This window comes from Pseudomonas sp. DW-iso3 (assembly GCF_058725305.1).
In genome coordinates this window covers 514,050-629,392 of sequence record NZ_JBZXDZ010000003.1, presented here as the reverse complement: position 1 = coordinate 629,392, position 115,343 = coordinate 514,050, and the positions used below count along the sequence as shown (strand labels likewise).

Below are 115,343 nucleotides of genomic sequence, written 5' to 3'. Positions count from 1 at the left end.
CAATTCCTCGACGTCCCGGTGGCGGCCTTGCTCGGTGAGGGGCAGCAACGCGACGCGGTAAAAATGCTCGGCTACCTGTTCTATGTCGGCGACCGCAGCGCAACCCCTCTGGCCTACCGCAACGAAGCCGACAGCGACGATGAGTGGTTCCGCCTGCGTCACGAAACAGCCCTGACGGCCGACGCCGTGGTGCGCCTGGCTGAAGCCGCCAAGGCCAAGTATGGTTTCAACGACTTCAAGCTCAAAGGCGGCGTGCTGAGCGGCGACGAAGAAATCCAAGCCGTCACCGCCCTGGCCGAACGCTTTCCGGATGCCCGCATCACGCTCGACCCGAATGGCGCCTGGTCATTGAAAGAAGCCATCCGGCTGTGCCGCGACCAGCACCACGTACTCGCCTACGCAGAAGACCCTTGCGGCGCCGAGAACGGCTACTCGGGCCGCGAAGTCATGGCCGAATTCCGCCGCGCCACGGGCCTCAAGACCGCCACCAACATGATCGCCACCGACTGGCGTGAAATGGGCCATGCGATCCAACTGCAATCCGTCGACATCCCCCTCGCCGATCCGCATTTCTGGACCCTGCAAGGCTCGGTACGCGTGGCGCAGATGTGCCATGAATGGGGCCTGACCTGGGGCTCGCACTCCAACAACCACTTCGATATTTCCCTGGCGATGTTCACCCAGGTAGCCGCCGCGGCCCCTGGCGACATCACCGCCATCGACACCCACTGGATCTGGCAGGACGGTCAACACCTGACCAAGGCGCCACTGAAAATCGAAGGCGGCTACGTGAAAGTGCCAAACAAGCCAGGCCTGGGGGTGGAGATCGACATGGACGCGGTCGCCAAGGCCCATGAGGTGTACAAAGGCATGGGCCTCGGCGCGCGGGATGACAGCGTGGCGATGCAGTTTCTGATTCCGGGGTGGCGCTTCAACAACAAGCAGCCGTGCCTGGTGCGCTGATTCAGAGGTTTGTAGGGGCGGGCTTGCTCGCTCCTGCAATCGGCCGCACAGTCAGCTCAATCCCTGGCGCCAGCATCAGCTTCTGGATCATTTCATAGCGCGTCTTTGCCCCCTACCCTTTCTGGTCGGTTTTATCGCGCCCCCACAGACTCAGGTAAGCCGTGATACCCGTACGCACGAAATACATCCGGTAGCCGGGCCCGACAACCATTGGGTGGATACTATGAGGGCTTGTTTCCCCCGCGTTTAAAGCACCCGATCAAACAACGGCGCCACGTCATACCGCTGCTTCAACATCTGCGCATCCACCAAAAAATCCGCCGTGGCCTGGGCCTCGCTGATAATCGTCGGCGAGATCGGCAGCACCTTGATCGCGTCGCGCTTGAACCACACCTTGGCGATTTCCGGCGCCGACTGGTTGGCCTTGGACCAGGCTTCGGCGTACTCATCGACGTGGGTGTTGCTCCACTGACGGGCGCGGGTCAGGCGGGCGATGAAGTCCTTGATGATCGCGCTTTTCTGCGCCAGGGCCGGCTCGTAGGCGACGATGTAGGTCGGTGCGCTCATCAGGCCCTTGGCGTTGCGGATCAGGGTGCTGCCTTCTTTTTCCTGCAGCGACACGTAGGGTTCCCAGGTGCCGAAGGCGTCGATGTCGCCCTGGGTCAGCGCCAGGCTGGCCTCTGCCGGCAGCAGGTATTTGAAGTTGACGCTGCTGCGCGGCACACCGGCTTCATCCAGCGCCTTGTATGCCAGTTGCTGGCTCCACGAGCCGTTCCAGATGGCGACGGTCTTGCCTTTGAGGTCAGCCACCGAGTGAATGCCCTTGCGCGCCACGATACCCACACCGTCGAGGCTGGTCTGGGTGCTGGCGACCACTTTGACCGGCGCACCATTGGCGGCCAGGCTGATCACCGGGGTGTCGCCGACGATGCCCACATCCAGCGCGCCGCTGGCCACGGCCGAGGCCACCGGCGAGCCGGTGTTGAACCGTTTGAAATCGATTTTGTACGGCAGGTCTTTAAGCTCACCCGACAGCTCCAGCACGATACGGTTGGAGAAAAACTGATCACCCACGGTGAGGGTCAGCGGCTCGGCGGCTCCGGCCGACGTTCCAGACAGTGCAAGAGAGGCCAGGCCCAGCAAGGACAGCAGTGTTCGACGGTTGATCATGGAAAATCCCACAGGGTTGGAGGGTTGGTTCAACCATCTGTGGGTATGCAGTCTGGCCGTTTGACGTAGAAGCTAACGCAATAAAAGCGCGGGGTTTAATACTGTTAGGCACTATCGATAGAACCGTCGTACAGCTCGCTAGCTGCTTTTCGTATTAAAAACTTTGCCGCACCTGAGTTAGGGTGGCCGTACCAGACCACTGGACCCCAGCACCTGAACCATTTTCTGCAAGGTCCATTGCATGTCGATTCCCACTTTGAATATCTGGGGCACACCGCCCACCGCCCGCTACGAACAACTGGCCGCGCCGTTTCGTCCCCTCTTTGCGCAGATTCTCGCGCAGGCGGCGGTGGCGGATCAGACACGCGGCAGCCTCGCCACCGTGATCCAGCAACTGAACGCCTTGGGCTTGCCGCGCTGGCGTCTGCCGGCCAGTTACGGCGGCCAGGATGCGACGCTGGTCGAATTGCTGACGTTGCTCACGGAACTGTCCGCCGCCGACTCCAACATCACCCAAGCCCTGCGTGGGCACTTCGGTTTCTGCGAAGACGTGCTCAGTGCCAAGGACCGGGTTTGGCGCGCCAAATGGCTAGACCGGCTCGGCCAGGGCGCCCTGCTCTCCCCCGGCAGCACCGAAGTCGGCAACCAGACCCGCGGCGATTTCGAAACCCGCCTGCACCGTGACGAAGCTGGCGCCTTGCGCATCAGCGGCAGAAAGTTCTACACCACCGGCGCGCTCTACAGCGACCTGATCAACACCATCGCCACCGGCGAAGACGGCACGATCTACAGCGTGGTCGTCGACCTCAAGGCCCCCGGCGTGCAGATCGTCGATGACTGGAACGGTTTCGGCCAACGCCTCACCGCCAGCGGCACCTGCATCTTCGACAACGCGCCCGTGGTGGACGACGACGTACGCCTCACCCAACAGCGCTTTGGCCACGGTCAATCGTTCTTCCAGCTCTACCACCTCAGTACCCTCGCCGGCATCGCCCGCCGCGCCGCCCTCAGCGGCGCCGAAGAACTCCGCCAACGCGCGCGCACCTTCACCACCGGCAATGCCGACACCGCCGGCCAGGACGTGCAACTGCTGCAAGTGATCGGCGAAGTCGCCAGCCAGGCCTACGCTGCGCAAGCCATCGCCCAGCAAGCGGCGCAACGGCTGGAGCACACCGCGCAGTATGTAATCGCCCATGACCAACCGTTGCACGATGACGATCCGCAGGTTGCGCTGGCTGAATTGGAAGTGTGCCTGGCCGTGAACCCGGTGGTGGATGCGACACTGGCGGCCACCACGGCGCTGTTCGATGCACTGGGCGCCAGTGCCACCGCCAGCAACAAGGCGCTGGACCGGTTGTGGCGAAACGCGCGAACCCTGGCGAACCACAACCCGCGCGTGTACAAGTCGCGGATTGTGGGCAATTACCTGGTGAATGGGATCCTGCCGCCTGCGCAGTGGCGGGTGGGTGTGGCACAGGTATAACGGCCAGAGGTCACAGACACCCCGCTGTGCCCTGGTTCATCAGGACTTCCAGCGGGGTTTGCATGGTCGCTCTCCGGTTGTTTGCGGCGAGTGCATCGCACTGCAAAACAGTGTGCGACGGGGCAACACCGCTCGTAATCCTACTTGGGTATGGGCCGTGTATACCTTAGTTTGCAGGCTGGCTCACAAACTCCAGCACCCGCGCCAGCATCCGATCACAGGCCTGCAACTGCGCCACGCTGATAAACTCGTCCGGCTTGTGCCCCTGCTCCATGCTGCCCGGCCCGCACACCACCGTGGGAATGCCGGCCTGGTCAAACAATCCGCCTTCAGTGCCAAAGGCCACGGTGGCGAACTCCCGCGAGCCACAGAACTGCGCCACCCACTCGGCGGCCTGGCTTTCCAGCGACGTGGCCAACCCCGGATAGCTGGACAACTCGCTGAGGCTGATCGCCGATTGCTCGCTCACCGCCCGCATCGCCGGCAACAGGGTTTGCTCGGCGTATGCCTGCAATTGCCGGGCAACCTGCCAGGGATCCTGGGCGGGCAAGGAACGCACTTCGAAATCGAAACTGCAGTCCTGCGGAACGATGTTCAGTGCCTTGCCGCCGTTGATCAGGCCGGTCTGCACCGTGGAAAACGCCGGAGCAAAGCGCTGATCCAGATGCGGCGGCGCCTTGAGCGTTTCGCCGAGCCGCACCAGCTCGCTGATCAAACACGCGGCATATTCAATGGCATTCACGCCCGCCGGCGCATAGGCCGAATGGCACGCCGCTCCATGCACGTGGCAACGCATCGCCAGTTTGCCCTTGTGGCCGAGTACCGGCTTGAGTTCGGTGGGTTCGCCGATCACGCACAGCAGCGGTTTGACCGGTTGCTCATGGAATCGCTCGATCAGCGAACGCACACCCAGGCAACCGACTTCTTCGTCATACGACAGCGCAATGTGCACCGGCATGCGCAGCGAAGCCTTCACCAGGGCCGGCACGCACGCCAGCACACAGGCGATATAGCCCTTCATGTCCGCCGTACCGCGGCCGTACAACTTGCCGTCTTTCTCGGTGAGGTCAAACGGCGCCACGCTCCAGCGCTGCCCCTCCACCGGCACCACGTCGGTATGCCCGGACAACACGATGCCGGGCACTTCTGCCGGGCCGATAGTCGCGAGCAGGTTGGCCTTGCTCTTGTGTTCGTTGTACACCAGCTCGCAGGCCACGCCGTGGTCCTGCAAATACGTGCGCACAAAGTCGATCAGGGCCAGGTTGGATTCGCGGCTGGTGGTGTCAAAACGCACCAGTTGCGCCAGCAGTTCGCGGCTGTTCATCGATCGTCTCCGGGTACGGCGTAGCCGGGTGCGATCTGCGGGTTGATGGCACGGTCGATGTAGGCCTGCAACTGCCCGCGATAAGCCTGCCAGAGCTGGTCGAGGGCGCCGATGGGGTCTTCATCCGCCCAGTCCACCCGCAGGTTGACGATGGGCCACAAGAGGTCATCCACCACCACCAGTGCCGCCGAATGCACCGGCCCGGCTTCACCACCGCCTGCCACACCGGCTTGCATCGCCGCCAGCAAGCGGTCGGCCAGATGCCCGGAGGCTTTTTCGAAAGCAGCCACCATGGCATCGATCACAGCAGGATGGGCGAGCATATTCCCCGCCGCCACACACTGCTCGCCACTCACCGCATGGTGGATGCCCAGGGTCTGCGCGCCGCTGAAATGCGCCGTGCGGCCTGAGTTATCAATCACCGTCACCTGGCGATATTCACTGTGATCCTGCCCAGCCAAGGCGGCCAGCGCCTCACTCGGCGCCACCCCCTGCTCCAACAGGTCCAGCACCTGCGGCCCCAGGCTCGGCAAGGTGATGTTCTGCGACGCCACTGCCCCTACGCCGGGCCGCAGCCACGGGCAACGCGCGCCCACGGCAATGCTCGAAGAGCTGATGGCGATGCCCAACTGGCCCGTCTCGGCGCAGCGGGCGACAACGGAAAAAGTCATGTGGAGTCCTCAGTCGAGCACGGAAGGGTCTGCGTCGATCATCAACTGCTTCATTTCTTCAAAGTGCCGGCGCGAGAAATCGGCAATACCTTCCCAGCCGCGCGCGGTTTTTTCCGCCACTTCATCGGACAACACCCGCAACGGCTGCCCGGTGGACCAGGCGGTGACGAGGATCTGGCAGGCGCGCTCCAGGGTCCAGATATCGTCAAAGGCTTCACCGATGGAGCCGGCCGTGACCATCACGCCGTGATTGCCCATCAGCAGCCGACTCTTGCCATCCAGCAGCCCGGCCAGGCGTGCGCCTTCGGCCTCGGTGTCGGCCATGCCGCCGTACAGTTCGTCCACCGCCACGCGGTTGAAATAACGCGCGGTGTTCTGGTCGATCGGCGGGATATGCGGCTTGGCCAGGCACGCCACTGCCGTGGTGTAGACCGGGTGCAAGTGCAACACCGCGCGGGTCTGCGGCAACAGGCGATGGATCTGCCCGTGGATCGACCAGGCGGTGGGGTCCACGTTCGGGTGATCGGCACAGGCCGAATCATCGGCGTTCAACAACAGCAGATCGCTCGCGCGAATACGTGAAAAGTGCTTCCACTTCGGGTTGAGCAAAAACTGTTTGCCATCGGCCGACACCGCAGCACTGAAGTGGTTGGCCACGGCTTCGTGCATGCCCAGGTGCGCGATGATGCGAAAGGTCGCCGCCAGGTCGATGCGCGCCTGTTCTTCGTGGGATAACGCCATGAATCGGTCTCCGCAGGGCGCGGCCGCACGCGAATGCGGCACGCGCTGATAGGTTTACTTCGGCATCAGCGCTGCGATGTCGGCATCGGTCGGTGCCTGGAAGTTGTACTTCTTAAGCAAGGCGGCGTATTCCGGCGTGGCGCGGTATTTTTCCAGGCCGTCGAGCAAGGCCTTCTTCACCGTGTCATTGCCCTTCTTCACACCAAAGCCGTTCAGCACCGGGTAGATCAGCGTGTCGGAGGAAATCACCACGCGGCTGCCGAGCTTGTCGATCACGCCACGGGCCACGGCGGCGTCGGTGATTTGCGCTTCTACCGCGTGGGCCAGCAGGGCCTGGGTGGTCTGCGGGTCGGTGCTGTATTCGCTGATCTGGATCGGCTTCAGTCCCTTGGCCACGCAGTACTCGGTGGACAGCTTGTTCATCTGCGCCAACCACGAGGTGGCGCCCATGGAGCCGATCTTGTGGCCGCAGAACTCTTCCGGGGTCTTGGGCTGGAAGCTGCTGTCCTTGAGGGTGAGGATCGACTCACCGCTCTTGAGGTAAGGGATCATATCGATGACTTTGACCCGTTCCGCCGTGATGTACATCGACGAGTTGGTCACATCGAAACGCCCGGCCTGCAGGCCGGTGATCAGGTTGGGGAAACGCGTGTCGAGGGTTTCGACCTTGCGGCCCATGACCTTGCCCAAGCCGTCCATGAACTCGATGTCAAAACCTGCGGGCTTGTTGTTATCCATGTACTCATAAGGGAAGAACGTCACGTCGGAGCCGGCGATGATCTTGCCGTCCTGCTGGAACGCCGAAGCTGCCAACGAAGTCATCGCAACCGCGGCGCCCAGCAGGCACACGGCAAGGGGACGAATACTTTTACGAAACGCTGTCATGGTGATTACCTGCAAGGTTTTTGGGAGGTTAGGCAGTGGCGGAATCTTGGCCGGCCTGTTGCACGAAGAACGAGGCGCCACGGGGCTTCTGCGGCAAGCGCATGTGGTTGTCCGTGGAACGCACCAAGCCGCTTTCTTCACCGGCCACCAACAGGCCGGCGTGTGCACTGGGCAATGGGTTTTCGCCGAATGGCAACGCGTCTTCAGCGGCGTACACGCTGATGAAGAGGGTCCGCGGCAGTTCGGTCTCGTTAGGGCTGGAGGCATGCAGCAGACGGGTGTGCATGAAGCACACGGAGCCAGCGGGGCCGTAGCAGGCCACCGGGTGCTGGCAGTGCGCGTCAACGACGGCGTCGTCCACGGAACCGGTGAAACGCTGGTGCTGCCAGTGCGACCAGAGCGGGCCCTTGTGGCTGCCGGGGATCACGTTCAGCGGTCCGTTTTCAGGGGTCACTTCGCTGACCATCAGCAAGGCGGTGACGATGTCGTCGTTGCTGTGGGGCGTGAACAGGAAGTCCTGGTGCCACTTCACCTGAGTCGCAGTGTGGGGCAGTTTCGAGTTGATCTTGCTGTGGTGAAAGCGTGCGCCATTGGCGCCGATCAGCTGCGCGGAAATCGCCGCCATGCGCGAGTGCAACGCCACGCGCTCATAGGCCGCCGAGATCTCGGTGGGCGAACTGACCCGGCGCAGCGACGGGTGATCGGCGCGGTGGTCGCCCTCCAGGTCAAAGCGCTCGCGGCCATCCACGGTGGCGCCCCAGCCCTGCGAGTGGCCGCGGCTTTCTTCGACCCATTGGTCGAAGTCGTGTTGCAGCTCAGCCACTTCCGCCGATGACAGCACGCCTTCGACCACCAAGAAACCGTCACGCTGGAATTGTTCGATTTGCGCTTGCTCGATCATGTTGTGTGTCCTGAACGTTGAGGGGGTCACGCCAACGAGACGTCCTTGAGGAACGCCTCCACGCGTGGGTTGTGTCCGCTGCGCAGGGCGCCCGGCGTGTCGTCGCAGACCACGCGGCCCTTCTCCATGAATACGATGCGGTCGGATACCTTGAAGGCGAAGTTCATCTCGTGGGTGACGATCACCATGGTGATGCCCTCCTCGGCCAGGGCTTCGATGACTTGCAGCACTTCGTTGACCTTCTCCGGGTCGAGCGCCGAGGTGGGCTCGTCGAACAGCATGATCTGCGGGCGCATCATCAAGGCACGGGCAATGGCCACGCGTTGCTGCTGGCCGCCGGACAGCTGGTGCGGGTACTTCCAGGCGTGGTCGAGCATGCCGACCTTGTGCAGCAGTGCGTAGGCCTGCTGCTTGAGTTCGACGGTCGCGCCCAGGCGATGGTATTTCGGCGCCATCAGCAGGTTGTCGAGCACGGTCAGATGCGGGAACAGGTTGAAGCTCTGGAACACCATGCCGATGTTCAGGCGATGCTCGGCGTGCTCGATGTACTGGGGTTTCTGCGCGCCGACTTTATTCAAGTGAATGAACGGCTGGCCGTTGATCCTGATTTCGCCGTTGTCCAGTTGTTCAAGGCCATTGAGCAGGCGGATCAACGTAGTCTTGCCGGAGCCGGACGGGCCGATCACCGACACCACTTCACCGGGCTGTATTTGCAGGTTGACCGAGCCCAGCACCTCGATATCGTTGTAGGCCTTGTGCAACCGCGCAGCTTGCAACGCGGGCTCGCCGTGGGTGACCGGACGCGCCAAGGCTGTGCGCTGCTGGCTGGCCAGGGCCAGCACCGCCGCATCGGGAACACGGGAGACGTTGCGCTCGTTGACGTCGAGAAAGCGCTCCAGGCGTTTGAGCAGGAAGTCGAACACCGTGACGATAAACACGTAGAAGAACGCCACCGCCGCCATGGTCTCGATCACCAGGAAGTTCTGCGAATACAGGCGCTGGCCGACCATCAGGATTTCAGTCAGGGAAATCACCGACACCAGGGAGGTGAGCTTGACGATGGAAATGTATTCGTTGGCCAGCGATGGCAAGGCCACCCGCAGTGCCTGGGGAATCACCACGCGCCATTGGGTGCCGAAAAACTTCAGGCCCAGCGCCCGCGCTGCTTCGGCCTGCCCTTTGGGAATCGACAGCAGTCCACCGCGATGGATCTCAGCCACGTAGGCGGTTTCGCAGATCACCAGCGCCAGCAGGCCGGACCAGAAAGGGTCGGCCAGGATCGCCGAGGTGCCGGGCAACGCTTGCGGCAGGTTGTAGATAAAAATCAACAACACCAGCAGCGGCAGGCTGCGGAACAGCCAGATATAGCCACGGGCCGGCACACTGAGCAGGCCATGCCTGGACTGCTTGGCCAGCGCCAGCAGAAAGCCCAGGCCAATGCTCAAGACCCAGGTCAGGGTACTGAGCTTGATCACCGTCCACGTCGCACGCCAGAACTCGGCATCGCCCAGCAAACCAAACATGTAATTCCAGTCGAATGTCATCGTCGCTGTGCCCTGAGAAATTGATCTACATCGATGGGTTCAGAGTCGTGGGGGGAGGCACTTGGGGTCAATTCGTAAAAGCCGGGGCACTGGGTAGGCAGAACCTATGCAGCGACATTACAGTGATAAGCCGGCTTGCCCCGCGCCAGCGCGGGGCAAGCCCGCTCACCACCAGGTGATAGGTGCCCCTTTGTGGAGCATCCTCAATTCACACCGGTCAGCGTCCGCACCGCATGGGGGTCGAAAAAGCTCGGCGGCGCCATGCCGGGGATGTACTGGTCGGACACGAACATGCGGCAACGCTCGGCAAACGCCGACACCACGCGCGACAGCTGAGTGTTGCTGGCCGTGGCGTAGCCCAGGCGCATCGGCCGGTGTGCGCCGGCCAGTCGCAGGCGGATCACGCGCTTGCCGTCCTGGGACAGGTTCGATTTGGGTCGCGCATTCGCAAAGGAATAGCCGATGCCATTGCCCACCATGGCACGCACCGTTTCGAGGTTGGTGGAGCGCATGATGATGTTCGGCGTAGTGCCGGCCTGGATGAACAGGCTGAGGAAATAGTCGCGGCTCCACGGAGTGTCGAGCAGCACCACCGGGTAAGCCTCAAGGTCTTGCATGCTGACGGCCGGTGAATTCGCCAGCGGGTGATACTCGCCGACCATCACGTACGGCGGCAGCTGCGCCAGGGGTTGAAAGTCGATGTCCGCACTGGTCACCAAGTCGTAGGTCAGGGCGATATCCAGCTCACCGCTGCGCAGCTTTTCCAGCAGTTCTTCATGGTTACCCTCAGCTTGCGTCAGCCGCACGCCTGGAAACGCCCGGCCGAAACCAAACACCAGTTCCGGCGTGATCATCGGCGCCAGCGACTCCAGGCAGCCGACTCGCAACGGCCCACGCACGGTGTTCAAGGACTCTGAAGCGATGGTGTAAAGGTTGGTCATCTGCTCCAGGATCAGCTTGGCTTCCTGCATCACCAGGCGCCCCACCGCCGTGAGGGAAATGCCCTGGGCGTGGTGGCGGATAAACAGTTGAATGCCCAGCTCGGCCTCCATATGGGTGATCGCCGCCGAGATCGATGGCGACGACACGTGGATGCGTTCAGCGGCCGCACTGATGCTGCCCGCCTCTCCCGACGCGACGAAATACTCCAGTTGACGCTGAGTAATACGACTGAGCATCACGCCTGCCCTCTCAACAATGACTGTAGGGGAAGCGTTGCAGGGTTCGTGCCGGGTCACGCGCCAGGCGATGAGTTGCAGGGGCTTCGGTTTTTCCTAAGCACTACCCCGCGCAAATGCTGGTTTCGCCGGAGTCAGGGCGGTGTGAAGCTGGCGTCATCCCGTTTCCCACGAGTTGCCGTTATGCCGACCCACACTCGCATCCGCATGTTCAACACCCGACAGACCTACCCTAACCAGGCGCTGGACAACGACCTGTGCCAGGCCGTGCGTGCCGGCAACACCATCTATGTGCGCGGCCAGATCGGTACCGACTTCGACGGTAACCTCGTCGGCCTCGGCGATCCACGCGCCCAGGCCGAGCAAGCGATGAAGAACGTCAAGCAACTGCTGGAAGAGGCGGGTTCTGATCTGTCGCACATCGTGAAGACCACCACCTACCTGATCGACCCACGCTACCGCGAGCCGGTGTACCAGGAAGTCGGCAAGTGGCTCAAAGGCGTATTCCCGATCTCGACCGGGCTGGTGATCTCGGGCCTGGGCCAGCCGGAGTGGTTGATGGAAATCGACGTGATCGCGGTTGTGCCGGATGACTGGCAGCCCTGAATAACCTGGAGTACGCCATGACCCACCCTGTGTTTTTCCTCAACGGGCCCAACGCCAATCTCTATGGCCTGGACAAAGCCGGCACCTACGGCAGCGAAAGCTTTGCCAGCATCCAAGCCCGCTGCCAAGACCTCGCCGCGACCCTGGGCCTGACCCTGGATTTTCGTCAGAGCAACCATGAAGGCGTGCTGGTGGACTGGATTCAAGAGGCACGATTGAACGCCGACGCCATCGTGATCAACGCCGCTGGGCTCAGCTACAGCTCGGTGCCGATCCTTGATGCGCTGCTGGCCTTCGACGGTCCGATCATCGAAACGCACATGAGCAATATCTGGAAGCGCGAACGCTTTCGGCACCACTCCTACGTGTCCAAAGCCGCCACCGGTGTGATCGCCGGGCTGGGGGCGCTGGGTTACCAACTGGCACTCACGGCCGTGGCCGAATTGCTGGACCAAACCGCCTAATGACTGTGCAGGAACCGCCTATGTCCGTCGAAAAAATCAACACTCTGGTCGTCGGCGCAGGCCAGGCCGGCGTCGCCATGAGCGAACACCTATCGCTGATGGGCGTGCCGCATATCGTGCTGGAACGCCACCGCATCGCCGAACGCTGGCGTTCGGAGCGATGGGACTCCCTGGTCGCTAACGGGCCGGCCTGGCATGACCGGTTTCCCGGCCTCACATTCGAAGGCATTTCGCCGGAAGCCTTCCCCCCCAAAGAGCGTATGGCCGACTACTTCGAAGCCTACGTGGACAAATTGCAGGCCCCCGTGCGCACCGGCGTCGAGGTGCAGCAGGTAGAGCGTCATGTGGGACGACCCGGCTTCAAAGTGACCACATCGGCCGGCGTGATCGAAGCCGCCAATGTGGTCGCCGCCACCGGCCCGTTCCAGCGCCCGTCCATCCCGAACATCGTCCCGACCAACGCACCGCTGCATCAACTGCACTCTTGCACCTACAAGAACCCCGGCCAACTCCCCGAAGGCGCAGTACTGGTCGTCGGCGCCGGCGCCTCCGGCTCGCAAATCGCCGAAGAACTGCAAAAGGCCGGCAAGACCGTGTACCTCTCGGTGGGCGAACACTACCGCCCTCCCCGCGCCTATCGCGGTCGCGATTACTGCTGGTGGCTGGGTGCGTTGGGCCTGTGGGATGAAGTCAAAATCCAGCCGAAGAAGAAGCACGTCGCCTTTGCGGTCAGCGGTTACGAAGGCGGTAAGACGGTCGACTTCCGCCGCCTGGCGCACCAAGGGATTCATCTGGTGGGCGTCACCGAGGATTGGAAAGACGGCGTCATGACCTTCCAACCCGGCTTGGCCGAGAACGTGGCTCAAGGGGATCGCGCCTACTTTGATGTGCTGCGCGATGCAGATGCCTATATCGAGGCGAACGGGTTGCCGTTTCCCCCGGAACCGCAGGCCTGGGAGTTGTTGCCAGATCCTGAGTGTTTGGTGAATCCGATGTTGAGCCTGGACCTGGCAGAAGCGGGCGTGACCACGATCCTCTGGGCCACTGGCTTCACGTTCGATTTCAGCTGGTTGAAGGTCGATGCATTCGATGAGAAAGGCGAGCCGTTCCACAAGCGCGGGATCTCCGCGCAGAGCGGGATTTACTTCCTGGGCCTGCCGAATTTGGTGAACCGCGCATCGTCGTTTATCTATGGGGTTTGGCACGATGCGAAATACCTGGCGGACCATATCGTGTTGCAGAACGAGTACATGGCGTACGACAAGTCCTGACCCCTGACGACGGCTCGGTTTTTTTGCGATCTATCGGTGTTGTGTCAACACAAGCCCGTGTGCCCCTGCCCTTTCAGCCGCGCTTCGACAACGTCCAGTTCGGCCGGATAAAGTGGCAGGTATACCCGTTGGGAATCCGCTCCAGATAATCCTGGTGCTCCGGCTCTGCCTCCCAAAACGGCCCCGCCGGCGCAATCTCCGTTACCACCCGCCCCGGCCACAATGTCGAGGCATCCACATCCGCCACCGTATCCTCGGCCACATCCCGTTGCTGCTCGCTCAGGTAATAAATTGCCGAACGATAGCTCGGCCCAAGATCATTGCCCTGCCGGTTGGGTGTGCTCGGGTCATGGATCTGGAAAAAGAACTCCAGAATCTGCCGGTAGCTGATCACCGCCGGGTCAAACACGATCTCGATCGCTTCCGCATGGTTGCCATGGTTGCGATAGGTGGCATTCGGCACATCGCCGCCGGTGTAGCCGACGCGGGTGTGCAGCACGCCGGGGTAGCGGCGCAACAGGTCTTGCATCCCCCAGAAGCAGCCGCCGGCGAGGATCGCGGTTTCGGTTGAGTGGGTCATGGTGTGTTCTTCCGCGCAATGGATACACGCTAGTTATGGGGCTGTGTTGGCAAATACCAAGGGTAAGGGGGGTACCCAGACGATTGGTTTCGGGTAATGATGCGCCACCAGAATCAAGGACGATAACAACAATGAAAACCGCGTTGCGCACGCTGCTGCTGCTCTGCCTGGCCACTCCCGCCCTCGCGGCCGAGAGCACCGTCGGCTTCAGGACCGCCATCCTGCCCGACGCGCAGAGCAGCCGCCCGTTGGAGATGGTCGTCTGGTATCCCGCGGCAACCACCGCCAAACCCGTGCTGATCGCCGACAACGCCGTCTTCATCGGCGCCCTCGCTGTGCCCGATGCACCGCCGGCTGCCGGTGAACACCCGCTGATCGTGCTCTCCCACGGCTACGGCGGCAATTGGGGCAAACAGGTGTGGCTGGCCAGTGCCTTGGCGCACAACGGATACATGGTGGCGGCGGTGAATCACCCCGGCACCACCACCAAAGATCGCAACCCGCAGACCGCCGCTCAGTTATGGAAACGCCCGGCTGACCTGAGCCGCGCCATCGATGCGGTCCTGGCCCAGCCCAAGCCATTTGGCGCGGTGGCGGAACACCGGATTGCCGTAGTAGGCCACTCCCTCGGCGGCTGGACCGCGTTGGAGATTGCCGGCGCACGCTTCGATCCCGACCTGTTCACGAAGGAATGCAACGCACACCCGAAGCTCGGCGGCTGCATTGGCTACCACGAGATGAACCCCGCCGGCACAGCCGAAGGCAAAGCCCAGTTGGCCGCGGACTTGAGCGACAAACGCGTCACCGCCATTGTGTCTTTGGACCTGGGCCTCGCGCGCGGCTTCACCGACGCCAGCCTGGCCGCACTTCCCGTACTGGCGCTGGTGATTGCGGGCGGCGTGCCAACGGAGGATATGGACCCGAACCTGGAGTCCGCCGCCTTGGTCAAGCGCCTGCCAAAAGCCTCGACCCAATACGTGGAGATCGGCGATGCCACTCACTTCACGTTCATGTCGATCTGCAAGCCGGGCGGGATGGAGTTGATTGAAGAAAGTTCACCTGGGGACGGCATGATTTGCCGGGATGGTGAAGGGGCTCGGCCCAGGGCAGAAATCCAACAACAGGTGGTAGGCCTGATCACTGCGTTCCTGCAGCAATCGTTCAACCATTGATCAACTGAGTCACCCATGGAGAGCAACATGCAAGAAAGCGAAGCGTTGAGAGGGTTACGAGGCTGGCTCGTGCTCATTGTAATAGGCCTGGTCATCTCGATTTCCCGCACGGCCTATAGCCTTCTCGCGGTGCATTACCCTCTTTTTGCAGATGGCACTTTTACCGTGCTGTCTACGCCTGGGACGACGCTGTACAACCCGTTGTGGGCGCCGATTTTGGTGTCGGAAGCGCTGATTAATGGGTTGTTTGTCGCCACCTACGCCTACCTCATTTACCTTTTCATCTCCGAGCACTATCTATTCCCCAAGGTTTATATCGCGACGGTGATTGCGTCGGCGGTGTTCATTCCCCTCGATGCCTGGGTGTGCTCACTGGTGTTCGTAGATGAACCCATTTTCGACTCCAACACGACAAAAGAGCTGGCACGGACATTGATTACCTTGTTCATCTGGGTGCCTTACATGCTGGTATCCAAACGGGTAAAGGCAACGTTTGTCATGCATAAGCCGCAGAGAGCGGACGCGCACACGGCCGTTATCTCTTGAGCGTGCATGGCTAACCCCAAGGACACCGCCTTCGCCTATCAATCGGTGTATCGCTACCTCGTCGAGTTGATCGAGGCCAGCTCAGCGCAAGGCGAGCAAAAACTACCGTCCCTGCGCCAATTGGCGCAGCGCCTCGGCGTGTCGGTGTCGACCACCAAATACGCCTATTCGTTGCTGGAGGATGAGGGACGGGTCTACGCCCGGCCCAAGCTCGGTTATTTCACGCGGTTGATACCCGCGCCTTTATCGACTGAACGCTCATCCAACCTGCTCGACCAGGTCTTCGCCAACTCCCGCCAACCGGGCATGCTAGCCCTGAGCGCCGACGTCCCGGCCATCCTGCTATCGCTGGAAAACCCGCTGCTGATGATCGAGCGCGAACTGGCCCGCCACTACCCGCGTGCCCTTACACCGCAGTACCTGCCCTACGGCGAGCCCGAGCTGCGCGCAGCGTTGGCCGAGCGCTACACCTGTTCCACGGACCACTATTGGCAGGCCGGTCAGGTGTACATCGGCGCGGACCTGCACAGCGTGCTGGAGCTGTCGCTTAACGCCCTGGACCTGGCCGGCACCGTGGCGTTGGTGGAATCACCGTGTTCGTGGGCGATCCTGCGCCAGTTGCAGGCGGCGAACATCCGTGTGATCGAACTGCACCTGGACGCCGACGGCCGCTTCGACCTGCACGCCCTGAATGAACGGCTCGAACATGAGCCCATCCGCCTGGCGGTACTGTCATCCACCGTGAACATTCCCCACGGCAGCCGCATGCCGAGCGAAGATAAACAGCAGATCTGCCGGTGGCTGGCGGAACGGGACATCTGGTTGTTCGAAAACGACACCTACGGCGACTTGTATTTCGCGACCCAACCGGCGCGCTACCGCGACTTTGCCGACCCACAGAGGCTGCTGGTGTTCTCGACCTTCGATAAGGTGATCGGCTCGGAGGCACCCTACGGTTATGTGTTGTGCCGTGGGTGTGGGCCGCAGTTGCAGCGTATGTTCCTGGAGCGGGCGTTTCGCCTCTCACCGATCCGTCAGAAAGCGATCGCCAAGCTGTTCACTTCCAAGCGCATCGACGCGCACCTGCACAAGCTGCGGGCCTTGTTGCACGACTGCATGATCCGCATGAAAAACCTGCTGGACCAATACGCCAGGGGTGCCTTTGAGGTCATGACTCCACAAGGCGGGGCGTGCTTCTGGCTTGCGGCGATGTGCCCGGTCGACATGCGCCGGGTGTTCGAACACCTGCTGGTCGAGCGCATCGTCATCGCCCCCGGTGAACTGTTCAGCCAGCAAGGCAGCTGGAAACAGCACCTGCGCCTGAGCTTCACCCTCGATTGGAGCAAGGATATTGCCCAGGCCGTGGAGCAGTTGTCGCAGGCGATTCGTCAGAGTCCGTAGCAGTGCCGCGCCTCTGGGAACCGGCCGTGACGTACCTCTTCGGCAAACCGCTCGCAGGCGTCGCGGATCACCGCCCCCACATCCGCATACTGTTTGACGAAGCGCGGCAGGTGTTCACCGCCCAGGCCCAGCACATCTTCAGTGACCAGCACCTGGCCGTCGCAGGCCGGTGAAGCACCGATGCCGATGGTCGGCATTTTCGAGTCGAGGGTAATCTGACGCGCCACACCTTCAGCCACCCCTTCAAGCAACAGGCTGAAGGCACCCGCCTGCAGATTGGCGCGCGCGTCTTCGGCAATCCGCGCGCCGGCCTCAGCGGTGAGGCCCTGGGCCTTGAAGCCGCCCATCACATTGACGAATTGCGGCATCAGCCCCACATGAGCCATTACCGGAATACCCCGCGCCACCAAGAATTCGACGGTGCCGGCCAAGGCCTGGTTGGCCTCCAGCTTGACGGCATCGCAGCCGGTGCGCGCCAGTACCTGGGCGCAATTGCGAAAGGCCTGCTCATTGGATTCCTGATAACTGCCAAACGGCATGTCGGCAATGACACACGCCAGCCGGGTGCTATCGACCACAGCGCGGGTGTGGCCGATGATTTCTTCAAGCTGCATGCTCAAGGTCGAGGGCCGGCCATAGCCGACCATCGCCGTGGAATCACCGACCAGGATGAAATCGACCACGGGGTCGATCAACTTGGCGATGGCACTGGAGTAGGCCGTCAGGGAGACGATCTTCTGCTGGCCTTTCATGGCGACCAGTTGCGGGACTGTCAGACGTTTGGTGCGGGTGTGGATGCTCATCCGTGTCTTCCGTTATGCGCTGGAGCACCCGATTATTGGCGAAAGGCCAGGCGATTCAATGCACAGATCGGCGCTAAAAAGCGACCCAGTGAACGAAACTGGTATCATCCCGGCCCTGTACAACCCGGGTAGAACGACATGAACCGCCAGAAAAAACTCCAGCAGCTCTTCAAGGAAAAAGCCAAGAAGGCCAACGCCAAATTGGCGCCGAAGAAAAAGGACAAGTACATCAGCAAAGCGGACCGGGAAAAGCTGGCGGCTGAAGCGGCTCAGGCGCCAGACAACGCCCCGGAAAACTGATTCAGCAACCGCTCAACGCCACCTGCGGTCGCTCACCCGCAAAGAACAACGGCCGCAGCCGCACGCCCACGCTGTTGCCGATAAACGCCGCCACCAACCATACCCAGCCATGCAGGCTGCCCGAGGCGATGCCGCTGAAATACGCGCCGATGTTGCAGCCGTAGGCCAGGCGCGAGCCGTAACCGAGCAGCAGGCCGCCGATCACCGCCGCCACCAGAGAGCGCGTTGGAATCTTCAGGCTGGGGGCGAAACGCCCGGCCAGGCCGGCGGCCAACAGGGCACCGAGGACGATGCCGATGTCCATTACGCTAGTGATATCTTCCCACACCGGCGCAGCAAGCGCCTTGGCGTTGCCCGGCATCTGCCAGAACGCCCAACTGGCCACGTCCACCCCCAGGCCGCTGGCGACTTTGGCCCCCCACAAGGCAAACGCCGAGGTAATGCCCCAAGGCCGACCTGCCAGTGCCAGGGTGGCGTAGTTGAGCAAGGCCAGGCCGATTGCGCCCCACACCAACGGCCACGGGCCGCGCAGGAAGCGGTGCAGGCCTTGATGCTCACTTTTAACGCCCTCCTCCAATTGACCATGACGGCCCTTCTCCAGGCGCACGGTCACCAGCGCAATGATCGCGAACACCGCCAGGCTCAAGCCCATAGCCGGCACTACGCCGAAGCTCTTGACGATGGACACCGCCGGGAATGACGGCAGCGCAAACCACCAGTCCACGTGGTGCGTGGCGATCAGCGAACCACAGATAAAGAAGAACAACGTCACCAGCATGCGCGCATTGCCGCCGCCCACGGTGAACAGCGTGCCCGACGCACACCCGCCGCCCAACTGCATGCCGATGCCGAAGATGAACGCCCCGAATACCACCGAAAGCCCGGCCGGCGCCACCAGTCCGACCACCGGCTGCCCGAACAAACTGCCGGCCCCCAACGCCGGGAAGAACAACAGCACCGCGATCGCCAGCATCACCATCTGCGCACGCAAACCGGAGCCACGGCGATCATTGATGAACACGCGCCAGGCCGAGGTGAACCCGAAGGCGGCGTGGTAGAGCGTCAAGCCCAGTGCCGCGCCGACCACCAGCAACAGCACCTGGCGTGAGCCGACGCTGTTTTGCAGGAACAGGGCGCCCAGCACCAGGATGATAAAGGCCACCAACGGCGCGAGGGGCCTGCGCGCGGGGGTGAGAGGGAGAGAGGTGCTCATGGGGTATCCCGGTCGTGTCAATGGAGTTGAATGTCAGGGGGCGAGTATAAACCCTTATCAGCCCCGCCCCACCGACCCCGACACCGGAAGATCCCCCAACAACCTGAGCCCGGTGCTCTTCACAAACGTCTCATAGTCCATTGGCTTTTGAATGCGTGTTTCCGCATTGGGCAGCACATACGCCCAGGCGCGTTTGCTTGAGGCGTCGTACACCAGCTTGAACAGGCGCGTCGGCACCCAGACCTTGTTGGCGCCGATGGTGCCGTAGCCAGGGTCGAACAGCGGGCCGGTGAACACGTACACATCGCCGCCGGCGCGCACGGCAAACTTGCGTACGTCGGCCTCGACCTTGCTCCAGATTTTGCGGTTGTTGGTGGGGTCCTGGGGCACCATGTTCGACAGCGCAAATGACTGCGCCATGGCGTTGGCGTTCGGCGCATCGGCGGCTGGGGATTGGTGGCCACGGTCCACGGCCGGATGCTGAGCGCGGTAGTCACTCAACTCCGCACGACCGCTTTTGGGAATACGTGGGTCGGCGTAAAACTGGTTGGTGCGCTCCTCGCCCTTGGCGTCTTTGAGAAGTGCGGCATTCAGGCGCTCGACCACCACCAGAGGGGTCTTGCTGGTTTGCGAATAGAGCACTGCGAAATGGTCGGAGCACAGGGCCAGGGGTTTCATCGCGGCCGGGACGGTGGCGGTCTTGATCGGGGTGGCGGGGAACAGATCGGCGCAGCTGTCGAAGGTGAGCTGTTTTTCCTGTTTGGAATAGAGGTCCGGCAGGCTTCGGGCGTTGGCCCCGGAAGAAAGCAAAACAAGGGCGGTCAGCCCAACGGCAATTTTGCGTAGGTACATGCATTAAATCTTCGAAAGGGAGTGAAGCGACAGGCTCCGTCGAGCGGAGCCAAGTGGATGATATTGCGAGGGTTATTGACTGGCGAATGTCGGATTAGTGCCCGACCGCTGTGGGTTTTCCCGCATCCCGCGCGCCCGGCTTGAAACCATGGGCGCTGGCCCCCCAGGCAATCGCCAGCGATACGCCGATCAGCACCAGCATCGCCCACGGAAACGACGCCACGCCCCAGGTGTCCAGCAATACCCCGCCGACCACACCGCTGCCGGCGATCGCGCTGTTCCACGCCACCACATTCAGCGACAGCGCAACGTCAGCGCCATCTCCCGCCGCATCAGCCAGGGCGGTTTGCAGCAATGTCGCGGCGCCCCCGAAACTCAGGCCCCACACCGCTACGCCGAAGTAGATCACCACGGGTACATTCCCGAGCAAGCCGAACACCGCGCTCATCGCGGCAAAGGCCACCAGGCTGACCAGCACGGTCCGGCGCAGCAGCGGCTCGACCCATTTGGCCGTGAGCCAGATTCCCGCCAGCGCGGCCACCCCGAACACCAACAACACCAGGTCAACCCGATCCGCCAAGCCAGCCGGCGCCACGAACGGTGCGATGTAGGTGTACAGAATGTTGTGCGCCAGCATCCAGCTGATTACCACCGCCAACACCGGCCGTACGCCCGGAGTGGTCAACACCTTGCCCAGGGACAAACGTTGATGCGTAGGTTGAGGCGCATAGTCCGGGACTTTCACCAACACCCACACAATCAGCACCAGGCTCACCGCCGACATCAGGCCAAAGGTTGTGCGCCAGCCGACCAACCCACCCAGCCATGTGCCCAACGGCACACCCAACGACAGCGCGATCGGCGTACCAACCATCGCCAATGCCAGCGCCCTGCCCTGTTGATGCGGCGCCACCATGCGCCGGGCGTAACCGGCCAACAGGCTCCAGGCCAACCCCGCCGCCACACCGGCAAAGAAGCGCGCCACCAGCGTCACGCCGTAATGAGACGACCATGCGGTGATGGAGTTGAACAGCAAAAAACCGACGATGGTCAGCAACAACACATTGCGCCGCCGCCAGCCACGGGTGGCGATGGTCATGGGGATCACCGCCAGCACCGAGCCCAAGGCATAGGCGGTGACCATTTGCCCGGCCATGGAGGGCGAAATCGCCAGGCCTTCGCTGATCAACGGCAACAAGCCCGCCGGCAGGGTTTCGGTGACGATGCAAATGAAGCCGGTCATGGCCAGGGCAAGCAATGCGCCGATGGGTAGGCGGTCGGATGACGCCGATAACGTAAGTGAAGGTGTCACAGAACACTCCTTGAGCGAGACTTAGATACTGATCGATACAAATGTTGCAACTGAGCGCATCGCGTTGTCAACGACTTATGTATCGACTAGTATCTATATCGCTAGCCACCGGAGACTTGACATGGCACAGATGGGCCGCCCCCGTACCTTCGACCGCGAACGCGCTGTGGACCAGGCCTTGCACCTGTTCTGGCAACACGGCTACGACGCCACCTCGCTCGCCCAGCTCAAGGCCGGCTTGGGTGGCGGCATCTCCGCACCGAGTTTTTACGCGGCGTTCGGCTCCAAAGAGGCGCTGTTCGACGAATGCGTGCAGCGTTACCTGGCGACCTACGCCAAGGTCACCAAATGCTTGTGGGACGAAAGCCTGCCGCCGCGCCAGGCGGTTGAAACGGCGCTGCGCCAGTCGGCGCGCATGCAGTGTGAAGACGGGCATCCCAAGGGGTGCATGGTGGCGTTGGGGGTGATGAGCGCGCCGAGCCCGGATAACGCGCGGGTGGCAGATGGGTTGACGCAGTCGCGGCTGCGCACCCGCGCGGGGATTGTGGCGTGCGTAGAGCGGGCAATGCGCCTGGGGCAGTTGCCACAGACCGTCAACCCGGCCGTGATGGCAACGGTGTTTGACAGCTTCCTGCAGGGCATTTCGATTCTGGCGCGGGACACTGTGCCCCATGCCACTATCGACGCGGCCATCAGCCAACTGCTGCTGACCTGGGATATCGCCGCCTCTACTGCGCCGCCCATTCGTCCCGACACTGCATCAGGAAATCCACAAACGCCCGCACCCGATGCGGCACATATCGCCCATGGGGATACAACAAGGTAAACGGCCGCGAGCGCCCACCAAACGGCTGCAACACCTCCACCAGGCTACCGTTGGCCAGCGCCTGCTCGACGATGAACTTGTAGGTCTGAAACAGCCCCGCGCCATGCATGGCCAGGGTCACACCCCCCAGCACATCGTCGGAGCAGCTGTACCCCGCCTCCCCCGCATACTCCTGCGCCTTACCGTCTACCTGGAACAGCCATGAGATCCGACGACCATTGCTCGGCAGTTCGTACTGGATGCATTCATGGGCGGATAAATCCTCCAGCGTCTGTGGGATGCCAGCGCGCTTAAGGTAGGACGGAGATGCGACCACCACCAGCTCGCCGTCCTCCAGCAGGCGGGCAATCAGCGACGAGTCCGGCTGGGCGCGCACGCGGATGGCCAGGTCATAACCTTCGGCGACGAAGTCGATATTGCGGTTGCTGATGTGGATATCCACCGTGACTTGCGGGTACAGCGCACGAAACCTCGGCAATAGCGGCAGCAAGCGGTGATGGGCGTAGGTGGTGGGAATGCTGATGCGCAGCAGGCCAGACGGCACGGCCTGCGCGCCCATCACTTCCTGCTGAGCTTCCACCAACTGGGTCAGGGCCTGGCGGCATTGCTCGAAGAAGGTCCGACCGCTGTCGGTCAGTCGGATGCTGCGGGTGGTGCGCACAAACAACCGTGAACCCAAGCGTTCTTCCAGGCGCGAGACACTGCGGCTGACCGCTGCGGGGGTCACACCGGCAACCTGCGCGGCAGCGGTGAAGCTGCTGGCTTCGGCAGCGAGGCAAAAGAGTTCGATACTGCCGAGCTGCAAATCTTCGAAATGGCGTTTCATGATCGCTCCCTAGAACAACAGCCGCGAGAAATTGCAGCACGCTTGTGCCAGTTGCGCCACCTCTTGATTCAACCCGTATTGCCGGTCCATCCGGTGCAACGCCACATACTGGATATCCGGCAGCGCCGGCTCTGTGACCAACGCGCGCAAGGTGCCTTGCTCGATCAGATGGGACAGGCATGCCAAGGGCAGGTAGCTCACGCCGATCCCCGACAGCGCCAACCCGGCTTGCACCAGCAGGTTGTGGCTGGTGAGGGTACGGGGCAGTTGCACGTTGTTTGCCGCCAGCCAGCGCTCGTAGATCATCCCGGTTCCCGACTGTGCGCCCTGGGTAAGCACGGTGTAGCTGGCCAAGGTCTCGAGGCTGATGGGGTCGACGTCCGGGATCAGGCCAGGGGAGCACATCCAGGCGTTTTTCACGCATTGCAGGGGGGTGCTGTGGAAGCGCGGATCGCTGTAGACGTCGGGCACGATCACCAGGTCCAACTGGTCGCTTTCCAGTTTGCGAAACAGCTCGCTGCTGAGTTCCACCGACGGCTCGATCTGCACCTTGGGGTAGGTCTGGCGCAGCGCCTCCACCAACGCCGGCAGCCAGGTCAGTGCAGTGAGTTCAGTGACGCCCAGGCGAAACCGGCGCACCAGCACTTCACGGGCGCTGACCCGCTCCAGTAACTGGTCGCGACTGTTGAGCAGGTCGCGGGCGTAGTCCAGCAACTCGCCGCCCTTTTCCGTCAACCGTGCGTTGCGCTTGCTGCGGTCGAAAATCTCCACATCGAAGGTTTCTTCCAGCTCCTGGATGCGCTTGGAGATCGCTGACTGCGACATGTTCAGCTTGTTGGCCGCCGCTTCAAAACTGCCCAGTTCAGCGATCCAGTAAAGCGCGTCGATTTGCTTGAAGGTGATCATGGCGAGGCTATCATGAAAAAAATCGATGCTATCACATCATAAAATATCGCTAAAACTCTCCGATCATCACTCCTAAGATCCGGCCATAGCCCATCGCTATCCAAACGACTCTGGAGATTTGCCATGTCCTTGCCCGGTTCACGCATCCTTCCCAACGCCCCCATGGCCCCGGCCGAACTGGTCGAGGCATTCGCTCAGGTGGTGACCCCACACATCAGCGACAACCTTGGCCGGCATATCGGCGCGCGCGGCCTAACGCGCTACAACCGCAGCGGCAAACTGGTGGGCACGGCGATCACGGTGAAGACCCGACCTGGCGACAACCTGCTGATCTACAAAGCCATGAGCCTGCTGCAACCTGGTCACGTACTGGTGGTGGACGGCCAGGGCGATACCAATAACGCGGTGATCGGTGAGCTGGTCAAGCTCTACGCCCAGCAACGTGGTTGTGTGGGCTTTGTGATCGACGGTGCGATCCGCGATGTCGCCAGCTTTGACGACACGCCCTGCTACGCCCGCGCCGTGGTGCACACCGGCCCCTACAAGACTGGTCCCGGTGAAGTGAACGTGCCGGTGTCCATCGGTGGCATGCTGGTCAACCCCGGCGACCTGGTGGTGGGTGATGAAGACGGCCTGGTCGCGTTTTCCCAGGCCGACGCCGCCGAAGTACTGCGCCGCGCCGCGCAACATGCCGAACATGAAGAGGCCGTCAAAGCCGAGATCGCCAGCGGTGCCGTGCGCCAGAGCTGGATCGACAAGGTCCTGGACCACGCAGGGTTGGCGCCATGAAGCACTTTTTGTCTGACCGCGTCCTGGGCATCGCGCCCTCCCCCAGCATTGCCGCCAATGCGTTGGTGACCGAACTGCGCGCCCAAGGCCGCGATATCGTCAATTTCACCGTGGGCGAGCCGGACTTCGACACCCCGGCGCATATCCTTGCGGCGGCCAGCCAGGCGATGCACAACGGCGACACCCACTACACATCCACCACCGGCACCCTCGCCCTGCGCCAGGCCATCTGCCTCAAGCTGCAGCAGGACAACGACCTGGCCTACGGACTGGATGAAGTGGTGGCCGGTTGCGGCGGCAAACACGTCATCTACCATGCGCTGGCCGCCACGCTGAATCGGGGTGATGAAGTCATCGTGCACACGCCTTATTGGGTGTCGTACCCGGACATTGCACGGCTCAACGATGCAACACCGGTGATCATTCCCGGCGATGAAAGCCTGGGTTTCAAGCTGTCCCCCGACGCCCTTGAACAGGCGATCACGGCGCGCACCAAATGGGTGATCCTCAACAGCCCGAACAACCCCAGTGGTGCGGTGTACAACGAGACCGAACTGCTCGCGCTGGCGCAGGTGTTACGTCGTCATCCCCATGTGCTGATCATGGCTGACGAGATCTACGAACACTTCATCTACGGCAGGGCCCGGCATGTGCCATTGACGCGCCTGGCGCCCGACCTCAAGCCGCGCACGCTGATCGTCAACGGCGCGTCCAAAGGCTATGCGATGACCGGTTGGCGCCTGGGTTTCGGTGCAGGCCCGGCCTGGCTGATCGCGGCCATCGCCAAGCTGCTGTCGCAAACCACTACCTGCCCCAGCTCCCTCAGCCAGGCCGCCGCCGTGGCCGCATTTACAGGCGACCAGGCGCCCATCGCCGCCATGCGCGAGGAATACCAGCAACGCCGCGCACGCATGCTGGCTCTGCTGGCGGACATCCCCGGCTTGAGCTGTACCCCACCAGACGGCGCGTTCTATGTGTTCGCCAACGTGAGCGGGCTGATGGGCAAGCTCACCCCGCAAGGTGATCGCCTCGACAGTGACACCCAACTGGTGGACTACCTGTTGCGTGACTACGGCCTGGCCACAGTGAGCGGTGCGGCGTATGGCATGTCGCCCTATGTGCGCCTGTCCTTCGCAAGCTCGTCAGAAGTGATCGAAGAAGGTTGCCGTCGTCTCAAGGACGCGTGCCGCGACCTGCGCTGACGCCCTTTGCTGCACCCGGCGGCCACCGGACGGCCGCTGTTTTGACTGCCTAGAACAACAACTTAAAAATCATTGATCTCAAATGAGGCATTCCTATGCACACGCCCCGTATCGCGCTGGTCTGGCAAATCATGATCGGCTTGCTTGCCGGCATCGCCATTGGTGCCCTGTTGCACCAGTTCCCCGAATCCCGGCCGTGGCTGGTGGACAATCTCCTGCAACCGGCGGGCGATATCTTTATCAAGCTGATGAAGATGATCGTGGTGCCCATCGTGTTTGCCTGCATGGTGGTGGGCATTGCCGGGCACGGCGACGGTAAATCCCTGGGCCGTATCGGCGCGCGCTCCCTGGGGTATTTTTTCTGCATCACCACCTTGGCGATCATTGTCGGGCTGGTGCTGGGCAATCTGCTCAAGCCGGGGGCCGGCACTGAACTGTCGAGCCTGCATGCAGCGTCTATCACCCTGCCTACCAGCAGCGGCGCAGGTCACAGCCTGGGGCAGATTATCGTCGGGATCATCCCCGATAACGTGATCAGTGCCATGGCCCAGGGCAGCCTGTTGTCGGTACTGTTTTTTGCGGTGATGTTCGGCCTTGGCGTGGCACGCCTGCCCGCCGAGCGCAAAGACCCGGTGATCGCGCTGCTGCGAGGCGTGTCGGATGCCATGTTCAAGGTCACGTCGATGATCATGGCCTACTCGCCCATCGGCGTGTTCGGCATGATCGCTGTGACCGTGGCCAACTTCGGATTTGGTTCGTTGCTGCCGTTGGCCAAGCTGATCATGGTCAGTTACGTGTCTATCGCGTTCTTTGTACTGGTGGTGCTCAACCTGGTGGCGCGCCTGTGCGGGATCAATCTGTTTGCCTTGATGCGCCATATCAAGGATGAACTGATTTTGGCCTTTTCCACGGCGAGTTCAGCGTCGGTCATGCCGCAATTGATGAAGAAGCTCGAGACCTACGGCGTGTCGCCTTCGCTGGTGAGCTTTGTGGTGCCGGTGGGTTACTCGTTCAACCTCGACGGTGCCTCGCTGTTCCTTGGGATCGGCACGCTGTTCGTGGCGCAGCTATACGGAATCGACCTGAGCCTTGGGGATCAGGCGCTACTGGTGGTGACCATGGTGCTCACTTCAAAGGGGGCTGCGGGTGTGCCGGGGTTCATGTTCGTGATTCTCTCCGCAACGCTCGCCAGTGCCGGATTGCCATTGGAAGGGATCGCGTTTATTGCCGGGGTGTATCGCTTGATGGAGATGCCGACTACCGCACTGAACGTGCTGGGCAACGCGCTGGCGCCGTTGGTGATTGCCAAGTGGGAGGGCCGTGACGCTAAGGCGACGCACGAACCGAGCGCCAAGAATGTGCCTTCACGGTAGCAAGGGTCTTACGAATAAAGGCGCTCCAAAGAGCGCCTTTATTCATTTCAACTCACTGCTCGCCGATGGATTTTACCTCAGCCTTGGCAGCGCCACCGATGGCAATGCGTTTAGGCTTGGCTTCCTCCGGCACGACCCTGAGCAGGTCGATGCTCAGTAAGCCATTGGAAAGCTGTGCGCCTTGCACTTCGATGTGGTCAACCAGGCGGAACGACAGGCGGAACGCGCGCTGAGCGATGCCCTGGTGCAGGTAGGTGATACCTTCATTGTGTTCGCGTTTGCCGCCAGCGACGGTCAACACGCCCTTTTCCACCTGGATTTCCAGGTCATCTTCCACCAGGCCTGCGGCCGCAATGACGATTCGGTAGTGGTCCTCGCCATGCTTTTCGACGTTGTGCGGTGGGTAGGTGGTACCGGCCTCGCTGCGAAGCGCCGATTCGAAAAGGTCGTTGAAACGGTCAAAGCCGACGGAATGGCGGAACAGTGGGGCCAACGAAAGAGTAGTAGCCATTGCAAAATCTCCTGAGGTTTCTCCAAGTGATTTGGTACGCGACCCGTATTCGGCATCGCGTAAAGCCTAAGTAGGTTCAGGCTTAAAATTTTCAAGCGGCGCCCACAAAAAAAATTTACCCGATGCGATAAGCCCCCGACGAAAGGCTCACACACCTACGCGCGAGGACGGTCGTGGGATCAACCAAGGCGACCCGGTGGGCACCGATTTCAAACACGTCACAATGCGCCAGTACCAGAGGCAACTCGGTACACCCAAGGATCAGCACCTTCGCCCCCTGTTCACACAGATGCTCCGCCGCCAGCAGCAACTGCTCGCGGCACACGCCCTGGGTAAACCCCGCCTTGATCCCCCGCTCGCCGTAGATCGCCTCCATCACCAACGCCTGGTAATCAAAACCGGGGGTGATCAGTTCCAACCCCGAACGTCGCGCGGCCTGGTGATAGACCTGGCTTTGCAGCGTGCCTGAAGTCGCCAGCAAGCCAACCGCCTGGCCACGCCCATAGGTGTGCACAATCCACTCCACCGTCTCGCTGAGCATGTTGACGATGGGCACGCGCAAGTGCGCCTGGATGCGCTCGACAAACGCATGGGCAGTGTTGCACGGGATCGCGATGGCTTGGGCGCCGGCGCTTTCCAGGCGTTTGCAGGTGGCGAACAGGGCCAGGGTAGGGTCAGTTTCGTCGCGCAACAGGTTGGCGGTTCTATCAGGTATCTGCGGGTTCTGCTCCACCACCATCTTGATATGGTCCTGGTCCTTGCCTGCCGGCGTGTGGGCGACCACCTTGCCCATGAAGTCCACGGTCGCCGCGGGCCCGACGCCACCGACGATGCCCAGTTTGAACGGCGACTGGCGCGTCGGACCGTCGGCCTGGGTGGCGAACTCGGCGTAGATCTGGTTGATGTCGAGCACGCTGATACCACGCCGTTGCAGATCGCCGCACACCAGCGACAGCTCGGTCATGCCCGGCACGATCACCGTGGCGCCCTGCCCCTGCAATGACAAGCACGCCTGGTACACCGACTCCAGCGGCACGCCATCGAGGTGGCCGTCCTTTATGCCGTTGACGCCGTACATCGCCTCCATCAGCGCGACCTGGGCGTGGTCCTCCGGATACACCAGGTTAAAGTGCTGACCGAGGTGCTTTTCAAACAGACCACAGTGGCGCACGAAGTCCGACGCGATCACCCCCAAGGTGGTGCCCGGTGCAACACAACGCAGGATGTGCCGGACGAGCGCCTGCATCATGTCCAGCACGGGGATGCCCAGTTCCTGCTGGATTTCCTCGCGAAAGGTCTGGCTGGCGAAACAGGGTAGCAGCACGGCATCCACACCGCTGTCTTCAAAGGTCTTGCACACCTGGAACACATAGAATTTGCGCGCGGTCATGCTCGCATGGCGATCCAGGGGCAGCCGCACATCCTTGAACGGGTGCTGCTCGAATAGGAAATGATAACGGTCCTGGTCTTCCAGCACGGCCCTGGATTTGACCAGCTTGTAGAACAGATCGCCGCCCGCCAGCGAGCCGAGCCCGCCGACGATGCCCAATCGAGAAGTGGTGGTCATGCGCGCGCCCCCTGCGGCAGCTCAGCGGGTTCTTCTTCGGCCTCGGATTTCGCGACCACTGCCGTGGCGATGCTGTTGCCCACCACGTTGGTGGCGGTGCGCGCCATGTCGAGGAACTGGTCGATGCCGATGATCAGCAGCAGGCCGGCTTCGGGCAGGTTGAACATCGGCAAGGTCGCCGCGACCACCACCACCGAGGCCCGCGCCACGCCGGCCATGCCTTTGCTGGTGATCATCAGCGTCAGCAGGATCAGCAGTTGCTGGGTGAAACTCAGGTCGATGTTGTAGGCCTGGGCGATAAACATGATCGCGAATGCCTGGTACATCATCGAGCCGTCAAGGTTGAAGGAATAGCCCAGCGGTAACACGAAACTGGACACACGCTTGGGGGCGCCGAATTTCTCCAGGGCCTCCATGGTTTTCGGGTAGGCCGACTCGCTGCTGGCCGTGGAAAATGCCAGCAGGATCGGCTCGCGGATCAGCTTGCCGAGGGTGAACACCGAGCGCCCGAGAAACAGGTAGCCGGCGGCGAACAGCAAGACCCAGAGCAAGGCGATGCCCAAGTAGAATTCGGCGATCAGCTTGGCGTAATCCGCCAGCAGGCCCAGGCCGTTGGTGGTGATCGCCGAGGCGATGGCGGCAAATACGCCGATCGGCGCGAAGGCCATCACGTAGTCGGTGATCTTGAACATCACCTTGGCGAGTTCGTCCACGGTGTCGGTGATACGCGTATAACCCGCACGTTTGACGCCGGCCAGGGCGAAGCCGAAGAACAGCGAAAACACCACGATCTGCAAGATCTCATTGTTGGCCATCGCTTCGGCGATGCTGCGTGGGAACACATGACTGATGAAGGTCTTGAGGCTGAAGTCGCCAGTGTTGACCGGCACCGCCGCCGTGGCGTGCTGCACCACCTGCATATTTAACCCGGCGCCCGGCTGGAACAGGTTGACCAGCGCCATGCCAAGCATCAGCGAGACCAGCGACGCCGTGACAAACCAGAGCATCGCCCGCATCCCGATGCGACCCACCGAACGCGAGTTGCCCATGCTCGCAATGCCCCCCACCAGGGTGGCGAACACCAGCGGTGCAATGATCATCTTGATCATGCGCAGGAAGATATCGGTGACCATCGAAAAGTACCCGGCCAGCGCCTTGGCCGCTTGTTCGCTGCCGGCATAGTGGTGACACGCCCAACCCACCAGCACGCCCAGGGCGATGCCGACTGCAATACGACGCGGGAGTTTGTTCTTGTTCACAGGTGCGGCCCTCGGATGGCTTTTGTTGTATGCAGCGGATTCTAGGGACCGCCCCCGCTCCCCATGATGAGTAATCCGGCTAACCCCATGCGCTTTTGGAATAGTTTGTAAAAAGCCAGGCCTGGCCTGGGCGTGACCGCTTACACTCCTGGCTCATCGCCTGGAGAACCGGCATGCAGATCAAATGGTTGGATGACCTCTTGGCCATCGCCGAGTGGAAGAACTTTTCCCGCGCCGCCGAAGTGCGCTGCGTGACCCAGTCGGCCTTGTCGCGGCGCATTCGCTCATTGGAAGAATGGGTGGGTGTCGAGCTGGTCGACCGCGGCACCTACCCGGTGCAACTCACCGCCGCAGGGGTCGCCTTTTGCAGCGAAAGCCGCGATGCCCTCGCCGGCCTCATGCGCCTGCGCGCCAGCCTGCGCGAAGTGGAGCGCATGCCGGGACGCTCGATCCAGGTGACCGCCGGCCACAGCCTGTCGATGACCTTCCTGCCCAAGTGGCTGGCGCAGTTCCAGCGACACGCCGAGCAGTTCAATGCGCGGGTGGTGGCGGCGAATATTCATGATGCGGTGATTGCACTGGAGGAAGGCAGCTGTGACCTGATGATTGTCTACCACCACCCGCTGGCGCCTATCCTGCTGGACGCGGAACGCTTTGGCAGCCTGGCCCTGGGGCATGATGCATTTATCCCGCTGTGCGCACCGGACAAACGCGGCCGGCCGCTCTATCGCCTGCCGGGAAATGCAGGGAAACCCGTGCCGCATCTGGCGTACACCGCCACGACGTTCCTGGGTCGGGTTGCGGAAATCGTGATCAAGAATGGCCCTGCCCCCGCGGTGCTGGAACGCTGCTACGAAGCTGACATGGCCATGCTGCTGATGCGCATGGCGATCGAAGGTTACGGCGTGGCGTGGCTGCCGCAGAGCGCGGTGGTCGATGAGCTTGAACGTGGCGTGCTGGTGCGCGCCGCAGGTGAGGAATGGAGTACGCGTCTGGAAATTCGCTCGTACTGCGCGATTGAAAACCAAAACCCGACGATGCGGAAGTTGTGGCGCACACTGGAAGGCTGGCGGGCGGAAATTTGATACAGCGGTAAAAATCGCGACTTTATCTTGCGCATTGACATATCGGTAAATCTCGATATCCTCGCGACATGGACCTACTCGAAATATTCAAAGCCCTCTCAAACCGTACTCGACTCGAAATCCTGAAAGGTTTGAAGGATCCCGAAAAGTACTTCCCGCCACAGGATGAAGGGGACGTTCATACCGTGGGCGTCTGTGTCAGCAGTATTCAGGAGGGCGTCGGGCTGTCGCAGTCAACCGTGTCTGATTATCTGGCCACGCTGCATCGGGCAGGCCTGATCGAAACACGGCGCATTGGCCAGTGGACCTACTACAAGCGAAACGAAGCAACCATCAGTGCGCTTGCCGAGATCATTGGCAAGGACCTGTAATTTTTTGCTCCAGGATATCGAGATTTCCCGATATCCCTTTTTACCGAAACGAGGTGAGGCAATGAAAGCGCAGATACTTAAGTCGTTTGGCAGCCCGGATTCGTTCGAACTCTGCGAGGTGCCCAAGCCGGTACCGCACACCGGGCAAGTGCTGGTTCGGGTTCACGCAACGTCCATCAACCCTTTGGATTATCAGGTGCGACGTGGCGACTATGCCGACCTGGTGCCCCTCCCCGCCATCACCGGCCACGACGTCTCCGGTGTTGTCGAAGCCATCGGGCCGGGCGTGACCAACTTCGCACCAGGCGACGAAGTCTGGTACACCCCGCAGATCTTCGACGGCCCCGGCAGTTACGCCGAATACCATGTAGCGGCCGAGAACATTGTGGCAAAGAAGCCTCTCTCGTTAAGCCACCTTGAGGCGGCCAGCCTGAGTCTGGTTGGCGGTACCGCATGGGAAGCGCTGACCGTGCGCGCGGCACTGCGGGTGGGCGAAAGCATCCTGATACATGGCGGCGCTGGGGGTGTCGGCCATGTGGCAATCCAACTGGCAAAAGCTATCGGTGCAAAGGTGTTCACTACCGTGCGCGAGGCTAATGCTGAGTTCGTTAAACGCATGGGCGCCGATGTGATCATCGACTACGAAAAGGAAGACTATGTCGACGCCATCATGCGGGAAACGGCTGGCCGTGGAGTCGATGTGGTATTCGATACCCTCGGCGGCAACACACTGTCGCGCAGCCCTGATGCGCTCGCGCAAATGGGCCGTGTGGTCTCGATCGTGGACATCTCCCAGCCGCAAAACCTGGTCCAGGCCTGGGGCAAAAATGCGAGTTATCACTTTGTGTTCACGCGGCAAAATCGCGGCAAGCTGGATGAGTTAAGCAGCTTGGTCGTACAGGGTCAGTTGCGCCCGCATGTCGGCGCGGTCTATGCGCTTGCCGACATTGGACTCGCCCATGCGCGGCTGGAGAGCCGCAACAACGGCGTCCAAGGGAAGATTGCGATTGCCGTCGCGCCTATTGAAGGCGCCACGCCATGATTTACGAGATCGCCCTGCTGCCCGTTCACAAACAACACATCGATGCATTCCGACTGGCATTTGCGGAGGTCGCACCGTTGCTCAGCCGCGCGAAAGGCTACTTGGGCCATTTGCTCGCGCAAGGCATCGAAACGCCGGAGCGATTCAACCTGATCGTGCGCTGGGAATCGCTCGAAGACCACACACCGGGCTTCGAAGCGAGTGAAGACCATCGGGTGTTCATGTTGGGGCTGGAGAACTATTTTTCGGACGAGCCGCAGGTGTATCACATTGAGGGGCTGGAGTTTGCTGGATGCGCCGGCTTGTGCCTATCGACTCAACATTCAAGGCTTTAAGCAGGGTGCCGCTGGAATCTGCTTCCAGTGCGAGAAGTCTTCTTCCAGAAACTCACTCAACGCATCTATTTTGTCGGCGTAAAGCGCCCGCAATAGCTCAGCCAAACCAGGAGGCAGCGCATGGCGACTGCCTTCGAACACCGGCTGCGAAAGTTCACAGCGATGCGCATCGGTAAAAAAACCATCCAGCCCGATATGGTTCAACACCCGATTAGCCAAAACCACGGGATCTTTGACGATCTCCTCATAGCGCGCAATCAGGAGTTGCTCCCGTGGATAGACCCCCATCCAGTTCTTCAGGCAAGTCGCATAATCGCCCCGTAGCAGCGACCCTTGTGATTTAAAATGATCTATAAACCACTGATCAGAAGCCTCCGAATACTCCATCTCAGCCCTACGCAAAGCCATGCGTGCCGATGACCACGCACGGTCCATGGGGTTACGCATGAGAAAAACGATGCGTAATGCAGGAAAATGAGAGTAAACCTCTCTAATGGTTTCCGGCGACAGGATGGCGTAAGCAGGCGTGATGTCGCCGGCAGTTCGACCCTCGACATTAAACAAGCCGTGATACCAAGCCACGCCGTTGGCGATGTTTGAATCCCAGAAGTGAACTTCCTTACCACCGGGAAAGCAAATCGATGGGTGTTTATTCAATACTTCATACAACCAACTGGTACCGCTTTTTTGCGCGCCGATACCGACAAATTTCAACATTCCGTCACCTTGCCAACGACCATTCTGGAGCGCATGAAAAGTCCACGACGCCCACGCCGTACTGCGTATGCTCCGAATTCACTCTGAAACACAACGCGTCCACCACTCTGTGCAGGTGCCGAAAACCTTCCCCGCAATCACCGGAAACGCCAGCATTAAGAAAATACAGGCCTTCATTCAGACGGCATACAAAACTGTATTCGACCGTCAGTACCGAACCGGCAGCAACAAACTCAATACCTTCGGTGATGCGCTTGGCTGACGTCCCCCCTCCAAGTTCAACGCCAGTGGTGGTCTTGATCAACATGCCGAAGCGTACGTGACTCGCATCCTGTTCGAACGCAACTTGATACGTATACAAATAGGTCTCTCCTGCCTTCAGGCAGTTGACCTTTTGCCGGCGTGCATTGAGCAATCCAAGATTGGCAATCACCGCACCGCGTGCCTCATACGAAAGCACTGCTTTGGAGAGCAGATGGGGATCAAAATAATCGCTTGCCAAGCCGGAGTTCGCATCAAGCGCCGGGGCGTCAACCTCAGCCACCGATGTAAACTCGACCGAACCGGCCATCATCTGCTCGCGCATTTCTTTCGCTTTAGCGGGCGAAGCGTTCAGCATGCGCTGGTACTTACCGACAATAGCCTTGGGGGTTCCCTCCGCTACTTTCTGTCCGCCATCCAGCAAGATCGCACGGTCACAAAGCGCTACCACTGTGTCGCTGGCATGGGACACGAAAAGAATGGTCGCGCCCTGAGACTTGATACTTTCTATTCGGGCAAAGCATTTACGCTGGAAGAGCTCATCCCCTACCGCCAACGCCTCATCGACAATCAAAATCTGGGGGTCAACATTGATTGCAACGGCAAAGGCCAGGCGAACCATCATCCCACTGGAATAGCTCTTTACCGGCCGATCGATGAAATCCCCAATCTCTGCGAACGCCTCGATAGAGGCAAAGCGAGCAGAGGTTTCAGCGTGGGAGAGCCCGAGGACGGAGGCGTTCATGTAAACGTTTTCGCGGCCGCTGAATTCCGGGTTGAATCCAGACCCTAACTCCAGCAATGCCGCGATTCTGCCATGGGTCGACACCTCTCCCTCAGTCGGCGTCAGTGTCCCGCAGATCATTTGCAGCAGTGTGGATTTACCACTGCCATTGCGGCCGACGATACCCACGGTCTCCCCTTTGTTAACAACAAAGGAAACATCATCAAGGGCAACAAACTCCGTATAACAGCGCTTCTTGCGGAACACCTGCAACAGCCGCGCCCTTGGGCTGTCGTAAATCTGGAAACGCTTGCTGACATTCCGAACTTGAATGGCGATCTCAGAGGGCATCTGTAAACACTCCATGTGTCTTCTGGAAATATGCGAAGCCTGTCCGACACACCAAAAACATGCTGGAAGGTACTGAAGCAGCCCCGTAACGCCAAGCATCTTGCCTCAAATCAAGACAGTGCGGAATTACTCGACAAGGAATCCATGAGTACGACGACCGCAAGCCTCATCACAAGCCAGGCCCACTGAAGGCGTCAGATCACTCCTTTCAGCAATCACACCGTGCACTTGGGTTGCCAGGGCAAATCCAAGGCAAAAAAAGCCTGCATCTCTGCAGGCTTCTTTTTATGTCGCTATCTGGCTCCGCGACCTGGACTCGAACCAGGGACCCAATGATTAACAGTCATTTGCTGGCTGTTAGGCGCAACGGTGCCACGCAAGAACGTGGTGGAGATCTAGGGTTTCTGCATAGCGTGAGCCGCATAAGCGCAGCACGCCACGAAAATTAGTTGGGTTGGATTGGGTTGTCAAAGCGTGGCAAGGCAATGACCAGCAGGAAAAGGAGGCGCACTCTGTCAGCTACCGAGCAATCTTCATGCTTCACTTAACTTCCTGACCAACGTAGCCGCCATGAGCTTCAACGTTCTGCTCTCTGCCTCAAACCCCTAATCTAGAGCCCGCATGACCTGCGCCCTGTCAATGTAGCCAGCCAAAAAACAGACTCAATTGATTCAATTGCATGAATGACAACCGACTCCTCTCTAGCTTTTAAAAGCGTTAGTACAACACGCAACGCCCGCTCATCATTCGAGTCACCAAGAGACTCCGCGCACCGACCTCGCCAATCCGCTTTACCCCATGCCTTGCTAACAGGCACGCGACTCACTAGTGCCTAAAGATGATTGATTTTGCGAAGTCTGCATACTTATAAAACCAACTCAACGCAAACAAAATCGAGAATGGCATTCCCAACCATACAAATACCACATCAAATTCCACCTCAAACCCTGCAGAAATAAACAGGACTGGTAACAATGCCAGCAGGCATCCTATGGAAAGCATTACGACTAAAACACCCGCCGCCATTATTGCTGAGGACATCAACTTACTTACCGTCACCCTTAGCCTCCTCGTAAAAGCCGTAGCCCTTATAACCCACTCCGCCGACATACACACCTAGCGCAGTACCAAATGGCGTTTTCGTGCCTAACAACGGAATGAAAAAATTAATATCCATCTTCGGAACCAAAACCCCGAAGATCGAACCCTTCCTCAATCCATCCGAAGCTCCCATCACGAGAGGGACTTTCCCAAAGCCAGCACCGGCGGAAAGTAACGTATCCGCCCCCTGGTAGACCAATGGACCATCCATCCACCTTTCTCGATGGACTTCGCATCAGCACCTTTTTGCGAAGCTGCCGCCAGAACACCGACTATTTGAGAACTCATAGCTAGCAGATTCTTATCACCGCTAACCAACGAATCCAAGTGAACTACAGCCGCTTCGTTAATACCCGCCGCCAGCGCGCCGGTCTTGAAGTCCCCACCGGTCGCCTGGGCAAGTAACCCACCGACCATCGCATGCACCAATATCTTCGGCGGGTAACAGCATCAAGCGCGGCCAGGTAGCGGCTGATGCTCGATTAAATTTCTTCCATTCGCCGCCTTAGTTTGACGCTAGTGAAGTTGCGGTCACGACTGTTGACGGCCTTGAATTTACTTGCGTCGATGGAAACCAGGTTTTCTCCGAACAATGCGAGCGGCTGACAGAGCACAACGAACTGACGACAGACGCATCGGATGGCCTTGCTGTTGTCCTTTCGGAAGTTGGCGATGGTCTTGAAATCCGGCATTAAACGACCCGTCAACCACATCAACTCAACGTTGCGTTGAGCTTCTCGCTCCAGGCGTCGGCTCGATTAGATGCGGTTGAGATCGCCATAGATATAGACCTTCAACAGTACCTCAGGGTGGTATGCAGGTCGGCCCGTAAGAGCAGGAACAGCACCGTCGACACCCAAATTGACCAGGTCGAGTTCGTCGACGACGACGTCGACTATACGCACCGGGTTGGTATCGCTGACGTAGTCGTCGAGGCTTTCGGGAAGTAAGGTGCCTTGACCTCTGTGCTCCCCTTGAATAAAGCGCTTCACGAGACGATCCTCTTGTGGAACCCGAATGTTGGATGCTGCTGTGAAGATAGTGAAATCTACCCGTTTTGACGATGTCGACCACGATTTAGGGTATGAGTACCGTGGTCATAATTACAGCGTGCTGAGCGATGGGGGTATGTTCCTGATCAGAACTTACGACGACGAACCAGGATGTGCGACTGTCGTAAGTCCGACCACGGCGCATGCCAGCGGCAACCTTAGACAGCTCATCACTTTCTTGCAGACGGAGTTTGGGGGCTCTAGGATCTACCTCTACAAGGCCGATTTGGGGCGTTATGCTGAGATCGACCTTGAAACGTTGGAATTCCTTCCCATTTGAGTTCGGCGGCGATAGCACGGTTGGTGTTTTTACACACTCTGGGCCGTTAACTGCCCTGCGCGAATAACAGAGCTTGATAGGTATCAGCCCTCACCTGCAATCGACCGACCAGAGCTGATCAAGCCTAGTTGTATAGCTCTGACTCATCATCTCTCGACGCATGCCCCAATCCGGATCAACCGGCACACTGGCCGAGCGCAGTGTCCCCCTGCCCCAACGCTCGTTGATTTGATCCAGGACCGTCATCACCCGTGTTGCCTCTACAAACGGTGACGTGGCGAAAAGATCATTCGTGTAATCGCCAGGTTTGCAAAGGTTGAGCAGCATTACTGACACCTTCATGCGGGTCACACTGCGCGCCTTGATCACCCCGGAGAAATCCAAGGCAAAAAAAAGCCTGCATCTCTGCAGGCTTCTTTTTATGTCGCTATCTGGCTCCACGACCTGGACTCGAACCAGGGACCCAATGATTAACAGTCATTTGCTCTACCAACTGAGCTATCGCGGAATGCGCCGTATGTTACTGATTGAAAAGGAGAAGTCAAGCTTTCTCTGGCATTCGGCGCGATTAAATCGGATGACCGGTTGAAACCGCGTGCTCCCTGGCCAACTCCAGCCAGGCCAAGGCAGCCGGCGGCAGGTGGGCGCTGGTGCGCCAGGCCAGGGCGATGTGCCAGTCGGTGTGGGGTTCGTCCAAGGGGATCAGGGCGATGCCGGCGTGTTGATGCTTGTACGCCAGCATGCGTGGCACGAAGGCCACGCCCAAGCCGGCGGCGACCAGGTCGATGATGAAGTCGATCTGCCCGCTGCGGGCCGTCACCTTGGGGGTCACGCCTTTGCGCTCGCAGGCGGCGAGGATCTTGGCGTTGAGGGCGAAACCGGCTTCGAACAGGATGAACGGCGAATCGGCCAGGTGGGTGAAGTCGATCCGCTCAAGGTGGGCCAGCGGGTGGCTCATGGGCAGCACGGCCATCAGCGGCTCATTGCGCACGGGCTGGTAATCGAAATCTTCGTCCACCGGCAGCAGCAGCGCCGCCAGGTCGACCTCCCCCGCTTCCAGGCACTCGCGCAGCTTTTTGCTGCCGTACTCGGTGAGCTCGATGTCGATGTCCGGGTAGCGGCTGCGGTAGGTCGCAAACATCGTCGCGAACAGCACACCGCAGCCCACCGGCGGTAGGCCGATGCGCAGCACGCCACGCTTTAAACCGCGCAGGTCGTTGATCTCGGCCACCAGGTCGTTGCGCTCGGCGAGCAGGACCAACGCGCGACGGTAGGCGATTTCGCCGGCGGCGGTCAGTTCGTTGCGGTGGCCCAGGCGATTGAGCAACGGTGTGCCCAGTTCATCTTCCAGCGTCTTGACGGCCTTGCTGACGGAGGACTGGGTCAGGGACACCACCTCCGCCGCCTGGGAGAAACCACCCTGGCGCACCACTTCGACAAAGGCGCGTAATGTTCTCAGGTTCATCAGTATTCCTTTGGCGACTGACTACCATCGATAAAAGTTGTTTTTATCATGCCAGAGAAATGCCTATCCTGCCTGCACCTTGCCTTGTGGAGCCCCTAATAATGATTATCTCCTCCGCCTCCGACTACCGCGCCGCCGCCAAGCGCAAGCTGCCGCGTTTCCTGTTCGATTACATCGACGGCGGCGCCTACGCCGAACACACGCTGCGCGCGAACAGTTCGGACCTGGCCGAGATCAGCCTGCGCCAGCGGATCCTGCGCAACGTGGACAACCTGAGCCTGAAGACCACGCTGTTCGGCCAGGAACTGGACATGCCGGTGATCCTCAGCCCGGTGGGCCTGACTGGCATGTACGCACGACGTGGCGAAGTGCAAGCGGCCAAGGCGGCGGCAAACAAGGGCATTCCGTTCTGCCTGTCGACGGTGTCGGTGTGCCCGATTGAAGAGGTGGCGTCGCAAAGCGCGCAGGCGATCTGGTTCCAGCTGTATGTGCTCAAGGACCGTGGCTTCATGCGCAACGCGCTGGAGCGCGCGCAAGCCGCGGGCGTCACCACACTGGTATTTACCGTGGACATGCCAACGCCCGGCGCGCGTTATCGCGATGCGCACTCGGGCATGTCCGGGCCGTTCGCGGCACAACGGCGCATGCTGCAAGCCGTCACCAAGCCGCAATGGGCCTTTGATGTGGGGTTGATGGGGCGCCCCCATGATCTGGGCAATATCTCCAAATACCTGGGCAAACCCACTCACTTGGAAGATTACATCGGCTGGCTGGCGAACAATTTCGACGCCTCCATCAGTTGGAAAGACCTGGAGTGGATCCGCGAATTCTGGAAAGGCCCGATGATCATCAAAGGTATCCTCGACCCCCAGGACGCCAAGGACGCGGTGAGTTTCGGCGCCGATGGCATCGTGGTCTCCAACCATGGTGGTCGCCAGCTGGACGGCGTGCTGTCCACCGCCAAGGCCCTGCCTCCGATTGCCGATGCCGTGGGCGATGACCTCACGGTGCTGGTGGATTCCGGCATCCGTTCCGGGCTGGACGTGGTACGCATGCTGGCCCTGGGCGCCAAGGCCTGCCTGCTGGGTCGCGCGACAGCCTATGCGCTGGCCGCCGACGGCCAGCACGGCGTGGAAAACCTGCTGGACATCTTCGCCAAGGAAATGCGCGTGGCCATGACCCTCACCGGTGTGACCTCCATCGCGCAGATCGATCGCTCCACCTTGGTTTAACCCTGCTGCTCGACGATCCCCGCGGGCCTGGCGGCAAGACGGTGGTGCCGGCGGCCGTCTGGCGTCCCATGGCGCCATGGGCAGTGGTGTGCGGGTGATGGGCGGCGCTTATTTTATCTGTGGTGTCATTCCGGCGTTGTTTATTCGCGATAAACAGTGCGAACCACAGAAACTTCAAGACCACCGCCGAGTTGCCAATTAACTGGCGTCATCCTTCAGCGACTGTTTTTGGCGGTAAAAACAGTCGATTGATTTATAAGACTTTTTATTAAGTTGAACCTCTCTGGCATGAATCTCGCTCTAACTCTGTTCTAGCAGGTAAGGCGATGACAAGACGTGCGGCAGTGCCCAGGGGTTATAACCCATTGCAAAGCGGTCTAGACTGTTACCTATGTTTTACGGAACTGAAGGAACAGTAAGACGCTTGGCACTCGCCACTCTCATTGAGCCTGTAAGACAGCCAAGTGCTTAGAGGCCGATCGTTTATGAAAACACCCACCCAGACCAACGCAATTGACTTCGATACTGCCAAATTGCAACGCCTGGGGTTTGGTCAACCATCTCTCGTACCACGTCGCCCCACCACCCTTGCCCAACTTCGCCAGCAACTGGGCCTGCAATTGCAAACCAGCCTGGAGCCGGAGCGCATCCTCGGGGTGTTCTTCCGTGAGATCCAGCGCCTGGTGCCCTTGGACGCCTTGCAATACCGCCATCAAGCCAGCGATTTGCGCCTGGAGTTCGGCCATCGTGGCCACCATTCTGTGAGTTACAGCCTGAGCCATGAAGGCGAGCACCTGGGCGAGCTGATCTTTCGTCGCAACCAGCGCCTGGCGGAAGAAGAACTCGGCCAACTCGAATCCCTGCTGGCCACCCTGCTCTACCCGATGCGTAACGCCCTGCTCTACCGCGCCGCCACCCGCAGTGCCTTGCGCGACCCGCTGACCGAGACCGGCAACCGCATCGCCATGGACCAAACCCTGCAACGGGAAATCGACATGGCGCGCAGGCACCTCAACCCGCTGTCCTTGCTGATGCTGGACATCGACCACTTCAAGACCATCAACGACACCCACGGCCACGCCACTGGCGATAACGTGCTGCGCGCCGTCGCCGCGGCGATCAAAGGCCAGTTGCGCAATGTGGACATGGTGTTCCGGTTTGGCGGGGAAGAGTTTCTGATCCTACTGTCCAACACGGGTCGCGATGCGGCGGCGATGGTTGGCGAACGCCTGCGCCAGGCGGCACAGACCCAGGATTACTGGGCGGATGACACGCGGATTGAATTGACGGTGAGCCTGGGTTGCTCGACCTTGCTGGCCGCTGAGTCCGCCGAAAGCCTGCTGCGTCGGGCCGACAGCGCCTTGTACGTGGCCAAGCGCGAAGGGCGTAACCGCCTGGCGATGGCGGGGTAAGCCCCCGCCATCACCGTTACATCACGCTTCGCTGACGACCCGCGCCTGGCGCTCGCGCACCACGGCCGGAGCTTTTTCTTTCTCCAGACGCATGCAGCTTTCCAGGAACAGGTACATGTAGTCGTAGCTCTTGCACACGGCTTGGCGCAGCTCCGTCTGCAATTCCTTGGACGGGTTCATCCCGGCCAGGGTGCAGATGATTTCCAGCGCTTCCCATGGGTGCGCATCGTCATACTGGGCGTGCATCTTCAGCCACTTCATCGCACGCTTGCGCTCTTCCTCGGGGAAAGCCGCCGCATAGACGCCGGTCGAACACACCACGGCGGACCATTCCCCGGTAGCCCCTTCGATCGCATAGTTGGTCGCGGCAATGGCCACGATCAGCGAATCGGCGGAGCTGGTGTGCCAGCACCAATGGCTCAGCGCATGCAACTCCGGCGGCACGTTCTGGGCCTGCAGGTCCTCTAGGCTGACCCCGTGGGCACGGGACCAATGCACCCAATAGTCGGCGTGGTTGAGTTCCACACGAATATTGCGCATCAGCCAGCGGCGCGCCATATCCTCCCCAGGATGGCGGGCAAATTTGGTCTTGGTGAGGTTCTGTGCCATGTACAAGGCAAACTGTTCCACCACAGGCCAGCCACCAATCAGGTAATGGCGCATGGTCTTGGCACTGAGCGAGTTGTCGCGCATGCGCTGGTACAGTTCGTGTTCGACAACGCGGCGCTTGCTCTCGCTACAGTCCAGGATCAGTTTCTGAGCCCAGGCCGGATAACTGGAGGCTTCCATAAGCGGGCCGGTTCTGATGAAGGTGTCGATCACTGTTAAGGCTCCTTTTTAAGTGTGATTGTACAGACCAGCAAATGTTTCAGCGGAATGTGCCGGGCGCCTTGAATAACAGAGGCTGCGGCCGCACAGGTCGACACTGCAAGCTATCAAAGGTAAACAATTGCGGTCGTTCAATCAGGTAGCCCTGAGCGTAATCCACACCAATTTCGAGTAATGCCTGTTCGATTTGCGGTGTCTCGACAAATTCAGCAATTGTGCGCTTACCCATGACGTGGCCGATGTGGTTGATCACTTCGACCATCGCGCGGTTAATCGGGTCGTCCAGCATATCCTTTACGAAACTTCCATCGATCTTCAGGAAGTCTACAGGTAAATGTTTGAGATAGGCGAATGAGGACATTCCGGCACAAAAGTCATCCAGCGAGAAATGACAACCTAAGGCTTTGAGTTCATTAATAAAGCGGATCGCACTACCCAAGTTTGCAATAGCACTGGTTTCGGTTATTTCGAAACAGATCATGCCCGGCGGAATAGTGTATGTATGAAACTTCTCACGTAAAAAACCGAGGAAGTCATCATCCCCAATGGTGATGCCTGACAGGTTGATCGCACACATGGCCATGGGAAGCCCCGGCCGCTCCTGCATGCACCGGTTGATGATCTTGAACACATTTTCCACCACCCAGCGGTCCAGGGACGTCATCAGACCGTAACGCTCGGCGGCGGGGATAAAGCTGTCGGGCAGGATGATGCGTCCGGCCTCGTCGTGCAGCCGCAGTAGGATCTCAATATGCCCATCGCCACCATTGGTCTGCCCGAGGGGCGAGATTTCCTGGGCGTACAGGCAGAACCGGTTCTCTTCCAACGCCATGTGCAGGCGCTGCACCCAGGCCATTTCGCCAAAGCGCAGCGACAGTTCCGAGTCGTCGGCGTGGTACACCTGCACGCGGTTGCGGCCCTTTTCCTTGGCCATGTAGCACGCCATGTCAGCGGCGCGCAGTGAGGTTTCCAAGGTGGTCGGGGTGTGCCCCAGGTGCACCAGGCCAATGCTGACGGTGGTCATGAACGGCCGGCCCTTCCACACAAAGTGCAGGTTTTGCACGGTGTGGCGCAGGCTCTCGGCAATCTTTTCTGCCACCGCCGCCGGGCAGTTTTCCAGCAGGATGCCGAATTCATCTCCGCCCAACCGCGCCAGGGTGTCGCCTTCGCGCAGGTCCGACTGCAGCAGCGCACAGATATGCCGCAGCAACTCGTCCCCCGCCGCGTGGCCGCAGGTGTCGTTGACCAGCTTGAACTGGTCGAGGTCTAGGAACATCAATGCATGGCGCCCGCCATTCTGCTGGGCGGTGGGATGCAGTACCTGTTCCAGGCGGAATTCGAATTCGCGACGGTTGGCCAGGCCGGTCAGGGCGTCGTGGGTCGCCTGCCAGGACAGGTTGGCGATGTATTGCCGCTCCTGGGTCATGTCATGCAACACCAGCACCGCCCCCGTGACCTTGCCGGTGCTGCGGATCGGCGCGCCCACCAGCGTCACCGAGACCGTGCTGCCATCCAGGCGCTGGATGGTTTTGGAATGCTCGCTGCCGCCGCTGAGTTGGCCCTTGACGATATGTTCGATCAGGGTAAAGCCGTCTGGTTGCGCATTGTCATCCAGCAGGTTGAACAGCGCAGCCAGGGGCAGACCTTGAGCCTGGGCCGAATTCCAGTGGGTCAGCGCTTCGGCCGCCGGGTTCATGTAGGTGATGGCGCCGTCGACATCGGTGGTGATCACCCCGTCGCCAATCGACTCCAACGTGATCTGCGCACGCTCTTTCTCTTGTTGCAGGGCGTCGGCAAACGCGTGGCGCTGGGTCAGCAGCTTATGGGTGCGCAACAGTGCCAGCACGATCAGCCCCAGGGCCGTGGCCAGGTTGGTGATCAGCAGCAACCGCAGGATCATCCGCGAGCCTTCGCCCAACGCATCACTGAACGCCTTGGCAGCCGGCGTCACACCTTCGTTGATGCCAACGATATGTGCTTTCCACTGGCGTACGTCGTTGGCGCTGACCTGATCACGGGTGATCGCGCCGTGCATTTCACGGGCGAGGTCATCCAGTTGCATCAGGTAGCCATCGCCCACTGCCCACAACTCGATGGCTTTTTCCAGGTAGCTGAAATGACGAAAGTTGAGGTACAGCCAGATCAGGTTGGACACGTCATCCGGGTGGTTGCCGCCCTTGAGAATACCCAGGCGTGCGGCGCTCAGGTCAGGGGTAGGACGGTCCAGGGCAGTGCGCAGTTCGTGGCCGCCCTGAGGCACGGCAATGGCCTGCTGATATTTGAGGTAAGTGGTTTCGTCGCGGCTATCGGCGTACAGCGTCAAGTAATAGATGGCGTCCTTCTGGCCTTTGGACCACAGGCTTTCACCGGCCACATAGCCACGCACTGCCGAAAGCACGTAGAGACTGACGCAGCCCAACAATGCCTGGAACAGTACAACGGCGATAAAGGGCCAGACGATGCCCAACAGTTTTGGCGTTCCGAGAGTCCGCTTTTGCTTCATGAAGTCCCTTGCACATGCACTGCTGGATACGCACGCGAATATCCGCTTCCGATAGCTCAGCCCAGGCTAAATCAACGCACTTGTTGCAAGTGTCCATAGAGTTTGGCGTACAAGCCGCCATCGGCAATCAATTGCTGATGATCACCGTCCTCGGCAATATGACCGCCGTCGAACACCAATACTCGATCTGCCTGCTTAACCGCCGACAGGCGGTGGGCAATGATCAGTGTAGTACGCCCGCTCAGGAAGCGTGCGAGCGCCTGATGCAGGTTGTACTCGGTGGCGGCGTCCAAGGCGGAAGTCGCTTCGTCGAGGATCACGACCTTCGGCTCGGCCAACACCATCCGCGCAATCGCCAGGCGCTGACGCTGCCCGCCGGAAAACCGCACGCCGGAACGCCCCACCACACTGTCCAAGCCCAAGGGCAGTGACTTGACGGTAGCATCCAGTTGGGCGATTTCCAGTGCCTGCCAGCACGCCTGGTCACTGCGCTCACGGCCCATGGTCAGGTTGGCGCGCACGGTGTCATTGAACAATGCAGGGTGTTGCAGCACCACGGCGACATTTTCGCGAATCGTCTCCAGGCCGATTTCCTGCTGGGTGGCACCACCAAAACGGATGGTCCCGGCCTGGGGCGTGTAGAGGCCGAGCAAGAGTTGCACCAAGGTACTTTTGCCACCACCGCTGGCGCCGACGATTGCCACCTTCTCGCCGGGGGCGATGGCCAGGTTCAACTGGTCAAGCACCAGGTCTTCGCCATAACCGAAATTGAGTCCACGCACTTCGATGCCGACGGTCTCACGCCCAACGAATGGGTCTTCGCCCCCGGCGTATTGCGGCTCATCAGCACGCGCCAGCAACTCATTGATCCGCGTCAGCGCCCCGCCCGCCGCGTAGTACGCGTATTGCAGATTCAGCAACTGTTCCACCGGGCCAATCATGAACCACAGGTAACTGAACACCGCGAGCATCTGGCCGATGGACAGGTCGGAGAACAGCACGGTGAGCATGGCCGCTGCGCGAAAGATGTCGATACCGAACTGGAACAGCAAACCACTGGCGCGGCTGGAGGCGTCGGTTTTCCACTGGGAATGGATCGCGTAGTCGCGCACTTCCTGGGCACGCTGGCCCAGACGCCCCAGGAAGAACCCCTGGCGATTGCCAGCGCGGACTTCCTGGATCGCGTCCAGGGTTTCAGTCAGGGCCTGGGTAAAACGTGAAGTGCTGTCGTTTTCCAGCTTCTTCAGGTGTTTGACGCGCTTGCCCAACTGCACCGTGGCGTAGATCACCAGCGGATTGAACAGCAGGATCAGCAGCGCCAGTTGCCAATGCATCCACACCAGGATCGCCGAAGTGCCCACCAGCGTGAGCATGGCCACCAGGAAGCGGCTCAGTGTTTCGCCGACGAATTTGTCCAGCGTGTCGAGGTCGGTGACCAGGTGCGTGGTGACCGTGCCGCTGCCCAGGCTTTCATACTCGCCCAGGGAAATACGCTTGAGCCGCTCGATCAGGCGCACGCGGATGCGGTACACGATGTCCTTGGCCAGCCGCGCAAACAGCCGCGCCTGCACCACGTTGAACACCAATGCGCCGCAGCGCAGGAACAGGGTCACCAGCAGCATCAGCCCGATATAACCGGCCGCTTTCTGCCAGCCCAGCGGCAGCGCGTGGTTCATCACGTTGAGGGCTGCGTCGCCGTGGCCCAGCAGTACTTCATCCACCAGCAGGGGCAACAGCAAGGGGATCGGTACGCTGCACAGGGTCGCCAGCACGGCGACGCCGTTGGCGATCCACAGGGATTTCTTGTGACGCAGGGCCAGGCGGCGAATTTCCGCCCAGGTCAGGCGATCGGTGCGCTGGGCGGGTTCATGCACAGGTGGCTCGCTCCAGCCATCGGCCCAGCAAAGGCGACAGCTCGGACAGCGGCTGGTAACCGTTGGTCAGCAAGGCCAGTTGACCATTACGCTCGGCCAGCAGCGTCGGGAAACCGGCGATGCCCAGGTCCTGCACCCAGGTGAAATCGGCCGCCGTGGCCGCATGCTGCTCGGCGCGGTCGAATTCGCCGGCGAACTCGATACGCGGGATCCCCGCCTGCTCGGCGAGTTCCACCAACACGCTGGCGAGGGTCACGTCGCGGCCTTCGACATAGAACGCACGCTGGATCAGCCCCAGCAGCTTCCAGGCGCAATCCGGCGCCAGGCTCCGGGCGGTGACAATTGCCCGGCACGCCGGCTCCGTGTCATACACAAAACCGTCGGGCAACGCGCCTTCACGTTTGAACGGCTGGCCGGTAGCGTCAGTGACCGCCTGCCAATGCTCCAGAATGTAGCGCCGGGTGGTCGGCTCCAGTGCCGCGCCACTGCCGGTACGCAAGCCGCCCACCACCAGGTGCAGCTCCACACCGGCCGCCTGGGCCTGCTCCACCAACGCTTTGGCCACCGGGGCAAAGCCCCAGCACCAGGAACACATCGGGTCCATTACATAGAGCAGGCGCGCGGACATGGCTCAGGCCTCGGAAGGAGTTTGCTTGTAGTTGAAGCCAATCGGGTGCGGCAGGTTGCGGGCCTTGGCCAGCTCGATCTGCTTCTGCCGGTCGATCGCACTGCGACGGGTCTTCTCCGGCAGCTTATCCCAGCAATGCGGGCAACTGATGCCCGCCACATAATGCTCGGAGGCGCGGTCGTCGACACTGACGGGTGTGCGACAGGCATGACATTGATCGTAGTCGCCTTCGCTCAAGTCGTGGCGCACGGTCACGCGATTATCGAAAACAAAGCAGTCGCCCTGCCACTTGGTTTCTTCCTGCGGCACCTCTTCGAGGTACTTCAGGATGCCACCCTTGAGGTGATAAACCTCGTCGAAGCCTTCGCTGAGCATGTAGCTCGACGCTTTCTCGCAGCGAATGCCGCCGGTGCAGAACATGGCGACTTTCTTGTGCTTGGCCGGATCGAAGTTGGCTTTGATGTAGTCGGGAAATTCGCGAAAACTGGTGGTTTTCGGATCGATCGCGCCTTCAAAGGTGCCGATGGACACTTCGTAGTCGTTACGGGTGTCGATCAACAGCACCTCTGGGTCGCTGATCAGCGCGTTCCAGTCCTTCGGGTCGACATAGGTACCGACTTTCTTGTTCGGATCGACGCCTTCGACGCCCAGGGTCACGATCTCTTTCTTGAGCTTGACCTTGGTGCGGTAGAACGGCTGGTCGTCGCAGTAGGACTCTTTGTGGTCGATGTCGACCATGCGCGGGTCGTTCTTCAGCCAGGCCATCAGGCCGTCAATGCCTTCGCGGCTGCCGGAAACGGTGCCGTTGATGCCTTCTTCGGCGATCAGCAAGGTGCCTTTGATGCCGTTGTCGACCATCGCCTGCAGCAGTGGCTCGCGCAGGGCGACGTAATCTTCGAGGGTGACGAACTTATACAGTGCCGCCACGACAATCGGTTGAGTCATGGGTGTTCTCTCCAGGTGGCTACCCTCGTAAGGGGTGAACCGGATGCTAAAAACGCGAACCACGTCGCGCGGCGCGCATTCTAGCAAAACCGCGACGCCACCGCATCGACACTCCGTTAACGATATTTCCCTGACACGCTCACGCCTTTGGCTGACCTCGGCCCGAGCCACCTGCGTGATAGCGTCTTGCGTCGCCCAGTGGATCCACCTTTGGGCTCACAGGAAGATCGATGACATGGAAACCTTAAACCGTTCGTTATTGGCCAGGCTGGTGGAACAGCCCGTTACTCCAAGTGTTGGGAAGGTCGACTTCACTACTGCCATGGATCTGCTCCGCTTCACCAGCGTCTTCGACATCGTCGAGCTGCCCGAGGCCGAGTTCATCCGTCGACTGGCCCAGTACAATGATGACGACGGCGCCCAGGCTTATACAAACGCATGCTCCTACACCACTCAGTTGCAATGGCTGTACGACCAACAACCATTGAACACCCCTCATGCCCGTAGCAAACGCGACCTTGAGCCGAGCGCGCCCAGCCTGCTCAATGAGGACTGGGGCAATGCCTGCCACCCCGATGCCATCGCCGCTATCGATTCGCCTGTCGCCTACCTGCGAGCACTGTTTCTTTTTGCAACTCAGCTTGAAAAAAACGGCAAGGGAACGAAAACCAAAATCCTCTTGAGCCAACGGCGCCCAGAGCTGAAAAATTTACCGATTGACCACGACACGACCTTTGCCCAGCGCCCGCTGCTGACGCTGATCGATGACATGTTGCGCAAACAGATCAAACTCCATCACCCGCAGGAGAAGGTGCGCGCGCTGCTCAGCAAGCAACGCTACCCCTTGACACTGCCTTACCACCATCATCACCTTCAATGCCGCCTGGGACTGTCGGGAACCCAGCACGCCTTGGGTGAATTGAATTATCGAATCAGCAAGCGGCTGCCGTTTGACGATGCCGGCAGCACACGGTATGGCACGGTCAAAGCGCGCAACAATGACGTGCAATGCCTGCTAAGCGAACTGAATCCCCAACAGCAAGAACTGTTGACGCAGCCACACGTCACGGGAAGCACACTGTTTGAAACCTACTTTGGCAGACCCAGTGCTCCAGAAAACCTTGACGACTTTCTGAAATGTACGGCGCTGGACACTACCCAGTTACAAGCCCTCCTGGCGCAAAACAGTTTCGCCGCCCATGCCTCCCTCTCGGCGTCTAAACAGTTGCTGACCTATGGTGCCCGCTATGTCAATGGCACAGACCGCCTGCCCAAGCTAGAGGTTGGCCAATCCGCCGACGGGAAAACAGCGACACTACTCAATACCAGCCTCGATCGGTTCGACCGTCTGCATCGGATGATCCGCCTGCAAAAGTGGATCGATCTGCCATTCGCCGAACTCGATACGCTGATCGTCAGCACCATGATGCTTGAGGGCACAGCCAACGCCGATCTTCAGATAAGCCACACCACCCTGCGCGCACTGGGGGTCTACCGCTACCTTCGTGGGCGCTACAGGCTCAAGCCGCTGGAATTTTCGGCGTGGCTGGATCGCCTACCCGTGCAGGCCAGCGCCAACGAGCCTGCCTTATTCGATCAGGTGTTCAATCGCACACTGTTGTCCGAGCGACCGTTACCGCTGGACGACCAAACCTTCGATTCGCATACCCGCCAGCAGCTTTGCGCCGCGTTGGCGTTGAGTGATACACCGGACTCGCTGCAACTGCTGACAGACGCGTTCCCCAACCCTCTCCACAGGAACCTGGTCACGTACTCCGGGATCTATCGCTTGGCACGCATTGCCCAGGTTTTCGGCCTTTCTGTCTTGCACTGTAAACAACTGGCCGACCTGCTCGGCCCGTCCACCTGGAGCAAGCTGGCCAACCCCACATTAAGCACCGAGATGGATTTTCTCGATGTGCTCATGCGATTGGACTGGGCCGTCACCTGGCTCAGGGACAATGACACCAGCGTTACGCAGTTGCGCCAGCGATTACTGCTGGAACCCGTCGCTGATAACCCGGCGCTCAAGCGCTGGGTCGATTTACTCCCAAAGGGACTTGAGGCGTGCATCCAACAGTTTTTGGAAAACCCGGCGCCGGCCCTCTACAGCAATGAGCTTAAGCGCTACTACAGGCTACATTTCAAAAAAACGGACACTGAGCCCACCCACCTGATCCTGCTGGCGCCGGATATCACCACGCTGTTGCCGTTGCCGGTTAACAGCACGTCACTGCGTCAATTACTGATCAACCCCCATTGGCTGGACAGCGAAAAATCCCCCACAGAACTGGTCGAGCTGAGCCTGGGCACGCTCTATCTGTTGCAGCGTTTCAGAGACTGCTGCGAGAGGTATGGCCTGGCACAGGACAGCCTATTGGAGTATTTCGAGAGCGCCAACAGCAACGGGTCTCAAACCCTCGATACCCGGCTAAGTCAATGGTTGGGGTGGGACGAAAAAGAACTGAGGGCGCTCACTGAGACCTTGCCCACACACAGGGTCAAGTCCATGGACCAGCTGGATTGGATCATGCGCTGCCGGCAAGCCTGCACCATCACCCGCCTCGCCAGCCAAATGCTGCTCGACGCCAGCGAGCTGGATACCGCCAGCGACTTCAATAAATGGAAGCTCGTGGGCGAAGCCATCATCGCCGCACGTCAGTAAAGGCTTTCTCTCAACCAGCAGACTCAAGGAATGATCATGTCTGAGACCCTCGACCAGCACCTCAGTGAAGCCTGGCGTGATGCCATGCTCGCCTACTATCTGGCCCATTGCATCGACACCGAGCTTAAAGACTCGCTGCGCACCCCCAACGACCTGTACGACTACTGGCTATTGGACGTTCAGATCAGCCAGGCGGTACCGACCAGCCCGGTCGCCAGTGCGATCACCAGCCTGCAGCACTACATCAACCGGATTCACTCGGGCCTCGAACCGGGTTATGAGACCCAGGGCATGTCGCCCCACGAGAGCCTGGCCTGGCAGAAGTCCCTGCACACCTACCCCCTGTGGAGCGCCAGCCAGCAACTGCGCTATCACCCGCATAACTTTCTCGACCCCACACTGCGTGAGGACAAGAGCGAGAGCTTCCAGCAACTGGAAAACGACCTCAACCAACATCGAATTCAACCCAACACTGTGCAGAACGCCATACAAGGCTATTTGTCACGGTTCGAAGGGATCGCCAGTATTCATACGCTCAATGGCTACATTGACGGCAATGTCGCGCAGTTGGATACCAGCACCTATTACTTCGTCGGCAAGTCCGCCACCGACAACCTCTATTATTGGCGTTCACTGGACCTGTCCAAACGCTCCACCGGCAAGCCTGACGCGCCTGCGCCCCTGGCCTGGACAGACTGGGAACCCGTCAACCTGACGTTTTCCGCCGATACACCCGATCACAGTATTCGCCCGGTCCTGTTCAATCATCGGCTGTTTATTGTTTGGGCCGAGAGCATCAAGCCTGCGCCCTACCAATCCTTCAAGGCACAGGGAAACGGCAATGGCGACTACGAGGACAACGGCGACGACGAAAAACAACGCCAGACTGAGTGGCTGAACAGCCGGTTCGTGAAGTTTCGCCTGTGTTTTTCCTATAAAAAACTGGATGGCACCTGGAGCCTTCCGCACACAGGCCTGGAAGAGCACTGCGTTACGCGGGGCATCAACGCACTCACGTCGGCGCAACTTATCAGCATCACGCAGACCGTTGCCGTGGTTGATAGCCGCGCCCCTCACACCCTGTTCCTGGGAATAAGGGCCAACACCCTGAATCATGGCAGCGACCAAATGGGCGATTTTTTCCAGGCCATCAGCGTCGATCAGTCACTGGGTATAAAAATCGTCGCTTCTGCGGGCAGCCCTGGCCGATACAAGATCGTGCCGGGCTCAGACGTCGCTCAGGAAACCATCAGGTTGCTGGAAGCCTATGAGGCTACAAAGAACACGCCACTGCAGACCGCGTTGTTGGGTGGCGCCGACCCGGGCAACGTATTTTCCAGCGTGTTACTCCCTCCGTTTGCCCACCAATACTTCCGCCTGTTTTTCGATATAAACAAGGACAACTTACAGTTCAAGACACGCGTAGCGCTGGAGCAGGACAAAAGAACCGTAACCTTAGCGGCTCAAGCACTCGAGACCGAACACCAGAAGACGTGGGACTTTGAATTCAGAAGCAAGGATATAGAGGCTGCCGATACCGCCACCACAAGCTTTGATCCGGTCACCAAAGAGTTCGTCTTCACCTCGAAAACCATTCAGCCCTTTCTGCAGACTTACAGCATCACCCTTGCATCCCAGTACTCCGCGTTCAGCATTACCCTGGTCACCAAATCTGCGTTGCATGACCCGACCTCATTCGAAGTTGAACTCATGAGCGGCTCGAACATCAGGATCGACTGCGCGATACACCCCGTCGGAAGCGCCACCTACCACTCGATGTTCTTTAAAAACCCCAGGACCGGAAAAAGCTTTTCCAACGCCATCTATGACAAAAACTCCATATTGTTGAACCTTGTGGGGCAGATGAACACGATGCCGGACATGAGACCGGGACAACAAAATCAAGTTAAGCCCGTCACTGAATACTCCCTGGCCGGGAAGTTTCTCAACAAAAATGCATTCCTCCACTTATATACCCATCATCAGGATCCCTTCCTGGCGATACTCGACCGCTACAGCGGCTACGCCCTGCCAGGTGATGAGGCCGCCAACAAAAAACTGCACTTCATGAATGACCTGAGGCTTGAGTCCGTCAACACTTCCATGCCCAAGGTGCGTTTTTACAAGCACGTCATCATGCAGTCCAAACTGGAAGACGTACCCACCCCGCAAGCCATCAATAACAACACCGCCCGAATCCTTAACTTTACGGACGTCGAACACGAAAGCCTGGCGGGCGCGTTCCCAGAATTAGCAACCGGGCATCTGGCGAGTACACGGATAACGTTACCCGATGAGCAAACCGCATCAGCCATCACGGTGATCCATGGCGTCATCACACTGGAGAGTCAAGAGAATGAGGTGAAAGTCCTCGGCTATGCGCTCAAGGCTGTCAAATGCACCCTCGACACATCCCTTACCGTCGACGAGCCTGCCCATTCCCCCCGCATCATGCGCCAGCAGCAAACAACCGGAGAGACGGTCGAATCCATTGATTTTTCCACAAGCTTCGTCCGGAAGATCCCGGCAATCCGACTCAATACCAGCGTTGCGCGTCAATTGATCCAGACTGCCTTGCTCAGCTTCGACCCCTTATTTTTACGGTCCCCTGAGGATTGGACGGAACCGGCATTGACGGCTGACGCCTCACGCGTGCCCCTGGACTTCCAGGGTGCGCACGGCAAAAGTTTGCGGGAGCTGTTCATCTATTTGCCTTGGACCCTCGCACATTGCTTCAACCAGCAACAGCAATACGCTCAGGCTGAAACCTGGTTGCACTACTTGTTCGACCCTCGCCGAACAGACGCCGGGGCGCTGAGTGTGTTGCTCAGCAAAACCGTTGAGCTGAGCTACGCCTGCCAACACCCCCAGAGCCCGCATTACCTGGCTCTCAGTTTTCCGACCTACCTTCGCAAGGCGTTGTACCTCCTCAATGTGGATATTCTGATCAACCGGGGCGATGCGGCCTATCGCCAGGTAAGCCCCGACAGCCTGGCCGAAGCCAAACTCTGGTACATCCAGGCGCAGAACCTGCTCGGCCTGCGCCCGACAATCACACGTGCCGATGCCTGGACCTCGCGCACATTGCGCACACTGGCGCAAGCGGACTCTCCGGCAGTACGCCAGTTGGAACAACAGCCCGAATACACCGCGCTACTGTCCCGGCAATGTGAAACCACCGGGCAACGTACCTGGCTCACGGACAGCCCCTACTTTTACCGCCCGTTGAACACGCAACTGGTCACACGCTGGGACACATTGGAAAGTCGCCTGCATGGGCTGCGCCATCATCTGGACATTGCCGGCAAGCCGTTGCGCCAAACCCTCTTTGCGACCCCCTTGCCCCCCGCGGCCCTGCTGACGCGAAACGCACAGAGCGCCACGGGTGGCGCCAGTGCCCTGTCACCGGTCCGGCCTGAAGTGGGTCACTACCGGTTCCAGGTCATGCAGGGGCATGCCTTGAGCGCAGTCGACAGCCTGGCGCAGTTCGGCACCACGCTACTCACGCTGATCGAGCGCAAGGAACAGGCGCACTACCTTGAGGTGCAGCAACAGAACGCCTGGCAACTCGCCGAGCTGGTGTTGACCCAGCAAACCCAGGCCCTGGCCATCGACGAAAAAAACAAAGACGCACTACGTCGCAGCCGCGCAATCGTCCACGGGCGACTGGACTTCCTGGCGCATCAGCTCAGCGAAGGCGTCAGCACCGGTGAAATGTCGGCCGGCCAACACTATCTGGAGAGCGCCGCCTGGGAGAGAAAAGTCGCGATTGCCGGCATGGGCGCCGGTGCCGCCATGCTCGCGCCCAATATCTTCGGTACGTCGTTCGGGGGGATGCGTTTTGAGGGCGCGTTCCAAGCCTACCAGGCCTTCGCCCAGGGCGAGGCCAACACCGCCCGCGCCAACGGTAACGAGCTGGAACGCACCGAGCAATTCAATCGTCGCGCCCAGGAATGGGCCTACGCCGAACAACAGGCCCGCCTGGAACTGGCCCAGATCGACGCCCTGCTGCTGGTGCATGCCGAGCAGGAAAAAGCCACTCGCCTGCAACTGCGCAGCGCCCACAGCGCATTGGCCCAGGCCAAGTCAGCCTACCAACTCCTCGGCATGCGCTTTACAGGGGCACAGCTTTATCAATGGCTCACTGCGCAACTGAGCACGTTCTATTACGCACTGTATGACAGCGTCCACTCCCTGTGCCTGGCCGCTGAAGCCTGCTGGCAGTATGAGACCGCCGAGAGCCAGCAGTTCTTTCAAGGTGAAGCCTGGCACCACGCCTCCCGAGGACTGTTGAGTGCTGAAAACTTGAAACTGAACCTGGTAAAAATGAACACTGCATACCTGCAGCACACGCCACGCGAGCTGGAAATCAGCAAAACCGTGTCACTGCGCCATCGCTTGATCGAGTGCTCGGTCATAACCGAGGGACAGGCGTCTCAAGCCGCCAAAACCTGGGTCGCGCACAAGGCGGGGCTGGTAAGCAGCGGCACGATTGGTTTTTCCCTGACCCAAGCGTTACTGGATGAGGACTATCCTGGACACACCCTGCGACGGATCAAGCACGTCAGCGTCTCACTTCCCGCCACGCTGGGGCCTTATGAAGACATCAAGGCGACATTGACCCAAACCAGTAATAAAATTCAGATGCCTGATGGCATCACCAAAAACGACTTCAGGGCACACCAGCAAATCGCCTTGTCACGCGGGCTGGATGATAACGGCCTGTTTACCCTCAGCTTCGACAACGATCCACGTTACCTGCCATTTGAATACACCGGGGTCATCTCCAACTGGATCCTGGAGTTCCCCAATCCTGCCCGGCAAAAAGCCGTCCTTGAATCAATCAACGACATTGTCATTCACCTGCGCTACACCGCCAGGGTGCCGGCTGCCAACGGGAGCCGGGCATGAACGACGATACACTCAACCTGCAGGTCAATACCCCGGCCCTGCCCAAAGGCGGCGGTGCCATTCAAGGCACCGGCAAAGGCTGGGGCGATGTCGGCGCCAGCGGCATGGCCACCTTTGAGATTCCCTTGCCGGTTTCTCCCGCACGCAGCTATGCGCCAGCCCTGTCGCTGACCTACCACAGCGGCGCCGGTAACGGTCCCTTCGGATTGGGTTGGAGCGTGCCCCTGCCTGCCGTCAGCCGGCGTACTTCCCATGGCGTGCCGGCCTACACGGAGCACGACGTAATAGTGGGCCTCGACGCGCAAATATGGCTACCCGAACGCGACGCCGAAGGGGCAATCGTCAGCCGTCGCCAGACCGCGTTCAATGATTTGCCACTGACCATCGCCTACACGGTCACGCGGTACTTTCCCAGGCTCGAGAGCCGCTTCGACCGTATCGAGCACTGGCATAGTGCAACCGATCCAGCAGGCTTCTGGTTGATACAAAGTGCCGATGGCAGTCAGCACTTTTACGGGAAGACCCCATTGGCCCGGATTGCCGATCCGGACCGCCCGCACCACGTGGCGCAATGGTTGTTGCAGGAAAGCCTGAATGCCCACGGCGAGCACATTTATTATCACTACAAACAAGAAACCGACCCCTCGCGCTACCCGAGGGACTGTCGAGCCCAGCATTACCTGGAGCGCGTCTGCTACGGCAACTTCACCGCCAAGGAGCAGGAACAGCTCTACCTCTGGCAGACCGACGATAAGCCGGACATGGGTTGGCACTTTCAGTTGCTCTTTGACTATGGCGAACGTGACCTTGAACTGGATAAGCGGCCGACGTACCAGGCCACGCGGGAATGGCCGGCACGACCCGACCCCTGCTCGGATTTTTCGTTCGGCTTCGAGTTACGCACCCTGCGCTGTTGCAACCAGATGCTGATGTTTCACCACTTCCCCAAGGAAGCGCAAATGGGCGCCGACCCGGTGCTGGTCAACCGTCTGCTGCTGGAATACCGCGCACCCAGCCATGTCAGCCTGTTGATGGGAGTGCATGAGCAGGCGTTCGACAGCGCGGGCAATAGCGTGAGCCGCCCGCCGCTGGAGTGTTTTTACCAATCGAGCCAGCTCAAGGTGGACAAGAGCGGCTATCAGCCCTTCAGTTCGCTGCGCGGTCTGCATGACAGCGATCGTTATCAACTGGTCGATCTGTATGGCGAAGGCCTACCGGGTGTGTTGTATCGCGCTGACAAGAGTTGGTACTACCGTGAACCCCTCCGGCCGCAGCATACGAAAACCGGCGACGAGGTGATTTACGGCGAGGCCCGGGAATTGGCGCGGGTACCGGTCGCCGACAGCGCCCGGCCCATTCACCAGGCGCTGGCGGATGTGGACGGCGATGGCCGCCTGGACTGGCTGGTTGCCCACCCGGGAATGAGCGGCTTTTTCAGCCTGGACGAACAGCGCAACTGGTCAACCTTCACGCCGTTCGATGCGTTCCCGTCGGAGTTTTTCCATCCCCAGGGAGTACTCGCCGACTTGATGGGGACGGGACATCCCGACATTGCCATGATCGGCCCCCGTAGCGTGCGCCTGTATGCCAATCGCCAAAAAAAAGGCTTTGAACCCGCCATTGAGGTGTCTCATACGCTCGACGATACCCTGCCGATCATTTCTGCCTCGCCCAACGAACTGGTGGCCTTCAGCGATGTGCTTGCCACGGGCCAGCAGCATCTGGTGCGTATACGTCATAACGAAGTGAAATGTTGGCCAAACCTGGGTCGAGGACGTTTTGCCCAAGGGTTTGTGTTGGCCACGCTGCCGTTCCGTTATGAAATGTTCAAGGCAACCCATGTACTGCTGGTCGACCTGAATGGAGGTGGCGCTACGGACTTGCTGTATTTGAGCGCCGACCACCTGAGTATTTTCCTCAATAAAGGCGGCAACGGCTTCGAGGTACAGCCGATCAAAATCCCGTGGCCCGAGGGCGTGCGGTATGACGACCACTGTCAGGTCAACGTCGTCGACGTGACCGGCCTGGGCTGCGCTAGCCTGATCCTGACCGCCGCCCACCAGACCCCCATGCACTGGCGCTACGACTTTTTTACCCGAAAGCCCTGGCTGCTCCTGCACACCGACAACAACATGGGGGCTCAGGCCTCGATCAAGTATCGCAGCAGTGCCCAGGAATGGCTGGATGAAAAACGTGAGCGCCCCGCCGACGGCCAGCCTGCTCTCTGCCAATTACCCTTTGCGCTGCTGCTGGTCAGCCAACACACCCAGCGAGACGAAATTACCGGCAACCAACTGACCCAACGCTGGCGCTATCGCCAGGCGTATTACGACCGCACGGACCGCGAATTTCGTGGCTTCGGGCTTGTGCTGCAAACCGACACCGAAAGCAGCACAGACACACAACACCTCCAGGGTTTCAGCGCACCCGTGCGCACCAAAACCTGGTTTCATACCGGGCAATCCATCGACATGCCCACCCTCGGCCATAGCACTCACGACCCACAGGCCAAGGCCATGGGACGCACGCTGGTCAGCCGATACAAGGCGACGTCCGGGGCGCAGCCGCTGGATCATCACGACGACTTGATCAGCGATCCTGCGCCGTCGCTGGCACGCGAAGTGGCGCGCGCACTCAGCGGCAGCGTGCTACGGGTAGAGGTGACAGCGGCGGACCCGGCGCAAGACGCAGTGCCCTATACCGTCACGCAACAGCGTTATCTGATCCGTGAACTGGCGCCGAACAGTGCCCATACACCCTACTCCCGGCTACTGCCATTAGCCCTGGAGTCGATCAGCTATCAATATGAAGGGGTGGAAGATGATCCCGTGTGCCAGCACCAGATCAACCTGCGCTGGGATGCCTACGGTTACCTGGTGCACGGCGTCACCCTGCACTATGCCCGCCGTACAAACGCTGACAGCTCACCGCCCGCCGTGTTGATCGATGAGCATCACAAGCGCTGGTGGCACGATACCCATGACAGCGCGCAGCAGTTCTATTACCTGAGCGAAACGCTGGCACAGCACATTCATTTGGACGACGCACCGCACTGGCGCCTGGCCTTGCCCTACCGCCAACGACACAATGCCCTGGTGCTGGGCAAAGCCCCAGCGGCTGGCGGGTTAGACCTCAAGCGTATCGCCTATGAGGCGTTCATCGACAACCTCGACGGTCCATTGGCCGCAGGTGCCAAGCGTGAGCTGAGCAGCTTGTCGGTGCAACGCTATCGGCAAGCCGGTGGCCTCGGTAAAACCCTGGAGCCGGGCCTCGCCACTGTCCAGGCCTTGACCGATTACCTGGAAAGCGCAGAGCTGGATGACCAGGCCCTAAATGTCTACAAGGACATACCGGCGATGCCCAACCAACCTGCGGTGGACCTGGTGCAAAAGCTCAGCGACAGCGGCTATCACCCCATGGAGCTGTTTTTTCTCTTCCCCGGCGAGGTGCCGCCCAAGGAAAATCGCCTCTGGTCGATTCGCCGGCACTTTCCCCGCTATGGCAAGGCCACCCAGTTTTATCGGATAAGGGCGCTGCGGGCCACCGAGGCCCACGGTGAAACAACGCTCAAACATGACCCCTACATGTTGCAAACTGTGCGTGTAAAAATGCCCGACGGTTGTGTGACCAAAGCCGAATACGACTATCGATTGCTGCTGCCGACAAAAATTGTCGACCCCAATGGCAATATTCAAGAAGCGCTGTATGACGGTTTCGGGCAAATGCTCGTCAACACCTTTCGCGGTCGCGAGCAAAGCCTCAACGTGGGTTTCGACGCCTTGGAGCGCTACCGCCCGCTCAAGGATGTAACGCCCGGGTTTGCCATAGAACACGCGCAAAGCGTGTTGCAGAGCATGGCCCGCCTACACTGCTACGCCCCATTCAGTTGGATGGGCGCGGTCGACTTGGCCCTGGTCAAGCCAGAGTGGGTCGCCAAAGCCTACCTGCTCCCCAGCGGGCATATCCGCGCGGGCGCGAGGGCACGTCTGGGCGCACGAGCGCGCCAGGGTAGCGGTCGCCAGGGGCTCAGCGACAGCGACAAACAACTCAAGGCGTTGATCGACAACGCCCGTCGGACCCCGGTGCATGGGCTCATGTTGCAGGCCGACCGCTACCCGGACGATGCCGCCCAACAGATCCGCATGACCTTGACCTGTTGGGATGGTTTTGGTCGTACCTTGCAGACCAAGCAAAAGACTGAGTCAGGCCTGGCCAATGCGGTCGACGACAAGGGCAACCTGCTGGTCGATGAGGTGCCCGATAAGGCACCCGGCACCTTGAAAAAACAGCTGCGCCAAGTGCAAGCCGACCCCCGCTGGCGCGTCAGTGAGCGTGTCGAATACAACAACAAGGGCCTGGTCATTCGCGTCTACCGCCCCTACTTCGCCGACAAGCACGCCTACGTCAACGATCAATCCATGCGCGAACTGGGCCACTGCGACCGACAGTTCTATGACCCCCTCGGACGCCCGACACAGACACTGACCGCAGGAGGATTCATGCGGCGTACCACCTATTGGGCCTGGTACACCGTCAACGAGGATGAAAACGACACGGAGGGAGTACTCCAGGTAACCCCATTGACTGAACAGTAAAGCCTGGGCCAGCGTGGCCACCTCACCATTGCAAGGCGGCCACGCTGAACCGTTCAGTCAGTGCGTCGCCCGTATTGAACCCCTGGAGCGGGATAGTGAGCTGACCGGTTTGTAGCGACGCCAAAGGGAAGGGTCGGACCGCCAAGGGGCGTCAACCTGTTGTTTCTGATGATAGAACGTCACATGGCCTGGCACGCGCGATCGATGTCGATAAAGCCAGCGCAGCTCCGAACCCGCGAAAGAGGTCTCGGTCTTATTGATCACGTTGGCCATATCCAGATGATCAAGCGCAAAATGCACATGGCGAATACTCTGAGGGTCCGTCAGCGTTTTCAACGCTGACTTACTGGCGCGACTGACCAGCTTGCCCTCGAACGTACGCAAGCTCATGCCATGGTCTAAAAGGGTTTTCTCGAACGAATAGGTACCAGAAGAATAGTCACTCACGAATTTCTTCGCGAACGCTCGGTTGGCGGCGGTCGACGTACAGCCCGCATACTTCGACTTAATGGCGTCATAGAACTGCTGCGCGATCGGTGCGCCATGCACCTGGAGCTGTTGTTCAAACTCATCGTCGGTGAGCCTGCCCTTCCCGTACTCAACGTACACAGGGATGAGTTCTGTTTTCAACCTCGCCATCGCCGCGCCCATCTCTTCAGCCCCGAAATAGGTGACCATTGCGTCCCCACGTGCCGTCAGCTTTGACCAAAAGCTGCGGTAGCTCGTCACGGTGCTGCCCTTACCGAAAATGATGTCGCCTCGACTGGGTTGAAATTGCTCGCCAAACGACGCTTGCGTGCCATCGGCATCCGTGAATCGCAGGGGGTTGCCCAACGTCATGGCGTACAGATTCAGACCGTCCACATCACCCAAAGGGTCCGGGCTGATCCATCGTTGCAACCACGGCGCGTAATACCGCGATCCGTAGTAATACAGCCCTGTCGCGTCGCGCTCCTTACCCGCGTAGCGGCGAACCTGATAGGTAGCCCTCTGCGTACCGTTGGTAGCCCACCACGCCGTTGCGCCATAAGGATAATAATGTTCCTGGCTCAACAACTGCGCTTGCCCGTCCAGCTCCAGTAAATGGCTATTGAGGTGATCAAGGATACTGAACTGAAGCTGTTCTTCACTCATATCACTGGGGCCACCGGCCTCCCACTGCAACACCGTGGCCCGGCCGCCGCCCGTATCAATGTCCAGCACACTCAAGCGCTTGCCAGGTTGTCCATGCAGGTGCAAACCCGGCAAGTAACACGTGATATGTGTATGGGGTTTGCCAGCGACCTGCTGGCTTCTGATCTTGGCTGCCCGCTGGCCTTGGCCATCGTAGAGGTAACGTTCCACATCAGGATCACCCTGCGCGCGCCGCACCTGCGTCGCGTGGGTGAGTTGATTACTTACGTTCCAGCCTAACTGCTGGCCGCTGCCGAGTATTTGTTGGTTGCCGTTGGCATCAAACATCGTTGCCCATGGTTGCGGCGCTCCATCAGTGACCGACAAGGCGCGATTGCTGCCCACCGCTACATTCATGTCCCGGGTATAACCTGCTCCACTGCTCGGCACATGGCGAAGACGTGTCAAGTTGCCATTCTCATCGTAAGTGTAATGCTGGGTGTAATTGCGCCAGAGTCCGGGGGCGGTTGCACCGAACGTCACCCGCTCCGCAGTTGCCTGACCACCTCTGTTGCCGGCATTTTCCCGACCGCTGGCCTGGGTTAACTGGTACAAACTGTCGTACTGGTAACGACTGACCGCATCAATGCGAGCATTGCTGTGCCATTTAGTCGGCTGGGCCTGGTCGCTGAGGCTGAGGATGTTACCTACCGGATCGTACTCGTACACAAGGTCCTGTAGAGGCTTGGCGGCCTCGCCCTTGCGATACACCGTCAGCTGCAACAAACGATTATCTTCGGCGGCGTATTTCGCCCTCTTGGTGACGTCATTGCCCATCCGTTCGGACTCCACCAGACCGCTGGCGTTGTACACACGCTGGTTCATCAACACTTGGCGCGTGCCCCCGCGCAGGGTCAGCGCAACCTCCAGCAGCCAGCCTTGTTGCCCATAGCGCTGGTGCCGACGATTGCCCTTGGCGTCGATCTGCTCCAACAGCGCCCCCAAGGCATCGTAGCGCCAGGTCGTGGTATGGGCGTTGGGCTCTAGCTGTTCGGCTTGAGTTTCATCGCTCGGCGGCCAGTCAACTGTCGGAGTATCCATGCGAAACCGTCGAGTCTGCTTGATGACGCTCCCACCGATCCCGTACCCACCCATCCACAAAACACCGGCCGGGTCCGCATGACGAATCAGTCGACCACAACGGTTGCCAGCCCTCTCGGCGGGCGCGGCTGCCGCATAGGTCAGGCGCTCGACACAACGCCGCGCCGGCTGATCCGCCGCTTGTTCGAAGATGGCCAAGGGGCGCACCTGGGTATCGTACTCATAACACTGGTGAGAGCCTCGGGCGTCCCAGCGTTCCAGCACTTGACCGCCCCCGCCCAACAGTGACATCTGCCAGCCGGCGTCCACACTGTCGGTACACAGCAATTGCCCCGAGAGGCTGTAATACTGGCGCTGATTGGGGCGGACGCTGGCCGATGCCGACTCACTCAGCGCGTGCAGCCGTGGGTCCCATTGTTCCAGCAACCTCCCTTGGCTGCCAAACACCCGGCGCTCAATACGTGCGCGGGGCAGGTCCTGGGAGGTGTCACGATGATAGGCCACGCTGCGGACCGCCAAACCACGAGGATCAATGGCCGATAGCGTGGGCGTATGTTGGTGCAGGAGATGAGACATGGCGTAACAACCTGAATAGCAGACGATCAGCCAAGCCTAGAGATAGCTCACACGCACACGTGGTACTGAGCGCAATGTAGTGTGTCGATATATGAATGAGCCGCTGCGGCGGCCCATTCATCCTCCTACTTTGTAGGCCGCGGGCCTCGGCGCCAGCCCGCCTCCAAGGTCGAATACCCGCGCCTGGCAAACTGTACGAAAAAGCCACGCCATTCGGTCAGCGCAGAAATCATCCCGCGGGCCACCATCACAATGTTGCGAGTCACCCGGCCCTGGGAGGCCACCGGCGAGCCCGTCAGCGCAACGGCCAATGCCTCGACACCGGACGCAGCCCAATGCGTCCACACCTGATTGAACATTCTGCTCAGCCCTCCGTGCGCCGTCGCGACAGGGTCCGGCAGCTGCAGGGTTTGACCATGGGAGTCATGGGTGGCCGTCGGGTGACCTCCACGAATCATCGTTCCCATCGCTGCATCGTAGGCCTCTATTGCGGGTGTGACATTGGGCAGCATCAACGCAGGCACTTCCCCGCCGTATACCGTGTTGGCCACCGTTGCGAGGCCATAGGCCGCCGTTGCTCCGGCGGTGCGCGTGACCCTGCCGCGCAGGGGCGTGCTGCCCCAGGAGACGCCGGTACCGTGCCCACGAAGGACCTGCTGCACGAGTTCCCTGGAGAGTGCGCGTACATGCCCACCCAACCGCCGGACTGCCACCGGGTCCCAGCTGTGCTCGGCTTGATCACCTATCGAGTCGCCATAAACGGTATACCCCACACCCGCAGCACCCGCAAAAAGAGCGCCGATCTGTGGCGCAAATCGCGTCCAGTTACCCGCGACACCGGTGCTCATATGTGCCGTGGAGACGGCATCCAGCACCGCGACGGTAAGGCGCAAGATTTGGTTGCGTTGGGCGGTGGGCTGGATGTTGCTGAAGACCGCCAGATCGACACCTGTCGAAATAGCATTGGCAATATAGGTGGATAAACCATCGCGAATCGCAGCCGATGCGCCCGCCTGCATCCTGGGTCGAGCAATACGCGCCATATGCGCGAGCCTGCGACTGATGGAAAGCCTGCGCAGTTGTGTCTGCCGGGGCTGCTCCAAAGCCGGTGTCGCCGTCAGCCCCTGCTCATCGACCTTGGTAACGGGGTTGCCGCCGACCATGGCGTACAAATTCAAGCCATCGGCATCGCCGGTCGGGTCCGGGCTGATCCAGCGACACAACCACGGCGCGTAATACCTGAAGCCGTAGTAGGACAGCCCACTGGCATCGCGCTCCTTGCCCGAATAACGGATGAATTTATAGCTCGCCTCGCTGGCGCTTTTCGCCGCCCACCACGCGGTACCACCGTAGGGATAATAGCTTTCCTGGCTGAGCAGCTGTGCCTGCTCACCCAGTTCCATCGTGCTGCTGCCCAAGTGGTCGGACAAGCCATAACGGATCTGCACATCCTGGCTGCTCCCCGAAGGGTGACGATCCCAGAACAGTAGCCGGACGGTAAGGGTACCGACATCGAGGTTGAGTACATTCAGTTGCTCACCCGTTGCACTGTCATGGCGAATCTCCAACCCTGGCAAGTAGCGCACCTGCGCCGTATGCGACACGCCCTTGGCGTGGGTTACCCGGCGCTTGAGGATGCGTCGACCGGTTGCGTCGTACGCATAGCGCTCCTCATCGTCGTTTCCTCCCTCGCGCTGCACCTGGGTGATGCGCACCAGTTGATTGCGCACATCCCAGCCCATCCCATGATGGCCCTCAAACGCTTGCAGATTGCCGTTGCGGTCAAAGTCCTGCCCCCACCCCGACACGGCACTGCCATCGGCCTGCGGCATGAAATGATTACTGGTGGCGGCCACGCTCATCCGGCGCGTGAAACCCGTGCCACTGCTGGGCACATGCTGCAACTCAAGCAAATTGCCGGCCGCGTCATAGCTGAACTGTTGGGTGTAGCGACGCCAGACGCTGTCGTCAGTCGAGCCGAACTCCAGCCTTGCGGGTAACGCGGGTCCCCCCTGGTTGCCAGCGGTTTCGCGCCCGCTGGCCTTGGTCAATTGCGATAATGTGTCGTACTCATAGACGCAGGCCGAACTGATCCGGGTGTTGCTCGACCATTGTGTCGGCTGGGCAAGGTCGTCGATCCGCACAATGTTGCCGACGCAATCATAATCGTAGGTCAGGTCTTGCAGCACTATGCTCGCCGCCCCTTGCACACGGGCACTCATCTGCCGCAAGCGACCATCGGTTTCACGGTAAAGCAGGGTACGCACAACGCCATTCCCCGCGCGCTCACTGATCACTCGGCCCGCCGCATTGTAGCGACGCTGGCCCATCAGCGGCGTGCGCACGCCGCCCGTGGGCAACACAACGATGCTCGCCGGTTGGCCGTCAATGCCATAGGCATACTCAAGGCGATTGCCCTTGGCATCCGTATGATGCAAGCGCTCACCCAGCGCGCTGAAACCCGTTGAGGCCTGGAAATGCTCAGGTTCCAGGCGTGCGTCGCGTTGTGCATCGTCCAGCGGCCAATCCAGCGCCGCAGTCGCCTGCCGGAAGCGTCGAGTTTGCCGGACAACTTCTCCGTGCAGACCATACAACTCGTGGAACAACGAACCACCGCCGTCATCATGCCGAATCACCCGGCCACAGCGATTGTGTGCGGCTTCCTCAAGCGAGTGTGAAGCATAGGCAATACGCTCGACACACAGCGGTTGCTCGTCATTGGCCGCTTGCTCGAAAACGGCGATGGGCCGCACGTATTGATCGTAGTGATGCGCCTGATGAGCGCCCCGCCCATCCCACTCTTCCAATAACTGCCCGGCCTCACCCGGTAACGTGAGCCGCCAGCCGGCATCCACGCTGTCGATGCGCAATGCATTCCCGCCAAGGCTGTAGACCGTGCGTTGATTGGCCTGGGTGCCAGCCTCTGAGTGCGACAATTGCAACAGACGCGGATCCCACTGCTCGATCATCAAGCCGGAACTGTCAAACACCTGACGATGAATGCGCACTTGCGGTTCAGACTGTGCGCTTGAGCGGTGATACTCGACGTTACGAACAATCAATCCACGTGGGTCGAATGCCGTAAGTGAGGGAGTGTTTCGATGAAGTGAAATAGGCATGATTTCCTGACCCCAATGACACAATGGTCAGAAAAGCCTAAGGATCATGTCTTGGAGAAAGGAGGTATCAGGGTATGCAGGCATCAACCGGTCATCGCCGGTTGAAACCTGCAGACAACCTCAATGCCCGCCGGCGCAGGTCGGCGAGGCCGGGGCTGCGTCGATTTTCGCCCATTCTTCAGGCGTGTAGGTATGCAGCGCCAGCGCATGAAACTCGCTCATCAGGTCACCCAGGGTGGCGTAGACCTTCTGGTGGCGCTTGACGCGGTTGAGCCCATCGAACTGCTGGCTCACCAGCACAGCCTTGAAGTGGGTCTGCAACCCACGGCTGTGCATATGGCTTTCATCCAGCACGCTCAAGTGATTCGGGCCCAGTGCGGCAAGTGCCGTTTCGATACGCTGTTGCATGGTCATTGCCGGCTCCACTTACTTCTTGGCAGGGGCGGCGGGTTTCTTCGCCGGTGCCAGTTCGTTGGTCATGTCTTCCAGCAGCTTGTTCACCACCGGCACGGCGCTTTCCAGCTTGGCCTGGGTCATCTGGGCCGATTGCTGGGTCAGTTGCGGCATTTTTTCCAGGACTTTCTTGCCCAACGGCGACTGGTAGAAAGCAACCAGGTCCTTGAGTTCGGATTCGCTGAAGTTGGTGGTGTAGAGCTTGACCATGTCCGGTTTCAGTTTTGGCCAGCCGATAGCCTGGTCCAGGGCAGCGTTGGCCTTGGCCTGGTAGCTGTCCAGTACGGACTGCTTGGCGGCAGGCGCCTTGGTCTGTTCGAAACGCTGGGCGAACATTTGCTGCACTTGCATGTACACCGGGGTACCCAGCTTGTCAGCGTGGGCCAGGGTAAGGAAGGCTTCGGCACTGGCGTTGTGGCTGGCGGTATCGGCAAAAACCTGGCCGCTGGCGCAAACCAGAGCAACCGCGGTACAGATGGCACGAAGACGAGTCATCGAGTTTCCTTTTCTAGCAGGCGAGGTAAGACCCCAAGGGCGCCCATTCTGCGCCTAAAAAACCTTAGGGCTCAACCCCAGGCCTCGTAGGACAAGGATTCTCGGGGGATGAACCCGATGAAACGTCTTTTAGGGAACCCCACCGGTCGATCAAGGCCTAAACTGCGCAAACAGACCTGAAGGAGTGTGCCCGATGAGCCGTATCGAAACCGACAGCCTGGGAGAAGTCCATGTCCCGGATGACGCTTACTGGGGCGCCCAGACCCAACGTTCACTGGTGAACTTCGCCATCGGCGAACAGCGCATGCCCCTCGCGGTACTGCACGCCCTGGCCCTGGTCAAGAAAGCGGCGGCACGGGTCAACGACCGTAATGGCGACTTGCCCGCCGACATCGCCCGCCTGATCGAACAGGCCGCCGACGAAGTACTCGCCGGGCAACATGACGACCAATTCCCCCTGGTGGTCTGGCAGACCGGCAGCGGCACCCAGAGCAACATGAACGCCAACGAAGTGATCGCCGGCCGCGCCAACGAACTGGCGGGCAACCAGCGCGGTGGCAAGAGCCCGGTGCACCCCAACGATCACGTCAACCGTTCCCAGAGTTCCAATGACTGCTTTCCCACAGCGATGAGCATCGCAGCCGTCCAGGCTGTGCATCAGCGTTTGTTACCGGCTATCGCCACGCTTTCCGGTGGTCTGGCCGAGCAGGCCGCCAAGCACATGAAGCTGGTGAAGACCGGCCGCACGCATATGATGGATGCCACGCCAATTACCTTCGGCCAGGAGCTCTCGGCCTTCATCGCCCAGCTCGATTACGCCGAACGCGCCATTCGCGCCGCCCTCCCCGCCGTCTGCGAATTGGCCCAGGGCGGCACGGCCGTCGGCACCGGGCTCAATGCGCCCCATGGCTTTGGCGAGGCGATTGCCTCCGAGCTGGCGGCGCTGTCGGGCTTGCCGTTCGTCACGGCGCCGAACAAATTCGCCGCCCTCTCCGGTCATGAACCGCTGGTGACCCTGCACGGCGCGCTGAAAACCCTGGCCGTGGCCCTGATGAAAATCGCCAACGACCTGCGCCTGCTGGGCTCCGGCCCGCGCACCGGCTTGGCCGAGGTGAAGTTGCCGGCCAACGAGCCGGGCAGTTCGATCATGCCGGGCAAGGTCAACCCGACTCAGTGCGAAGCGCTGTCGATGCTGGCCTGCCAAGTGCTGGGCAATGACGTGACCATCGGCATTGCCGCCAGCCAGGGGCATTTGCAGTTGAACGTGTACAAGCCGGTGATTATCCACAACCTGCTGGAATCCATCCGCCTGCTGGCCGACGGCTGCAACAACTTCCAGGAACACTGTGTGGCCGGGCTTGAGCCCGACCCCCTGCAAATGGCCGAGCATCTGGAACGCGGTCTGATGCTGGTAACCGCGCTCAACCCGCACATCGGCTACGACAAGTCGGCAGAAATCGCCAAGAAGGCTTACGCCGAAGGCCTGACCCTAAGGGAGGCCGCGCTGGACCTGGGCTACCTCACCGATGCGGAATTCGACCAGTGGGTTCGTCCGGAAGATATGCTGGGTGCCTAGGGCGCCACGCGTAACCGCCGGGCCTTGAGCCCGGCGAGCAACGACGGCGCCAGCGCCACGGTCGCCGAGCCCAGCACCACCACCAATGCCCCGGCATAACCCAGGGCGTTGATTTCTTCAGCCTGCACATACGCCGGCCACAGCCACGCCGCCAGGGCGACTGCCACAAAGGTCACCAGAGGTGTGAGCGCCAAGGTCGCGCTGACCCGCGACGCTTCCCAGTGGGCCAGCGCTTCGGCAAAGGCACCGTAGGCCACCAGGGTATTCATGCAGCACGCCAGCAACAGCCAGGCTTGCAGTGGGCTCAGGTCCAAGGCCTCCAGTGGATGCGCCCAAGGCGTGAGCAACAAGGCGCAGGTGAGGTAGATCACCATCATCACTTGCAGCGAATTCCATACCGTCAGCAACTGCTTCTGGCCCAGGGCGTAGAACACCCAAATAGACGTGGCGAGCAGGATGGTCAGCACGCCGGCGGTATAGGCGCCAAGGGACGTCAGCAACTCTTCCAGGCGCTGATTGAAGAACAGGCCGAAGCCTGCGATCAACACAAACAGCCCGAGTACCTGCCCGCGACTGAAGCGCTCCTTGAACACAAACACACTGGCGATCATCAAGAAGATCGGCCCCATCTGCACCACCAGTTGCGCCGTACCAGGGCTGAGCCTTTTCAGACCCACCAGGTACAACACGTAGTTGCCCACCAGCCCACACACCGCCATCCCTACCAGCCATCCGCCCTTGGGGCCCAACACGCTGCGTCTGGGCAAGCGCTTGGTCAGCGCCAGGTAGACGAACAGGCAACTGCCGGCCACGATCAGGCGAAACCAGGTGACGGTGATCGGGTCCATCACTTGCAGCACCTGCTTGAGTTTGATCGGCAGAATGCCCCAGAGCAGCGCGGTCAGCAGGGTCAGCAGAAAACCATAGACCCAGCGGCCGGAAGAGATGTGCATGAGTGCCCCAGAAGCCAGAGGAAGTGGAGCCGCATTCTAGGGGCAAGCGAAAGGATTGGGCTACGCCGCATTTCAAAATATGGGAGGGGGCGTGCCCCCTCCCACATTGACCTCATTTAGCCAATTGAAACTAGCGCACCGCTTCGAACAAGCCAGTGGCGCCCATGCCCCCGCCCACGCACATGGTGACGATGCCGTAACGCAGATTACGCCGTTGCAACTCACGCACCAGGTGCCCCACCTGCCGCGACCCGGTCATGCCGAACGGGTGCCCGATGGAAATCGAGCCGCCGTTGACGTTGTACTTGGCATTGTCGATTTCCAGGCGATTACGCGCATACAGGCACTGGGAGGCGAATGCTTCGTTGAGTTCCCACAGGTCGATGTCCGCCACCTGCAAGCCTTTGGCCTTGAGCAGCTTGGGCACCGAGAACACCGGGCCGATACCCATCTCGTCCGGTTCACAACCGGCCACCGTGAACCCACGGAAAAACGCCTTCGGCTTGAGCCCCAGTGCCAGGGCTTTTTCCAGGCTCATCACCAAGGTCATCGAAGCGCCGTCGGACAATTGCGACGAGTTACCCGCCGTCACCGAACCGTCTTCGGCGAACACCGGCTTCAAGCCCTGCAAGCTGGCCAGCGTGGTGTCCGGCCGGTTGCAATCATCGCGGTCGACTACGCCATCGAGCACCTGCGCTTCTCCGGTGTTCTTGTCTTCGACCTTGTACTTGACCGCCATCGGTACGATTTCATCGTCGAACAAACCATCAGCCTGAGCCTGGGCCGTACGTTGCTGGCTTTGCAGCGCATACATGTCCTGTTCTTCGCGGCTGACGCTATAGCGCCGCGCAACAATCTCGGCAGTCTGGCCCATGGGGAAATAGAGGCCCGGCACCTGCTCTTTCAGCAGCGGGTTGATCAGGTTGTCGGTGTTGACGCTTTTCAGGGTGAGGCTGATGGACTCGACGCCACCGGCGACGATGATATCGCTGCAGCCCGACGCGATCTGGTTGGCCGCGATGGCAATCGCCTGCAAGCCCGACGAGCAGAAGCGGTTGAGGGTCATGCCCGCCGTGCCGGTGCCCAGTTGCGACAACACCGCCACGTTGCGCCCGATGTTGTAGCCCTGGGCGCCTTCGTTGGAGCCGGCGCCGACGATGCAATCTTCCACGGTGGCCGGGTCGATACCGTTACGGGTGAGCAGCGCGTTGACGCAATGGGCCGCCATGTCATCCGGGCGGGTCTGGTTGAACTTGCCACGAAAGGATTTGGCCAGGCCGGTTCGTACGCTGTCGACGATCACTACTTCACGCATGGGCTACCTCGATCTTGTGAGGGTTGGGAGATGGATCGAGGATAGATCCAGCTCCCGTCAACCGCGACGATCATTCACCCTGTGGATAGGCCTACTTCTTCTTGCCTTTCTTGACTTTCTTGTCGTGCTTGTCGGATTTCTCGAACGCCTCTTCCAGCGCCTGGTTGATCGTGCGCAGCACCTTGACCCGCGCCCAGCGCTTGTCGTTGGCTTCCACCAACGTCCAGGGCGCGATTTCGGTGCTGGTACGGTCGACCATATCGCCCACGGCGGCACGGTAGTCGTCCCACTTGTCACGGTTGCGCCAGTCATCCTCGGTGATCTTGAAGCGCTTGAACGGGATTTCCTCGCGGGCCTGGAAGCGTTCCAGCTGGGTGGCCTTGTCGATGGCCAGCCAGAACTTGACCACAATCACACCCGCGTCGCGCAGTTGTTCTTCAAAGTCGTTGATCTCGCCATAAGCGCGCATCCAGTCCGTCGGGGTGCAGAAGCCCTCGATACGCTCCACCAGCACACGGCCGTACCACGAACGGTCGAACACGGTGAACATGCCCCGCGCCGGAATCTTCTGCCAGAACCGCCACAAATACGGTTGAGCGCGCTCATCTTCACTGGGCGCGGCAATCGGCACGATGTGGTACTGGCGTGGGTCCAGCGCCGCCGCTACCCGACGGATCGCCCCGCCTTTGCCTGCCGCATCGTTGCCTTCGAACACCGTGACCAACGCGTGCTTGCGCATGCGCTTGTCGCGCATCAGACCGGAGAAACGCGCCTGCTCGGTGATTAACTGTTCTTCGTAATCGTCCTTCTCCAGGCGTTGCGTCAGGTCGAGGCTGTCCAGCAGACTCTTCTTGTCCACCGACGCAATCAACGGCGCCGGATTCATACCGCTGGCCTTGCCTTTGGGCAGCTTCAGCGCATTTTGCATGCCCTCCAGCAGCAGCTTGCCCACGGTGAGCCCACGGTAATTGCTGTCGACCCCTTCGATCACATGCCACGGTGCATAGTCGCGGCTGGTACGACGCAGCACACGCTCACCGAAATGCACGAATTTGTCGTAGGTCTCGGACTGCTGCCAGTCCAGCGGGCTGATACGCCAGCTGTGCAGTGGGTCGTCGGCCAGGGACTTGAGCCGCGCCTTCATCTGCTTCTTGGACAGATGAAACCAGAACTTGAAGATCAGCGCGCCTTCATCGCACAGCATCTTTTCCAGGCGCTCGGCACCGGCAATGGCCTGGTCCAGACGTGCGTCCTTGATCTGCCCATGCACCCGGCCCTGCAGCATCTGGCTGTACCAGTTGCCGAAAAAGATCCCCATGCGGCCTTTGGCGGGCAGTTGCCGCCAGTAGCGCCAGGCGGGCGGACGGGCCAGTTCTTCGTCGGTCTGCTGGTCAAAGGTGCGCACTTCGATCAGGCGCGGGTCCATCCATTCATTGAGCAGCTTGACGGTCTCGCCCTTGCCGGCGCCTTCGATGCCGTTGATCAGGACGATCACCGGGAAGCGCTTCTGTTGTTGCAGTTCGTACTGCACTTCCAGCAGGGCTTCGCGCAAGGCCGGCACTTCGGCGTCATACGTGTCTTTGTCGATGGCGTGACCGATTTCGGCGGATTCGAACATGGGCAGCTCCGTTTCAAGATGACTCAAGACTAGCGGATTGGGCACCACGCCAGTCAAGGAATTCCAACAGGCTTGCCGTGGATCAATCATCGGGGGCGACGGCTAATTCCCCGGAACGTGGCAAATACCCAGGTCCTGATCCTTCAACATCTGCTGCGTGAGGCGTTCCACCACGCCGCTTATTGCTCGCCGGCGCGGCGAACGCAGGGCCTCCATTTGCTCGAGGTATTGCGCGTCGGTGAGGTTCTGGCTGTTCTCGAAGAGTGTTTGCTGCCGCGAATCGAAGGACGCTGTCGCTGACTGGAATGCCTCAGGAAATTGCTGTTTAAGGTGGGCTCTCCAGAACGCCAACTGTGTAATGAAACGCAGGAATGCAGGTGAGAGTTCTGCCGTGCGCACTTGGGAGTGCGCCACCTCCAGACCCTCGTTGGTCACATTGGCGAATAGTGCAAAATTCAGGTGCTTGGGCTGCCCCGGCAATTGCAGGGACTGGGCCAAGCCGACCCGGAATGCCAGGCTGACTTCCAGCGGGTCCACAGAAAAGTGTTCGGCAGCGTAGGTCGAAGCAATTTTTTCCAGCTCGCTAAGGCGAAACAAACCGCGGCTCAACTTCAACAGCGCCCCGGAGTTGCCCTGCGCGCGACCAGCCTGGAGCGTCGCGCTCTCAACCTCCTTCAAGACTTCCAACTGACTGAAAATCTGCGCAGTCCCATCTGAACAGTTCGCCGGATGAGCGGCCAGTTGAAAGACCCGCTCACGCAGCCCGACACTGTCATGGGTCGCCTGCAAGACCTCCCAGACGCGCCGGGTCAAATCCTCGCGTACGTAACGACTGTCCGCAGTCGCTGACAGTTGGGCCAGCAACTCGAACAATGGTGCCGATTCCGGATCGTCGCGAAGGTTGGCCCAAACCGCACGTTTGTGGGCATCTCGGCTGGCCGTGTCCTTTGGCAACCACAACGCCCTGGCTTTCAACTCGGTCATGCGAGGTTGATCGTCCTCGACATACCCCATGCCAATCCCCACTTCGTCGCGATAACGCTCAAGTGCCTCGACCGTCGAACGGGATAACGGGTTACCGCCCAGGTTAACCGACTGGCTGAAACTACGCGGCGTGGTAAACACCCACTCGGGCAGCACCGTGATCGAGTTGCCGCGAAGGTCCATTTGCTCCAACTGGGCCAACCGCCCGAGCCCTACGGGCAGGTCGGTGATTTTTGTGTCCTGCAATAACAGCGTATGCAAATCACGCATCTTGCCGACATCCACCAGCTTTTCCAGGGGATTGTGGCTCAAGTCCAGCCTCCGCAACGTGCTCATGTCAGCCAATTTCACCCGGGTGTATTCGGTCAGGGCCAACCGGTTGCGGGGCATCGACAGACTGTCGAGCGCCAACATGCGTGAGAGTATTTCCGGTAATCGGGTCAGACGGTTTCGGTCCAGGTCCAGACGCCTCAGCCCCTTGAAACACTTCAGGAAATAAGCGACATCATCGCCTAACTGCATGTTCTTGAGTGACAGCTGCTCGACATGGTCGAAACGGATTTCAGGGGGCAGCGTCGGCAACGAACCAATGCGCATCCCGTCCAGGTTTAAACTGGGTACGGACGTCTGGTGTTCATTCAGAGCAAAACTTTGACGTCGCCAACAGGCCTCAAGGCGCTCTGCCACCTGCTCGCGGCTATACCGGATGTCACTCAGGCCCGGCTGTTTATCCAGGCCCTGGATATCGCTCTTCCAGTGCCTGAGCAGTGCTCGCAAATGAGCCAGCTCTGCCTCCAGACGCTTTACCGCCTTGGCCCGGGAAAGATGGTCTGCGCCCAAGGCCAGCAGCAACGACGACACTTGCCCGTCACTGAACAAGGGGTATAACCCTTTCACCTTACGCACCAGCGCGGGCGGATGAACCAACGGCCCCGTCGGTGAGTCGGCCATTCTGCAGGACGCTGCCTCCAGCACGGGCTCTTTGACTTTGCCGGAAAACGCTTCGGCGGCCAGTTCCCGTTCCCCCTTCGCCTGCGACGCGCACATGTAGCGCAACCGCCAGAGGTTGCTGGCCTCCTCGGGTGGTAAACCCAGTGCCACCCGCTGGCGACCCGTCAGCGCCGCATCAATTGCCTCGAACAGGCCGTCCGGTCCGGCATAAGGCCCACCGATACGCAGGCCCTTGTCATTGAACGCTTCAAACCCGGCGTCCGATCTGACCACGACTCGCCGCACGCTGGCCCCAGTGAGTGCGCCCAAGGCCAGCAACTCGCCCTGTGGCGAATCCTCGCGCAACTCGAGCTGCAATTCCCGCCCCCACCCCGCTACACGCGGCATTGACCGGACCGCGAGGAGCGCGGTATCCAGGCTGGCCAACTCTGGCTGCTCAAACCCCATCAGGGCGCGGTCCAGGCGTTGCTCCCCAAGGGCACGTTGCACTGCCTCGGCCAGTGCCATGGGAATCCGTTGATTATCGTGCAGGGACTCACGCTGCACCGTTGAGGTCTCGGCCATCAATTCGCGCAGCAGCGTACAGGGCAATTGCGGATAGGCACGCCGGAGCAACGCCCCTTCGGGCGGGACTGGGCCGTCATAGGCCTGATACAGCTGCTCAAACAACGGCTTGTGATCAGCCTTGAGCTGCGCGAGCAACTGACGGGACAGCACCGCGTGCTCCTGATCGGCCGCAACACCCTCTCCCAGCAGGGCGACTTTTTGTGGCTCATCCAACCCGGACAACAGCACATCGAACACTTTCCCCTCGCTGAGCATCTGCTCGGTGACCGGCAAACGCAGGCTCACGGGGTTAGACGCTGCGTTGGCGGGGTAGCGGGCCTTGACGCTGCCCTGGGCATCCAGCAGCTCAAAATAGCGTCCCTCAGGCCACCCTTGTAACAGGGGCAAGGCGTGCATCTGCACGGTTGAGTTTTCGAGGCTGGGGGAGGCACCGTTTTCCAACTGCCAGATCAAATCGCGAATGGACTGATCCAGCCTGAAACGCTCGTACAGGTCGCGAAAGCGTGCGGGAAAGGGTAAGCACTCCTGGGCCTGATAGACGCCCCAATCGTGGGGTTTGTCCATAATGGACTTGATCTGTAGAAGTTTCCTTGGCGGGAGCGAGGCGCCGGGGCCCGTCGGTTTCAAGCGTGAAAAGAGATACTCGGGGTCGTCCCACTCGTCAGGTTTTTCCAACGCAAAACGCCAACACCCCTCACCGTTATGCAGCACTTCGGGGCGATAAGCCGTGTGCCGAGCCGGGTGGTGTGCCCGCCACTGACCCAGTTTGGCGTCGAACGAAACCCGGTGCACACAATCATTGATCACGACATATGAATGCCCCTCCACCTTGTAGACGCCAGAAGCGTCCGCCGGCTCGTCGTCGATAAGGCTCCGATCGTGGGCGTACTGGATGAAATTGGGGCGCCACAGCCGCTGGTTCCCATCAGCCGGGCGAACCACTTCATACTTACCAAAAAAGCTGTCCAGGCTAAGGCCGCTGCGCTTGAGTACCGACCCGACCACCTTGCTCCCTGCCGCGAATAACACCATCGAGGTGATAGTTTCCGCCACCCCCGCCAACTGCTTGAACGCCTCTTCCTTGTCACCCCGGCGCCAATCTTCAATGCCCTCATATAGCTCCCCGAGCATTTGGCCCAGCGCCACGCCCGTCATCAACATCCCCAGCTCCGGGACGACAAACCCGGCGAGGTTGAGCACCGTCAACCCGGCATCCAGGTACGCCTGCAAGCGCTGCTCACGGACCTCTTCATCCACGTCAGCCACCGGCACCGCCAGCGCCCGAGCATCGGCTTGCAGCTTTGCTGTGTAAGCGTCGAAAAAATGCTGCGCCAGGCTGACCGTAATGCGGTTTTCTTGCAGCACCCCCAGCGTGTGGGCATGTTCGAAACGGCTAAAGAAACCGGCCCGGTCGCCCTGACTCAGGTAGCGGCTAAAGAAGGTACGGTAGGTCGCCACTTCACTCTTGCGTTTGAGGTAGACCTGGAAATCGTCCAGCGAGGAATACTCAAACAATGGCCGCTCGGGCTCATTGGGCATATACACCACACAAGGCTCATGCGGGTATTGCACAATCGATCGACCCGAGAACACCAGGATGCTCCACAAGCAACCGCCCTGTGTATTCAACCCCTGCCAAATGACCGGAAGCCCTTGAAACCGCACCCCTGCCGCCTGAGCCTGGGACGGTGTGAGTGAGCGGTCCAGCAATGTGCACAGCATCCCATAGGTGGCCTGGGTGATATCCCCCCGCATCAGGGCGATGTGGGTATCGATTTTCATATCCAGGGTTTTCATCCGGCCAATATCGGTCGCCACATCATTGATGTAGGGCTCATCACTCGCCGGGGCGCTGTCCAGTTTGAGCACGTCACGGATGTGCTGCTGATACAAGCGGCCAAGATCCAGGGCCCGACACCCCTGGGCAAACGCATGGGGTGACAGGCCGATGACCTCCCCCGCCGCAGACCCCGACTGCAGCAACGACCCTGCCGGATAGTGTTGCGCTTGCGCCTCTTGCTCAGAAAAGTTCTGCATCGCCACATGCAACAGGCTGTCCCGCACCAGCCTCACCTTTTTCACGTACTGCAACGGTAAAAGCTCTGTCTCGTACTCGTTCACAGCACGCACGAAGCGATCTTTTTTGGGCTCCAGCGTCAACTGCCACCGTGTCTGGCAGTAGTCCTTGAGCCGCTCATTGCAAAACTCATCCAGCGCCTGCAAGGGCTTCATGCGCTCGGCGACGCTCGCCTGGGCACCGGCCACCTGTACGACCTCTCTCTCCAGTGCTTGCAGCACGCCAGGCGGCGCATTGACCATCCAACCCGGCAGCTTTTTTTGCAGCAGTTGGGCCTTGTCCAGATCGCCGGTCATTTCCAGTAAAGCTGCTTGCAGTTGCCTCTGGGTCAACTGGTTCAACTTGTTATTCAAATCATCCTTGGGCCGCATCAGCAATATCCTTTATTGCCAGAAAATCAAGGAATGACGATACCGCAGCGGCCTGCGCGGAATTAACGCTGATTGTTGATGGGTTGGCGGGCGCGCACAGCAGTATTTCCCATGCAAAAACTGTAGGGCTACCACCCTGGATCAGCCCTGTGGCGCGTGATCGGCTAGAATGGCCGCCTTGCCTTTGCCTGCGTTATTTTTATGAGCCGCCCATGAACCCCGTAACCCACGCCCAGCTCGACTGGGACGACCAAGGCCGCCCGCGTTCGCGAGTCTTCGACGATGTGTACTTCTCCGACAAGTCGGGCCTTGAAGAAACCCGCTATGTGTTCCTTGAGCAGAACCGTTTGCAAGAGCGCTTTGCCGCCTTGCCGGTGGGCGGTCGGTTGGTGATTGGCGAGACCGGTTTCGGCACGGGCTTGAATTTCCTATGCGCCTGGCAACTGTTTGAACAACACGCGGTAGCCGGTGCGCACCTGCACTTTGTCAGCGTAGAAAAGTACCCGTTGAGTCGCGCCGACCTGCAACGTGCCCTCGCCCTCTGGCCCGAGTTGCAGCCCTTGGCCGCGCAACTGCTGGCCCAGTACATCGCCATTCACCAGGGTTTCCAGCGCCTGGTGCTGGATAACGGTCGCGTGACCTTGACCCTGTTGATCGGCGATGCCCTGGAGCAGTTGCCACAACTGGACGCACAGGTCGATGCATGGTTTCTCGACGGCTTCGCCCCGGCGAAAAACCCGGAAATGTGGACCGCCGAGCTGTTTGCCGAACTGGCGCGCCTGGCGGCTCCAGGTTCGACCATCAGCACCTTCACCAGCACCGGTTGGGTACGCCGGCTGATCAATGCCGCCGGGTTCAAAATGAAACGCACGCCGGGCATTGGCCACAAGTGGGAGATCCTGCGCGGCGAATTCCTCGGCTGGCCGGCGGACGCACCCGCACCGTCCGCTGCCAAACCATGGTTTGCGCGCCCTGCGGCGTTAGCGGGCGAACGGCACGCGCTGGTCATCGGCGGCGGCCTGGCCGGTTGCGCCACCGCCTCCAGCCTGGCGGCACGCGGTTGGCAAGTCAGCCTGCTGGAGCGCCACGCGAGCCTGGCCCAGGAGGCCTCGGGTAATCCGCAGGGCGTGCTGTACCTCAAGCTGTCGGCCCATGGCACAGCGCTGTCGCAACTGATCGTCGCTGGATTCAGTCACACCCGGCGCCTGCTGGAGCACCTGCACCGTGGCGTCGACTGGGACGGCTGCGGCGTGCTGCAACTGGCCTTCAACGCCAAGGAAGCCGAGCGCCAGGCACAGCTTGCACACGCGTTTGCACCGGACCTGCTGCACCTGCTGGACCGTGATCAGGCTCAACAACAGGCGGGGATCAGGCTGGCCCAGGGCGGTCTGTTTTTCCCGAAAGGTGGCTGGGTGCATCCTCCGGCGCTGTGCCAATGGCAAGCGGCGCATCCGCTGATTAAGGTACTCACTCATCATGAGGCCCTTGAGTTGCACCGTGTCGACGACCAGTGGCAAGCCCGCGACGGCGATAGGGTACTGGCCAGCGCCACGGTGGTCGTGCTCGCCGGGGCTGCCGACATCAAGCGATTCGCGCTGAGCGCTGACTTGCCGCTCAAGCGTATTCGCGGGCAAATCACTCGGCTGGCGCAAACAACGGCCAGTGCGGCCCTGACCACGGTGGTCTGCGCCGAGGGTTATGTCGCGCCAGCCCGGTGTGGCGAACACACCTTGGGTGCCAGCTTTGATTTCAACAATGACGACCTCACACCAACGGTTGCCGAACATGCCGGCAACCTGGCGATGCTGCGCGAGATTTCCGAAGACCTGGTGCAGCGCCTGGGGGCCAATCAACTGGCACCTGAACAACTGGAGGGCCGTGCCGCGTTTCGTTGCACCAGCCCTGACTACCTGCCAATCGTCGGGCCATTGGCCGACACCGAGGCGTTCCAGCGCACTTATGCGGTACTGAGTAAAGATGCCCGCCAGGTACCGGACATGCCCTGCCCGTGGCTGCCGGGGGTGTACATCAACAGCGGCCACGGCTCTCGCGGGCTGATCACCGCGCCACTCTGTGGCGAGTTGCTCGCCGCCTGGCTGAATGACGAACCGCTGCCGGTTCCGGCCAGCGTAGCCGAGGCGTGCCACCCGAATCGGTTTGCCCTGCGCGCGTTGGTGAGAGGCAAGTCAACGGTCAACAAAGAGCGGCATTGAAGCCATCACGGCTATTTGCCTTATAACTTATTGGTCTAAAACTCCGCGGATAGCACTGGGTCAGTTTCTGGGTACGCGCCCTTTGGGCGTATTGAGAATGGCCCCTCCCCAACGGAAAAACCGGTAAGGAATTTATGTGCGGATTAGCTGGAGAATTACGTTTCGATGCCCAACCTGCCGACCTGGCTGCGATTGAGCGCATCACCCATCACCTGGCCCCACGCGGCCCTGATGCCTGGGGCTTTCATGCCCAAGGGCCGATTGCCTTGGGCCACCGTCGCCTGAAAATCATGGACCTTTCGGACGGCTCAGCCCAACCGATGGTCGATTCGCAGCTCGGCCTCAGCCTGGCCTTCAACGGCGCGATCTATAACTTCCCGGAATTGCGTCAAGAGCTGGAAGCCTTGGGCTACGCCTTCTATTCCGGTGGCGACACCGAAGTCCTCCTCAAGGGTTATCACGCCTGGGGCGAGGCGCTGCTGCCCAAGCTCAATGGCATGTTTGCCTTTGCCATCTGGGAACGTGATGCCCAGCGACTGTTTATTGCCCGCGACCGCCTTGGGGTGAAGCCCTTGTACCTGTCGCGCACCGGCCAGCGCCTGCGCTTCGCCTCGGCATTGCCCGCGCTGCTCAAGGGCGGTGATATCAACCCGATCCTCGATCCGGTCGCCCTCAATCACTATCTGAATTTCCATGCCGTGGTGCCTGCGCCGCGTACCTTGCTGGCGGGCATTGAAAAACTGCCGCCGGCGAGCTGGATGCGCATCGACGCCAGCGGCAAGACAGAACAGAAAACCTGGTGGACCCTGCCCTACGGCCCACATGAAGATGAAAAAAACCTGACCCTGGAAGACTGGACCGACCGCGTCCTCGACAGCACGCGCGAAGCCGTGGCCATTCGCCAACGCGCGGCGGTGGATGTGGGCGTGCTGCTTTCCGGTGGCGTCGACTCAAGCATGCTCGTCGGCCTGCTGCGGGAAGTGGGCGTGCAGGATCTGTCGACATTTTCCATCGGTTTTGAAGACGCCGGCGGCGAGGCCGGGAACGAGTTCCAGTACTCCGACCTGATCGCCAAGCACTATGGCACCCGCCACCACCAGTTACGCATCGCCGAAAGCGAGATCATCGAGCAATTGCCGGCGGCGTTCCGTGCCATGAGCGAGCCGATGGTCAGCCACGATTGCATCGCCTTCTACCTGCTGTCGCGGGAAGTGGCCAAGCATTGCAAAGTGGTGCAGAGCGGCCAGGGCGCAGATGAACTGTTCGCCGGTTACCACTGGTACCCGCAGGTGGACGGCGCGAGCGATCCCTATGCCGCTTACCGCGACGCGTTTTTCGACCGCAGTTACGACGATTACGCGGCCACTGTCGCGCCGAAATGGCTGACTGCCAATGATGCCGCCGGCGACTTCGTGCGCGAACATTTCGCCATGCCCGGCGCCGACGCCGCCGTGGACAAGGCTCTGCGCCTGGACAGCACGGTGATGCTGGTAGATGACCCGGTCAAACGCGTCGACAACATGACCATGGCCTGGGGCCTGGAAGCACGTACGCCGTTTCTCGATTACCGCCTGGTCGAACTCTCGGCCCGCGTGCCCGGCCAGTTCAAACTGCCCGACGGCGGCAAGCAAGTCTTGAAGGAGGCCGCGCGCCGCGTGATTCCGAGCGAAGTCATCGACCGTAAGAAAGGCTACTTCCCGGTGCCGGGCCTCAAGCATTTGCAGGGCGATACCCTGAACTGGGTGCGTGAACTGCTGCTCGACCCGAGCCAGGATCGCGGCCTGTTCAACCCGACCATGCTCGACCGCTTGCTCACCGACCCGCAAGGCCAACTGACCCCGCTGCGCGGCTCCAAGCTGTGGCAACTGGCGGCGCTGAACCTGTGGCTCAGCGAACAAGGAATCTGATCAATGAAACCCCACGCAGCGGCTTACAGCCAACGCTTGCTCAAAGGCCAGGCGCCCACTTACGAGCGCCTGCAAGCCCGCCTGGCCGAAGATGGCAGCCCCTTGGCGGCCGAACCGATTGCCGTGCATTGCGGTTGGGGCCGATTGTTGATCGGTCATACTTTTCCAGACCCAGCCAGCCTCGCCCAGGAGTTGCTCAACGAGCAGGCTGGCGAAAGGGATATCGCGCTCTACGTGGCCGCGCCCCAGCAGATATTGGGGATTGATCCGCAGCAGTTGTTCCTTGATCCGTCTGATACCTTGCGCCTGTGGTTCAGCGACTATCGCCCAGCGACTCGGGTATTTCGCGGTTTCCGCATTCGCCGGGTGCAGTCCGAGGCGGATTGGCTGGCAGTGAATCAGTTGTATCAAGGGCGCGGCATGTTGCCCGTCGACGCCGAACGCCTCACCCCACGCCACCAAGGTGGCCCGGTGTATTGGCTGGCCGAGGATGAAGACAGCGGCGCCGTGATCGGCAGCGTAATGGGCCTCAATCACCAGAAGGCTTTTCACGACCCGGAAAACGGTTGCAGCCTGTGGTGCCTGGCGGTCGACCCGCAATGCACCCGGCCCGGCGTGGGTGAAGTGTTGGTGCGCCATTTGGTGGAACACTTCATGAGCCGTGGCCTGAGTTACCTGGATCTGTCGGTGCTGCACGACAACCGTCAGGCCAAGAACCTCTACGCCAAGCTCGGCTTCCGTGCGCTGACCACCTTTGCGATCAAGCGCAAGAACGGCATCAACCAGCCGTTGTTCCTCGGCCCGGGCCCGCAGGCGGGGTTCAATCCCTATGCGCGGATCATTGTCGAGGAGGCCCACCGGCGTGGTATTGACGTACAGGTGGATGATGCGGATGCCGGGTTATTTACCTTGAGCCACGGTGGGCGTCGCGTGCGTTGCCGTGAATCCTTGAGCGATTTGACCAGCGCCATCAGCATGACCCTGTGCCAAGACAAAAGCCTGACCCATAAAGTGTTGAAAGCCGCCGGTTTGAAGCTGCCGTCGCAGCAATTGGCAGGCAGCGCCGATGACAACCTGGACTTCCTCGATGAACACCAGCGCATCGTCGTCAAGCCGCTGGATGGCGAGCAAGGCCAGGGCGTGGCGGTGGATTTGCAGAGCATCGAAGAGGTGCAACAGGCGATTGAAACCGCGCGCCAGTTCGACAGCCGTGTGTTGCTGGAGAGCTTTCACGAAGGTCTGGACCTGCGCATCCTGGTGATCGGTTTCGAGGTGGTCGCCGCGGCGATCCGTCGTCCTGCCGAGGTGACCGGCGACGGCCATCACTCCATCGGCGCGTTGATCGAAGCCCAAAGCCGTCGCCGCCAGGCTGCCACCGACGGCGAAAGCAAAATCCCCCTGGATGGCGAGACCGAACGCACCTTGCAAGCCGCCGGTTTCGACTACAGCAGCATCCTGCCCCGTGGCCAGACCCTGGCCGTGCGCCGCACCGCCAACCTGCACACCGGCGGCTGCCTGGAAGACGTCACCGACATCTTGCACCCCACGCTGGTGGACGCCGCCGTGCGCGCCGCCCGCGCCCTGGACATCCCCATGGTGGGCCTCGACCTGATGGTGCCCGCCGCCGATCAACCCGAGTACGTGTTTATCGAAGCCAACGAACGGGCCGGCCTGGCCAATCATGAACCGCAGCCTACCGCGGAGAAATTTGTGGATTTGCTGTTTCCCCATAGCTGAACGATCCGAACCCCAGGAGTCTTTATGAGCCGAACCATCCCCGAACCGGATCTGAATTACCTGCAAAAAGTCCTGCTGGAAATGCTCGCCATTCCCAGCCCCACCGGGTTTACCGACACCATCGTGCGCTACGTCGCCGAGCGTCTGGAAGAACTGGGTATCCCGTTTGAAATGACCCGGCGCGGCACCATCCGCGCCACCTTGAAAGGCCAGAAAAACAGCCCCGACCGCGCCGTGTCCGCGCATCTGGACACCATCGGCGCCGCCGTGCGCGCGATCAAGGACAACGGCCGCCTGAGCCTGGCGCCAGTGGGCTGCTGGTCGAGCCGGTTTGCCGAAGGTAGCCGTGTCAGCCTGTTTACCGATAACGGCGTGATCCGTGGCAGTGTGTTGCCATTGATGGCGTCCGGGCATGCGTTCAACACCGCGGTGGACGAAATGCCGGTGAGCTGGGACCACGTGGAGTTGCGCCTGGACGCCTACTGCGCGACCCGTGCCGATTGCGATTCTTTGGGGATTGGCATCGGCGATTATGTGGCCTTCGACCCACTGCCGGAGTTCACTGAGAGCGGCCACATCAGCGCCCGCCATCTGGATGACAAAGCCGGTGTTGCCGCCCTCCTCGCTGCGCTCAAGGCCATCGTCGACAGTGGCGAACCCTTGCTCATCGACTGCCATCCACTGTTCACCATCACCGAGGAGACCGGCAGCGGTGCGGCGGCCGCTCTGCCCTGGGACGTCAGTGAGTTTGTCGGCATCGATATCGCCCCCGTCGCCCCCGGCCAGCACTCCAGCGAGCACGCGGTGAGCGTGGCGATGCAGGATTCCGGCGGGCCGTATGACTATCACCTGTCACGGCATCTGCTGCGTCTGGCGTCGGACAATGAACTGCCAGTACGCCGCGACCTCTTCCGCTATTACTTCAGCGATGCGCATTCGGCGGTCACTGCCGGCCACGATATCCGCACTGCCTTGTTGGCATTCGGTTGTGATGCGACCCACGGCTACGAACGTACCCACATCGATAGCCTCGCGGCCCTGAGTCGCTTGCTGGGCGCTTACATTCTCAGCCCGCCGGTGTTCGCCAGCGATGCACAACCGGCCCAGGGTTCCCTGGATCGGTTCAGTCATCAGATCGAGCACGAGACGCAGATGGAGAGCGACACACGTGTGCCGTCGGTAGACAGCCTGGTGGGCAACAAGTCCTGAGGCTGGCAACTGGGGTCCCGGCGCAGTAGCATCGCCGGGATCCATTACCCGAGGCTTGTATGCTGATTCCCTACGACGCACTTGAAGTCGACACCCTGACCCGCCTGATCGAAGACTTCGTCACCCGTGACGGCACCGACAATGGCGACGACACGCCCCTGGAAACCCGCGTGCTGCGCGTACGCCAGGCGCTGACCAAGGGCCAGGCGCTGATCGTATTCGACCCGGAAAGCGAGCAATGCCAGTTGATGCTCAAGCACGATGTGCCCAAGCATCTGTTCGACTGACCGGGGTTTCAGGGGTTGGGCACAGGCACTGGAGGGTGTCTGGCGTCTTGGCGCTCAAGGATTTTCTGGTACACCTCCGCGCGATGAACATGCACCCCGGCCGGTGCTTCCACACCGAACTTGACCTGTTTACCGTTCAACTCAAGGATATGTACGGCGATGTCATCGCCGATGGAGATGACTTCGCCTACAGCGCGGCTTAAGACCAACATGGCGGTTGTCCTTTTAATAGTGAAAGGACCTTGACCATGCGCGCAGGGGATGGGTCGCAGCAATGGCTCGCGGCGAAAACAGGCAGCACCTACAAAGACAGGTAAATTGCCTGACAGACTAGCGCCTGATCAGCCCTTGGCCGCCTGCGCTTTGGCGCGCATTTTGTCGGCCATGGTGGTCATCTCGTCATAGAGCAGCTGCGGGTTCTTCTGCTTCAACGCCCACGCCATCCGCCCCTGTTCGTGGGGCAGGATCATGAACTCGCCTTCCGCGACGCGCTGGTAGATGTAATCGGCAATATCCGCCGCCGAGATCGGCGAGCTCTCAAGCAACTTGCCCACTTGGGCCTTCATCGCCGGGGTTGGCCCACGGAACGAGTCGAGCAGGTTGGTCTGGAAGAACGATGGGCACACCACGTGCACGCCGACTTCCTGCTGCTTGAGTTCCACCAGCAGGCTTTCCGACAGCGCCACCACGCCGGCCTTGGCCACGTTGTAGTTGCTCATCGCAGGGCCCTGCATCAGCGCAGCCATCGACGCGATGTTGATAATGCGGCCCTTGCTCTTTTCCAGCAGCGGCAGGAACGCCTTGCACCCCTTGACCACACCCATCAGGTTGATTGCGATCTGCCAGTCCCAGTCTTCCAGGGACAGTTCGGCGAAGAACCCGCCCGAGGCCACACCGGCATTATTGACGATCACATCGATGCCACCCAGCTTCACTTCGCACGCCTGGGCAAATGCGGTGAGCTGGCTGTAGTCGCGTACATCGCAGCGTTGGATAAAACCGTCGCCACCGCTCTCGCGTACACGCTTGAGGGTTTCTTGCAGGCCCGGTTCGCTGACGTCCGACAAGGCCAACTGCCACCCTTCACGGGCCCAGCGCAGAGCGATTTCGCGGCCCAGGCCCGACCCGGCACCAGTGATCATCATGCGATTTTGCATAGGAAGTAGCCTTGTGGTTCACGGAAGAAGTAACCGGCAGTGTAGCGAAGGTTTTTCCCACACCCATCCACCATCAGAGTGATGAATAGCCCTGGCAAACCGCGGGCTCGGTCGGATAGCGAGGCGTAGCCTAAGTTCAATCTTTTTCAACTAAGCAGAAGAAAGTGTTCACGCAGTAAAAGAAATAAGCGCCACTGCAAAATGCTTTAAAAAAACAGGGAATTTTCCACGAAGAGGTACAGTCGGAGTTATTAAGGCGTCCGTATTTAAGTCGGTTTTAAGTCGGGCCTACTTTTTAAACAACCGGTCTTTAAAGAAGGCCTACAAGGAAAAAAACCATGAGCCTTATTCTGATCATTATCCTTATCCTCCTGCTGGTGGGCGGCCTGCCGGTGTTCCCGCACTCGCGTAGCTGGGGTTATGGCCCATCGGGCATCCTGGGCGTGGTCCTGGTCGTGCTGCTGGTGTTGTTGTTGCTCGGCAAAATATAAACGCAGGGCAAAAAAAGAGGCCTTCTTGAAGGCCTCTTTTTTATTGCCGGTCGATTAGTCCGGCTTACCGTCTACCACCCCTGCGGTGTTATCCAACAGGCTCTTGGTCGCTGTCTGCAGGAACGATTCAAGCTTCTGCTTCAGTGCGGCCTCGTCTGGCGATTCGGAAATGACCTTACCACTTGGCTCGGCGCCCAGTTCGTACGACCACAGCTTAGGCGGCATTTCCTTAGGCAATACCAGCACGCGGTCGCCCGTCAGCAGCGCCACGGTCTGGTCGCTACCCGACGGTTTGATCACGCCGAAGCCCTTGTCGCCTTCCGGCAGGTTCAACAGGTCGCGGCCCCAGCACTGGTGCAGGGTTTCGCCACCGAGACGGCCCATGATGGTCGGCACGATGTCGATTTGGGTCCCCACGGTGTGATCACGCTCGCCGAACTTCTCCTGTATGCCCGGTGCGATCATCAGCATCGGCACGTTGAAGCGGCCCAGGTCCATTTCAGTAATCTGTTGCTCGTTACCGAAACCGTGGTCGCCGACAATCACAAACAGGGTTTCCTTGAAGTACGGCTCCTTGCGGGCCTTTTCAAAGAACTGGCCCAGGGCCCAGTCGGAGTAGCGCATCGCCGTCAAATGTTCGTCGAGGCTGCCACGGCCCGTGACCTTTTCCACCGGCAATGGTGTCGGCAACGCATACGGCGTGTGGTTGGACAGGGTTTGCAGCAGGGCATAGAACGGCTTGCCGCCTTCACGGGCTTTCAACTCTTCCAGACCACGGTTGAACATGTCCTGGTCGGACACGCCCCACGTCGGATCGGAGAACACCGGGTCGACGAAGTCATTACGACCGATGAAGTTGGTCATGCCCTGGTTGCTGAAGAAGCCTGACTGGTTGTCCCAGGCAAAATCACCGTTGTAGACGTACACGTCGTCAAACTTGCGCGCGCTGAGCAACTGCGGCAGGCCCGACAGCTTGTGGCTGCCTTCCGGGGTCTGCATCAGGTATTCGAACGCCGGCAGGTTCGGGAAGCACGCCATGGTGGCGAACATCCCTTGGTGGGTGTGCGTGCCGTTGGAGAAGAAGCGGTCGAACAGCAGGCCTTCCTTGGACAGTTTGTCGAAGTACGGCGTGATATTGCCCGGACGGCCCAGCGCACCGACCGAATGACCGGCGAAGCTTTCCATCAGGATCACGACGACGTTCTTGATTGGCAGGGTGTTCTCGGCCGGCGGGGTGAACTCACGGCGCACGGCGGCGGTGTCGGTATCCACCAGTTTTTCTGTCGGCAGCACCAGCATGTCACGCACGGTCTGGGTCGCCAGCGGCTGCTCCAGTGTGGCCTTCCAAGTGTTGTCACGGTGCTCGGAGAAACGTGCCTTGGCCGCGCCGATCAACGACAGCGTGCCATTGAGGCCCAGCTGGTTGGCGAAGTTCGAGTCGGTGGTGTACACGTCACCCCAACGCAGCGGCGGGCCCTGGCGCAGGGTGCCACGAATGGCGACCACGGCGATCAGCAGGCAGACCACAAACACCGCGATGCGGGTGTACCACGGCGCTACCTGCCGGGTGCCGATGCTGCCACCGCTGAACGGGCCGCGCGGGCGCGTTGCGCGATCGGCACCTGTAAAGGCCATGCTCAGGATCAGCGTACCCACGGCCCAGGCCAGCAGGTAGCGCACCACAGGGAAACCGTACCAGAGCATGCTCATCACGGTACTCGGGTCTTCCTTCACGTACTGGAAGACCAAACCGTTGAGGCGCTGGTGGAATTCGCGGTAGAAGTCCATTTCCATCAGGCCCAGGAACAGGGCAATGCTGGACACGACGGTCAGCCACAGACGGAAGAACCCACGCGCGGCCATGGCGCGGACGCTGAACAGTGCCAGCAGCAGCGGGATCAACGCGTACATCACGAAGCGGATGTCCAGGCGCGTGCCATTGCCGAACGCTTCCAGGAAGGTCGAGGCCGGCGTGTCGAGGATCATCTCGCGGTTGTACACCAGCAGCGCGAGGCGCAGCAGGGAGAACATCACCATCATGACCAGTGCACAGAGCAGTGTGTACGCCAGATGGGATTTGACGGTTGGTTGCAGCAGGCGATTAGAAGCTCGCTGCTGATTCAGGGCGTCCGGGTTTGCCATGTCGTTTTAGGACCCATTGGAAGTTTAAGTGACGAAGTAGTGCAGTGGCGCAAATGGTGCCCGATCAACGGCAGCAAGGCTATTAATTACTGAACGCGCACCCCCGCCCCGCCTTGAGTGGCACTGGGATTAGAGCCCCTGGCAGGGAAATGAAGCCGGCGAATTGTCTTGGATGGGATGTGAAAATTCCGTGCAACGAATATTTCGATACACAAATCTAATGGGTGTACGCAAACCAATGTGGGAGCTGGCTTGCTCCCACACGAACGGTGCTCAGTCTAGATCTATCGGATAATCAAATCCGCACATTGCCCCGCGGCCCGGCAATCGCCCAGATGATCAGCCCCAGCACCGGCAGCAGTAGGATCAGCAAAATCCACAGCACCTTGGCGCCCGTGCTCGCGCCGCTTTTGAATACGTTGATGATCGCCCAGATATCCAGCGCCAGGATGATCAGCCCGATCAAGCCATTAAAAGTGGAACCCATGGTGTCGCTCCTAAAGTGAGGGCATGCACTTGTAGGATAGCCAGCCCTGGTGGGGGTTCCGTTTTATTTCAGACGTGAACGGCGATCTTCAGCGCTTCCAGGGACGGCTCGCCCTTGATGCCCAGTTCGGCGCACAACTCCAGCACCCGCGGCAGGTCGTTGCCGTAGACCAGCACGGCCTGGATCTCGTCATCCAGCAGTTGGCTGAAGTTAAGCAGCACATAGCCACCGTCTTCCGGACTCAGGGCACTCATCTGGATCTGGATGCGGTTCAACGCCGTGAGGTCTTCGGTCTTGGCCAGTTGCTTGGGTTTGAGGTTGAACGCCACGCCTGGGCCGAACGACGCGACGATCTGCGCGAACAGGTCGCCGTAGGTATCGGCCTGGAACAGCACGGTGTCTGGCAGGCTGCCGACCACGACCCACTCCCCCAACGGAATCGGGAAGCTGTCGTCGTAGTTGATATCCGGGTTGGCCGCCAGAAACGCCGCCGGGTCCGCGTAGGCCTGGGCCGCTTCATCGGCAATGCGCGCCACTTCGTCCTCGCTCATGACGCCGGCGCTGATTTTGCTGATGAGTTCGACGAGGGCGGTTTTCATGGGCGTGGTCCTGTAGCGGGCTGAATTGGGGCCGGGAAGATAACACCGGCTACCCTGTACAACAACTTCGCGCAATTGTAGGACCTGCTCAGGTGCATGCGTAGTCTAATTCCGAAATTCCATCACGCTGATTTATTGCGCCTTCAGCTACTTATAGTCCGTGACCCTGTTTGTTCCTCTAAGGACAGAGTGCATGGCCCAAGCGTATATCAATCAGTACACCACCGATTTGCTCAGTTTGAAGTCGCGCTTGTTACCCGGATCAAGTCGAGCGTTGAGTGAAAAGTTCGATGCACTGAACCTGCACCTGCGTCATGGCTTGGTCACGCCAGGTCAGAGGGTGATAATCCCGCAAGAATATGGTGTGGCCTGTACTGCCGATGATGCGTGGCTGATGCGCCACGCACAGGAGATACGGCGCAGGTTGGACCAAGATGCTTCGGCGGGAACGGTAGTCATTGGTCACTATGACGTGCTTCAGAGTTGGTTGGGGTATGGCTCCCTGGGCGTAGGCAGCACGACCTCCGCGTGGGCACAGCATGTGGACGAAGTAAAGCAGACACTGAGCGAGATTGAACAACTTCACCAACGATTCAAGAACGGTACGCTGGAGAGGAGGACGTTTCTCCAGCAACGGGACCTTTACGTCAAACGCGGCGAGATCACCGAAGAGGAGCTCGCCGCGATCCCTATTGTTTTGAAACGCTGGCTTATCGCTTACTACTGTTTTTCAAGGCTGCAAATTACCGGTGTATTCACTTGGTATGTTTGGGCCAAGCTACTGTAACCCGTGATTCGCCTTCCTCGACCTACACCAGTTTTTGCAACTTCGCCGCCGTATCCACTGCGCCCATGGTGTGTGCCGCCGCCAACGCGGTTGCGCCCTGTGCATCAGTGGCCTTGGGATCGGCGTCCTGGCCGAGCAGGTAGTCGAGCATTTCCACGCGATTGAACATCGCGGCCATCATCAGTGCCGTACGGCCATCGGAGGAAGACGCATCCACTGGCGCACCGCCTTCGATCAGTGCCTTGACCACCTCCAGGTTGCCCTTGAAAGCAGCACCGGCAATCGGCAGCTGGTTCTTGTCGTTGGCAATCAGCGGGTCAGCCTTGAATTCCAGCAGCACTTTTACCGCGTCGGCATGACCGTGATAGGCCGCAAGCATCAGCAAGGTGTCGCCATTGTGATTACGAAAGTTGGCTGGCAAACCCTTGGCCAGCAGTGCGGCGAGCATGGCGGCGTCGCCTTTGCGGGCGACGTCGAACACCTGCTCGGCAAATTCTGCGGCTTCGTCATCGGTCATTTGTTTGGCTTGGTCTGACATGTGGGGCTCCTTGTCTGGTCCTCTATATGGCGCCCAGTGTCGCGAGGGAGTTCCCACCTGTCATGGCTTTTTTGTCAAAAGCCTCCATAGGCATATTCAATCGCGCGGCTTAATAACGAAAGTGTCCGGCCTGGATCTGCGCCAACAGCTGCCCAGTGACCGGCACATAGCAGTCCGAACCGGGCAACCAGGCGTAGACCGGGTCATTGCCCGCCTTCTCCGGGTCGAACGCCTCTTCCTTGAGCTTCACCTTCTGGTATTTGAACGTACCGGTGGTTTCCATCTTCACCTTGATGCGCAGGAACAGAGGCACCGCGTAGTGTGGCAACTGGCCGTGGGCAAATTGCAGTAACTCACGCATATCCAACGAGGCCAGCGACTCACTCGGGGTGATGGCAACCATCCCGGCGCGGCCATTGGTGTTTTCGATTTCGACACCGTAGGCCACCACTTCAGCGATCTGCGGGTGTTGCAGCAGCACGTTCTCCACTTCGGTGGTGGACACGTTTTCGCCCTTCCAGCGATAGGTATCCCCCAAGCGGTCGACGAATTGCGCATGACCGAAGCCGATGCTGCGCACCAGATCACCGGTATTGAAGTAGCGATCGCCCTTCTCGAACACGTCGGTGAGGATCACCTTACGGTTCTTTTCCGGGTCGGTGTAGCCGTCATAGGGCGACTTTTCATCGATCCTGGCCAGCAACAGACCTTGCCCGCCGGTCTTCACTTTAAGCATGAAGCCGTCGCTGCCACGAACCGGCTCGCCGCTGTCATGGGCGTAGTCCACCAGCGCCCAATGCTGCAGGCAAAAGCCGACGGTGTTGTCGAAATTCAATATGTTGGTGAAGCCGATGTTGCCGTCGCTGGCCGCATACAACTCGCAGACATGCTCAACGCCGTACCGCGCCTTGAACTGCGCCCACACGCCGGGACGCAGGCCATTGCCGACCATCTTGGTCACACGGTGATCGCGGTCGCTGACGTTGGCAGGTTGATCAAGCAGGTAACGGCACAATTCGCCGACATAACCCAGGGTGGTCGCCTTGAACCGGCGAGCGTCATCCCAGAATTGGCTGGCACTGAACTTGCGCCGGATGGCAAACCCCGACGCCCCGATAATCGCCGAGCCCCAGCACACACAGAGACCGGTGGCGTGGTACAGCGGCAAGGTGCAATAGAGGACATCGTCCGGGCCCATGTCCAGAGCGATGCTGCCAAAACTGACGGCGGTCTTGGTCCAGCGGCCATGTTTCATGATGCCGGCCTTGGGCAGGCCCGTCGTGCCGGAGGTGTAGATATAGAAGCAGGGGTCGTTGAAGAAGATCTGCGCGCTGCTCGGCGGGTTATCCACCGGGGCTTCGGTGCTGGCGGCCATCAAGTCGGAGTACCCGTCAGGCAGCGCGCTGGCCTGTTGATCAGCGACAAACCAGGTGCGCTCGGCGGGAATCGCCACTTGATTGCGTACGGCCTCGTAGGCAGCCACCAATTCCGCGCCCACCACGATCGCCGCCGGGCTCACCAGGTTCAGGCTGTGCACCAGCGCCGCCTGGGTCTGCGCCGTATTGAGCATGGCGCAGATACCGCCCAACTTGGCGACGGCCAGCACATTCAGCAGCAACTCGGGACGGTTTTCGATGAACATCGCCACCACATCGCCCTTACGGATGCCCTGAGCATGCAAGTGGTGGGCGATACGGTTGGCCGACTGGTTGACTTCGGTGTAGCTGAGTACGCGGTCGGCGTACAACAACGCGGCGCCATCCGGATTGCGCAGGGTGGCTTGCTCGAAGTGCCAGCCCAGGCCGCAGGGTTGCTGAGGGTCGGTGACGTTGGCGGCACGCATGCCGCGCACTACCCGTGGCAGGGCGCGGACAATAGCGGGCACCTTACGCAGCATCATGCCCCAGGTAATCATGTCGTTTGGCGAATGGTTCATGGGAACGTCCTTTTTCTTATTCTTAGTAAACCTTGCAGGAAAGTACGTCAGCCTCTCTTGGGCTGTACACGCAGGATTTGAAAAGTTTTGTATCCCGATGAACGACCGATGGAAAAAGGAATTTCGCAACGCGGGCGCAGTCTTTAAGGGTAATGGCGCGTCCGTCCAGCCGTGTCGAGCCACGCAAAATGCAGGATGCATGATGGCCATTCATGCAAATTGCACGAAATCGAAAATTTACACTTTTTGTATCTTATTGATTTATAACGACATTTTATAAAATCAATAGCTGGCACAATCACTGCACCTATCACTCCATGCTTGCCAACTTGAGCCAACGGAGCTGATAGACATGAGCCTGATCCAAGATAAATTCGCTTCAGTATTTTCCAACTACGACGTCACCACTCAGCCACGTCCCGACGGTGGCATCCTGTTGACCCTGCGTAACAGCGAAGGCAAGCAGGTCAAGCGTTCGATCTCCTACCAGCAGTTGCATACTGCCGACCAGTTGACTTGGGTGATCAGCGCCATCCGCCGCGACCTGGCTGAACAAGCCAGCGACCTGCCCCAAATTTCGATGCTGCAAAGCCAGAACCGCTTTGCCCTGCCGACTTACCACTCGGCTTAAGCAGCCGATACAGAAAAGGGCCGCGACACCCAGGGTGTCGCGGCCCTTTTTTTGATGCCTTCAGCAAAGCCCCTTGCGCGCCGCTTCGTTCATCGCCTGGACACGGTTACTGACTTCCAACTTGCCGTAGATATTGCGCAGATGGAATTTCACCGTGGCTTCAGACGTGGCGCGTATCTGGCTGATCTCCCACACCGTCTTGCCTTCCGAGGCCCAGCGCAGTATTTCCAGCTCCGTGGGCGTCAAGCGCTTGCCCGCCAGATTAATACGCCGCCTGACTGCGTTGGGCACCAAATACGGGGCCGCTAACGATTTACTTGGGCCTCTCATTAGTTTCTCTCCTTTTTTATTGGCGGACGTCCTATCACCCTTCGGATTCCTCCTATTGACGGATGATATAAACGTGCTTACCGAAGAGAGTTACATAAGGCGTGGGATTAAAGCGTGGCCCCCAGAATAAACAGCAAGGCCCTACACGAGCTTAAGTTTCTTCCCACAACAACTTCCAACGTACGGGGGTTGAAGTTTCTGATGGCTCGCGATTAATCATCCAATCCGGGAAAACGCCGGGCAATATCGTCACCCGTGAACTCCGGAATCCCGCCCTCCGCTGTATTGAATAAACGCAACGCCACAAAGTGCGGGTGCTCGCCCGCGTCAAACCAGTGCGCCATACCGGCCGGGATTACCAGCAGGTCGTTTTTCTCACAGCGTACGGCGTATACGTAGTCGCCAATGTGCAGCGCGAACAGGCCCTGGCCGGCGAGGAAAAACCGCGCGTCGTCTTCGCTGTAGCGGCGCTCGTGGAGAAACTGCCCACGTAATTCGGCGTTCTGCGCCTGATCACCGGCGTCCCTCAGCACCTCGACAGCACGGTAGCCGAGGGTATCGATCTGCGCCTGACAGGCGGCGATCAGCTCGGCATCGCTGGCGCCCTTCTCGACCGGCCCGGGCTGCCAGCGCTCGAAACGCACGCCATGCTCGGCCAAGGTGGCGACGATGTCATCGAAATGGGTCAGGACCTTGTTCGGCGTATCCGATGTAGCGACGGAGTAGACAGCGACATAACTCATTGAAGGGTTCCTTGGTTCTGCTCTTGCAATCGAAAACCGATAATAACGGCGGCCGCCAGGGCGGCGACGCTGGCGATGCTGAAGGTCAGGGTCGGCCCCAACAGGTTCCAGCTATAGCCGGAATACAGGGCGCCCAATGCGCCACCGGTGCCGGCCAACGCTGCATACAGCGCCTGGCCCTGACCTTGTTGCCTGTCGCCAAAACTACGCTGCACGAAGGCAATCGCCGCCGCATGAAAGCTGCCGAAGGTCGCGGCGTGCATCACCTGCGCCAGCAACAGCACCCAGAAAAACTCGGCAAACGAGCCCAGCAGCAGCCAGCGCAGCGCCGCCAACAGGAAACTCGCCAGCAGCACCCGGCGTACCGAAAAGCGCGAGAGGATGCGGCTCATGGCAAGGAACATCAGCACTTCAGCCACCACGCCCAACGCCCACAGCATGCCGATCACACCACGGCTGTAGCCCAGATGTTCGAGGTGCAGGGTGAGAAAGGTGTAATACGGGCCATGACTCATTTGCATCAGCGCCACGCAGGCATAAAACGCCAGAACGCCGGGGCTCCGCAATTGTTTGAGAAAGCCCTCGCCCGCCAGACGATTGCCGTGACTGGCAGGTTGCGCATTCGGCACCCACACGCTGGCGCCGATGATGCCGGCCATGATCACCACGACTACCACTGGGTAGATGTCCAAGCTCAGCCAGTCGAACAGGCGGCCCATGATCACCACGGTGAGAATGAAGCCGATGGAGCCCCACAGGCGGATCTGGCTATAGCGCGAGGTCTGTTTTTGCAGGTGCGCGAGGGTGATCACTTCGAACTGCGGCAGCACCGCGTGCCAGAAGAACGCGTGCAGGGCCATGACCAGGGCGAGCCAGGCATACGTGTGGCTGATGAAGATCAGCGAAAAACTCGCCAGGGTGCACACCGCGCCGAAGCGCACGATGGCCAGGCGCCGGCCGGTGTAGTCGCCCAGCCAGCCCCACAGGTTGGGCGCCACGCAGCGCATCAGCATGGGGATGGCCACCAGCTCGCCGATGCGCGCGCTGGAGAAGCCCAGGTGGTCGAAGTACAGCGCCAGGAATGGCGCCGTCGCCCCCAGAAGGGCGAAGTAGAACAGATAGAAGCTGGAGAGGCGCCAGTATGGGAGGGCCGGAGTCATGACTGCGGCTGCTTCGCCGCCCAGCGCGAGCCAGCTCGCTCACCACAGCACGCTGGCTCTTTCCAGCAGGTCGTCACAGCTGGCCCAGCACCGGCGTACTCACACGAACATCGGCATTCTGCCCACGGTTGCGCAGCAGGTGGTCCATCAACACGATGGCCATCATTGCTTCAGCGATCGGCGTAGCACGGATGCCGACGCAAGGATCGTGGCGCCCCTTGGTGATCACGTCCACCGGGTTGCCGTGCACATCGATCGAACGGCCCGGCGTGGTGATGCTCGACGTCGCCTTGAGCGCCAGGTGCGCCACAATCGGCTGGCCGGAGGAAATACCACCCAAGATGCCGCCCGCGTTGTTGCTGAGGAAACCTTCCGGGGTCAGCTCGTCGCGGTGTTCGGTGCCGCGCTGGGACACACAGGCAAAGCCGGCGCCAATTTCCACGCCTTTCACCGCGTTGATGCTCATCAGCGCATGGGCCAGTTCAGCGTCGAGGCGGTCGAAGATCGGTTCGCCCAGACCGGGTTTCACGCCTTCGGCGACCACGGTGATCTTGGCACCGACGGAGTCCTGGTCGCGGCGCAACTGGTCCATATAGGCTTCCAATTCAGGCACCTTGTCCGGGTCGGGGCTGAAGAAAGCGTTGTCGTCCACGCTGTCCCAGGTCTTGAACGGGATTTCAATCGGGCCCAGTTGGCTCATGTAGCCGCGGATCACGATGCCCTGGGTGGCCAGGTATTTCTTGGCAATGGCACCTGCCGCCACGCGCATCGCGGTTTCGCGGGCCGAGCTGCGGCCGCCGCCACGGTAATCGCGTTCGCCGTATTTGTGGTGGTAGGTGTAGTCGGCGTGGGCCGGACGGAACAGGTCCTTGATCGCCGAGTAGTCCTTGGACTTCTGGTCGGTGTTGCGGATCAACAGGCCGATGGCACAGCCAGTGGTGCGGCCTTCGAATACGCCGGAGAGAATTTCGACTTCGTCGGGCTCCTGGCGCTGGGTGGTGTGGCGGCTGGTGCCGGGCTTGCGGCGGTCGAGGTCACGCTGCAGGTCTTCCAGGGACAGCTCGAGGCCGGGCGGGCAGCCGTCGACAATGGCGACCAACGCCGGGCCATGGCTTTCGCCCGCGGTGGTGACAGTGAACAGCTTGCCGAAGGTATTGCCGGACATGCAGGGCGCTCCGTGAAATCAGTTGAATCAAGTCAACCGTAATAACTTAAGGCGGCCAGTATACGCAGGCTAACCGAGTAGTTCATCCTCGAAACCTTAGCGGCAGACCTTGGTCCAACCGGCACCTTCCTCATGATGGCGCGATGATGCTGCGAGTACTGCTTTTGACCCTCACCCTGTTTTCCAGCCTTGGCTTCGCCGCCTCCCCTGTGGTGCTGCAACGGCCTATCAGCCTGGACACGGGCAGCGGCGAGCTGTTTGGTTCGCTTTTGCTGCCTAAATCCGAAGAACCCGTACCGGTGGTGCTGATCATCGCCGGCTCCGGCCCCACCGACCGCAACGGCAACAGCGCCGACGGCGCACGCAACGACAGCCTCAAGCGCCTGGCCTGGGTGCTGGCGCGACATAACATCGCCAGCGTGCGCTACGACAAGCGCGGGGTCGCGGCCAGCCTGGCGGCCACCCCCGATGAACGCAACCTGACCCTGGACGCTTACGTCGCAGACGCCGTGGCCTGGGGCAAACTGCTCAAGGCTGACAAACGCCTGGGCCCGCTGATTGTGCTGGGTCATAGCGAAGGTGCGCTGGTGGCCGCCCTCGCCGCGCCGCAACTGGACCCGGCGGGCGTGGTCTCGCTGTCCGGTAGCGCGCGCCCGGTTGATCAAGTCATCCGCCAACAGTTGGCCGATCACCTGCCCCCTGCCCTGCTGCTGCGCAGCAACCAAATTCTTGATCACCTCAAGGCCGGCCAAGTGGATGCGGATGTGCCTGGCCCGCTGGAAGGCATTTTCCGACCCAGTGTGCAGCCGTATCTGATCAGCCTGTTCCGTGCCGATCCGTCGGCGGCCTTTGCAAAGTTGAACATGCCGGCACTGATCATCCAGGGCACCCACGATATTCAGGTCGGCGTGGGCGACGCTCAGCAACTGAAAAACGCCAAGCCCGACGCGCAGCTTGCAGTGATCGAGGGCATGAACCACGTGATGCGTATCGTGCCCAACGACGTGAAGCAGCAATTGGCCTCCTACAACGACCCGCAACTGCCCCTTGCCGCCGAGCTAGGCAACCGCCTGGTGCGCTTTATCGACGGACTTCAACCCCGTTAAGCGACAATTTGCCTCCAGTCCTGGGGAAAACGGCCGATAAGCCCAGAGTCGACAGTAAAAAGACTGTCGGCTAGCTGGGCTTGGACAGGATCGCGCCGCATGACAACCACTGAAGCAACACCGGAATCCACCGCCGACACCCCGGCTGAACAAACCGAGGCCGTCAACGTGGCGCCCCTGCCGTGGGCAGACGTGCAGGCCGAGCATTTCAAGATGCTGCGCCTGGCGCCCCTGGCCACCGACCGCGCCACGGGCGTGCGGCCGTTGCGGTTCGTGCAGTTCGGCTATGCCGAGCGCCATGACAAACACCGTAGCCTGCTGCGCATGGTCATCCAGTTGCCCGGCCAACGCGTGCGCCGTGAACAGAATCAGCTGGATATCTGGGTCGACCACGATACGCATCGCGTGCACTTTGGCCCTGGTAACAGCCTGGAAATCGAGCCGGCCAACCGTGGCTTGGGCCGCTTCCTCGTCGCCCAAGGCGCAGCGTGGGCGAAAAAGAAGTGGTCGCACTATCGCGTCGACGGCGTCGACCTGGCCAACAAAGATGCGCTGAACGAAGCCACCCGCCTGCGCCGCGATCACTTCCTGCGCATCCAGGGCTTTGATGTGGCCTACGCCGATGTGCAGCACCTGAAAGGTAACGTTCAGCCGGGCAAGGTCAGCAACGTGCTGGACAGTTGGAACACGGAAAAAGTGCAGTTCGTGGAGATTCTGGAAGCGGCGCAGATGCTGCAACAAGCCGAGCAGAACCTGGCGGAACAGGAAGTGAAGCTGCGCAAGGAAGAGGAAAAGGTGATCAAGTTCAAGCGCGAGGACAGCGGGTTGCGCTTTACCATCACTTGCCTGGTGGCGTTTACGGTGTTTCAGGCCGGGTTGTTGATCTGGATTGCGACGCACCGTTAGTGGGCGCAAACGCAATCAAATGTGGGAGCTGGCTTGCCTGCGATAGCAGTAGGTCAGCGCCCACATCTGCTACTGATACACCGCTATCGCAGGCAAGCCAGCGCCCACACTGACCGCGTTCCTACCGTTAAACCTTGGCGGCAAATACTGCCTGATGCTGGCGGCACTGCTCCGCCGTCAACATAAACACCCCATGCCCACCGCGCTGGAAATCAAGCCAGGCAAAATCCACTTCCGGGTACAGCGCCTCGACGTGCACCTGGCTGTTGCCCACTTCAACAATCAGCAGGCCCTTCTCGGTCAGGTGGTCCGCCGCTTCGGCCAGCATGCGCCGCACCAGGTTCAGGCCATCGTCGCCACACGCCAGGCCCAGTTCCGGTTCGTGCTGGTATTCGTCGGGCATGTCGGCGAAGTCTTCGGCATCCACATACGGCGGGTTGGACACGATCAAGTCAAAGCGCTGGCCCGGCAGGCCGTCAAAACCGTCACCCTGCACGGTGTAGACACGCTCGTCGACACCATGGCGCTCGATGTTCTGGTTGGCCACTTCCAAGGCTTCGAAGGACAAATCCCCCAGCACTACTTCGGCGTCCTGGAACTCATAAGCGCAGGCAATGCCGATGCAACCGGAGCCGGTGCACAGGTCGAGGATGCGTGCCGGTGGCTGGGCCAACCAGGGTTCGAAGCGGTTTTCGATCAGTTCGCCAATCGGTGAGCGCGGGATCAGCACGCGCTCATCGACGATAAACGACATGCCGCAGAACCAGGCCTCCCCAATCAGATAAGGCGTCGGCACGCGTTCGTGGATGCGGCGGTGCAGCAAGCGTTGCAGGTGGGCAATTTCCTCTTCTTCCAGGTTGCAGTCGAGGTAGCTGTCGGCGATTTCCCACGGCAAGTGCAACGCACCGAGCACCAGTTGCCGGGCATCGTCCCAGGCATTGTCGGTGCCATGGCCAAAATACAGGTCTTCCCCATGGAAACGGCTGACAGCCCAACGGATATGGTCGCGCAAGGTGCGCAGGCGGGAAGAAGTGGTCACGGGGGCAAGCTCCTGGAAAAAACGACTGGCGATTCTAACAGCCTTCACCTGTACCGACGATGTACGGAAACCCGTCGCCATCCGTCGGATTTCATCCAAATTGCCATCATTGTGGTAAACAGGCCCACCTCTTGACATGGCTGCACGCCAACAACGGCGTACCTTACGATGGTAGCGATTCACAGAACCGCTCAGCCAGTGGACAATGTCGCAAAAGCCCCCCTCACAGGAGCCCCAGAATGTCCGTTCCAAAGACGATGTTTCAACTCAGCGGTCGTGGTTACGCAGCGGCGAACCTCAGCCATGCGACCCTCGTGATCATCGACGCCCAGAAGGAATACCTCAGCGGCCCCCTCGCCCTCTCGGGCATGGACGCGGCTGTCGGCAACATCAAGCAACTTGTGTCAGCCGCACGCAACGCCGGGCGGCCGATCGTGCATGTCCGTCACCTAGGCACCGTTGGCGGCCTGTTCGACCCGCAGGGTGAGCGCGGCGAATTCATTCCCGGCCTTGAGCCTGAAGGCGACGAAACCATCATCGGCAAGCTGCTGCCCAGCGCCTTTCACGGCACAGGCCTGGAAAAACACTTGCAGGACCTCGGTTCCCTGGACTTGATCGTTTGCGGCTTCATGAGCCACTCCAGCGTCAGCACCACGGTGCGCGCGGCCAAGAACCTGGGCTTTCGCTGCACCCTGGTGGAAGACGCCTGCGCGACCCGCGACCTGCCTTACAAAGGCGGCATCCTCAGCGCCGAACACGTGCAGCAGACTGAAATGGCCATCATGGCCGACAACTTCGCCACCCTGGCGTTGACCAAAGATCTGATCTGATCGACCTTCTGATGAGCGGCGCGGCAATGTTTATTGCCCCGCTCATCCGCAAAGCCCTTTCATTTGGCGCATTTACCCCTCCCCCCGGAACAACCTGTGTATTGTCCGGTCGAAGGGCCGATACCCTGGAGGAAAGGTCGGAATGAAGATATCCGATGGTTTTGATGCTCGTCGCTTGCGCCCCAAGGGCCCGAGCAACTGGCGTCTGCGCCTGGTGGCCGGCATTGCCGCGCTGCTGGCGATAGTTGGTTTGCTGTTGGCCGGCGCTGGTGGCGCGGGTCTGTTTGGTCACTCGCCCGCGCTCGGCGAGCTGAATGCCAGCCCAGGTGGCTCGGCGATTCTGTTGGCGATCGGGCTGTTGGTGCTGTGGTTGGGCGTATGGTTATGGCGACGCAGCCGGCGGAAAATGCGTCAGCCGTTGTCGCTGAATATCGCTTCACACCTGATGAAAAAGCACGACTGATGGCGCTTGGATAGCGTTTCCTGCGCCCTGGCCGCCGCGATTTAGGTAAACTGCCCGCCCTTCGCGGAGGCCAACATGCAAGACGACGATTTTTCCCTGTTCAAAAACGAGCTGCGCGGCGTCAAGCCGATCAAGCACGACCGCGCCGACACCGGCAAACCCAAGGCCGACCGGGCGCAGATCGCCAAACTGCGCCAGGCCGCGACTGTGCGCACCGAGGCCACCACCGTGGATGGCCTGTCGGACCAGTTCGTCATCGATGTCGGCCCCGAAGATGAGCTGATGTGGGCCCGTGATGGCGTGCAGGAAAGCCAGATGCGCAAGCTCAAGGCCGCCCAGATCCCGTTCGAAGGCAGCCTTGACCTGCATGGCATGAGCGTGGAGAAAGCCCGGGAAACCCTGTGGGCCTTCCTCGCCGAAGCCACCCGATTCGAAATCCGCTGTGTACGCGTCACCCACGGCAAGGCCGTGCGGCTGGACGGCAAGCGGCCGATGATCAAAAGCCACGTCAACACCTGGCTGCGCCAGCATGCCCAGGTGCTCGGCTTTACCTCATGCCAAGCCCGCCACGGCGGCGCGGGGGCAGTGTATGTCATGCTCAAACGCACCATGATGGAAGGGCGCGACGAGTAACAAGTGCCATCGTCAGGCTTGCAGCGATGTGCCCGTCACCGTAACCTTGCGCTTTGCGAAAATCCCACAGGTAGTTTCATGTCCCTGGAACAGAATTACACGGCGATCCTCGGCCAACTCGGCGAGGACGTTTCCCGCGAGGGCCTGCTCGACACGCCAAAGCGTGCCGCCAAGGCGATGCAGTACCTCTGCCGCGGTTATGAGCAGACACTGGAAGAAGTCACCAACGGTGCCTTGTTCAGCTCTGACAACAGCGAAATGGTGCTGGTCAAGGACATCGAGTTGTACTCGCTGTGCGAACACCACCTGCTGCCGTTCATCGGCAAGGCGCACGTAGCCTATATCCCAAGCGGCAAGGTGCTGGGCCTGTCAAAGGTTGCGCGGATTGTCGACATGTATGCCCGCCGCCTGCAGATCCAGGAAAACCTCAGCCGCCAGATCGCCGATGCCGTGTTGCAAGTGACCGGTGCCCTGGGCGTGGCCGTGGTGATCGAAGCCAAGCACATGTGCATGATGATGCGCGGTGTGGAGAAACAGAATTCGTCGATGATCACGTCGGTGATGCTGGGTGAATTCCGCGAAAACGCGGCCACCCGCAGCGAATTCCTCAGCCTGATCAAGTAACAGGCTGAGTACGAAAAAGCCGGCGTTCATCGCCGGTTTTTTTTCGCCCGCAAAATTGAGGTAAGCTGCGGCCCCTTCTTCATGGGCAAGAGGTTTCAGCCATGTTCGTCAAAGCACTTCGAGTGGGCCTCGGCCACGTCATCATCGCGGGCGACTTTCTTACCCGCCCTCGCAAAAAACAGCGTTCCGCCGAGCAACAGGCACAGGTGAACGCAGCGGCCAAGGAACTGACCCTGTATCAGTTCCACGCCTGCCCGTTCTGTGTGAAGACCCGCCGCACCTTGCACCGTCTGAATGTGCCCGTCGCGCTGAAAGATGCGAAAAACAACGAACAGGCCCGCCAGACCCTGCTGGAGCAAGGTGGCAAGATCAAGGTGCCGTGCCTGCGTATCGAAGAGAATGGCCAGACCACCTGGATGTATGACTCCAAGGTGATCATTGATTATCTGGACAAGCGCTTCGCTGCGGTCTGACAGGCTTACGCCGCTTCCACATTTAGTTCAGTCTTGCCAAATCAAGATCGAGTAACGCCGAGCCCAGGCACTTGCCATGGGCATCCAGCGCCAGCGAACGGGTGACCCCACCGCGCAGGATGCCCGGCAGTACGAAGTTCAGGGCCTGCACGTTCGGCAATTCATAGCGCCGCACAGGCGCCGCCCCAGGCTCCCGCAACCCCGCGAAAAACTCGGCCACGCGCTCGGCCGTCAACTGTTCGCACAGCAGTGGGTAATCCTCGGCACGGTAGGCAATGATCGAGATATTCGACGTATCGCCCTTATCCCCAGTACGGGAATGGGCCAGCGTGTGCAATTTCATGCTTCGATCCTCGGATTGACCTTATCGCGCGGTAGCAACAACGACGCCACCGCCACCACCTGACGTACGCTTTTGCTCGCGCCGCCGCCGCCCGACGGGCCGTTGGTGTAAAGGGTTTCCACTTCATTGCCCACCCGCACCGCCTCGCCGCGATCGTCACAGCGCGCTGCCACGCGCAGGCGTACTTCCCAGGGCTCGACCGTGCTGCGTGGGCCGTGGAGCGAGTCCATGCCGATCAGTTCGGCACGCACGTCCTGCATCTTCACGCCCATTAACTCAAGCCGCTTGAGGACGACATCCCGCGCCAGCTGCGCCCGTGCGACAGCACCGGGACCGCCGTAGGACATCTGCCCCTCACCAATCCAACCGTCCAGAAAGCCGACGCTGACCTTCAAGTTTTCGGGGCGTGCACGGCCGTCCGCACCTTGGGCGCGCACACGATCAGTACTTTCCTCAACAAAGCCCACTCGAGAGAAATCGGCCGTCACGTCAGGCGTGAGGTACGCCGCCGGGTCATGCACTTCATAGATAAGCTGCTCAGTGCAGGTTGCGCCGCTGACCCGCCCGCCGGATCCGGCCACCTTGGTAATCAAGGCTTCACCCTCTGCGTCAATCTCGGCCAGGGGGAAACCCAGGCGCGCCAGGTCCTCCACATCCTTGAAGCCAGGGTCTGCAAAATAGCCACCGCTGACTTGCCCGGCGCATTCAAGCAAATGCCCCACCAACGTGCCACGCCCCAGGCGCTGCCAATCGTCCGCGGCCCAACCGAATTCAAACATCTGCGGTGCCAGGAACAGCGAAGGGTCAGCCACGCGTCCGGTGATTACCACGTCCGCATCCGCGCGCAGCGCCTGCAGAATGCCGTCGACGCCCAAATAGGCATTCGCGGAAATCAGCCGCTCGCCAAGGGACTCGACGGTCTGGCCGTTATCCAGCAAACACTCGGGCCGCAACGCCTTCAACACATCATCGCCGACGACCGCAACCACCTTCAGATCAAGGCTCAGTTCCTTAGCTATTCGACGCACCTCACTGGCGGCCGACACCGGATTGGCCGCGCCCATATTAGTGATCACCCGCAAGCGACGGCGGCCGTCCTTTTCGCCAACAAAGGGCAGCACGCGGCGCATGCGTTCACTCAGCAGCGGATCGTAGCCACCGTCTGGATCGTTGATCCGCGCCTGTTGCGCCAAGGCAATCGTTCTTTCGGCCAGGCACTCGAACACCAGGTAATCCAGGTCGCCCTGCTCGGCCAGTTCCACGGCAGGTTCGATACGGTCGCCGGAATAGCCGGCGCCGGAACCGATGCGCAAGGTTTTCATCTCAAATAACTCCCAGGAGCAACGCCGTCAGGGTCATCAACACCGACGCGGCGAACAGAAACGGAATGGTGAAGCGCTGGTGATCGGCCAGTTCGATCTTGCACAGGCCCACCAACAGGAAGGTCGCGGGCGTCAGCGGGCTGACGGGGAAGCCGGTGGTGTGCACACCGAGCAACGAGGCCTGGGCCACTTGCAGGGGGTCGACGCCCAAGGCTTTGCCGACTTCGGCGATCACCGGCATCACGCCGAAATAGTAGGAATCGGGGTCGAACAACATGCTCAACGGCATGGAAATGAAACCCACCACCGCAGGAATCAACTTGCCGTGGCCGGCGGGAATCTGCGCCACCGCCACTTCGGCAATCGCCTTGAGCATGCCGGTGCCCTGCATGATGCCGGTGAACACCCCGGCGGCGAGCAGGATGCTGGCCATGGTCAGGGCGGTCTTGGCATGGGCATCGATGCGGGCGCGCTGGGCGTCGACGTTCGGGTAGTTGATGCACAGCGCCACCACGGTGCCGAGCATGAACATCACCACCGGGTCGACCCAGCCGGCAATCATCACCACCATCACCAGCACGGTCAGGATCAGGTTGACCCAGAACAGGCGCGGGCGACGCAGCTTGATATCGTCGTCACTGAGTACTCGCTGGGGCACTGCATCCACGGTGGAGCCGGCGCCGAGGCCCAGGCGTTTTTCTTCGCGACGGCCCAGCCACCAGGCACAGGCGAAAACGAAGATCAGGCCGACGATCTGCACCGGGATCAGCGGTTGGAACAGGTCTGCCACCGGCACGTGCAGGGCGGCCGACGAACGCAACACCGGACCGGTCCACGGCAAGAAGTTGACCCCGGCCGCCATCGCGCAGACACAGGCAAGGATGCGTTTATCGATGCCCAGCCGTGTATAGAGCGGCAGCATCGCCGGCACCGTCACCAGAAAAGTCACTGCACCGGAGCCGTCCAGGTGCACCAGCAACGCCAGGGTCGCGGTACCGACGACAATGCGTGTAGGACGCGTCCCTACCGTGCGCAGGATGCGATCGATGATGGGGTCGAGCATGCCGGCATCGGTCATGATCCCGAAAAACAGGATCGCGAACACAAACATGCCCACGACCGGGGCGACGTTCTTGATACCGGTGATGATGAAAGCGCTGGTTTGCAGGCCGAACCCGCCGAGCAACGCGGCGATGATCGGCAGTGCGATCAGGGCCACCAGGGGCGAGAGGCGTTTGCTCATGACGGCAGCGAGCAGGCACAGGATGGTAATGACACCCAGGGTAGCGAGCATGGGTTACTCCAGAGCGGCCTTGGTGGCCGGTTATTGTTTTACCCGGAGTATTGGAAGCGGGTTAGTCTTTGTAAATTGGAATATTCACCAGCTAGTGTTCGGAAAAACAAAATGAAGAACAGTATCCAACACATTCAAGCGTTTCTGGCGGTGGCCCGCACGGGCAGTTTCACCAAGGCAGCCAATGAGCTGCATCTGTCGCCTTCTGCACTGACCGTGCAGGTGCAACAACTGGAGGATTGGCTCGGCGTCGCCCTGCTCGACCGCAGCCCGCGCCATGTCAGCATCACCGCCGCCGGCCAGGACGCGCGCGGCCCCATGGAAAAACTGCTGCTGGACCTGGACAACATCGTCACCGGCTCCCGCGACCTGGCCGCCCTGCGTCGAGGCGTGGTCACAATCGCCGCGCTGCCTTCGGTATGTGCCGGCGCTTTGCCGCCGGTTCTACGCTTGTTTCGCGAACGCTTTGCCGGGATCGAGGTGCGCCTGCATGATCTGGTGGCCCATCGCATTCACGCTCAGGTGCGTTCCGGCGAGGTGGATTTTGGTATCGGCGTGCGCGCACGGCTCAGTCATGGCCTGGAATTCGTGCCGGTGCTGAATGATCGCTTGTGCGCGTTTGTACCGCTGGATCATCCCCTCACCCGCTTTCCCCAACTGACCCTGGAGCAGTTGGCGGACCAGCCGATCATCCTCACCGGTCGCGACAGCAGTGTGCGCGAGCAGGTGGATGCGTTGTTTGACCAGACACGACTGACCCTGAACGCAGGCATGGAAGCCAACTACATGTCGACGGTGTTGGCGCTGGTGCGCCAGGGGCTGGGGATCAGTGTTCTGCCGGAATCGGCGGCGGACAGCCTGGAGGGATTGAAGCGCATCAACATCGAGCATCCCGGCGTGAACCGGGAAATCGGCTTGATCAGTCGTAGCGGGATGGGGCTGAGCCCCGCAGCGCAACGCTGCTTCGATCTGCTGCACGACGAACTACCTGATACACCCTTGAGCTAAATGTGGGAGCGGGCTTGCTCGCGAATGCGGTGCGTCAGTCGAATCATCAGTGACTGACACACTGCATTCGCGAGCAAGCGCGCTCCCACATTTCGACCCCGTTATCAGTCCAGCATCGGCACATACTTCGGATGGCTGGCTACCCGCGCCATCCACGCCTGCACACCCGGATAGGCGTCCAGGTCAAAACCACCTTGATGGGCCACATGGGTGTAGGCATACAAGGCCACGTCGGCGATGGAGAACTGATCGCCCACCAGGTACGGCGTCAACTGCAACTGGCGCTCCATGACCTTCAGCGCTTTGTAACCGCCCTTGTGCAGCTTCTTGTATTCCTCCAGACGCTCCTGGGGAAGCCCCAGGTAAAACTGGATAAACCGCGCTACCGCAATGTACGGCTCATGGCTGTACTGCTCGAAGAACTGCCACTGCAGCACTTGGGTGCGCAGGCGCGGCTCGGACGGCAGAAACTCACTGCCATCGGCCAGGAAGTTGAGGATCGCGTTGGACTCCCACAGGCAAGTGCCGTCTTCCAGTTCCAGCACCGGGATCTTGCCGTTGGGGTTCTTCGCCAGGAATTCGGCGGTCTGGGTGTCACCCTTGAGGATGTCCACATCCACCCATTGATACGGGATGCCCAGCAGGCTGAGCATCAATTTGATCTTGTAGCAGTTGCCCGATTTGTAATCGCCATAAACCTTGTACATGGGGCTCCCCTTATGCCGCTTGCGCGTGCTGTGCTTGCCGGACCACGGCGGCCAGGCGCTTGAGACCTTCGTCGAGGCGGGCCGGGTCGATATGGCTGAAATTGAGCCGCAGCGAACCAGGGTGTTGGTCCGGTTCGGAAAAGAACGGTTCACCGGGCATGAACGCGACGTCCTGTTCCAACGCTGGCGCCAACAAGGTGCGGGTGTCGAGTGGTTGTTTCAAGGTCAGCCAGAAGAATAATCCACCTTGGGGCACTTGCCAGTCGGCCAGATCGGCAAAATGACGCTGTAGCGCAGCCTGGAACGCATCGCGGCGTTCGCGATAAAAACTGCGCAGTTCCACCAGGTGCTGCTGGTATTTTTCGCTGCCGATCCACTGCATCGCCTGCCATTGGCCGACACGATTGGTGTGCAGGTCGGCCGATTGCTTGAGTTTGAGCAGGTGCGCAAACAGGTCCGGGCTGGCGATCAGGTAGCCGACACGCAGGCCTGGCAACAGGGTCTTGGACACGGTGCCGGTGTAGATCCAACTGGCCTTTTTCAGGCGCCCGACGATGGGTTTGGCACTGCCGCCATCGAAGGTCAGTTCACGGTAGGGCTCGTCTTCGATGAGCGTGACACCGAATTCATCGAGCAATGCGGCGACAGCTTCGCGCTTGGCTTCGCTGTAACGCACCGCCGAAGGGTTCTGGAACGTCGGGATCAGGTAGATGAATGCCGGACGATGGCGTTCGAGGCTGGCGCGCAGCGCGCTCAGGTTTGGGCCGTCGGCCTCCAGTTGTACCGTGAGGCAATCGGCGCCGAACAATTGGAAGATCTGCAACGCGGCCAGGTAGGTCGGGCCTTCCAACAGAACCTGGGTGCCTTTATCGATGTACAGCTTGGCCGCCAGGTCCAGGGCTTGCTGGGAACCGCTGACCACCAGCACTTGGCTGGCCTGGCACGGCACGCCGAGTGCGCGGGCTTCGGCGGCGAGCAGTTCACGCAACTGCGGCTCGCCTTCGCTCATGCCGTATTGGCCGATGTTTAGGGGCATGTCATCCCAGTCCAGCGCGGGCAGCATGGCTTCGGCCGGGAGGCCACCGGCGAACGACATCACTTGCGGGCGCTGGGCTGCCGCGAGGATTTCACGGATCAAGGAGCTTTTGAGGCGCGTAACACGTTCAGAGAAGGCCATAAGGTCACCGGTAGCGAAGCCTGTGGGAAATACGTCAAACTGATTGACCGAAATTACGACGACTTAGACGGATACGTCAATATGCTTGACCTTAAAAACCCCACCGCCCAGCAAGAAGCCATGGAAGCGTTCTTCTTCGGCTACCAGGCGTTTACCGCCAAGGCCGACGAAATGCTTGAGCGCCGTGGTCTGAGCCGGGTGCATCAGCGCATTGTGTTTTTTATCGCGCGTTACCCAGCCTTGAGCGTGAAGGAACTGCTGGAATTGCTCGGCGTGAGCAAGCAGGCGCTGAACATTCCATTGCGCCAGTTGCAGGAAATGCACTTGGTGAACAGCGTTGCGTCCGAGACCGACAAGCGCAAACGCCTGCTGGAATTGACTGAGGAAGGCTCGCGTTTCGAGCACTCTCTGCGTCGTGAACAGGTGAAACTGTTGCAACGCGCGTTCAGTGAAGCGGGCGAAGAAGCGGTGACGGGATGGCTGGCCGTCAACCAGGCATTGAGCGCGAGCTAGCCCTTCACGCGGCTATTCGAAAACATTATTTGCTTTATTTGTATACAAAAGCATAATTCGCTTCGTGCGAGTTCCTGACCTATTGGTCAACAAAACCCGCCAGTACCTCAAAGCGCTGCGGCCCATCCGTGACCGGCGCTGGAAATAACAATAAAACTCTTGAGGAGTACTCGCTGTGGATAGCCGCAAATCCGAAGCCCCGACGCTCGACCTTGCCCCCTCACAGAACGGCTGGCTGGAACGCCTGTTCAAACTGCGCTTGCATGGCACCACAGTGAGGACCGAGCTGATCGCCGGCCTTACCACCTTCATCACCATGGCCTACATCATCTTCGTCAACCCCAATATCATGGCCGACGCCGGCATTGACCACGGCGCGGCGTTCGTTGCCACCTGCATTGCCGCCGCGCTGGGTTGCCTGCTGATGGGCCTGTACGCCAACTGGCCGGTGGGCCTGGCGCCGGGCATGGGTTTGAACGCGTTCTTCACCTACACCGTGGTCGGCACCATGGGCTACACCTGGGAAACCGCGCTGGGCGCGGTGTTTATCTCCGGCGTGTTGTTCATGGGCCTGACGCTCTCGCGGGTGCGTGAATGGCTGCTCAACAGCATTCCCGTCAGCCTGCGCCACGCCATGGGCGCCGGGGTGGGCTTGTTCCTCGGGGTGATCGGCCTGAAAACCGCCGGGATTATCGTCGAGAGCCCGGCCACGCTGATCAAGCTCGGTTCGCTGCATGAACCCGCGCCGCTGCTGGCGGCCGTGTGCTTTCTGCTCATCGCCATCCTCAGCTACCACCGCGTGTTCGGCGCGATCCTGATCAGCATCATTGCTGTGACCCTGGCCGGCTGGGGCCTGGGTTTGGTGCACTACAACGGTATGATCTCCACCCCACCGAGCCTGGCGCCGACGTGGATGGCGATGGACATTAAAGGTGTGTTCAATGTCAGCATGATTAGCGTTGTATTTGCATTTCTTTTTGTACACATGTTTGATACCGCAGGTACACTGATGGGCGTCGCGCAACGGGCCGGCTTGGTCAATGCCGATGGCAAGATCGATAACCTCTCCCGCGCACTGAAAGCCGACAGCGCTTCCAGTGTGTTCGGCGCCATGGTTGGCGTGCCGCCGGTGACCAGCTATGTGGAAAGTGCCGCGGGTGTGGCCGCCGGTGGCCGCACCGGGTTGACCGCCGTGACCGTCGGTATCCTGTTTGTGGCCGCGATGTTTTTCGCGCCGCTGGCCGGCATGATCCCAGCCTATGCCACGGCCGGCGCGCTGATTTATGTGGCGATGCTGATGATGGCGAGCATGGCGCATATCAACTGGGACGAAGCCACCGACAGCATTCCGGCGATCGTCACGGCGATTATGATGCCGCTGACGTTTTCGGTCGCCGACGGCATCGCCCTGGGCTTTATCACCTATGTGGCGCTGAAGGCGGGCACCGGCAAGTACCGCGACATTTCCGTAAGCCTGTGGGTGCTGTGCGCGATTTTCATCGCCAAGTTCGTATTTCTATAAAAAGGAGTGACGCATGACCCTGGAAACCTGGCTGCTGTTCAGCGGCGCGGCATTGATCGTGATCCTGATCCCGGGGCCACTGTCCCTGTTGATGATCAGCAACAGTCTCAACTATGGTCTGCGTCGCTCGTACCCGGCGTTTCTTGGCGGCGTGTTTGCCTCAATCTGTCTGTTGAGCGCCTCGGCACTTGGCCTGGGCGCGTTGCTGCTGGCCTCAGAACAAGTGTTCAGCGCACTGAAGATCGTCGGCGCGCTCTACCTGTTCTACCTCGCCTGGCAGAGTTGGCAGCAATCGCGCCAACCCTCCCAGGGTGCGGTAGTCCCCCAGGCCATCGCCACACCGCGTTTTCGCGCCTTGTTTGGCCGCGCCTTTGTACTGGGCGCCAGTAACCCCAAGGACATCCTGTTCTTTGCTGCTTTCCTGCCGCAGTTTCTCAACCGCGAGCAACCGTTCCTCTCACAACTGTTGGTCATGATCGCCACCTGGGCCATGCTCGATCTGCTCTGCAAATTGGCCTACGGCCTTGGCGCCCAGGGCGCTGCGCGCTATCTGCGCAGCGGCAACGGCCAGAGCTGGTTCAACCGTGTCAGTGCGGGGCTATTCGGCGGCGCGGGGGTGATGGCGCTGATCAAGGTCAGGACGGGCTGACTTTGGCAAAATAAACGCTGGGTTGACTCATGCCCTCAGTACTCCATTGAATGCCTGCAACAATCCTGATCAGACGGTTTTCCCTCATGGCACGCTTGACGCTTGCCAACGGAAGCAGATGAGGATGGTCGATGAAGGTTTTTTTGAACCATTCATTCGTCAGCCGTGTGTTCAACCTTATCGTACCTGCGTAAGTCCAATGGGTTGATAGGTAGTAAACCTCGTTCGAACTGGAAAGGGGATGAGTCGCGATCAGGTCATGTACAAGTACATTCGAACGTCTTACCTGAACCTGCTGCACATCGAAGCCCTGCTGCTGCAACTCCCGCGTGACAGCCTGACGCATTGCAATACCCCGCTGCTCCGTCTGCCTGCCGCCCCGGGGGCGAAGCGCCGGGTCCAAATTGTGGATCCGAAAATCGACACGAGTGAAGCCTGGGGCCTTGTCTTCCAGACTAATGAATATCGATGTTCTTCCCCTCTCGGTGGCCCGCAGCATTTTCAGCAAATCATCCGTCTGACCCGGCCTCGCGGGGGCCGCGGGCAACCAATTGTCCAGCGTCGCCCTGACATTGAGCATGTGACTGGCCGTCGCGGGACGCTCCGGGCCTGACAATTCAATAATCCTTGCCACGGCAAACTCTCGGCTTTTGGCGGTAAGGGTCGGGAACGCTGTGCCTACAGACTGCGACAAAGGCCTATCGAACAAGCGTTTATGAACCTGCCAGTGACCCGCAGGATTACGTGACACCGGAAAGGGCTGCTCGTGTAACTCCGAGCTTGCCCAGCGTTCAAGGCTCAGGGTCGCCAGTGAAACCAGCGGCTCATTGCGGTGGATAAACACGATGCCATCCAAGGGCGCCTGGTCACCTTGCGGGAGCAGCCTGTAATAACCACTCCACAGATCAAGCACGCCGGCATCAGGGGGCGCCATCTGCAGCAGATTGTGCGGAAATCCCCGAGCATCCAACGCGTTATGAAATATCCCAGGCGCCGGGGAACTCATCTGCGTGTCCGGAGGTTGGGTACGCCAGTTTAACCAATGCTCATACGTCGTCATTGACTGACGAATGGCGTCTTCCGTTGCCCCGCGCACAGTCGGTGGGCGCCAATCGGGCGGCGGTGGCGTGGGTGGACGCCACGGGTTGAGACTGCCCGAACTCGGCCCCGCCATCGGTTGCGGCGCATCCGCGCTCAGTAACCATTCCCTGGGCTGGTGGATAGTCAGAATCAGTTCGTCTTGACCCGGTGACTGCCGGTTTTTCAGACGCAACCACTGCTCGCTGCCGCGCCGGTAAAGCGGAAACTGGTGGGTGCCATCCTCCACGAAACACTCGCCATTTTTCACGTAGACACCACGCTCGCTGGCACCTTTGAGCGCTACGGCTCCCTCAGGTACGCCTTTGACCTTGAAACGCTCCAGCGCTTTGAGCTGAGTCACCGCGGGTGGCGCAAAGCGCGAAGGCCCACTGTTTTCGGCCATGCGCAAGCGATGTATCCGACCCAACACGGCGCTCAGTGTTGGCCGTGCAATACGGGGTACGGCACTGCCCGCCTTCCTCGGGCCGGGTATGAAGTTCGAAAACAGGTCGATCGCCAAAAACACGCTCATAAAACCCACATCGACGGCATCGTGAGCATCACCAAAACGATGAAAACGCCGCGCGACCAGCAACAACTCATAGGCTTCATTGAACATCCCGTAGAGCGGAGAAAAAAAACCTACCAACCTACGCCGGGTGGCATCGCTCTGCTCACCCAGGCGGCGAGCTCGATATTCCTGCAGCGTCTTGCCGGAATCACTGGCGGCCTGGGTCCGGCGTTGCAGTTCAAGCACGCTGGCGCGGTACAGCAAGGCCTGGGCATGGCTGTGAGAGGTTGGGACAACCGCCAGCCAGTGCTGTGGATCACAGGCAATCTGCTCGAGGACTTGAGCTTCAATCAGGTCCGGTATCGGTGTGGGCTCCAGGTGCTTGATGCTAAATGAGCGTACAAATTCAAGCCCCTGCCAAACCCCCTTCACCATGAAAAAACCAGGTAATCGGTCCAGCAAACTGAAGGTGATGCCATCCGGATGATGGGTTATTGGATCAATTGCCCAACCGGGGGCGACCTGTCGCGCCAGCGCCTTGGCGTTGTCCGGCAATGCACCGATACGGTTGAGTTCATCATGGGCCCGTTGCAGGCTGCCGTGCTCGGTGAGTATCAGGTTTTGCGCCGCCTCGGGCCAATAGACCACGCACACCCCGGAAGTCTCGTCGTGCACCAGCACAATCCCCGCGATATAGCGATCATGCAGCATCGTGTGCCCCACCAATTGAATCACGTACAACTGCAACTGGTGCTGGTTTTTCAACAGATCTTGCGGTGTTCTTGCCGCCATTGCCGTGTTGAATACACGCTGTGCGGTAGCCGACAGCCCCCGCTGAGCGGCCGAGAAAAGATGATGCTCAAAGCCGGTGCGCAAGGCACGATTCAATAGCTCGGGAATACGCCCTTCGCCGGGCCTTCCGTGAGCGTCAACGCGTGGATAAAACACCTCATTGATCAACGCATCGTACTGGCCGCCGATATCCAGTGAGGACACCAGACTGATCAGGTAACCCGCATTGAGCCGCTGCTGCCAGTCAGGCTTTAGATAACGGGCACGATTGAGTCGCCACTTCGTCCAGGGGGCCAGCGGGTCCAGGTTGTGCAGTGCCAGTTGCAGCAGACTGAACGTTGTCCGCTCAGCGGTCGGGGTCAGTCTTATGTTGCGATCGCCCACCGTGCACGTGGCTGAGCCGACACAAAAGCTGCCGTATACGCCATCAGGCATATCAATAAAGGGCGCATCGATATCCCACTGCGGGGAGATACCATCCTGACTCAAGCGAGTCTTCAAGGTGCGACGGGCGAACGTATACAGGTCAGGCAGCACGTACTCAAGC

Annotated in this window: 96 protein-coding genes, 1 tRNA gene and 5 pseudogenes (2 of these 102 cut by a window edge); 43 read left to right on the top strand and 59 right to left on the bottom strand. The window is 60.3% G+C overall.

Translation table 11 applies throughout. From position 1 onward, the window contains the following. Positions 1–963, top strand: the 3' portion of a protein-coding gene (gudD, locus tag AC4PS7_RS11955; protein WP_010208977.1) for a glucarate dehydratase. Its footprint begins 363 nt before the window's first position; 963 of the gene's 1,326 nt are visible here — the last part of the coding sequence; the start codon falls outside the window, past its left edge; it ends in the stop codon at positions 961–963. 1 nt (position 964) lies between these two features. Here the strand turns inward: gudD and AC4PS7_RS11950 are convergent. From AC4PS7_RS11950 to AC4PS7_RS11940, 3 genes and pseudogenes are all read right to left on the bottom strand, one after another. Continuing rightward, positions 965–1,075: pseudogene (locus tag AC4PS7_RS11950) on the bottom strand (addiction module antidote protein); the annotation flags it as partial. Continuing rightward, a pseudogene (locus tag AC4PS7_RS11945) lies at positions 1,076–1,168 on the bottom strand (type II toxin-antitoxin system RelE/ParE family toxin); the annotation flags it as partial. It abuts the pseudogene before it with no gap. 41 nt (positions 1,169–1,209) lie between these two features. Next, a complete protein-coding gene (locus AC4PS7_RS11940; protein WP_042571812.1) occupies positions 1,210–2,133 on the bottom strand; it encodes an ABC transporter substrate-binding protein in 924 nt (307 codons plus the stop codon). Between the two features lie 241 nt (positions 2,134–2,374). On the opposite strand from AC4PS7_RS11940, the gene AC4PS7_RS11935 reads away from it, so the two are divergent. Further along, entirely contained in the window at positions 2,375–3,616 is a 1,242-nt protein-coding gene (locus AC4PS7_RS11935; protein ID WP_042571813.1) for an acyl-CoA dehydrogenase family protein, read from the top strand. 166 nt (positions 3,617–3,782) lie between these two features. Here the strand turns inward: AC4PS7_RS11935 and argE are convergent, their stop codons facing one another. The 7 genes from argE to AC4PS7_RS11900 all read right to left on the bottom strand — a co-directional run bounded on the left by argE (position 3,783) and on the right by AC4PS7_RS11900 (position 10,860). Next, complete coding sequence (argE, locus tag AC4PS7_RS11930) at positions 3,783–4,940, bottom strand: acetylornithine deacetylase (protein WP_042571814.1); 1,158 nt, start codon at positions 4,938–4,940, stop codon at positions 3,783–3,785. Beyond that, on the bottom strand, positions 4,937–5,611 hold the full coding sequence (locus AC4PS7_RS11925; protein WP_492179425.1) for a DUF1028 domain-containing protein: 675 nt from the start codon (positions 5,609–5,611) through the stop codon (positions 4,937–4,939). Before AC4PS7_RS11925 ends, argE begins: the two co-directional genes overlap by 4 nt. A gap of 9 nt (positions 5,612–5,620) precedes the next feature. Next, a complete protein-coding gene (locus AC4PS7_RS11920) occupies positions 5,621–6,352 on the bottom strand; it encodes a class II aldolase and adducin N-terminal domain-containing protein (RefSeq protein ID WP_010208969.1) in 732 nt (243 codons plus the stop codon). 54 nt (positions 6,353–6,406) lie between these two features. Beyond that, on the bottom strand, positions 6,407–7,237 hold the full coding sequence (locus AC4PS7_RS11915) for an ABC transporter substrate-binding protein (RefSeq protein WP_021490763.1): 831 nt from the start codon (positions 7,235–7,237) through the stop codon (positions 6,407–6,409). A gap of 28 nt (positions 7,238–7,265) precedes the next feature. Beyond that, positions 7,266–8,138 (bottom strand): phytanoyl-CoA dioxygenase family protein, encoded by an 873-nt coding sequence (locus tag AC4PS7_RS11910; RefSeq protein ID WP_021490764.1) that lies wholly within the window; start codon positions 8,136–8,138, stop codon positions 7,266–7,268. Positions 8,139–8,164: 26 nt separating this feature from the next. Further along, positions 8,165–9,682, bottom strand: coding sequence for an amino acid ABC transporter permease/ATP-binding protein (locus AC4PS7_RS11905; protein WP_044287572.1), 1,518 nt, complete (start codon positions 9,680–9,682; stop codon positions 8,165–8,167). Positions 9,683–9,885: 203 nt separating this feature from the next. Continuing rightward, positions 9,886–10,860: a LysR family transcriptional regulator gene (locus AC4PS7_RS11900; protein WP_010208965.1), complete on the bottom strand. Its 975-nt coding sequence runs from the start codon at positions 10,858–10,860 to the stop codon at positions 9,886–9,888. A gap of 183 nt (positions 10,861–11,043) precedes the next feature. Between AC4PS7_RS11900 and AC4PS7_RS11895 the strand changes: the two genes are divergently transcribed. Genes AC4PS7_RS11895 through AC4PS7_RS11885 form a run of 3 tightly spaced genes read left to right on the top strand, consistent with a single transcriptional unit; the run spans position 11,044 to position 13,201 of the window. Next, on the top strand, positions 11,044–11,466 hold the full coding sequence (locus AC4PS7_RS11895) for a RidA family protein (RefSeq protein WP_010208964.1): 423 nt from the start codon (positions 11,044–11,046) through the stop codon (positions 11,464–11,466). A gap of 17 nt (positions 11,467–11,483) precedes the next feature. Beyond that, the gene (locus AC4PS7_RS11890) at positions 11,484–11,930 is read left to right on the top strand and encodes a type II 3-dehydroquinate dehydratase (protein ID WP_010208963.1); all 447 of its coding nucleotides are present in this window, start codon (positions 11,484–11,486) and stop codon (positions 11,928–11,930) included. A gap of 20 nt (positions 11,931–11,950) precedes the next feature. Beyond that, entirely contained in the window at positions 11,951–13,201 is a 1,251-nt protein-coding gene (locus AC4PS7_RS11885) for a flavin-containing monooxygenase (protein WP_010208961.1), read from the top strand. 73 nt (positions 13,202–13,274) lie between these two features. Here AC4PS7_RS11885 and msrA read toward each other — a convergent pair whose 3' ends face one another. Further along, positions 13,275–13,781, bottom strand: a complete 507-nt coding sequence (gene msrA / locus AC4PS7_RS11880; RefSeq protein ID WP_010208960.1) for a peptide-methionine (S)-S-oxide reductase MsrA — start codon at positions 13,779–13,781, stop codon at positions 13,275–13,277. A 131-nt stretch (positions 13,782–13,912) separates the two neighbouring features. On the opposite strand from msrA, the gene AC4PS7_RS11875 reads away from it, so the two are divergent. Genes AC4PS7_RS11875 through AC4PS7_RS11865 form a run of 3 tightly spaced genes read left to right on the top strand, consistent with a single transcriptional unit; the run spans position 13,913 to position 16,900 of the window. After that, positions 13,913–14,953 carry an alpha/beta hydrolase family protein gene (locus AC4PS7_RS11875; RefSeq protein ID WP_010208959.1) on the top strand — a complete coding sequence of 347 codons (1,041 nt, stop codon included), beginning with the start codon at positions 13,913–13,915 and terminating at the stop codon, positions 14,951–14,953. Between the two features lie 27 nt (positions 14,954–14,980). Further along, entirely contained in the window at positions 14,981–15,499 is a 519-nt protein-coding gene (locus AC4PS7_RS11870; protein WP_010208957.1) for a DUF2569 domain-containing protein, read from the top strand. Between the two features lie 6 nt (positions 15,500–15,505). After that, positions 15,506–16,900, top strand: coding sequence for an aminotransferase-like domain-containing protein (locus AC4PS7_RS11865; protein WP_010208955.1), 1,395 nt, complete (start codon positions 15,506–15,508; stop codon positions 16,898–16,900). On the opposite strand, the gene panB is transcribed toward AC4PS7_RS11865, so the two are convergent. After that, on the bottom strand, positions 16,888–17,703 hold the full coding sequence (gene panB / locus AC4PS7_RS11860; RefSeq protein ID WP_010208954.1) for a 3-methyl-2-oxobutanoate hydroxymethyltransferase: 816 nt from the start codon (positions 17,701–17,703) through the stop codon (positions 16,888–16,890). The two genes, AC4PS7_RS11865 and panB, sit on opposite strands and share 13 nt — an antisense overlap. A gap of 138 nt (positions 17,704–17,841) precedes the next feature. Here panB and AC4PS7_RS11855 point away from each other — a divergent pair, with 138 nt between their 5' ends. Further along, complete coding sequence (locus tag AC4PS7_RS11855; RefSeq protein WP_010208953.1) at positions 17,842–18,003, top strand: DUF2986 domain-containing protein; 162 nt, start codon at positions 17,842–17,844, stop codon at positions 18,001–18,003. A gap of 1 nt (position 18,004) precedes the next feature. On the opposite strand, the gene AC4PS7_RS11850 is transcribed toward AC4PS7_RS11855, so the two are convergent. The 3 genes from AC4PS7_RS11850 to AC4PS7_RS11840 all read right to left on the bottom strand — a co-directional run bounded on the left by AC4PS7_RS11850 (position 18,005) and on the right by AC4PS7_RS11840 (position 21,380). After that, positions 18,005–19,216 carry a YeeE/YedE family protein gene (locus AC4PS7_RS11850; RefSeq protein ID WP_492179423.1) on the bottom strand — a complete coding sequence of 404 codons (1,212 nt, stop codon included), beginning with the start codon at positions 19,214–19,216 and terminating at the stop codon, positions 18,005–18,007. A 57-nt stretch (positions 19,217–19,273) separates the two neighbouring features. After that, entirely contained in the window at positions 19,274–20,068 is a 795-nt protein-coding gene (locus tag AC4PS7_RS11845) for a DNA/RNA non-specific endonuclease (protein ID WP_010208951.1), read from the bottom strand. Between the two features lie 94 nt (positions 20,069–20,162). Further along, on the bottom strand, positions 20,163–21,380 hold the full coding sequence (locus tag AC4PS7_RS11840) for an MFS transporter (protein WP_029529082.1): 1,218 nt from the start codon (positions 21,378–21,380) through the stop codon (positions 20,163–20,165). A gap of 121 nt (positions 21,381–21,501) precedes the next feature. On the opposite strand from AC4PS7_RS11840, the gene AC4PS7_RS11835 reads away from it, so the two are divergent. Then, positions 21,502–22,206, top strand: a complete 705-nt coding sequence (locus AC4PS7_RS11835; protein WP_010208947.1) for a TetR/AcrR family transcriptional regulator — start codon at positions 21,502–21,504, stop codon at positions 22,204–22,206. On the opposite strand, the gene AC4PS7_RS11830 is transcribed toward AC4PS7_RS11835, so the two are convergent. Together AC4PS7_RS11830 and AC4PS7_RS11825 are read right to left on the bottom strand one after the other, a co-directional pair. After that, the gene (locus AC4PS7_RS11830) at positions 22,109–23,032 is read right to left on the bottom strand and encodes a LysR family transcriptional regulator (RefSeq protein WP_010208945.1); all 924 of its coding nucleotides are present in this window, start codon (positions 23,030–23,032) and stop codon (positions 22,109–22,111) included. The genes AC4PS7_RS11835 and AC4PS7_RS11830 overlap by 98 nt on opposite strands. 9 nt (positions 23,033–23,041) lie before the next feature. Further along, on the bottom strand, positions 23,042–23,938 hold the full coding sequence (locus AC4PS7_RS11825) for a LysR family transcriptional regulator (RefSeq protein WP_010208942.1): 897 nt from the start codon (positions 23,936–23,938) through the stop codon (positions 23,042–23,044). A 123-nt stretch (positions 23,939–24,061) separates the two neighbouring features. Here AC4PS7_RS11825 and AC4PS7_RS11820 point away from each other — a divergent pair, with 123 nt between their 5' ends. The 3 genes from AC4PS7_RS11820 to AC4PS7_RS11810 all read left to right on the top strand — a co-directional run bounded on the left by AC4PS7_RS11820 (position 24,062) and on the right by AC4PS7_RS11810 (position 27,302). Then, the gene (locus tag AC4PS7_RS11820) at positions 24,062–24,727 is read left to right on the top strand and encodes an RraA family protein (protein ID WP_010208940.1); all 666 of its coding nucleotides are present in this window, start codon (positions 24,062–24,064) and stop codon (positions 24,725–24,727) included. Beyond that, the gene (locus AC4PS7_RS11815; RefSeq protein ID WP_010208938.1) at positions 24,724–25,929 is read left to right on the top strand and encodes a pyridoxal phosphate-dependent aminotransferase; all 1,206 of its coding nucleotides are present in this window, start codon (positions 24,724–24,726) and stop codon (positions 25,927–25,929) included. Before AC4PS7_RS11820 ends, AC4PS7_RS11815 begins: the two co-directional genes overlap by 4 nt. 95 nt (positions 25,930–26,024) lie before the next feature. Then, entirely contained in the window at positions 26,025–27,302 is a 1,278-nt protein-coding gene (locus tag AC4PS7_RS11810; RefSeq protein ID WP_042571826.1) for a cation:dicarboxylate symporter family transporter, read from the top strand. A gap of 52 nt (positions 27,303–27,354) precedes the next feature. Here AC4PS7_RS11810 and AC4PS7_RS11805 read toward each other — a convergent pair whose 3' ends face one another. The 3 genes from AC4PS7_RS11805 to AC4PS7_RS11795 all read right to left on the bottom strand — a co-directional run bounded on the left by AC4PS7_RS11805 (position 27,355) and on the right by AC4PS7_RS11795 (position 30,639). After that, positions 27,355–27,813, bottom strand: a complete 459-nt coding sequence (locus tag AC4PS7_RS11805; protein ID WP_010208936.1) for an Hsp20 family protein — start codon at positions 27,811–27,813, stop codon at positions 27,355–27,357. Positions 27,814–27,928: 115 nt separating this feature from the next. After that, on the bottom strand, positions 27,929–29,380 hold the full coding sequence (gene cuyB / locus AC4PS7_RS11800) for a cysteate racemase (RefSeq protein WP_010208935.1): 1,452 nt from the start codon (positions 29,378–29,380) through the stop codon (positions 27,929–27,931). Continuing rightward, positions 29,377–30,639 (bottom strand): dicarboxylate/amino acid:cation symporter, encoded by a 1,263-nt coding sequence (locus tag AC4PS7_RS11795; protein WP_010208934.1) that lies wholly within the window; start codon positions 30,637–30,639, stop codon positions 29,377–29,379. The genes cuyB and AC4PS7_RS11795 overlap by 4 nt, the downstream gene beginning before the upstream one ends. Positions 30,640–30,812: 173 nt before the next feature. Here AC4PS7_RS11795 and AC4PS7_RS11790 point away from each other — a divergent pair, with 173 nt between their 5' ends. The 4 genes from AC4PS7_RS11790 to AC4PS7_RS11775 all read left to right on the top strand — a co-directional run bounded on the left by AC4PS7_RS11790 (position 30,813) and on the right by AC4PS7_RS11775 (position 33,472). After that, positions 30,813–31,724 (top strand): LysR substrate-binding domain-containing protein, encoded by a 912-nt coding sequence (locus AC4PS7_RS11790; protein WP_021490775.1) that lies wholly within the window; start codon positions 30,813–30,815, stop codon positions 31,722–31,724. A 68-nt stretch (positions 31,725–31,792) separates the two neighbouring features. After that, positions 31,793–32,095, top strand: a complete 303-nt coding sequence (locus AC4PS7_RS11785) for an ArsR/SmtB family transcription factor (protein WP_010208932.1) — start codon at positions 31,793–31,795, stop codon at positions 32,093–32,095. A 61-nt stretch (positions 32,096–32,156) separates the two neighbouring features. Beyond that, a complete protein-coding gene (locus tag AC4PS7_RS11780) occupies positions 32,157–33,137 on the top strand; it encodes a zinc-dependent alcohol dehydrogenase family protein (RefSeq protein WP_010208931.1) in 981 nt (326 codons plus the stop codon). Continuing rightward, positions 33,134–33,472 carry an antibiotic biosynthesis monooxygenase family protein gene (locus AC4PS7_RS11775; RefSeq protein WP_010208929.1) on the top strand — a complete coding sequence of 113 codons (339 nt, stop codon included), beginning with the start codon at positions 33,134–33,136 and terminating at the stop codon, positions 33,470–33,472. The genes AC4PS7_RS11780 and AC4PS7_RS11775 overlap by 4 nt, the downstream gene beginning before the upstream one ends. On the opposite strand, the gene AC4PS7_RS11770 is transcribed toward AC4PS7_RS11775, so the two are convergent. The 5 genes and pseudogenes from AC4PS7_RS11770 to AC4PS7_RS11750 form a co-directional block, all read right to left on the bottom strand. Continuing rightward, on the bottom strand, positions 33,461–34,189 hold the full coding sequence (locus tag AC4PS7_RS11770) for a sulfotransferase family protein (RefSeq protein ID WP_010208928.1): 729 nt from the start codon (positions 34,187–34,189) through the stop codon (positions 33,461–33,463). The two genes, AC4PS7_RS11775 and AC4PS7_RS11770, sit on opposite strands and share 12 nt — an antisense overlap. Positions 34,190–34,193: 4 nt before the next feature. Next, positions 34,194–35,525, bottom strand: coding sequence for an ABC transporter ATP-binding protein (locus AC4PS7_RS11765; protein ID WP_492179421.1), 1,332 nt, complete (start codon positions 35,523–35,525; stop codon positions 34,194–34,196). Positions 35,526–36,570: 1,045 nt separating this feature from the next. Next, a complete protein-coding gene (locus AC4PS7_RS11760) occupies positions 36,571–36,837 on the bottom strand; it encodes a hypothetical protein (protein ID WP_010208925.1) in 267 nt (88 codons plus the stop codon). Next, positions 36,813–37,067, bottom strand: a pseudogene (locus tag AC4PS7_RS11755) (hypothetical protein); the annotation flags it as partial. The gene AC4PS7_RS11760 and the pseudogene AC4PS7_RS11755, both read right to left, overlap by 25 nt. Before the next feature lie 44 nt (positions 37,068–37,111). Continuing rightward, positions 37,112–37,618, bottom strand: a pseudogene (locus tag AC4PS7_RS11750) (transposase); the annotation flags it as partial. 25 nt (positions 37,619–37,643) lie between these two features. On the opposite strand from AC4PS7_RS11750, the gene AC4PS7_RS11745 reads away from it, so the two are divergent. Then, positions 37,644–37,958: a hypothetical protein gene (locus tag AC4PS7_RS11745; protein ID WP_010208924.1), complete on the top strand. Its 315-nt coding sequence runs from the start codon at positions 37,644–37,646 to the stop codon at positions 37,956–37,958. A 90-nt stretch (positions 37,959–38,048) separates the two neighbouring features. Here AC4PS7_RS11745 and AC4PS7_RS11740 read toward each other — a convergent pair. The 3 genes and pseudogenes from AC4PS7_RS11740 to AC4PS7_RS11730 all read right to left on the bottom strand — a co-directional run. Then, positions 38,049–38,297, bottom strand: a pseudogene (locus tag AC4PS7_RS11740) (DUF4113 domain-containing protein); the annotation flags it as partial. Between the two features lie 93 nt (positions 38,298–38,390). Then, positions 38,391–38,466, bottom strand: a tRNA-Asn gene (locus AC4PS7_RS11735). A 60-nt stretch (positions 38,467–38,526) separates the two neighbouring features. Beyond that, a complete protein-coding gene (locus AC4PS7_RS11730; RefSeq protein WP_021490785.1) occupies positions 38,527–39,423 on the bottom strand; it encodes a LysR family transcriptional regulator in 897 nt (298 codons plus the stop codon). A 101-nt stretch (positions 39,424–39,524) separates the two neighbouring features. Between AC4PS7_RS11730 and lldD the strand changes: the two genes are divergently transcribed. Further along, positions 39,525–40,655 (top strand): FMN-dependent L-lactate dehydrogenase LldD, encoded by a 1,131-nt coding sequence (gene lldD, locus AC4PS7_RS11725; RefSeq protein WP_010208917.1) that lies wholly within the window; start codon positions 39,525–39,527, stop codon positions 40,653–40,655. A 485-nt stretch (positions 40,656–41,140) separates the two neighbouring features. Then, positions 41,141–42,067: a GGDEF domain-containing protein gene (locus tag AC4PS7_RS11720; protein WP_106119554.1), complete on the top strand. Its 927-nt coding sequence runs from the start codon at positions 41,141–41,143 to the stop codon at positions 42,065–42,067. 21 nt (positions 42,068–42,088) lie between these two features. On the opposite strand, the gene AC4PS7_RS11715 is transcribed toward AC4PS7_RS11720, so the two are convergent. The 5 genes from AC4PS7_RS11715 to trhO form a co-directional block, all read right to left on the bottom strand. Beyond that, positions 42,089–42,856, bottom strand: coding sequence for an iron-containing redox enzyme family protein (locus AC4PS7_RS11715; RefSeq protein ID WP_197999029.1), 768 nt, complete (start codon positions 42,854–42,856; stop codon positions 42,089–42,091). A 79-nt stretch (positions 42,857–42,935) separates the two neighbouring features. Beyond that, complete coding sequence (locus AC4PS7_RS11710) at positions 42,936–45,398, bottom strand: EAL domain-containing protein (protein ID WP_021490788.1); 2,463 nt, start codon at positions 45,396–45,398, stop codon at positions 42,936–42,938. A gap of 71 nt (positions 45,399–45,469) precedes the next feature. Further along, positions 45,470–47,272, bottom strand: a complete 1,803-nt coding sequence (locus AC4PS7_RS11705) for an ABC transporter ATP-binding protein (protein WP_021490789.1) — start codon at positions 47,270–47,272, stop codon at positions 45,470–45,472. After that, positions 47,265–47,867 carry a DsbA family protein gene (locus AC4PS7_RS11700; RefSeq protein ID WP_175439633.1) on the bottom strand — a complete coding sequence of 201 codons (603 nt, stop codon included), beginning with the start codon at positions 47,865–47,867 and terminating at the stop codon, positions 47,265–47,267. Before AC4PS7_RS11700 ends, AC4PS7_RS11705 begins: the two co-directional genes overlap by 8 nt. Before the next feature lie 36 nt (positions 47,868–47,903). Beyond that, entirely contained in the window at positions 47,904–48,845 is a 942-nt protein-coding gene (gene trhO, locus AC4PS7_RS11695; RefSeq protein ID WP_010208911.1) for an oxygen-dependent tRNA uridine(34) hydroxylase TrhO, read from the bottom strand. 235 nt (positions 48,846–49,080) lie between these two features. Here trhO and AC4PS7_RS11690 point away from each other — a divergent pair, with 235 nt between their 5' ends. Genes AC4PS7_RS11690 through AC4PS7_RS11680 form a run of 3 tightly spaced genes read left to right on the top strand, consistent with a single transcriptional unit; the run spans position 49,081 to position 61,016 of the window. Continuing rightward, positions 49,081–51,510: a Tc toxin subunit A gene (locus tag AC4PS7_RS11690; protein ID WP_010208907.1), complete on the top strand. Its 2,430-nt coding sequence runs from the start codon at positions 49,081–49,083 to the stop codon at positions 51,508–51,510. Between the two features lie 36 nt (positions 51,511–51,546). Then, on the top strand, positions 51,547–56,421 hold the full coding sequence (locus AC4PS7_RS11685; RefSeq protein ID WP_492179418.1) for a Tc toxin subunit A-related protein: 4,875 nt from the start codon (positions 51,547–51,549) through the stop codon (positions 56,419–56,421). Then, entirely contained in the window at positions 56,418–61,016 is a 4,599-nt protein-coding gene (locus tag AC4PS7_RS11680) for a SpvB/TcaC N-terminal domain-containing protein (protein WP_492179417.1), read from the top strand. The genes AC4PS7_RS11685 and AC4PS7_RS11680 overlap by 4 nt, the downstream gene beginning before the upstream one ends. A gap of 57 nt (positions 61,017–61,073) precedes the next feature. Here AC4PS7_RS11680 and AC4PS7_RS11675 read toward each other — a convergent pair whose 3' ends face one another. The 4 genes from AC4PS7_RS11675 to AC4PS7_RS11660 form a co-directional block, all read right to left on the bottom strand. Beyond that, entirely contained in the window at positions 61,074–63,806 is a 2,733-nt protein-coding gene (locus AC4PS7_RS11675) for an RHS repeat-associated core domain-containing protein (RefSeq protein WP_492179415.1), read from the bottom strand. 125 nt (positions 63,807–63,931) lie between these two features. Then, a complete protein-coding gene (locus tag AC4PS7_RS11670; protein WP_080938481.1) occupies positions 63,932–66,814 on the bottom strand; it encodes an RHS repeat-associated core domain-containing protein in 2,883 nt (960 codons plus the stop codon). A gap of 231 nt (positions 66,815–67,045) precedes the next feature. Further along, positions 67,046–67,339, bottom strand: a complete 294-nt coding sequence (locus AC4PS7_RS11665) for a BolA family protein (protein WP_010208898.1) — start codon at positions 67,337–67,339, stop codon at positions 67,046–67,048. Between the two features lie 12 nt (positions 67,340–67,351). Beyond that, the gene (locus tag AC4PS7_RS11660) at positions 67,352–67,873 is read right to left on the bottom strand and encodes a DUF2059 domain-containing protein (RefSeq protein ID WP_010208895.1); all 522 of its coding nucleotides are present in this window, start codon (positions 67,871–67,873) and stop codon (positions 67,352–67,354) included. A gap of 193 nt (positions 67,874–68,066) precedes the next feature. Between AC4PS7_RS11660 and AC4PS7_RS11655 the strand changes: the two genes are divergently transcribed. Then, on the top strand, positions 68,067–69,449 hold the full coding sequence (locus AC4PS7_RS11655; RefSeq protein WP_010208893.1) for a class II fumarate hydratase: 1,383 nt from the start codon (positions 68,067–68,069) through the stop codon (positions 69,447–69,449). On the opposite strand, the gene AC4PS7_RS11650 is transcribed toward AC4PS7_RS11655, so the two are convergent. The 4 genes from AC4PS7_RS11650 to AC4PS7_RS11635 form a co-directional block, all read right to left on the bottom strand. Further along, positions 69,446–70,402, bottom strand: coding sequence for a DMT family transporter (locus AC4PS7_RS11650; protein WP_010208891.1), 957 nt, complete (start codon positions 70,400–70,402; stop codon positions 69,446–69,448). The genes AC4PS7_RS11655 and AC4PS7_RS11650 overlap by 4 nt on opposite strands. A 130-nt stretch (positions 70,403–70,532) precedes the next feature. Continuing rightward, entirely contained in the window at positions 70,533–71,717 is a 1,185-nt protein-coding gene (locus AC4PS7_RS11645; protein ID WP_010208890.1) for a thiolase family protein, read from the bottom strand. A 91-nt stretch (positions 71,718–71,808) separates the two neighbouring features. Then, positions 71,809–73,335: a polyphosphate:AMP phosphotransferase gene (pap, locus tag AC4PS7_RS11640; RefSeq protein WP_010208889.1), complete on the bottom strand. Its 1,527-nt coding sequence runs from the start codon at positions 73,333–73,335 to the stop codon at positions 71,809–71,811. A 102-nt stretch (positions 73,336–73,437) separates the two neighbouring features. Further along, the gene (locus AC4PS7_RS11635) at positions 73,438–78,285 is read right to left on the bottom strand and encodes an NEL-type E3 ubiquitin ligase domain-containing protein (protein WP_492179412.1); all 4,848 of its coding nucleotides are present in this window, start codon (positions 78,283–78,285) and stop codon (positions 73,438–73,440) included. Between the two features lie 212 nt (positions 78,286–78,497). On the opposite strand from AC4PS7_RS11635, the gene mnmC reads away from it, so the two are divergent. The 5 genes from mnmC to AC4PS7_RS11610 all read left to right on the top strand — a co-directional run bounded on the left by mnmC (position 78,498) and on the right by AC4PS7_RS11610 (position 85,638). After that, positions 78,498–80,498, top strand: a complete 2,001-nt coding sequence (gene mnmC / locus AC4PS7_RS11630; RefSeq protein WP_492179411.1) for a bifunctional tRNA (5-methylaminomethyl-2-thiouridine)(34)-methyltransferase MnmC2/FAD-dependent 5-carboxymethylaminomethyl-2-thiouridine(34) oxidoreductase MnmC1 — start codon at positions 78,498–78,500, stop codon at positions 80,496–80,498. A gap of 134 nt (positions 80,499–80,632) precedes the next feature. Continuing rightward, positions 80,633–82,405, top strand: a complete 1,773-nt coding sequence (locus AC4PS7_RS11625) for an N-acetylglutaminylglutamine amidotransferase (protein WP_010208886.1) — start codon at positions 80,633–80,635, stop codon at positions 82,403–82,405. Positions 82,406–82,408: 3 nt separating this feature from the next. Continuing rightward, entirely contained in the window at positions 82,409–84,142 is a 1,734-nt protein-coding gene (gene ngg / locus AC4PS7_RS11620) for an N-acetylglutaminylglutamine synthetase (RefSeq protein WP_010208885.1), read from the top strand. A 24-nt stretch (positions 84,143–84,166) separates the two neighbouring features. Then, positions 84,167–85,351, top strand: coding sequence for an osmoprotectant NAGGN system M42 family peptidase (locus AC4PS7_RS11615; protein ID WP_010208883.1), 1,185 nt, complete (start codon positions 84,167–84,169; stop codon positions 85,349–85,351). A 59-nt stretch (positions 85,352–85,410) separates the two neighbouring features. After that, positions 85,411–85,638, top strand: coding sequence for a YheU family protein (locus AC4PS7_RS11610; protein WP_003192759.1), 228 nt, complete (start codon positions 85,411–85,413; stop codon positions 85,636–85,638). 8 nt (positions 85,639–85,646) lie between these two features. Here the strand turns inward: AC4PS7_RS11610 and csrA are convergent, their stop codons facing one another. Beyond that, positions 85,647–85,850 (bottom strand): carbon storage regulator CsrA, encoded by a 204-nt coding sequence (gene csrA / locus AC4PS7_RS11605; protein WP_010208881.1) that lies wholly within the window; start codon positions 85,848–85,850, stop codon positions 85,647–85,649. A gap of 129 nt (positions 85,851–85,979) precedes the next feature. Beyond that, positions 85,980–86,795 carry an SDR family oxidoreductase gene (locus AC4PS7_RS11600; RefSeq protein WP_010208880.1) on the bottom strand — a complete coding sequence of 272 codons (816 nt, stop codon included), beginning with the start codon at positions 86,793–86,795 and terminating at the stop codon, positions 85,980–85,982. A gap of 338 nt (positions 86,796–87,133) precedes the next feature. On the opposite strand from AC4PS7_RS11600, the gene AC4PS7_RS11595 reads away from it, so the two are divergent. After that, on the top strand, positions 87,134–87,286 hold the full coding sequence (locus AC4PS7_RS11595) for a DUF3309 family protein (protein WP_010208879.1): 153 nt from the start codon (positions 87,134–87,136) through the stop codon (positions 87,284–87,286). A 54-nt stretch (positions 87,287–87,340) separates the two neighbouring features. Here the strand turns inward: AC4PS7_RS11595 and AC4PS7_RS11590 are convergent, their stop codons facing one another. The 3 genes from AC4PS7_RS11590 to AC4PS7_RS11580 form a co-directional block, all read right to left on the bottom strand. Next, on the bottom strand, positions 87,341–89,428 hold the full coding sequence (locus tag AC4PS7_RS11590; protein ID WP_042571838.1) for an LTA synthase family protein: 2,088 nt from the start codon (positions 89,426–89,428) through the stop codon (positions 87,341–87,343). 295 nt (positions 89,429–89,723) lie between these two features. Further along, a complete protein-coding gene (locus AC4PS7_RS11585) occupies positions 89,724–89,915 on the bottom strand; it encodes a PLDc N-terminal domain-containing protein (protein ID WP_003172956.1) in 192 nt (63 codons plus the stop codon). Positions 89,916–89,983: 68 nt separating this feature from the next. Then, positions 89,984–90,514 (bottom strand): hypothetical protein, encoded by a 531-nt coding sequence (locus AC4PS7_RS11580; RefSeq protein ID WP_010208874.1) that lies wholly within the window; start codon positions 90,512–90,514, stop codon positions 89,984–89,986. 193 nt (positions 90,515–90,707) lie between these two features. Between AC4PS7_RS11580 and AC4PS7_RS11575 the strand changes: the two genes are divergently transcribed. Next, on the top strand, positions 90,708–91,301 hold the full coding sequence (locus tag AC4PS7_RS11575; RefSeq protein ID WP_010208873.1) for a hypothetical protein: 594 nt from the start codon (positions 90,708–90,710) through the stop codon (positions 91,299–91,301). Positions 91,302–91,323: 22 nt separating this feature from the next. On the opposite strand, the gene AC4PS7_RS11570 is transcribed toward AC4PS7_RS11575, so the two are convergent. Both AC4PS7_RS11570 and AC4PS7_RS11565 read right to left on the bottom strand, forming a co-directional pair. Further along, the gene (locus AC4PS7_RS11570) at positions 91,324–91,839 is read right to left on the bottom strand and encodes an ankyrin repeat domain-containing protein (RefSeq protein WP_010208872.1); all 516 of its coding nucleotides are present in this window, start codon (positions 91,837–91,839) and stop codon (positions 91,324–91,326) included. 109 nt (positions 91,840–91,948) lie between these two features. Continuing rightward, a complete protein-coding gene (locus AC4PS7_RS11565) occupies positions 91,949–93,775 on the bottom strand; it encodes a long-chain-acyl-CoA synthetase (protein ID WP_021490801.1) in 1,827 nt (608 codons plus the stop codon). Positions 93,776–94,127: 352 nt separating this feature from the next. On the opposite strand from AC4PS7_RS11565, the gene AC4PS7_RS11560 reads away from it, so the two are divergent. Beyond that, entirely contained in the window at positions 94,128–94,406 is a 279-nt protein-coding gene (locus AC4PS7_RS11560; protein WP_010208870.1) for a DUF3509 domain-containing protein, read from the top strand. A 60-nt stretch (positions 94,407–94,466) separates the two neighbouring features. On the opposite strand, the gene AC4PS7_RS11555 is transcribed toward AC4PS7_RS11560, so the two are convergent. From AC4PS7_RS11555 to aroC, 4 genes are all read right to left on the bottom strand, one after another. Next, the gene (locus AC4PS7_RS11555) at positions 94,467–94,736 is read right to left on the bottom strand and encodes a response regulator transcription factor (RefSeq protein WP_010208869.1); all 270 of its coding nucleotides are present in this window, start codon (positions 94,734–94,736) and stop codon (positions 94,467–94,469) included. 212 nt (positions 94,737–94,948) lie between these two features. Further along, complete coding sequence (locus AC4PS7_RS11550) at positions 94,949–95,479, bottom strand: acireductone dioxygenase (RefSeq protein WP_045791804.1); 531 nt, start codon at positions 95,477–95,479, stop codon at positions 94,949–94,951. After that, on the bottom strand, positions 95,476–96,639 hold the full coding sequence (locus AC4PS7_RS11545) for an MFS transporter (protein WP_010208867.1): 1,164 nt from the start codon (positions 96,637–96,639) through the stop codon (positions 95,476–95,478). Before AC4PS7_RS11545 ends, AC4PS7_RS11550 begins: the two co-directional genes overlap by 4 nt. Positions 96,640–96,712: 73 nt before the next feature. After that, complete coding sequence (aroC, locus tag AC4PS7_RS11540; RefSeq protein ID WP_010208866.1) at positions 96,713–97,804, bottom strand: chorismate synthase; 1,092 nt, start codon at positions 97,802–97,804, stop codon at positions 96,713–96,715. A 143-nt stretch (positions 97,805–97,947) separates the two neighbouring features. On the opposite strand from aroC, the gene AC4PS7_RS11535 reads away from it, so the two are divergent. Both AC4PS7_RS11535 and AC4PS7_RS11530 read left to right on the top strand, forming a co-directional pair. Then, positions 97,948–98,910: an alpha/beta hydrolase gene (locus AC4PS7_RS11535; protein WP_044287589.1), complete on the top strand. Its 963-nt coding sequence runs from the start codon at positions 97,948–97,950 to the stop codon at positions 98,908–98,910. 99 nt (positions 98,911–99,009) lie between these two features. Then, positions 99,010–99,816 (top strand): hypothetical protein, encoded by an 807-nt coding sequence (locus tag AC4PS7_RS11530; RefSeq protein ID WP_010208862.1) that lies wholly within the window; start codon positions 99,010–99,012, stop codon positions 99,814–99,816. Positions 99,817–99,943: 127 nt separating this feature from the next. On the opposite strand, the gene prmB is transcribed toward AC4PS7_RS11530, so the two are convergent. Next, positions 99,944–100,855 carry a 50S ribosomal protein L3 N(5)-glutamine methyltransferase gene (gene prmB / locus AC4PS7_RS11525; RefSeq protein ID WP_042571844.1) on the bottom strand — a complete coding sequence of 304 codons (912 nt, stop codon included), beginning with the start codon at positions 100,853–100,855 and terminating at the stop codon, positions 99,944–99,946. 239 nt (positions 100,856–101,094) lie between these two features. Between prmB and AC4PS7_RS11520 the strand changes: the two genes are divergently transcribed. From AC4PS7_RS11520 to AC4PS7_RS11500, 5 genes are all read left to right on the top strand, one after another. Beyond that, the gene (locus AC4PS7_RS11520; protein WP_010208860.1) at positions 101,095–101,685 is read left to right on the top strand and encodes a cysteine hydrolase family protein; all 591 of its coding nucleotides are present in this window, start codon (positions 101,095–101,097) and stop codon (positions 101,683–101,685) included. Positions 101,686–101,827: 142 nt separating this feature from the next. Further along, positions 101,828–102,148 carry a hypothetical protein gene (locus AC4PS7_RS11515; RefSeq protein WP_010208859.1) on the top strand — a complete coding sequence of 107 codons (321 nt, stop codon included), beginning with the start codon at positions 101,828–101,830 and terminating at the stop codon, positions 102,146–102,148. A 75-nt stretch (positions 102,149–102,223) separates the two neighbouring features. Continuing rightward, positions 102,224–102,781, top strand: a complete 558-nt coding sequence (locus AC4PS7_RS11510) for a Smr/MutS family protein (protein WP_042571845.1) — start codon at positions 102,224–102,226, stop codon at positions 102,779–102,781. 78 nt (positions 102,782–102,859) lie between these two features. After that, the gene (gene folE, locus AC4PS7_RS11505; RefSeq protein WP_003236739.1) at positions 102,860–103,405 is read left to right on the top strand and encodes a GTP cyclohydrolase I FolE; all 546 of its coding nucleotides are present in this window, start codon (positions 102,860–102,862) and stop codon (positions 103,403–103,405) included. A 101-nt stretch (positions 103,406–103,506) separates the two neighbouring features. Further along, on the top strand, positions 103,507–103,878 hold the full coding sequence (locus tag AC4PS7_RS11500; RefSeq protein ID WP_010208853.1) for a glutathione S-transferase N-terminal domain-containing protein: 372 nt from the start codon (positions 103,507–103,509) through the stop codon (positions 103,876–103,878). Positions 103,879–103,900: 22 nt separating this feature from the next. Here the strand turns inward: AC4PS7_RS11500 and AC4PS7_RS11495 are convergent, their stop codons facing one another. Genes AC4PS7_RS11495 through AC4PS7_RS11485 form a run of 3 tightly spaced genes read right to left on the bottom strand, consistent with a single transcriptional unit; the run spans position 103,901 to position 106,837 of the window. Beyond that, positions 103,901–104,221, bottom strand: a complete 321-nt coding sequence (locus tag AC4PS7_RS11495) for an AtuA-related protein (RefSeq protein WP_010208852.1) — start codon at positions 104,219–104,221, stop codon at positions 103,901–103,903. Then, positions 104,218–105,543 carry an acyclic terpene utilization AtuA family protein gene (locus AC4PS7_RS11490; protein ID WP_045791802.1) on the bottom strand — a complete coding sequence of 442 codons (1,326 nt, stop codon included), beginning with the start codon at positions 105,541–105,543 and terminating at the stop codon, positions 104,218–104,220. The genes AC4PS7_RS11495 and AC4PS7_RS11490 overlap by 4 nt, the downstream gene beginning before the upstream one ends. Position 105,544: 1 nt before the next feature. Beyond that, positions 105,545–106,837: a CitMHS family transporter gene (locus AC4PS7_RS11485; RefSeq protein WP_016976366.1), complete on the bottom strand. Its 1,293-nt coding sequence runs from the start codon at positions 106,835–106,837 to the stop codon at positions 105,545–105,547. Positions 106,838–106,948: 111 nt separating this feature from the next. Between AC4PS7_RS11485 and AC4PS7_RS11480 the strand changes: the two genes are divergently transcribed. Continuing rightward, on the top strand, positions 106,949–107,845 hold the full coding sequence (locus AC4PS7_RS11480) for a LysR family transcriptional regulator (RefSeq protein WP_010208849.1): 897 nt from the start codon (positions 106,949–106,951) through the stop codon (positions 107,843–107,845). Between the two features lie 104 nt (positions 107,846–107,949). On the opposite strand, the gene AC4PS7_RS11475 is transcribed toward AC4PS7_RS11480, so the two are convergent. Both AC4PS7_RS11475 and AC4PS7_RS11470 read right to left on the bottom strand, forming a co-directional pair. Next, entirely contained in the window at positions 107,950–108,552 is a 603-nt protein-coding gene (locus AC4PS7_RS11475) for a glutathione S-transferase family protein (protein ID WP_021490803.1), read from the bottom strand. A gap of 10 nt (positions 108,553–108,562) precedes the next feature. Further along, a complete protein-coding gene (locus tag AC4PS7_RS11470) occupies positions 108,563–109,729 on the bottom strand; it encodes an aminotransferase-like domain-containing protein (protein ID WP_021490804.1) in 1,167 nt (388 codons plus the stop codon). A gap of 81 nt (positions 109,730–109,810) precedes the next feature. On the opposite strand from AC4PS7_RS11470, the gene AC4PS7_RS11465 reads away from it, so the two are divergent. From AC4PS7_RS11465 to AC4PS7_RS11455, 3 genes are all read left to right on the top strand, one after another. Next, on the top strand, positions 109,811–110,242 hold the full coding sequence (locus AC4PS7_RS11465; protein WP_010208844.1) for a MarR family winged helix-turn-helix transcriptional regulator: 432 nt from the start codon (positions 109,811–109,813) through the stop codon (positions 110,240–110,242). Positions 110,243–110,417: 175 nt separating this feature from the next. After that, positions 110,418–111,764, top strand: a complete 1,347-nt coding sequence (locus AC4PS7_RS11460) for an NCS2 family permease (RefSeq protein ID WP_021490805.1) — start codon at positions 110,418–110,420, stop codon at positions 111,762–111,764. 13 nt (positions 111,765–111,777) lie between these two features. Beyond that, positions 111,778–112,413, top strand: coding sequence for a LysE family translocator (locus AC4PS7_RS11455; protein ID WP_010208841.1), 636 nt, complete (start codon positions 111,778–111,780; stop codon positions 112,411–112,413). Here AC4PS7_RS11455 and AC4PS7_RS11450 read toward each other — a convergent pair. Next, positions 112,400–115,343, bottom strand: the 3' portion of a protein-coding gene (locus AC4PS7_RS11450; protein WP_492179409.1) for a dermonecrotic toxin domain-containing protein. It continues 2,291 nt past the right edge of the window; only the last 2,944 of its 5,235 coding nucleotides appear in the window; its start codon lies off the right edge, out of view — the gene reads right to left on this strand; it ends in the stop codon at positions 112,400–112,402. The genes AC4PS7_RS11455 and AC4PS7_RS11450 overlap by 14 nt on opposite strands.

Excerpts from the sequence above, each read along its gene's own strand:
- AC4PS7_RS11940 (WP_042571812.1), bottom strand. The coding sequence starts at position 2,133 with ATGATCAACCGTCGAACACTGCTGTCCTTGCTGGGCCTGGCCTCTCTT.
- AC4PS7_RS11935 (WP_042571813.1), top strand. The coding sequence starts at position 2,375 with ATGTCGATTCCCACTTTGAATATCTGGGGCACACCGCCCACCGCCCGC.
- argE (WP_042571814.1), bottom strand. The coding sequence starts at position 4,940 with ATGAACAGCCGCGAACTGCTGGCGCAACTGGTGCGTTTTGACACCACC.
- AC4PS7_RS11925 (WP_492179425.1), bottom strand. The coding sequence starts at position 5,611 with ATGACTTTTTCCGTTGTCGCCCGCTGCGCCGAGACGGGCCAGTTGGGC.
- AC4PS7_RS11920 (WP_010208969.1), bottom strand. The coding sequence starts at position 6,352 with ATGGCGTTATCCCACGAAGAACAGGCGCGCATCGACCTGGCGGCGACC.
- AC4PS7_RS11915 (WP_021490763.1), bottom strand. The coding sequence starts at position 7,237 with ATGACAGCGTTTCGTAAAAGTATTCGTCCCCTTGCCGTGTGCCTGCTG.
- AC4PS7_RS11910 (WP_021490764.1), bottom strand. The coding sequence starts at position 8,138 with ATGATCGAGCAAGCGCAAATCGAACAATTCCAGCGTGACGGTTTCTTG.
- AC4PS7_RS11905 (WP_044287572.1), bottom strand. The coding sequence starts at position 9,682 with ATGACATTCGACTGGAATTACATGTTTGGTTTGCTGGGCGATGCCGAG.
- AC4PS7_RS11900 (WP_010208965.1), bottom strand. The coding sequence starts at position 10,860 with ATGCTCAGTCGTATTACTCAGCGTCAACTGGAGTATTTCGTCGCGTCG.
- AC4PS7_RS11895 (WP_010208964.1), top strand. The coding sequence starts at position 11,044 with ATGCCGACCCACACTCGCATCCGCATGTTCAACACCCGACAGACCTAC.
- AC4PS7_RS11890 (WP_010208963.1), top strand. The coding sequence starts at position 11,484 with ATGACCCACCCTGTGTTTTTCCTCAACGGGCCCAACGCCAATCTCTAT.
- AC4PS7_RS11885 (WP_010208961.1), top strand. The coding sequence starts at position 11,951 with ATGTCCGTCGAAAAAATCAACACTCTGGTCGTCGGCGCAGGCCAGGCC.
- msrA (WP_010208960.1), bottom strand. The coding sequence starts at position 13,781 with ATGACCCACTCAACCGAAACCGCGATCCTCGCCGGCGGCTGCTTCTGG.
- AC4PS7_RS11875 (WP_010208959.1), top strand. The coding sequence starts at position 13,913 with ATGAAAACCGCGTTGCGCACGCTGCTGCTGCTCTGCCTGGCCACTCCC.
- AC4PS7_RS11870 (WP_010208957.1), top strand. The coding sequence starts at position 14,981 with ATGCAAGAAAGCGAAGCGTTGAGAGGGTTACGAGGCTGGCTCGTGCTC.
- AC4PS7_RS11865 (WP_010208955.1), top strand. The coding sequence starts at position 15,506 with ATGGCTAACCCCAAGGACACCGCCTTCGCCTATCAATCGGTGTATCGC.
- panB (WP_010208954.1), bottom strand. The coding sequence starts at position 17,703 with ATGAGCATCCACACCCGCACCAAACGTCTGACAGTCCCGCAACTGGTC.
- AC4PS7_RS11855 (WP_010208953.1), top strand. The coding sequence starts at position 17,842 with ATGAACCGCCAGAAAAAACTCCAGCAGCTCTTCAAGGAAAAAGCCAAG.
- AC4PS7_RS11850 (WP_492179423.1), bottom strand. The coding sequence starts at position 19,216 with ATGAGCACCTCTCTCCCTCTCACCCCCGCGCGCAGGCCCCTCGCGCCG.
- AC4PS7_RS11845 (WP_010208951.1), bottom strand. The coding sequence starts at position 20,068 with ATGTACCTACGCAAAATTGCCGTTGGGCTGACCGCCCTTGTTTTGCTT.
- AC4PS7_RS11835 (WP_010208947.1), top strand. The coding sequence starts at position 21,502 with ATGGCACAGATGGGCCGCCCCCGTACCTTCGACCGCGAACGCGCTGTG.
- AC4PS7_RS11830 (WP_010208945.1), bottom strand. The coding sequence starts at position 23,032 with ATGAAACGCCATTTCGAAGATTTGCAGCTCGGCAGTATCGAACTCTTT.
- AC4PS7_RS11825 (WP_010208942.1), bottom strand. The coding sequence starts at position 23,938 with ATGATCACCTTCAAGCAAATCGACGCGCTTTACTGGATCGCTGAACTG.
- AC4PS7_RS11820 (WP_010208940.1), top strand. The coding sequence starts at position 24,062 with ATGTCCTTGCCCGGTTCACGCATCCTTCCCAACGCCCCCATGGCCCCG.
- AC4PS7_RS11815 (WP_010208938.1), top strand. The coding sequence starts at position 24,724 with ATGAAGCACTTTTTGTCTGACCGCGTCCTGGGCATCGCGCCCTCCCCC.
- AC4PS7_RS11810 (WP_042571826.1), top strand. The coding sequence starts at position 26,025 with ATGCACACGCCCCGTATCGCGCTGGTCTGGCAAATCATGATCGGCTTG.
- AC4PS7_RS11805 (WP_010208936.1), bottom strand. The coding sequence starts at position 27,813 with ATGGCTACTACTCTTTCGTTGGCCCCACTGTTCCGCCATTCCGTCGGC.
- cuyB (WP_010208935.1), bottom strand. The coding sequence starts at position 29,380 with ATGACCACCACTTCTCGATTGGGCATCGTCGGCGGGCTCGGCTCGCTG.
- AC4PS7_RS11790 (WP_021490775.1), top strand. The coding sequence starts at position 30,813 with ATGCAGATCAAATGGTTGGATGACCTCTTGGCCATCGCCGAGTGGAAG.
- AC4PS7_RS11785 (WP_010208932.1), top strand. The coding sequence starts at position 31,793 with ATGGACCTACTCGAAATATTCAAAGCCCTCTCAAACCGTACTCGACTC.
- AC4PS7_RS11780 (WP_010208931.1), top strand. The coding sequence starts at position 32,157 with ATGAAAGCGCAGATACTTAAGTCGTTTGGCAGCCCGGATTCGTTCGAA.
- AC4PS7_RS11775 (WP_010208929.1), top strand. The coding sequence starts at position 33,134 with ATGATTTACGAGATCGCCCTGCTGCCCGTTCACAAACAACACATCGAT.
- AC4PS7_RS11770 (WP_010208928.1), bottom strand. The coding sequence starts at position 34,189 with ATGTTGAAATTTGTCGGTATCGGCGCGCAAAAAAGCGGTACCAGTTGG.
- AC4PS7_RS11765 (WP_492179421.1), bottom strand. The coding sequence starts at position 35,525 with ATGCCCTCTGAGATCGCCATTCAAGTTCGGAATGTCAGCAAGCGTTTC.
- AC4PS7_RS11760 (WP_010208925.1), bottom strand. The coding sequence starts at position 36,837 with ATGGATGGTCCATTGGTCTACCAGGGGGCGGATACGTTACTTTCCGCC.
- AC4PS7_RS11745 (WP_010208924.1), top strand. The coding sequence starts at position 37,644 with ATGTTGGATGCTGCTGTGAAGATAGTGAAATCTACCCGTTTTGACGAT.
- AC4PS7_RS11730 (WP_021490785.1), bottom strand. The coding sequence starts at position 39,423 with ATGAACCTGAGAACATTACGCGCCTTTGTCGAAGTGGTGCGCCAGGGT.
- lldD (WP_010208917.1), top strand. The coding sequence starts at position 39,525 with ATGATTATCTCCTCCGCCTCCGACTACCGCGCCGCCGCCAAGCGCAAG.
- AC4PS7_RS11720 (WP_106119554.1), top strand. The coding sequence starts at position 41,141 with ATGAAAACACCCACCCAGACCAACGCAATTGACTTCGATACTGCCAAA.
- AC4PS7_RS11715 (WP_197999029.1), bottom strand. The coding sequence starts at position 42,856 with ATGGAAGCCTCCAGTTATCCGGCCTGGGCTCAGAAACTGATCCTGGAC.
- AC4PS7_RS11710 (WP_021490788.1), bottom strand. The coding sequence starts at position 45,398 with ATGAAGCAAAAGCGGACTCTCGGAACGCCAAAACTGTTGGGCATCGTC.
- AC4PS7_RS11700 (WP_175439633.1), bottom strand. The coding sequence starts at position 47,867 with ATGTGTTCCTGGTGCTGGGGCTTTGCCCCGGTGGCCAAAGCGTTGGTG.
- trhO (WP_010208911.1), bottom strand. The coding sequence starts at position 48,845 with ATGACTCAACCGATTGTCGTGGCGGCACTGTATAAGTTCGTCACCCTC.
- AC4PS7_RS11690 (WP_010208907.1), top strand. The coding sequence starts at position 49,081 with ATGGAAACCTTAAACCGTTCGTTATTGGCCAGGCTGGTGGAACAGCCC.
- AC4PS7_RS11685 (WP_492179418.1), top strand. The coding sequence starts at position 51,547 with ATGTCTGAGACCCTCGACCAGCACCTCAGTGAAGCCTGGCGTGATGCC.
- AC4PS7_RS11680 (WP_492179417.1), top strand. The coding sequence starts at position 56,418 with ATGAACGACGATACACTCAACCTGCAGGTCAATACCCCGGCCCTGCCC.
- AC4PS7_RS11675 (WP_492179415.1), bottom strand. The coding sequence starts at position 63,806 with ATGTCTCATCTCCTGCACCAACATACGCCCACGCTATCGGCCATTGAT.
- AC4PS7_RS11665 (WP_010208898.1), bottom strand. The coding sequence starts at position 67,339 with ATGACCATGCAACAGCGTATCGAAACGGCACTTGCCGCACTGGGCCCG.
- AC4PS7_RS11660 (WP_010208895.1), bottom strand. The coding sequence starts at position 67,873 with ATGACTCGTCTTCGTGCCATCTGTACCGCGGTTGCTCTGGTTTGCGCC.
- AC4PS7_RS11655 (WP_010208893.1), top strand. The coding sequence starts at position 68,067 with ATGAGCCGTATCGAAACCGACAGCCTGGGAGAAGTCCATGTCCCGGAT.
- AC4PS7_RS11650 (WP_010208891.1), bottom strand. The coding sequence starts at position 70,402 with ATGCACATCTCTTCCGGCCGCTGGGTCTATGGTTTTCTGCTGACCCTG.
- AC4PS7_RS11645 (WP_010208890.1), bottom strand. The coding sequence starts at position 71,717 with ATGCGTGAAGTAGTGATCGTCGACAGCGTACGAACCGGCCTGGCCAAA.
- pap (WP_010208889.1), bottom strand. The coding sequence starts at position 73,335 with ATGTTCGAATCCGCCGAAATCGGTCACGCCATCGACAAAGACACGTAT.
- AC4PS7_RS11635 (WP_492179412.1), bottom strand. The coding sequence starts at position 78,285 with ATGCGGCCCAAGGATGATTTGAATAACAAGTTGAACCAGTTGACCCAG.
- mnmC (WP_492179411.1), top strand. The coding sequence starts at position 78,498 with ATGAACCCCGTAACCCACGCCCAGCTCGACTGGGACGACCAAGGCCGC.
- AC4PS7_RS11625 (WP_010208886.1), top strand. The coding sequence starts at position 80,633 with ATGTGCGGATTAGCTGGAGAATTACGTTTCGATGCCCAACCTGCCGAC.
- ngg (WP_010208885.1), top strand. The coding sequence starts at position 82,409 with ATGAAACCCCACGCAGCGGCTTACAGCCAACGCTTGCTCAAAGGCCAG.
- AC4PS7_RS11615 (WP_010208883.1), top strand. The coding sequence starts at position 84,167 with ATGAGCCGAACCATCCCCGAACCGGATCTGAATTACCTGCAAAAAGTC.
- AC4PS7_RS11610 (WP_003192759.1), top strand. The coding sequence starts at position 85,411 with ATGCTGATTCCCTACGACGCACTTGAAGTCGACACCCTGACCCGCCTG.
- csrA (WP_010208881.1), bottom strand. The coding sequence starts at position 85,850 with ATGTTGGTCTTAAGCCGCGCTGTAGGCGAAGTCATCTCCATCGGCGAT.
- AC4PS7_RS11600 (WP_010208880.1), bottom strand. The coding sequence starts at position 86,795 with ATGCAAAATCGCATGATGATCACTGGTGCCGGGTCGGGCCTGGGCCGC.
- AC4PS7_RS11595 (WP_010208879.1), top strand. The coding sequence starts at position 87,134 with ATGAGCCTTATTCTGATCATTATCCTTATCCTCCTGCTGGTGGGCGGC.
- AC4PS7_RS11590 (WP_042571838.1), bottom strand. The coding sequence starts at position 89,428 with ATGGCAAACCCGGACGCCCTGAATCAGCAGCGAGCTTCTAATCGCCTG.
- AC4PS7_RS11585 (WP_003172956.1), bottom strand. The coding sequence starts at position 89,915 with ATGGGTTCCACTTTTAATGGCTTGATCGGGCTGATCATCCTGGCGCTG.
- AC4PS7_RS11580 (WP_010208874.1), bottom strand. The coding sequence starts at position 90,514 with ATGAAAACCGCCCTCGTCGAACTCATCAGCAAAATCAGCGCCGGCGTC.
- AC4PS7_RS11575 (WP_010208873.1), top strand. The coding sequence starts at position 90,708 with ATGGCCCAAGCGTATATCAATCAGTACACCACCGATTTGCTCAGTTTG.
- AC4PS7_RS11570 (WP_010208872.1), bottom strand. The coding sequence starts at position 91,839 with ATGTCAGACCAAGCCAAACAAATGACCGATGACGAAGCCGCAGAATTT.
- AC4PS7_RS11565 (WP_021490801.1), bottom strand. The coding sequence starts at position 93,775 with ATGAACCATTCGCCAAACGACATGATTACCTGGGGCATGATGCTGCGT.
- AC4PS7_RS11560 (WP_010208870.1), top strand. The coding sequence starts at position 94,128 with ATGAGCCTGATCCAAGATAAATTCGCTTCAGTATTTTCCAACTACGAC.
- AC4PS7_RS11555 (WP_010208869.1), bottom strand. The coding sequence starts at position 94,736 with ATGAGAGGCCCAAGTAAATCGTTAGCGGCCCCGTATTTGGTGCCCAAC.
- AC4PS7_RS11550 (WP_045791804.1), bottom strand. The coding sequence starts at position 95,479 with ATGAGTTATGTCGCTGTCTACTCCGTCGCTACATCGGATACGCCGAAC.
- AC4PS7_RS11545 (WP_010208867.1), bottom strand. The coding sequence starts at position 96,639 with ATGACTCCGGCCCTCCCATACTGGCGCCTCTCCAGCTTCTATCTGTTC.
- aroC (WP_010208866.1), bottom strand. The coding sequence starts at position 97,804 with ATGTCCGGCAATACCTTCGGCAAGCTGTTCACTGTCACCACCGCGGGC.
- AC4PS7_RS11535 (WP_044287589.1), top strand. The coding sequence starts at position 97,948 with ATGATGCTGCGAGTACTGCTTTTGACCCTCACCCTGTTTTCCAGCCTT.
- AC4PS7_RS11530 (WP_010208862.1), top strand. The coding sequence starts at position 99,010 with ATGACAACCACTGAAGCAACACCGGAATCCACCGCCGACACCCCGGCT.
- AC4PS7_RS11520 (WP_010208860.1), top strand. The coding sequence starts at position 101,095 with ATGTCCGTTCCAAAGACGATGTTTCAACTCAGCGGTCGTGGTTACGCA.
- AC4PS7_RS11515 (WP_010208859.1), top strand. The coding sequence starts at position 101,828 with ATGAAGATATCCGATGGTTTTGATGCTCGTCGCTTGCGCCCCAAGGGC.
- AC4PS7_RS11510 (WP_042571845.1), top strand. The coding sequence starts at position 102,224 with ATGCAAGACGACGATTTTTCCCTGTTCAAAAACGAGCTGCGCGGCGTC.
- folE (WP_003236739.1), top strand. The coding sequence starts at position 102,860 with ATGTCCCTGGAACAGAATTACACGGCGATCCTCGGCCAACTCGGCGAG.
- AC4PS7_RS11500 (WP_010208853.1), top strand. The coding sequence starts at position 103,507 with ATGTTCGTCAAAGCACTTCGAGTGGGCCTCGGCCACGTCATCATCGCG.
- AC4PS7_RS11495 (WP_010208852.1), bottom strand. The coding sequence starts at position 104,221 with ATGAAATTGCACACGCTGGCCCATTCCCGTACTGGGGATAAGGGCGAT.
- AC4PS7_RS11490 (WP_045791802.1), bottom strand. The coding sequence starts at position 105,543 with ATGAAAACCTTGCGCATCGGTTCCGGCGCCGGCTATTCCGGCGACCGT.
- AC4PS7_RS11485 (WP_016976366.1), bottom strand. The coding sequence starts at position 106,837 with ATGCTCGCTACCCTGGGTGTCATTACCATCCTGTGCCTGCTCGCTGCC.
- AC4PS7_RS11480 (WP_010208849.1), top strand. The coding sequence starts at position 106,949 with ATGAAGAACAGTATCCAACACATTCAAGCGTTTCTGGCGGTGGCCCGC.
- AC4PS7_RS11475 (WP_021490803.1), bottom strand. The coding sequence starts at position 108,552 with ATGTACAAGGTTTATGGCGATTACAAATCGGGCAACTGCTACAAGATC.
- AC4PS7_RS11470 (WP_021490804.1), bottom strand. The coding sequence starts at position 109,729 with ATGGCCTTCTCTGAACGTGTTACGCGCCTCAAAAGCTCCTTGATCCGT.
- AC4PS7_RS11465 (WP_010208844.1), top strand. The coding sequence starts at position 109,811 with ATGCTTGACCTTAAAAACCCCACCGCCCAGCAAGAAGCCATGGAAGCG.
- AC4PS7_RS11455 (WP_010208841.1), top strand. The coding sequence starts at position 111,778 with ATGACCCTGGAAACCTGGCTGCTGTTCAGCGGCGCGGCATTGATCGTG.